Below are 112,788 nucleotides of genomic sequence, written 5' to 3'. Positions count from 1 at the left end.
CGGCACGGTGAAGTCCGCGGTGGCCATCGGAGCACTCCTCGCGGAAGGAATCGGGGACACCATCCGCGTCGGCCTGGCCGCATCCCCCGTCGACGAAGTCAAGGTCGCCATCACCATCCTGGAAGCCCTCGGCCTCCGGGAGCTGCCCGTGAGGCGCGGCGCACCGCAGGAGAACCGATGAAAGGCTGTGACGCATTGTCCTCGCGGCAACGTGTTTCCTGGACCCAGCGGCACCGGCTGGGCCAAATCCGCGCTGAGTTGGACGCCGGCGTCCACCGCCCCCACCATCCCTCCGTCACCCTCCGGATACGTGGTGCGCTGCGGGTCGGTGAGCTGGAGAGGGCATGGATCCGCCTTCAGGAACGCCATCCGGTCCTACGATGCGGCTTCGACCTGACCGACTTCACCTGGCGGCTCGACTCACCGGCTCCGACGGCCGGCATCATCCTGGCGGAGTCGCCGCCGGATGAGACGCCAGGCAGCGTGGCGGGCCGCGTGGAGCAACTGGTCGATGCCCCTTTCGACTTCGTGGACGGCCCCCTGGCGCGCCTCATCGTGCTGCGACGCCCGGAAGAAATCCTGTTCGCCCTGGTCCTCGACCACTTGGTGGCGGACTTCTGGTCACTCGACCTCCTGATGAGCGACCTCACGACCCTCTACGCGGACGAGTTGGGCCTGGCAACGGAGCCATTGCCCCCGGTCGCCCTCCCCTACCCCCAGCAGGTGCAGCAGCAGAACGCCTACCTGGACTCACCGGCCGGCCTGCGGGCACTGGACACCCTGTCCGCGAGCCTCAAGGCGGTCGGCCCGGTGCCCGAGACCCGGTTCGAGGGCTTCTCGGGTGAGCTCCACGCCGGCTACGACCGCACCGGTCTCGTGCGGGCGGTCTTCGGCCCCGGCCTGACGAGCGACGTCTTCTCCTGCGCCCGCAGCTTCCGCACGACGCCATGGACACTCATCCACGCGGCCGTCCACCGCGCGCTGTACGCCCTGAGCGATCAGCCGTCCATCGGTACGACGCTGATGACGGCCAACCGGGAGTCGACGGCCGTCCATCAGACCGTGGGGTTCCTCGCGAGCAAGGTCGTCGTCGCGACACGACGCGACGACGGAGCCGGCACCACCGAGTTCCTGCGCGGCTTCCAACGCGCGATGATGAACGCCCTCGACTTCACGGCGATACCGTGGCCGAGGCTCATCGCGCACATGGAGCCGTCGGCCCTCGGCTGCCACGCCAAGGTCCCCTACATCTCGTTCAACCCCCAGAACTCCACCATGCGGCGATGGCTCGGAGGGTGGCGGTTCGCAGGCTGCGAAACGGCACCCCTGGACCTCGCGGGCAGCACACCTGATGCGGCCGTCGTCATCTCCCTCACCGAAGTGGAGGGGGACATCGAGGTGTCGATGTACCACAGAACGGACTGGTATCCGGCAGAGGCCGTGGAGAAGCTCTGGAAGGCCACCGAGCAGGTCCTGCGCGACTGGGTCCGGGAAGCCGGCATCGGCGACGAGGCTCCGTGAAACTCATCCCCGCGCTGCCCCGACTGGAGGGTCCAGCGCGACCGTTGTTCGTGGGGACCTTCACCTACGCCCTCGGCCGGGGCATGTACAGCACCGGCAGCATCGTCTTCTTCACCCTGTCGTTCGGGCTGTCCGTGCAACAGATCGCGTTCGCCCTGTCGGCGGCCGGCATCGCGGCGTTCTGCGCGGCGATGCCGGCCGGGTACCTGGCGGACCGCTGGGGACCCCGGCCCATGACCATCGCAGTGACCATCGTCCAGGCATTGCTGCTCGTCCCGATGCTGCTCTCCGGCTCCTACCTCGTCCTGCTGCCGTTGGTGATCGTCCTCGGCGCCGCCGACCGGGTCAACTCCATCGCGCGACGCACCCTGGTCTCCCACGTGATGGGTGAGGCGACGCGGGTGCGTACCCAGGCGTACCTGCGCAGCGTGGCCAACACGGGCATGTCCATCGGCGCCCTCGCCGTGGCGCCCCTGCTCGCCATGGGCACCCGATCGGCCTTCCTGTTCCTCGTGGTCGTCACCATCGGGTGCTACCTGGTGGTCGCCGTCACGACGCTGCGGCTGCCCACGGCGTCGAAACTCACCACACCCCCGACCGGCACCGACACCTCTGACCCTCAGCCCCGGGAACGCCACCCGAGGCCGGCACGGCGGCGTCTCGCGGCGTTCACCTCCCTCGGTCTGCTGAACGGGCTGTTCGCCCTGCACATCAGCATCCTCGAGGTGGGTCTGCCCCTGTGGATCACGAAGCACACCGACGCCCCCGCATGGACGGTCGCCGCCCTCGCCTTCGTGAACACCGTCCTCGCGATCCTCCTCCAGGTGCTGGCCAGCCGCGGCTCCGCGAGCGTGCGCGGCGCCGCCAGGGCACTCGCCGTTTCCGCCCTCTTCACTGCTCTGGCCTGCGTCCTTTTCGCCACGACCGCGAAGGGCACCGGAACACTCCTGATCGGCACGCTCTTCCTGGCCACCGTGGTGCTGACGGTCGGTGAGCTGCTCCAGTCAGCCGGCGAATGGGGACTGTCATTCGGGCTGGCGCCCGCGAACGCCCAAGGCAGGTACATCGGTGCCTTCACCGTCGGGACGACCGTCCAGGACATCGTCGGCCCGGCGCTCGTGGGGGGCGTGGCCATTGCCCACGCCCCGGCCGGCTGGGTCGTCCTCGCCGCGGTGTTCATCGTCGGCGCGGTGCTGGTCGTACCGATGACGCGCTGGGTGGACGGTCTGCACGGTGACGCGGACGGTGACGGTGATGTGGACGGTGACGGAAACCGGTCCGAGCGCGAGAACCACATCCCTTCGGCCTCAGCCACGAACGCCAGGAGTTGATCATGCAGACAGCCCGCTCGACGCTGCACCAGCGCTTCGACGACGTGGTGCGGCGCTTCCCCGACGCGACAGCCCTCGTGGACGACGACGGGCCGATGTCCTACGCCGAGCTACGGGCGGCCGGCCACGAGCTGGCCCGCGTGCTCGGATCGTTGTGCACGGACGGGGACCGGTTGATCGCCGCCCGTCTCGGCCGCACCAGGTCGGCTCCTGTCGGCTTTCTCGGAATCCTGGCCGCCGGCCGTGGCTACGTGCCCGTCGATCCCGCCTATCCGCAGGCCCGCAAGGACCTCCTGCTCGATGACAGCGGAGCCCGGCTCATCGTCACCGACGGCGCACTGGAGTCCGACGAGACACGGCTTTGCGAGGTGGCCGGACTCACCGTCGCCGCCCGTGACGTTCGTCGGATCCGCTCTCGTGGTGACGTCCCCGCCCGGACCGCCTACGTCATCTACACCTCCGGCTCCACGGGTGCCCCCAAGGGGTGCGTCGTCGGTCATGACCAGGTCCTCGCGCTCTTGGACGCCTGTGCGCAGGTATTCGACTTCCGCCCGGACGACGTCTGGACCGTGTCCCACTCGTTCAGCTTCGACTTCAGCATCTGGGAGCTGTGGGGTGCCCTGCTCAACGGCAGCACCGCCGTGCTCGTCCCCACGGACGTGGCCCGTGATCCCGACGCCCTCGCACGTCTGCTGGCCGCGCGGCGGATCACCGTGCTGAGCCAGACTCCTTCCATGTTCGGCTTCCTGGTGGGGATGCTGGGCCGGCACGGACGTTCCCTGCCCCACCTCCGCTACGCCGTCCTCGGCGGCGAGGCCGTCAGCCTCCAGGACGCCCTCACGTGGCTCGGGGAGGAGATGGCCCCGAACGCGAGACTCGTCAACATGTACGGGATCACGGAGACCACGGTGCACGTCACCTATGCGGAGCTCGACGTCGATGCCTGCCGCGCGGCTGACGCCGACCGCACGCCCATAGGACGGCCCCTACCGCATCTGAGCGTCTCCCTGCGGGACTCGGCGGCCAACCCCGTGGCCGACGGAACACCAGGAGAGATCTGGGTATCGGGGAGCGGTGTCGCCTCCGGATACCTCGGGCTGCCCGAGCTCACCGGGGAGCGGTTCGTAGTGGACTCCTCCGGGGGCGGGCCACGGCGCTACTACCGCAGCGGTGACTGGGCGGTCCGCCAGGCCGACGGTACCCTCTCCTACATCGGCCGGACGGACGGCCAGGTCAAGCTGCGGGGCCATCGCATCGAACTCGGTGAGGTGGAGGCCGCGGTCGCCTCCCTGGACGGTGTCCGCGGCGCCGCCTGCGCCTTGCAGACCAATCGGACGGGGCAGCGCATCCTGGTGGCGTACCTCGTCGAAGAACCGGGGGCCGGCCTGAACCCCCGCTGGATCCGCACATGCCTGGGCGACCGCCTTCCCGCCCACATGCGCCCCCATCAGTTGAAACGGGTGAAGGGCCTTCCGATCACCGTCAACGGAAAGCTCGATCGGGCAGCCCTGCCCACGCTTGCGGTGCTGGACTGGGCCGCCCCGACCGAGGGGCATGCATGAGCGCGCCCCGCCGCCTCGTCGTCGTCTACGACCGGGGAGCGGCCAACGTCAGCGAAATCGCGAGGTCACTCACCAAGGTCGCGCCTCTCGTCTTCGTGACCAAGCAGGGTTCGGACCATGCCGAACCCCTGCTCCCGCTGCTCCGGGACATGGGCGACGTCGTCACCTTCCGGAACACACCCGATGAGGTGGTCGGCCGGCTCCGGGCCGTCGACCCCGGCGGCATCACCACGTTCAGCGAGGCCATGCTGGCGGACACGGCCGAGATCGCGGCGCAGCTCGGTCTTCCCCACCACAGCCGCGAAACCGCGCGGCTCCTCACGGACAAGTTCCTCCAGCGGAAACGGCTGAACGAGACCGGCACCGGCAGCGTCGCCGGGCGGCTGCTGACCCGGCCGGAGGAATGGCCGGAGGTCCTCCGGCACGTGGACCTTCCGGTGATCGTCAAGCCCGTGCACGGAGAAGGCAGCCGCAACACGCACCGGGTCGACGACGCCACGGAAGGACTCCGGCTCGTGACCCGCCTCCTGGGCACCGAGCCCGCCCTCGCCGTGGAGCAGTTCCTCGAAGGGCGTCCGTGCCATCCCTACGGCGACTACGTGTCCGTGGAGAGCGTCGTCTGCCGGGGAGTGGTCTCGCACCTGGCGGTCACCGGCAAGTTCCCGCTCATCCATCCGTTCAGGGAGACCGGCCAGTTCTGGCCGGCTCCCCTGCCGGAGGACGAGCAACAGGACCTGCGGGACCTTGCCGGAGCGGCCGTCCGGTCCCTGGGCATCACCACCGGCATCACCCACACCGAGATCAAGCTCACCGGTTCCGGGCCGCGGGTGATCGAAGTGAACGGGCGGCTGGGTGGCAACATCAACGAGCTGTCCCTCCGCGCGGCGGGCCTCGACCTGGTCGAGGTGGCCGGCCGCGTGGCACTCGGCGAGGTCGTGGAACCGGCCCCGGTGACACACGACCGGGTCGTCTTCCAGTACTCGAATCCCGCACCGCCCTACCCCTGCCGGCTCACGTCCGTCGCCGGACAACGGCAGCTGCGCGGCACAGCGGGGATCACCGGCTACCGCGCCTGGACCCGCCCGGGCGCATCCATCGACGCAGGCGTGGGCACCCACGACCTGGACCTGGTCCTGGGAGAGGCCCAGGAGCACACCGGGGTGTTCGAAGTCCTCGGCGAAGCCCTGCGCCACCTCACGTTCACCTTCGCGTCCGCCGCGTCGGAAGCCCCGGTCGAGATCAGCGCCCGGGACCTCCCGGCCATCGGCGGCCCGCCGACAGGACCGGCCGCCGACCCGGTCGCTAGCGCTTGCGCGGGGACGGGGTGTTCAGGAGGAGGGCTTCGGACACCAGGCGGGCGCCCCGGGACAGCCGGGACAGCTGCTCCAGTTCGATCGCGTACATCCTGATCGTGTTCTCGATGACCGCCTCGGCCACGCCCATCGTGGGCAGGTCGGCCCGGCTGGTGTGCAGGGCCACGCGCACCGCGCGCATCTCGTGCTGGAGCTGGAGCTGTACGTGGCGGGCGAGGAGGGCGTGGTGACGGGTCAGGGTCAGGTAGCCGCCGTAGCGGGCCGGGAGGAGGTCGCGCAGCCATCGGGTGGCCGTGCGTTCCCAGTCGTGCGTGCCGGGGCTCTTGACCTGCAGGGGCCAGTCCGGGCTGCGCGTGAGGGTGGCCGTCTGGGACATTCTCGTCACTTCCGAGTGGTGTCGAACTCTGATCGAGACAGTGCTGGGGCGGCCTCGGCCCAGGGGTTGACCGAGGCCGCCGGGGCGCCCTGCGGGATCCGAAAGCCTGACTCGACACCCGGTCGCGCCGTGAGGAGGAGCGGCGTGCTGGGTGTCCGGTTCGAGGGAGACGTGGGGACGTCCCCCTTGGCATCTGATGGATCCGGAGCGCCGCCGTCAGTAAACATATATACCGTCGAGTAAGCAAGAGTATGAAAAATTTCATGCACCTGCGGGCTCTGAATATTTCCGGTCCGTTCACGGTACGCGCGGTGCGGGAACGGGCCCGGAGACGAAGCCCTAGAGGAAGAATCCGTGCTGGTCGGCGACCTGCTCGTACTGTTCCAGCCGGGCCTGGGTCCGTTCGGGATCCGCGTCGGCCATCGCCTGGAGCAGGGCCGCCGACAGCATGCCGGGGGCCGCGTACGAGTCGAAGACCAGCCGCGAGCCCGTACCGGCCGTCAGCGCCACTTCCGCCTCGTCGACCAGGGGCCCCAGGGTCGGGTCGGTGATCAGGACCACGCGCAGCCCGGTGCTGCGGGCCGCCCGCAGGGCCGCGAGGGTCTCGTTGGCGTGCCGCGGCATGGCGAAGGCCAGCACCCAGGTCCCGCCCGCCGCCCGGGACTGCAGGAGGGCGTCGTACGCGACGCTGCCGCCCCGGGTGACCAGGCGGACGTCGGGGTGGATGCGGCGGGCCGCGTAGGCGAAGTACTCCGCGAGGGAGACCGAGATCCGCAGGCCCAGCACGGTCAGCGGGACGGAGCGGGCCAGCTCGCGGCCGATGTCGAGGACCTGGTTGGTGTCGGCGAGCAGCCGGCGCACGTTCTCCAGGTTCTCGATCTCGGCGTCCACGGCGGCCTGGAGCTCGTTCTGGCGGATCTGTTCCCGGCTGTCCGGGGTCCCGGCGACGGCGCTCAGCGCGATCGGCTGGAGGACGTCGCGCAGGGCCGGGTACCCGCTGAACCCGAGGGAGGCGGCGAAGCGGGTCACGGAGGGCTGGCTCACACCGACCCGCTCGGCGAGCTCGGTGATCGACAGGAACGCCGCCTCGGTGAGGTGGTCGATCAGGTACTGGGCGATCCGGCGCTGCCCCGGGGACAGCCGGTGGCCGTCGAAGAGCGCGAGGAGGCGGTCGGCCGGCGGCCTGACCTGCTCCGGCGCCCGTCCGCCCGGCGTGATCGCAGCCGCCTGGGCGCGTGCCTGCTGCCCCGATGACACCGGCGGGCCTCCTTCTCACGTCACTCGTGTTCCAACATAGCCCACGCTCCGTGTCCGGTGATCAACTCCCTGGTCGGACGACCGCCGCGCCCGCAGGCGCGGCGGCCCCCGCTCAGGCGGCGGGCCGGGTGCCCCCGGGGCGGCCCGAGCCACGGGTGAGGGAGTACCCGAAGACTCCCGCGAGGGCCGCGAGCACGCCTCCGGCGGCCGTCCAGATCCAGCGGTCGGACCACCAGCCGCCGGACCAGCCGTCCTCGGGCGCGCGCGCCGCCCGCTGCTCCTCCGACGCGGCGGCGATGCCCGGTACGAGCGGCTCGGACAGCGCCGCGTCGACGGCCACGGCCCCGCCCACGTCCTTGACGTCGGCCTCCACCTGCGCCCGGACCGGCAGGCCCAGGTCCTCCTCGGGCAGTCCGACGACCGTCAGGCGTACGTAGTAGCTGCCGGGCAGGGGATCGTTGGCCCAGGGCTCGGCGCCGGAGCGGACCGTGCGCAAGGTGCACGAGAGCTCCGCGGTCGCGGCCTCCTTGGCCGCCGCCCTGGTCTGGGTCCCGTAGGTGCAGGCCTGGCGGCGGCGCAGTCCGTCGTACACGTCCAGCCGCCAGGTGGCCGTGCCGTGCCGCAGCGCCGGCTCGGGCAGGGTCACCGACGCCCGTACGGTGACCCGTTGGCCCGCGTCGGCCGGGAGCACCCAGTACAGGTAGTCGCCCGTGGAGGCGGCGGCCGTGGCGCGCTGGCCGGGGCGGAAGGGGGTCGCGGTGCGGAAGCCGGTGCCGGCCTCGGTCGGGCCGGCGCCGTCCCCGCCCGCGCTCGGGGTGGGGGTCGGGGCTGCGGTGGCCGGGGCCGCGGTGGCGGCCAGGGCGAGTCCGGTGAGCAGGGCGGCGGTCAGTGTGCGTACGGTACGCATCAGTTGGTCCTCCAGACGGAGATGCGCCAGCGCGAGATCCAGCCCCAGACCAGGCCGGCCACGAGGCCGGTCAGCGCGAGCACGGCCAGCAGCCACCAGCCGCGTCCGAGGCCGAAGGCGGCCACGTCGGATGCCTCGTCGGGACCGTCGACCACGTCGATGGTCAGCTCCACGGGCATGCCCGGGGCGGTCTTGACGGCGGGGCCGGCGGAGAAGGAGTTGCTGACCTGGAGGCAGACGGTCTCGGGGGCTTCGGCGGCGTCCCCGTCGGCGTCGTCCAGGGGGGCCTTGGGGTAGCGCAGGCCGGTGGAGACGGCGTCGGTGCGGCCGTCGCCGGACTCCGAGCCCCGGACGATCTCCCGCCCGTGGACGGTCGTCGCGCGCAGCAGGATCCCGTAGTCGCGGTTGACGGCGCGGTCGGCGGAGATGCTGACGGAGGCACGCAGTTCCTGCCCGGGGCGGACGTCGACCCGGTACCAGCGGTGCTCGCCGAAGGTCTCCCGGTCGGCGTACAGGCCGGCCCCGAGCTTCGGGGCGTTCTCGCACTGCCGGGCGCCCTCGGTGGCCACCGGGGTGACGACGGGGTCGGCGGCCCGGTCGACGAGTTGCCTGACCCTGCCGGAGAGTTCGGCGGTGTGCTGCACCGAGGTGTAGGTGCCGCCGGTGGCCTCCGCGATGCAGGTCAGCTGGGCGCGGGTCTTGGCGTCCGGCACGAGTCCGAGGGTGTCGATGACGAGGTGGATGCCCTTCGCGCCGATCTCGCGGGCCACTTCGCAGGGGTCGAGCGGCGCGCAGGTGTCCTCGCCGTCGGTGATGAGGACGATCCGGCGGGTGGCGTCGCCGCCCTCCAGGTCCTGCGCCGCGCCGAGGAGGGCGGGGCCGATGGGGGTCCAGCCGGTGGGGGCGAGGGTGGCGACGGCCGTCTTGGCCTCGGTGCGGTTCAGCGGGCCGACGGGGTACAGCTGCGCGGTGTCCTTGCAGCCGAGCGCCTTGTCCTCGCCCGCGTACCCGGCGCCCAGGGTCCTTATCCCGAGCCGGACGTCCTCGGGCACCGCGTCCAGGACCTCGTTGAAGGCCTGTTTGGCGGCGGCCATGCGGGACTGTCCGTCGATGTCGTTCGCCCGCATCGAACCGCTGACGTCGAGGACGAGTTCGACCTTGGGCGGTTCCTTCTTCGGTCCGTCGGCAGCGGCCGCGGCGGCCGGGAACAGCCCCGCGGTGAGGGCGACGAGCAGGCCGCAGGCCCCGGCCGCCAGCCGTTTTGTTGTGATCATCGCCGGATCGTATTGAGGAACCGGCACCAATCCAAAACGGTGCGCGGCGGCCGGTGTTCACCCGCGGCGGCCCGGCGGGGCGGGGCGCGCGGCGCCGGCCGCTCCCCCGGGCGGGGGTGGCCGGTCCGCGGCGGTCAGGCCCGCAGCCCCTGCGGGAGGCGGCCGGTGTGGACCACGCCGAGGTGCTGGGTGGCCCGGGTGAGGGCGACGTACAGGTCGCTCGGCTGGAAGTCGGCGGGTTCGGCCACGATCACGGTGTCGAACTCCAGCCCCTTGGCCTGGCGCGGGTCCAGCAGGACCACCGGCCGGGTCAGGTCCGGCTCCTCCCCCGCCCGTACGCCGGGCAGGGCCGCGGCCAGTTCGGGGTGCAGCGGGCGCGGCGCGATCACCGCGAGCCGTCCTTCGGCGGGGGTGGCCTCGCGGACCGCTCCGGCGACGCCGGCGGCGAGGTCGTCCGCCGCCCGCACCCGGGGCGGCACGCCGGTGGAGCGCACCGAGCGCGGCGGCTCGAAGCCGGGCCGGTGGGCGCGGAGCACGGCGGCGGCCACCTCCATGATCTCGGCGGGCGTACGGTAGTTGACCCCGAGGCGTACGCGCTCCCAGCGGGAGCCCACGTACGGTTCGAGGATCTGCCGCCAGGAGCCGCAGCCCGCTTCGTCGCCGGTCTGGGCCGGGTCGCCGACGAGCGTCATGGACCGGGTGGGGCAGCGGCGCATGAGCAGGCGCCACGCCATCTCGGACAGTTCCTGCGCCTCGTCGACGATGACGTGCCCGAAGGCCCAGGTCCGGTCGGCGGCGGCCCGCTCGGCGGCGGTGCGGTGGTCCGCCTCTTCCTGACGCTCCGCCATGCGCTGGGCGTCGATGATGTCGTGGGCGGCGAGGTACTCGTTCTCGGCGTCCTCGAACTCGTAGGAGTCCGAGCCCTGGGAGAGGTCGAGGACCCCCTGGGCGTAGGCGACGCGCTCCAGCCGGTCGCGTTCCTCGGCGGCCCGCCGGGCGGTGTCGTCGAAGCCGAGGAGTTCGGCGGCCTCGTCGAGGAGCGGGACGTCGGCGGGGGTCCAGTCGCCGCCGGTGCGCCGGATCAGGTCGGCGTCCCGGGCCTGGAGGTGGGTGGGGTCGGCGAGGAACTCGGTGATCAGCCGGCCGGGGGTGAGCGGGGGCCAGAGGGTGTCGATGGCCGCGTGCACCTCGGCGCTGGTGGCGATCTCCTTGCCGAGCTGCGCGACGTCGTCCGGGCCGAGGAGGTTGGGGCCGCCGTAGGGGTCGGCGCCGAGCCGGTCGGCGAGCTGCGCGGTGAGGGCGTCGATGACGGCGAACGCGAAGTAGGGGCGTGCCGGGTTGTGGGGCAGGCCGGTGGCACGGGCCCGGTCACGGGCCGCGTGGGCCATGGTGCGGTCGAGCAGGAGGGTGCCGTAGTCGTCGTGGTCGATCTCCAGCGCGGGTTCGGGGACGACGGCGCTGTCCTCGCCGCTGCCCGCGGGGATGCCCTCGGGCAGGGTCTGGCGGTCCGCGACGACGCGGGCGAGGACCTCGGCCATGGCCGCGCGGCCCTTCACCTCGGCGGCGCCGGGGCGTTCGGTTCCGGTCGCGTGGACGCCGGGGAACAGGTCGCCGGGGGAGGCGAGGAGGACGCCGGTCTCGCCGAGGGAGGGCAGCACCTCCCCGATGTAGCCGAGGAAGGCGGGGTTCGGGCCGACGATGAGCACGCCGCGCCGGGCGAGGAGTTCCCGGTGCGCGTAGAGGAGGTAGGCGGCGCGGTGCAGGGCCACGGCCGTCTTGCCGGTGCCCGGACCGCCCTCCACGACCAGGACCCCCTGGTGCGGTGAGCGGATGACGCGGTCCTGCTCGGCCTGGATGGTCCGCACGATGTCGTGCATGCGGCCGGTCCGGGCGGCGTCGAGGGCCGCGAGGAGGACGGCGTCCGCGTCGGCCCCCTCGTAGCCGGTGCGCTCGGTGTCGGTGAGGTCGAGGATCTCGTCGTGCAGGGCGGTGACCGTGCGGTCCCGGGTGGTGATGTGCCGGCGGCGGCGCAGCCCCATGGGGACGTGCCCGGTCGCCAGGTAGAACGGGCGTGCCCTTTCGGCCCGCCAGTCGAGTACGAGGGGGGTGCGTTCGGCGTCGTCCTGCCTGATGCCGATGCGGCCGATGTGGTGGTCGCGGCCGTCGGTGAACTCCAGGCGGCCGAAACAAAGACCGTGCTCGGCCGAGTTCAGGGCGGAAAGCAGCCCGGATTGTTCGGCGACGAGGACATCGCGTTCCAGGCGCGCCTGATATCCGCTGCCGCCTGCCTTCAGGGCGGCCCGAACAGCACGTTCGGCCTGGTCCCGCATGTCTTCGAGGCGCGCGTACAGCCGGGTGATGAATTGCTGCTCGTTTTCACGTTCCGTGTTTGACAATTCCGCTCCCGACGCGATACGATGCCTCTACAACACTTCTTCACGCCCTCTTTCGAGGATGACGTGAAACATCGAATATACTCAGGCACACACCCCGGACGTCAATTCGTCCGGGGATATATTTTTGCGCCATGCTGCCGCCCGGTGGCGCGCGGGCCCGCAGTAGTCTTGCGGGATGACGACGCACAAGACCGTCGATGTGAACGTTGACGCGATGATCGAGGACCTCAGGACACTCGTCGAAACCGAGTCCCCCTCGCGCGACCACGACGCGCTGGCCGCATCGGCCAAAGCGGTCGCCGCCCTCCTCGACGAGCGTCTCGGCGGGCACGCCGTCCTCGTCGAGAGCGAAGCCGGACCCCACGTCCACTGGTCCGGCGGCGGTACCCCCCGCGTGCTGATCCTCGGTCACCACGACACGGTGTTCCCGCTCGGCACCCTCGAACGGCGCCCCTTCACCGTCGCCGACGGGCACGTCACCGGCCCCGGCGTGTTCGACATGCTGGGCGGACTCGTCCAGGCCGTGCACGGACTCGCGACGCTCGACGACCTCTCGGGCGTCGAGGTCCTCGTGACCGCCGACGAGGAGGTCGGCTCCCACTCCTCGCGCGCCCTCATCGAAGAACGGGCCCTGGCCTGCGGCGCCGTGCTCGTCTTCGAGGGCGCCGCCGACGGCGGCGGCCTCAAGACCGGCCGCAAGGGATGCGGCACCTTCCAGGTCTCCATCGCCGGCCGCGCCTCGCACGCCGGGCTCGAACCCGCCGCCGGGATCAACGCCCTCGTCGAAGCGGCCCACCAGGTACTGGAGATCGCGGCGCTCGGCCGGCCCGCGATCGGCACGACGGTGACCCCGACCGTCGCCGCCGCCGGAACCCTGGACAACGTCGTACCCGCCGAGGCGACCGTCGTCGTCGACGTCCGGGTGGAGTCCGCCGACGAGAAGGAACGGATCGAAGCCGCCTTCGCGGCCCTGACCCCGCACCTCGACGGGGCGCGGATCACCGTCCAGGGCGGCGTCGGACGGCCCCCCATGCCCGAGTCGGCCTCGGCCGAACTCTTCGCGGTGGCGCGGCGGCTGCTCCCCGGCATCGAGGGCAGGGCCGTCGGCGGCGGGAGCGACGGCAACTTCACGGCCGCACTCGGAGTACCCACCCTCGACGGCCTCGGAGCGGTCGGCGGCGGAGCCCACGCCGACCACGAGTACCTGGTCATCGCCTCCATGGCCGAACGGGCCCACCTCGTCGCCGGCCTGGTGAACGCGATCCGCGACGCGCGGAAGTGACGGGGACGTCCGGGGGCCCGAAGACCGCAGATACGTCCCTTCTCCCGTGGAGCCGCCCATGACCGTCCGCCGCGTCGTACCCAACGTCCGTTCGGAAGCCGTGCCGGAGAGCCGGGAGTTCTACGGCCTGCTGGGCTTCGAGGAGGTCATGAACCTCGGATGGATCATGACGCTGGCGTCCCCCTCCAACCCGTCGGCGCAGATCAGCCTGATGGCCGAGGAGGACAGGACCGCGCCCGTCACGCCCGACATGAGCGTCGAGGTGGACGACGTGGACGCGGCCTACGCCGCCCTGCGCGACAGCGGGGCGGAGATCGTCCACCCCCTTCAGGACGAGGAGTGGGGAGTGCGCCGGTTCTTCGTGCGCGACCCCAACGGCCGCGTGGTCAACGTCCTGGGCCACCGCTGACCGCAGCCCCGCCCCACCCCCGCCCCAGCCGGACGGGCGCACCGTCCGGCGGGGCCGGTCCGGTCCGGTCGGGAAGCGACCTCGCGTCACATGCGGCGGTTCGTCCCGTTTCTCCTAGCATGGGCGTCCCGTCCCGGCAGTCGCACCGAGGAGAGGCATGTCCCGAGCACACCGGTCCGCCGCCCAGTCCGCAGGCGTGTTCCTCTCGGCGCTGGCGGTCGCGGCCACGCTCGCCGTCCCGGCCTCGGCGGCCCCCGGCGGGCACCGGCTGCCGCCGGCCCACGACCACCCGCACGACCACGGTCACCCCCTCGGAGCGGCGGCGGCCCGCGCCGCCGAGCCCGCCGCCGACGAGGTCGCCCTGCTCGGCGAGGAGCACGCCCGCGCGCACGCCGGGCGGCGCGCGGCCGTCCGGGGCGCCGTGGAGTACCCGCAGACGACCCGCACCGCGAGCCTGGAGTCGCTGCGGGCCTCGCAACAGCGGGTCAACGCCTCCTTCACCGCCGCGGAGTCGGGCCGGTTCACGGAGTTCTTCCCCTCCCCCGACTTCGGCGTCCACCTCGCCCAGCTGCCGACCGGCAAGGTGCTGCTCTTCTCCTTCGAACGCGTCGAGACCGACCCCACCAAGGAGACGGGCCCCACTGACCGCATCGGCCCCACCAACGCCGGCCGCGCCTTCCTGTGGGACCCGGCCCGCGGGACGGGCGCCCGCGCCTTCAAGGAGGTCCGGCCCCCGACCGTCCTGATGCCCGACGGCACGCACGCGCCGCGCCCCGCGCCGTTCTTCTGCGCCGGGCACGCCTTCCTCCCCAACGGCATGCTGGCCGTGTTCGGCGGCAACACCGGCGGCAAGGGCGGCAGCGGCGCGAAGCTGTCCTTCGTCTTCGACCCGTGGACGGAGACCTGGTTCCGCAACCGCGACATGGCAGTCGGCCGCTGGTACCCGTCGGTGGTCACGGGCGCGGACGGGCGCCAGATCATCATGTCGGGCCAGTCCGAGCGCGGTACGGGCACCCCGACGCCCGTGGTGGAACGCTTCCCGGCGAAGCGCCTGCCCGTGCCCTGGCGTCCGTACGACATCCCGCTCGACGTCGCCGCCGAGCGGTTCGGGGCGGACGCGCCCTTCAGGAACGACTATCCGCACCTGTTCTCGCTGCGGGACGGCCTGATCTACGGCCTGGGCCGGGACGCCGACCAGCAGTGGCTGTTCGACCCCGTCAAGGAGACCCGCACCGACCTGCCGCGGCGCCCGGCGGACTTCCGCGGCTACGGTTCCGCCGTACCCCTCCCCGCCGGGTTCCGCGGTCCGGACTCCGTGCTCGTCCTCGGCGGCGATCCGCACGACCCGAACACCTACCGGCTGGCGGGAGGGCGGTGGACCACGGAGCGACCGCGGGCCTTCGGCCGGACCCAGGACGACACGCTGATCCTCCCGGACGCCACCCTGCTCACCGTCAACGGCGCCCTGAGCACGCGGGACTACGGCAACGGCCCCTTCAACCCGAAGGCCGACCTCAAGTACCGGCAGACCGAACTGCGCGACGCGCGCGGGCACTGGCGGCTCGGGCCGGCCCAGCGCCTGCCCCGCGGCTACCACTCCAACGCCCTGGTCATGCCCGACGGCCGGGTCACGGTCACCGGCGACGAGCTCCAGCAGATCGCGAACGACCCCGACGTCCGGGACGCGATGGACGGCAGCGTCGAACTCTACGAACCCGCCTACCTGCACCGGGGTCCGAGGCCCTCGCTCGACCGCGTCCCCGGGCGCGAGCTGGCCCACGACAGCGCCTTCGAGGTCCGCAGCACGAGCGCCGCCTCGGTCAGGCGGGCGGTGCTGCTGGCCCCGACGACGGTGACGCACGCTGTGAACACCAGCCAGCGCCACCTGGAGCTGCGCGTCACCGGGGTGCGGGGCGACACGATCGGGCTGCGGACCCCGCCGTCCGCGGCGGACGCGCCGCCCGGTTACTACATGCTGTTCCTGCTGGACGCGCGGGGCGTTCCCAGCACCGCCAAGTGGGTGAAACTCGGCGTGCGCTGAACCCGCCCGCCGTCACCCCTCCGGCCGCCGCCCGCCGGGTCCCCCGCGTCCCGGGCGCGTCGCACGGATGGGTGTGGACGGAGCTCCCCGGCACGACAGGCCGCCGGGGGGCTCGTAGCGTCGTGAGCGTCAGGGTCCCAGCGGCCCCGGCAAGGTGAACTCTCCTGCTGAGAGGCCGTGTCGATGCGAAACGACGCCCCCATAGCCAGCCTGCTCCGGGTCCACCGAGGCACCGCCGAACCCGAGGAACTGGCCGCGATCGCCGTCGTGGTCGCCTGCCTCGCGGGGCGGGCCGCCGCACTGGCCACCCGCCCCGCGCAGGACCGGCACCGCCGCCCGCGCCCGCGGCCGGTGGGCCACGGATGCTGGGCGGGGTGCTGGGCCTGCCGCTGACCCGTCCTGCCGCTCGGGAACGACCGGTCGGGAACGGCCGGTCAGGAACGCGCGAGCAGGAGTGACATCGCCTCCAGCAGCGCCGCCCGCGGATCCGCCGCGGCGCCCTCCGCACGCCAGGCCACGAACCCGTCCGGACGGACGAGCACCGCGCCGTCGGCCGGCAGCTCGTGCAGGGCGGCCCAGTCGGCGTCGGGCGCCTGGACCAGGTCGGCGTCGGGCGCCGAACCGATCGTGTAGGCGTCCAGGCGCGCCGACAGCTGCCGCGCCACCTCGTCCGCCGCGGCCCGCCAGGGCGTGCCCGGGGCGCTGAGCAGCACGAACGAGGTCTCGTACAGGTCGAGCGTGGAGATCCGCTCCCCCGCCCGGGTCAGCCACATGTGCGGTGCGCGGGTGCCGACGTCGCCGGCGAGGCGCATCTTCTCGGGGATGATCGGCCGGGTGGTGTCGCCGCCGATGACCGCGCCCTCGGGGTAGGCGTAGCCCATGGCGGTGGTCAGCACGCCGCTGCCGGGGCCGCCGCCCATGGTGGGGGGCGGTACGTAACCGGGGTGGCTGTGCTCGGCGGAACGGGCGGAGGCGCGTTCGCTGGTGGCCTTCGCCACCGGCAGCCGCTCGGCCTCGTACGTGTCGAGGAGGCCGGGGCCGGCGGAGCCGTTCAGGACCGCCGCGACCTTCCAGGCGAGGTTGTGCGCGTCCTGGATGCCCGTGTTGGAGCCGAACGCACCCGTCGGGGACATCTCGTGCGCCGCGTCGCCGACCACGAAGACGCGGCCGACGCGGTACTGCTCGGCGACCCGTTCGGCGGCGTGCCAGGGGGCCTTGCCGCCGATCTCGACGTCCAGGTCGGGCACCCCGATGGCCTCGCGGATCTGCGCCACGCAGCGCTCCTCCGTGAAGTCCTCCAGGGTTTCGCCGGTCTCCGGGTGCCAGGGGGCGTGGAAGACCCACTCGGTCTCGTTGTCCACCGGCAGCAGGGCGCCGTCCGCGCCGGGGCGCATCAGGTAGCAGACGATGAACCGCAGGTCACCGAGGGCCTCGGCGAGGTTCTGGGAGCGGAAGACGATGCTGACGTTGTGGAACAGCTCGCCGTTGCCGGTCTGGCGGATGCCGAGCGCCTCCCGGACGGGGCTGCGCGGGCCGTCGGCGGCGATCAGGTAGTCGGCGCGGACGGTGAGGTGCTCACCGGTCTCGCGGTTCTTCACCAGGGCGGTCACTCCCGTGGCGTCCTGGTCGAAGCTCATCAGTTCGGTGGAGAAGCGCACGTCGGCGCCCTGGGCGCGGCTCTGGGCGGCGAGGACCGGCTCGATGTTGTTCTGGCTGCACAGGCACCAGCCGGTGGGGCTGAAGCGGGCGAGCGCCCCGGAGGGGTCGACCGCCTTGATCAGCCACTTGTGCTCGCCGCCGATCAGCGCGTGGGTCTGCAGGATTCCCTGGTTGGCCTCCAGCGCGGAGGCCTCCTTGCGGATGGCGGGCTCGGCGCCCGCCGTCCGGAACAGTTCCATCGTCCGTGCGTTGATTCCTCGTCCGCGAGGGTGGACGGAGGTACCGGAATGCTTCTCGACCAGCAGGTGCCTGATGCCGTGACGGCTCAGGAACAGCGAGGTGGACAGGCCCACGAGGGAGCCGCCCACGACGAGGACCGGTACGCGAACATCGGCATGCTCTTCCATCAGCTGCGGGCTCCTGTTTCGTGTGGGGGGCAGTGGTCGCCTTATGCCCCCGATGAGCCTCGATGCCCTGGTGATTCGCCTCTTGTCACCCGCTTGATCCGGAGATGTAGCGATCCGTACCCGGCCGGATGACGATGAGCGACAGCGGCGGACCCTCGGCCCCGCCGTCCCCGATCGCACGGGCTCCGGCCCCGCGGCCCCGGGCCATGGCAGCCGAAGACGCATGTGAGCGCGTTAGCGCCGGACTCCATGCCCTCACGAAGGAGTGAGCAGATGACAACCACCCTGTCCGAACGGGTGTCGCAGTCGGCCTTCGACGGCTCCATGCTCCGGGTCGTCCTCCTGATGGACCTGCACGAGGGGGTCCAGCAGCAGTTCTTCGACGCCTACGAGCAGCTGCGGCACGACATCGCCTCGGTGCCCGGCCACCTCGGCGACCAGCTGTGCCAGTCCTTCGAGAACCCCTCGCAGTGGCTGATCACCAGCGAGTGGGAGAGCGCCCCGCAGTACCTCGCCTGGGTGAACAGCGAGGAGCACGCCGAGCAGGTCCGCCCGCTGGGTGCCTGTGCCCGGTCCATGCGCCCGCTGAAGTTCACCGTCCTGCGCGAGACGGGCAGGCGCTACGAGGCCCCCTCCGGGGCGGTCGCGGCCCGCCTCCAGGGCGCCCCCCGGCTGGGTGCGGGCATCGTGCGCCACGCCCTGACCTTCACGGTCAAGCCCGGCAGCGAGGAGAAGGTCGCGGAGATCCTGTCCTCGTACGCCTCGCCGGCCGCCCGCGTCGACGACCACACCCGGCTGTGCCGGACGTCCCTGTACATGCACGGCAACCGGGTGGTCCGGGCGGTGGAGGTCCAGGGCGACCTGATGTCGGCGCTGCGGCACGTGTCGGAGCAGCCCGAGGTGCGGGCCGTGGAGCAGGCCATCAATCCTTATCTGGAGCAGGACCGGGACCTGGGCGACGCCGAGTCGGCCCGGCTGTTCTTCATGAAGGCGGCCCTGCCGGCCGTCCACCACGTGGCGGCGCCCGGCCGGGAGCCGGAGCAGCTGCGCCGGCACGCGCTGTTCTACCCGGCCAAGCCCGGTTGCGGACCGCTGGTGGCCCGCTTCCTGGCCCGGCAGGACGAGGCCGCGGCGCAGCGGCCCACCAGTCCGGTGGTGAGCAGCACCGTCTTCCAGCGCGACGACATCGTGGTCCGGCTCCTCGACGTCACCGGCCCGTCGGACGGCGCGTTCGCCGCCGGGTTCGGCATCGAGGGCCCGCGCAAGGCGGCGGTACTGCGCCGGCTGCTGGCCGGGGAGCCCACGGCGGCCCCGGACGGCGCACCCCACCCCATGGACCTGATCACCGACCGTCGGGCTCCGGCGCAGTCCTGATCCGGACGGCCGCGGCGCCCCGCCGGCGCGGCCCGAGCAGCACCCCACCACCACCGGCAGCCCCACGTCCAGGCTCCGCATCCGCCAGGAGGAAGTCAGTCATGACCCAACATCACCCGCGCATCGTGGATCTCAGCGAGACGCAGCCCAACACCCGGCGCGGAGGTGACCTGCGCGCCGTCCTCACGCCGACCTCGGTGGGCTCGACCAGCGGTTTCATGGGGCTGGCCGTCATGGCTCCCGGGGAGTCGATCGCCGAGCACTACCACCCGTACTCCGAGGAGTTCGTGTACGTGGTGAGCGGCACCCTGGAGGTCGACCTCGACGGGGAAGCCCACCCGCTGCGCACCGACCAGGGGCTGCTCGTCCCGCTGAACATGCGCCACCGCTTCCGCAACGTCGGCTCCACCGAGGCCCGGATGGTCTTCCACCTCGGCCCGCTCGCGCCGCGCCCGGAGCTCGGGCACGTCGACACCGAGGAGGCTCCGAACCCGGAGGCCTCCGGGTGGGCGGAGCGCCCGCCCGAGCGTACGGGTGTGGTCTCTTGACCCGCCGGCGGGTGGCCGTCACCGGGGTCGGTGTCGTCGCGCCCGGCGGGATCGGCGCCGCCGCGTTCTGGGACCTGCTGTCCAACGGCCGGACGGCGACGCGGGGCATCACCCTCTTCGACCCGGCCGGGTTCCGCTCCCGGATAGCCGCCGAGGTCGACTTCGAGCCGACCGCACACGGCCTGGGCCCCGATGACGCGGCCCGGGCGGACCGGTACATCCAGTTCGCGCTGGTCGCCGCCCGCGAGGCGGTGGCCGACGCGGGGCTGGAACTCGACGGCGACACGGCGTGGCGCACCGGGGTGTCCCTGGGCACGGCCGTGGGCGGGACCACCCGTCTGGAGCACGACTACGTCGCCGTCAGCCAGCAGGGCGACTGGTGGGACGTGGACCACCGCCTGGCCTCCCCCTTCCTGCACCGCGCGTTCACGCCCGCCACGCTCGCTTCGGCGGTGGCGGAGCAGACCGGGGCGCGCGGGCCGGTGCAGACCGTCTCCACGGGCTGCACGTCCGGGCTCGACGCCGTCGGGTACGCCGTGCACGCGATACAGGAGGGCCGGATGGACGTGTGCATCGCCGGTGCCTCCGACTCGCCCGTCTCCCCGATCACCGTGGCCTGCTTCGACGCCATCAAGGCGACCTCGGCGAACAACGACGACCCGGCGCACGCGTCACGTCCGTTCGACGCGGACCGGGACGGTTTCGTCCTCGGCGAGGGCGGGGCGGTCCTGGTGCTGGAGGACCTGGAGCACGCCCGGGCCCGCGGCGCGACCGTCTACTGCGAGATCGGCGGCTACGCCACCTTCGGCAACGCCCACCACATGACGGGACTGACCGCCGAGGGTCTGGAGATGGCCCGGGCGATCCAGACGGCCCTGGCCCAGGCCCAGGTCGACGCCGGTTCGATCGACTACGTCAACGCGCACGGCTCCGGCACCAAGCAGAACGACCGCCACGAGACGGCGGCCGTCAAGCGGGTGCTGGGCGATCACGCGTACAAGACGCCGATGAGCTCCATCAAGTCCATGGTGGGGCACTCCCTCGGCGCGATCGGGGCGATCGAGCTCGCGGCCTGCGTCCTGGCCATGACGCATCACGTGGTGCCGCCGACGGCGAACTACGAGACCCCGGATCCGGAATGCGATCTGGACTACGTGCCGCGCACGGCCCGCGGCCACACCCTGCGCAACGTGCTGTCGGTCGGCAGCGGATTCGGCGGCTTCCAGTCCGCCGTGGTCCTGACCCAGCCCAAGGAGGTACGCGCGTGAAGAGCCGTACTGCCGGAAAGTCGGTGGTCGTCACGGGCATCGGGGTCGTCGCGCCCAACGGGATCGGCGCCGATGCCTTCTGGAAGGCGACCCAGTCGGGCCAGAGCGTCCTCGACCGGGTCACGCGGGAGGGGTGCGAGCACCTGCCGCTGCGGGTCGCGGGCGAGGTGCGGGGCTTCGAGCCCGGCGCCCTGGTCGAGGACCGCTTCCTGGTGCAGACCGACCGTTTCAGTCACTACGCCCTGGCCGCGGCCGACCTCGCCCTGGAGCACGCCCGGCTGGGCCGGGCGGACTACGAGGACGACCCGTACGCGGTGGGCGTGGTCACCGCCGCGGGTTCGGGCGGCGGCGAGTTCGGGCAGCGCGAGCTGCAGCGGCTGTGGGGGCAGGGCCCCCGCTACGTCGGCCCGTACCAGTCGATCGCCTGGTTCTACGCGGCCAGCACCGGCCAGGTCTCCATCCGGCGCGGGTTCAAGGGCCCGTGCGGGGTCGTCGCCTCCGACGAGGCGGGCGGGCTCGACGCCTTCGCGCACGCCGCCCGGCAGATCCGCCAGGGCAGCCGGGCGATGCTCGTCGGAGCCACGGAGGCGCCGCTCGCCCCGTACTCGGTGGTGTGCCAGCTCGGGTACCCGGGCCTCAGCACCCGGGAGGAACCGGAGCGTGCCTACCGGCCCTTCACCGCGAAGGCGTGCGGGTTCGCCCCGGCCGAGGGCGGCGCGATGTTCGTGGTCGAGGAGGCCGCCGCGGCCGCGGCCAGGGGCGCGCCGGTGCGGGCCGTACTGGCCGGCCACGCCGCCACCTTCACCGGGCCGGGGCGCTGGGAGGAGTCGGCGCAGGGGCTCGCCCACGCGATCCGCGGCGCGCTCGCGGAGGCCGGCTGCGCACCGGAGGAGGTGGACGTGGTCTTCGCCGATGCCCTCGGGACGCCGGAGGCGGACGCCGCCGAGGTCCGGGCGATCCACGACGCGCTCGGCGGGCACGGGGCCAAGGTGGCCGTGACCGCCCCCAAGACCGGTACCGGACGGGCGTACTGCGCGGCCGGCACCCTCGACGTCGCCTCGGCCGTCCTGGCCCTGGAGCACGGCGTCGTACCCCCCACGCCGAACGTCTTCGACGTCTGCCACGACCTCGATCTCGTCACCGGCAGCGCCCGGGTCGTGCCCGTACGGACCGCGCTCGTACTGAGCCGGGGCCTGATGGGCTCGAACGCGGCACTCGTCCTCCGCACAGGGCCCGAATCGCCCGCGTAGGGATCGGGACCCGTTCGTCAGGGCCGCGGCCTCATCGGCGCGGCTCTCCGGAAGCAGGAAAGAGAGAAGGCACCCATGTCCGACCGACTGACCATGGAAGAGCTCGCGGCCCTGATGAAGACCGCGGGCATCACCGTCGACCCCTCCGAGATGGCGAACCGTCCGGAGTCGAAGTTCGACGAGTACGGACTCGACTCGCTGGGCCTGCTCGGCATCGTCGGCGAGCTCGAGAACCGGCGCGGACGGGCCCTGCCCACCGACGCCGACCGCTGCAAGAGCCCCCACGAGTTCCTCGACCTCGTGAACAACAGCCTGATGACCGGAGCCTGACATGCCTGGACACACCGACAACGAGATCACCGTCAACGCGCCCGTCGACGTCGTGTGGGACGTCACGAACGACCTGCCGAACTGGCCGGAGCTGTTCAGCGAGTACGCGACGATCGAGATCCTCGAGCAGAAGGGGAACACCACGCGCTTCCGTCTCGCCATGCACCCGGACGAGAACGGCGTGGTGTGGAGCTGGGTCTCCGAGCGGACGGTGGACCGCAAGGGCCTCACGGTGAAGGCCCGGCGCGTGGAGACGGGCCCGTTCGCCCACATGGACATCCACTGGGAGTACGGCGAGGTGCCCGGCGGCACCCGCATGCGCTGGGTCCAGGACTTCGCGATGAAGCCGGACGCCCCGATCGACGACGAGGGCATGACGCGGCGCATCAACCACAACTCCCGGATCCAGATGGAACTCATCCGGGACAAGATCGAGCAGAGTCAGCGCCGGGTCCGCACCCCCGTCGCCGACCGGCGCTGAGGCACCGGCCGCACCCACCGAGACGAAAGGCAGCCCTCCCGATGCACCAAGCCCTCATCGTGGCCCGCATGCAGCCCGGTTCGGCGTCCGACATCGCCGATCTGTTCGCCGCCTCGGACGCGGGCGAGCTCCCCCACCTGGTGGGGGTCAGCCGCCGCAGCCTGTTCCAGTTCGGGGACGTGTACCTGCACCTGATCGAGTCGGAGAAGGACCCCGGCCCGGCCATCGCGCAGGTCACCGGGCACCCGGAGTTCCGCGACCTCAGCGACCGGCTCTCGGCGTTCATCAGCCCGCACGACCCGCAGACCTGGCGGGGTCCGAAGGACGCGATGGCGCACCGGTTCTACCGCTGGGAGCGGGACTCCGGAAGGTAGTCCGTACGGGTGCCCTTGCCGCCGCCGGAACGACCGGGCGGCCTGGGCACCCAGGGCCGTGGTTCACCGCTCGTGACGGGAGAGATTCGGCAGGTAGTTTTTGAATGAATACCTGACTGAATTGCCGTCAACAAGGTTCCACCTCATATCTCGATTCGATAACGACATCACCGAAAAGGCCTGGACCATTACCGCGCGACGCGCGTAACTCCCTTTGTTTTATTGAGCTTTGACAGTTCATCAGATTCATCCACAAGGTAACGGATAGATTTCTCGGATCCGTCTCCCGTTTGTCCGAATTCTTCTCGGCGTCCTTCTGGCAAGCTTCCGCGCACCCACCCCCCTCACATCGATTTGAGGTGCGCATGACAGCCAGACGCGCGGGCGGCCGACGCCGCAGACCCCGCGAGGACGGGCGCCGACCCCGCCGGCTCATACTCGTCACCGCCGCCGTGGCCGCGGCGGCGGTGATGGCGGGAGGCCTCGCCTACTCCGGGTTCGGCGACCAGGCCGAAGCGGTCCCGCCCGCCGTGGCCGCCGGACCCGGCGCCGGCTCCCCCGAGCCGGCCTCCGCACCCGCCAGGGACGCGGAACCGGCGCCCCTCGCGGCCAAGCCCGCGAACGAGGGCGCACGCGGAATGGTCTACGACGGCCTGGAGGCCGCGCCCAAGGAAGACCACTGCGCCGGTGTCTACCGCACGGACGCCGGCCACTGCACGCACGGCCCCGACGCGCCTCCCGGCGGCGTCGACATCAAGAAGGACGTCCAGCCCGCGGTACGGGCGAAGGCCCCGGCCGCCGACCCCGCCGCCCCGGCCACGGGCGACCCGGCCGCCACGGAAGGCGGCGGGCGTCCTCAGGACGCGCCCGCCGCCGCCGACGCCGGCAGCGCCAAGGCCGCGGCCGCCGCGGCGCCCGCACCGCCCGCCTCCGGAAGCCAGGCGGTCGCCGCCGGCCCGGCGGGACAGACCGTCCAGTGCGACGGCGACGGCAGCACCGGCAACCGCGTCCAGGTCGTGTACGTGCACGCCCCGGGCAAGGACCGCTACGCCGAGTACCTCGCCTCGTTCCGCAAGTGGGCCGCCGACGCCGACGTCATCTACTCGGCGAGCGCCAAGGAGACGGGCGGTGTCCGTCACATCCGCTACGTGACGGCCGCCGACTGCACCCCCTCGGTGCTCAGCATCGAACTGCCGCAGTCCGCGCTCGCGGAGTTCAGCGCGACAAACAAGGCGCTCGCCGCCAAGGGACTGGACCGCCGCGACCGCAAGTACATGATCTTCGCGGACGCGCAGGTCTACTGCGGCATCGGCACCTTCAACGGCGACGAGCGCCCGGGCCAGAACAACCTGAGCAACTTCGGCCCCTCCTACGGGCGCACCGACTCCGGCTGCTGGGGCGGCCACACCGCCGCCCACGAACTGGGCCACAACCTGGGCGCGGTCAACAACAGCGCCCCGAACACCAGCCGCGGCGCGCACTGCACGGACGAGTGGGACGTCATGTGCTACTCGGACACCCCGTACTACCCGAAGATGCGCAACGTCTGCACCAACCAGGCGGCGGAGAACATCCTGGACTGCAACCACGACGACTACTTCCACACCAGTCCCAAGGCGGGCAGCTACCTCGCCACCCACTGGAACATCGCCGACAACCAGTTCCTGATGCGCTCCGGCGGCGGCACGGACCCGGGTCCGAACCCGACACCGACGCCGACCGGCAAGCCCACCCCCACGCAGAAGCCGTCGCCGACGCCGACCAAGCAGCCGACGGGCGGCCCGGCCGTGACCGCCGGCCAGGTCCAGGCGGACTCGGTGGTGCTGAGCTGGCCGAAGACCGAGGGCGCCGTCTGGTACCAGGTCCTGCTGAACGGAAAGCACCTGACCTGGGTGCAGTCCACGTCCCTGCGCGTCTACAACCTCCAGCCGGGTACCGCGTACACGGCCGCCGTGTCGGTGCGTGACGGCTCCGGCCGCGACAGCGGCGCGGGCAAGGCCGCCTCGTTCCGTACAGCGGACAAGGGCGGCGGCGCCACCACCCCGGGCACCCGCTACGTGCTCGGCAACGGCAGCACCGGCATGGCCGCCGAGCTGTGGGGCGGCCGCACCGCCGACGGCACGGTCCTCGTAGCCGGGCGCACCAACGGGTACGCGCAGCAGCAGTGGTTCTTCGACGACGCCGGTGACGGACTGGTCCGCATCCGGTCCGCGGTCTCCGGCAAGTGCCTCCAGCCGGGCGGCGCCCCGGCGGCGGGCATGTGGGTCGCGCAGCAGCCCTGCGGGAACTCCGGCGCCCAGCGCTGGAAGGTCTCCACCCGCGACGGCACGGTGACCGTCGCCGACCCGAGCGGCGGCTTCGCGCTCGCCGTGAGCGACCGGCCCTACTACGGGAACTGGCTGCTCGAACTGCAGCGCGCGGACGGCCGTCCGGCGCAGGTCTGGACGGCCCGCAAGGCCGGCTGACCACCCCCAGAACCGGCGGGCGGCCGTACTCCCCTGCGGCCGCCCGCCGCTCCCCCGTTCCTCCCGTTCTCCTCCCCCACGCTCCTCCGCTTCCCCCACCTCCCCCATCGCCCCCCACGCTCCCCTCCCGCTCTCCCTCATCACCTGGAGCACCGTGCCGATGCGCCTGCGTCCCCTCGCTTCCCCGACCCTGGCCGGACTCGGCCTCACCCTGCTGTGCCTGGTCCAGGGGGTCGTCCTGGCCGGACCCGTACACGCCCACGGAGACACCCTGAAGGTGGTGGTCACCGGTCAGCGCGACGGTCACGTCACCGCCGACGTCACGTGGGAGAACGACGGGGACCCGGTGGACGAGCAAGTCGCCGCCACCGTGAACGCGGTCAGCGCCGACGGCAGCCGGACCGAGGGCCCCTGGCGACTGGTCCGCGACACCGGCGCGAAGGCCGGCTGGACGACGGCCGAGGTGCTCCCGCCCGGCACCTGGACGGTGAGCGTCGACGCGGGCTTCCCCGGACTGGGACACGGCCAGCGGGAGATCGGCGTGCCGGTGGTGGACCCGGCCCCCTCCACCGCACCGTCCACCGCGCCGTCCACCGCCCCCTCCGCCCCGGCGCCGGCGCCCGCGTCCGCGCGGTCCGCTTCGCCCGAGGCCGCGCCGTCCCCGCGGCCGTCCGCGCCCTCCCCGTCCGCGGCAGGGCCCACCGGCTCCACCGACAACACCGGCTGGTGGACCACCGCGGGAGTCGTGGGCATCGCCCTGGCCGGCGCCGCGGCCGGCGTGTTCCTGCGCCGCAGGCGCCTGTCGCGCCGCTGACGGAGTGTCTGCGACGCCGCCGCCCGCGGGCCTTGCATGGTGGTCCCGGCGGCGGCCGCCGGCCCGGCGGCGCCCCGACGGCACACGACGGAACACGGCTGGGGACGGCACATGAAGGCAACGGACGTACTCGCGGACGGCTTCGGGCGCATCCACGAGGTGGTGCACGAGGTGGTCGACGGGCTGTCCCCGGAGGAACTGAACGCCCGGCTCGACCCGGAGGCGAACTCGATCGCCTGGCTCGTCTGGCACCTGACCCGGGTCCAGGACGACCACCTGGCCGACGCCGCGGACACCGGGCAGCTGTGGCGCTCCGACGGCTGGGCCGACCGGTTCGCGCTCGGCCTCCCCGCCGACGCGACCGGCTACGGCCAGACCGCACGCCAGGTCGCGTCGGTGCGCGTCGACTCCGGCGACCTCCTGCTGGGCTACTTCGACGCCGTCCACGAACGGACCCTGCGTTTCGTCCACGGCCTCGCCGCGGCCGACCTGGACCGCGTGGTCGACGAGCGCTGGGACCCCCCGGTCACCCTGGCGGTCCGCCTGGTCAGCGTCCTGTCCGACGACCTCCAGCACGCGGGCCAGGCCGCCTACATCAGGGGCGCCCTCGAACGCCGCTGATCGCGAGCGGTCTGGGCCCGGTGTCCGGGTCAACGCGGTCGCGCCCGGCCGATCGACACCCCCTGGCACGACGGGGGACGTCCTCACCGTCGACGGCGGACGCCACGTCGTCTGAACGGCGCGCCGGTCAGGGCCCGGAGGCCCGCCGCCCGGGTCCCGTCACGTCGTGCCGTTCAGGAAGCGGAGCACCGCGAGGACCCGGCGGTGCGCTTCCGCGGCCGGGGGGAGGTCGAGCTTGGCGAAGATGTTGTTGATGTGTTTGGCCACCGCGCTCTCGCTGACGAAGAGTCCGGCCGCGATCGCCGCGTTGGAGCGGCCCTCCGCCATCAGGGCGAGGACCTCCCGCTCGCGCGGGGTCAGCCGCTCCAGCGGGTCCGGCCCGCCGCGGCGCAGCAGGAGCTGTGCGACGACCTGCGGGTCGAGTGCGGTCCCGCCGGCCGCGACGCGGCGCAGGGCGTCCACGAACTCCTCCACGTCGGCGACGCGTTGCTTGAGGAGGTAGCCGATGCCCGCACTGGACGGGGCCGCGAGGAGGTCGGCGGCGTAGCGTTCCTCCACGTACTGCGAGAGCAGCAGGACGGCCGTGCCGGGGCTCTCGGCGCGGATCGCCAGGGCGGCGCGGACGCCCTCGTCGGTGAAGGCGGGCGGCATCCGGACGTCGATCAGCGCGAGGTCGGGCCGGTGTTCCCCGACGGCGGCGAGCAGCCCTTCGGCGTCGCCGGTCTCGGCGGCCACCTCGAACCCGGCCATTTCGAGGACCCGGACGAGTCCTACGCGCAGCAGGACGGAGTCCTCGGCGATCACAGCCCGCACGGCAGCTCCACGGTGATGACGGTCGGGCCCCCGAGGGGGCTGTTGATCAACAGTGTTCCGTCGACCGACCCTACGCGTTTGCGCAGGCCCACCAGACCAGTGCCGCCGGCCGGGTCCGCGCCGCCCGCCCCGTCGTCGGTGACGACCACCCGCAGCAGGTCGCCCCGCCGGCCCGGGACGCGGGCGACACGGACGGAACAGCGGTCGGCGCGGGCGTGCTTGGCGACGTTGGCGAGCGCCTCGGAGACGACGAAGTAGGCGACGGCCTCGACGGTGGGGTCCGGCCGCCGGGCCAGTTCCACCGACAGTTCGACGGGGAGCGGGGCGCGGGCGGCGATGCCGGAGAGCGCGGCGTCCAGTCCCCGGTCCTCCAGGACGGCCGGGTGCAGGCCCCGTACCAGGTCGCCCAGTTCTTCGATGGCTTCCTTCGCCTCGCGGTGGGCCTCGTCGATGACGGCCTTCGCCTGGGGTGGCAGGTCGTGGAGGGTGGCCCGGGCGATGCCGAGGTTCATGGCGAGGGAGACCAGCCGCTGCTGGGCGCCGTCGTGCAGGTCCCGTTCGATGCGGCGGCGTTCGATGTCGGCCGCGTCGAGCACTCCGGCCCGGCTTTCGGCGAGGTCCTCCACGCGGCGTTCCAGTTCGCGCGCCCGGTTGGGGCCGAGGAGGGCGAGCGCCGCGGCGGCGTCCAGGCGGGTGGTGAGCGCGGCCGCCCACGGCGTGGCGAGCAGGGTCAGCAGGCCCGCGGCGGTGATCAGGTCGTAGCGCGCCGAGGTGTCGGGGCCGGTGATCACCCCGCCGGCGGGGAGCATCCACTCCCAGGCGTAGATGGTGACGGCGGCGGCGCCGGCGGCCCAGGCCACTACGATCAGCGCGCCCGCGAGCGCGGCGAACGGGCTGACCAGCAGGTGGTAGCCGTACTGGCGCCAGGTCGCCTCGGAGCGCAGCCTTTCGCGCAGTCCGCGGACGGAGTTCCAGGGGTGGTGTCGCACGACGGGCGGTACGTCCAGGCCGAGCATGGTCCGCAGCCGGCTGCGCTGAAGGAACGTCAGCAGCGGGCGGAAGGCGAGGACGACGAGCAGGGGGAGCGGGGTGCGGGCCGGGGTCGCGGTCAGCACCACGAGTCCGAGGACGACGGGCAGGGCGGGCGGGATCGCCGCCACGGAGAAGGCGGTGTTGTGCCGGGCCCACACCGACCAGGGGGTGTGCGCGGCGATCCAGGTGTACGTACGCCTCAACGCGCCGCTGTATGCCATGACTCGTACGGTAATCGGACGTGCGGGGGGCCCTTCCACCACCCTGGTACCCAGCCCGGGGTGTACCTGGCACCACCCCCGGTTCGGGCCGTGGAGCCAGTGATCTCGCCGGGGTGCGCGACGAGAGTGGTGGTGTGCCCGGGGGACGGTCCGCCGGGCAGGAAGGAGACCTCCCGCCATGACCCTCGTCGCCCCGCGGTTCCCGGCCCCTCGGTTCCCGCTCCTGCGGAACCGAGCCCAGCGGGGCGGGTCCCGCCCCCGCGCCGGCCGTCGCGGTACGCGTCTGTCCACGGTGCTCACCGGGGCGGGGCTGGCGCTGCTGCCGTGGATGGTGGTGCTGGCCCGGACCGTGCCGCAGTCGGCGCAGGTGTCGAACTGGTCGGCCGCGTGGATCGGCCTCGACGCGATGCTGGCCGCAGGGCTGACGGGAACGGGGTTCCTGCTGCGCAAGGGGGATTCCCGGGTGTCGCCGGTGGCGGCGGCGACGGCCGCTCTGCTGGTGATGGACGCCTGGTTCGACGTGACGACCTCGGCCGGTACGAGCGGCCAGGGCCCGGCGCTGATGCTCGCGGCCGCGGCGGAGCTGCCGCTGGCGGCGGTCTGCGCGGCGGTGGCCGTACGGCGTACCGCCTGACGAGCGGGGACGGGCGGGGCAGACGGACACACCGTCAACTACGGCCCGTGCGTGGCCCTTTCCGTAGCTGACCTATCATCTGTTCGATTCTCGCGAGCCCCTGCCCGGGCCGGGGTCCGGGAAGTGATCCACGATGAGAGGGCAACGAGCACTTGCGTTTCACGGGCAAGCACCGCATAGCCATGGTCGCCGCCGCAGCGGCGGCGGCGGTCTTCGGGAGCCTCCAGCTCCCTTCCACCGCCTTCGGCACCGAGGACACCGCACCCCCGACGGAGGCGTCGGTCCCGCTGGAGCCCTCGGAGGCTCCCGAATCCCACGCGGAGGACTCCGCCGCGTACACCGACGACGGCACGGCCTTCCGGGGCGGCGTCCTGTCCCTCGGCGTTCCGGGGGCGAAGCCCGCGGCGCGCACGGCTGCGGCCGCCGCGCCCGCACCGCCCGCACCGCCCCAGGGCGAGGGGTGGAAGCTGAGCGGCGCCACGAAGTGGCTGACGACCGGCTACACGGTCAAGTTCTACGACCAGAAGTCCGCGGACTGGCTGGCTCCGTACGTACGGGCCTCCGCCGCGGACCTCCAGCGCATCACGAACCTGCCGGTGACCGTCGACACGAAGCCCGTCGGCTGGGACTACGTCAGGCCCCGGGGCGAGGTCGTCGTCGGCGTCCTGCCCCGCCCGTGCGTACCGCCGGCGGACGGCGGCACCATGGGCAACACCGGCTGGAAGGTCGTGCGGGACGGCTCGGGGACCGCGAACCTCAGCTGCGGTTTCACCAGCACCTCGCTGCCCGAGACCGTCACCAGCGGGCACGCGTACATCGACAGTAGCTTCTTCACCGCGGCCGGCAAGCCCACCGCCGCCATGGGCGAAACGTACATGCGCAACCACGTGAGTCACGAGCTCGGGCACACCCTGGGCCTGACGCACGCCAACCGCAGCCTGAACAAGAGCGATTGCGTGAAGGGCACCGACTCCGGCCAGTTCCCGGTCATGTGCTCACCGGCGTACGCGTACCAGGACAAGCGCGCGGGCACCTACGTCCAGCAGTTCGACCTACAGGGTCTGCGCCGCCTCGCGTCCGGCGCCGGAGCCGTGCTGTCCCCGCAGGGCAGGGTGTCTGGGCTCGGCGCCAAGTGCCTCGACGTCAAGGGCGGGAAGGCGGCCAACGGCACGCAGATCCAGCTCTACACCTGCAACGGCTCGGCCGCGCAGTCGTGGATCCTGGGCAAGGACGGTACGTTCCGCGCGTTCGGCAAGTGCCTGGACAACGCGCGCAACGCGAACACGAACGGCAACAAGATCAGCCTGCACGACTGCAACGGCTCGGCGGCGCAGCGCTGGTCCGTCAACGCGAAGGGGCAGATCGTGCACGTGGCGTCGGGCAAGGTCCTCGACGTGACGGGTGGCGCGACCGCCAACGGGACCGTGGTCCAGCTCTACACGGCGAACACGAACAAGCGCCAGGTCTGGACCGCCCCGAAGTAGCGCCCGGAGCGACCCCGCCCCCCGCGCGCCCCTCCTGAGGGGCGCGCGGGGGGCGGGGCAGGAGCCCGGGTGACTACTCGATGACGAGCTCGACGGGGATGTTGCCCCGGGTGGCCTTGGAGTAGGGGCAGACCTCGTGCGCCTGCTTGACCAGCAGGGTGCCGGTCTCGCCGGCCAGGGACTCGGGGAGCTCGATGCGCAGGGTGACGGCCAGCGCGAAGCCGCTGTCGTCCTGGCCGATGGAGGTTTCCGCCGTGACGGACACGTCGCTGGTGTCGACCTTCGCCTGGCGGCCGACCAGGCCGAGGGCGCTGGCGAAGCAGGCGGCGTAACCGGCGGCGAAGAGCTGCTCGGGGTTGGTGCCCTGGCCGTTGCCGCCGAGCGCCGGGGGCATGGCGAGCGCGAGGTCGATCTGGCCGTCGGAGCTGACGGCGCGGCCCTCGCGGCCGTTGGCGGTGGCGACGGCGGTGTACAGCGCGTTCATCGGAGGTCCTTTCACAGGGGGTGGGGCCGGCGGCCGACCCATGTCCATAACCATGGCACACAATTAAATTGTGCACAACTCAATGGCTCGCAAGGAGCCTCCGGTACACTGGACCCCATGACCGAGCAGCCCGCCGACACCCTCCGCGACCAGGACTTCCTCCGCCTGGACGGGCAGATCTGCTTCGCGCTCAACGCCGCCAGCCGCGCCTTCGGCGGCCTCTACCGGGTCGTCCTGAAGGATCTGGGCCTGACCTACCCCCAGTACCTGGTGATGCTGGTGCTCTGGGAGCACGGCACGATGCCGGTCAAGCAGCTCGGACAGCACCTGCGCCTCGACTCGGGCACCCTCTCGCCCCTGCTCAAGCGGCTGGAGGCGGCCGGCCTGATCCGGCGCGAGCGCAGCGTCGAGGACGAGCGGTCCGTGCACGCGGTACTCACGGAGGAGGGCGCCGCGCTGCGGGAACGGGCCGTGGAGGTGCCGCGCCGGATCGCCGCGGCCACGGGCTTCGACCTGGCCGAGATCCGCGACCTCCAGACGCGCCTGGGCCGCCTGACGGCCGCGCTCGACGCCGCCGCACCCCAGGACTGAGCCCCAGGGACACCGCCAGGGGACGCAGGGCCCCGGTACGGGACGTCCGGGACCCGTGGGGCCGATCCCTCAGACGCCGGAGTCGCGCTCCATCGTGGGGCGCAGGCGCTCCAGCAGGGCGTACAGCGTCGCGCTCTCCGCCTCGTCCAGCGCGTCGAGGGCGCCGTGCGTGGCCTGCATCTCCTCGCGCACCCGCCGGATGACGTCCCGGCCGGCGTCGGTCGCGATGACGTTCTTCACGCGCCGGTCCGCCGGGGAGGGCTCGCGCCGCACCAGGTCGCGCGCCTCCAGCCGGTCGACGATGCCGGTGACGTTCGAGGCGTCGCACACCAGCAGCGCGGCGAGCCCGCGCATGGGTACCGGGCCCTCCAGCTGGGCCAGGACCCTGGCCTGCGTGGACGTGAGCCCGTAGCGCGCGGCCGCGGCCGCGAAGTCCCGCCACTGGGCGGTGCCGATGGCGGCGAGCAGCTCCAGCAGCTGGAGCTTGGTGGGCTGGGTCGGGGCGGTGGCGCTCATGCCTCCGGAGGGTACCCAGGATGCTTGACATTATCAATTGTTTACTTGACCTCCTCAACTATCTGCGCCTACCTTCGACGAAGTACTTGATGACATCAAACATCTCCGTCCTGAAGCACTGAAGCGCCGAAGAAGGTCCTCCCCCTCATGAGCTCCGCCGCATCCGCCCCCGCCGAAGCGAGGAACAGGAACGAGACGGTCATCGTCTTCGCCCTGAGCCTGGCCGCCATGGTCGTGTCGATGATGCAGACCCTGCCCGTTCCGATCCTGGGCCTGATCCGCAACGACCTCGGCACCTCGACCGCCAACGTCAGCTGGGTGACCACCGCCACCCTGCTCTCCGCCGCCGTCTTCACCCCGCTGCTCGGCCGCTTCGGCGACCAGCACGGCAAGAAGCCCACCCTGGTGGCCGTCCTCGGTGTCATGGTCGCGGGATCCGTCGTGGCCGCCCTGGCGACCTCGCTGCCGCTCCTGATCCTGGGCCGCGTCCTCCAGGGCGCCGCGACGGCGATCTTCCCGCTGGCCCTGTCGGTGCTCCGGGAGGAGGTCCGGCCGCAGAAGCTGCCCGGCGCCATGGCCCTGGTCAGCGGCACGCTCGCGTTCGGCTCCGGTCTGGCGCTCGTCGCCACCGGCCTGCTCACCTCGGGCGCCGACGCCGACTACCGCAACGCCTTCTGGATGGCGACCGGCTTCGCGACGCTCGCCCTGCTCGCCGTCGTCTTCCTCGTCCCCGCCACCCGCCACAAGACGGGCGGCCGCACCGACTTCCTCGGCGCGCTGACCCTGGGTCTCGCCCTGCTGCTGCTCCTGCTGCCCATCTCGCAGGGCCACGAGTGGGGCTGGTCCTCCGGCCGCACCCTGGGCAGCTTCGCCGGCGCCGCAGTGATGACGGCCGTCTGGGTGCTGACCGAGCTCAAGGTGCGCGAGCCCCTCGTGGACATGCGGATGTTCGTGCACCGTCCGGTGCTCATGGCCAACCTGGCCGGTGTCCTCGTCGGCTTCGGGATGTTCGCGAACTTCCTGGGCGTCTCCTACCTCGTCCAGATGCCGAAGGCGCTCACCGGGTACGGCTTCGACGCCTCGATCCTGCGCGCCTCGGTCCAGTTCCTGCTGCCCGGAGCCATCGTGTCGCTGCTGGCCTCCCCCATCGGCGGCCAGCTGGTGCGCCACCGCGGGCCGCGCGTCGCGCTCGGCCTGGCCGCCGCCCTCGGCGCGGCCGGCTTCGGCTGGCTCGCCCTGGACCACGGCCACACCGTGTCGGTGATCGGTGCCGGTCTCGTCGTCGGCGCGGCCGTCAGCTTCGGCTACGCGGCCATGCCCGCCGTGATCATGGCGAGCGTTCCGCACCACCAGAGCGGCATCGCCAACGGCATCAACTCCATCTCCCGCTCCACCGGCAGCGCGATCGGCAGCGCCATCGTCACCACGATCCTCGCCTCGAAGACGATCGAGCACCTCCCGGCGGGCGTCCCCGCCCTGCCGGCCGAATCCGGGTTCACCCTCACCTTCGGCATCGGGGCCGTCGCGTTCGCGCTGGTCGCCCTCATCAGCTGGCTCGGCCTGCGCGGCGGGCACGGCCCGCGCGTCAGCGCCGCCTCCGCCGGCGCCCCGGCCGCCGCACCCGTCAAGACGGTCCAGCCGGCCGAGACCGTCTGAGCCCCGCCCCCGCGCACAACGCCCTACGACGCCGCCCCCGGTCACCCGACCGGGGGCGGCGTCGTGTGCGTACGGGGCCGTGAACCCGCCCCGTCCGGTCCGGGCAAGTGCCCGCGCGACCCTCCACGTTGTCCGCGGGCCACCCGCGGCCGCCCGCCCCGACCCGAAGCACGGCGCTGTCAGTGGGGCTCGCTAGTCTCCCCGCATACCGCAGCTCAGAGGCGTTGGCGCCGTCATGAGGGCTGCGCGAAAACGGATTCGGACAGGCGGAGGGGCACGTTCTGATGGCTTGGCTGGCAGTGGACGAGGGCTACGAGGTCGCCCTCGTGGAAGGGCGGGTCACCGCGCGGCGGCCCGCGGGGCGGCAGTTGAAGGCGCTCCCCAAGGCGCTGCGCGACCACCCCGAGGTGGACCGGCTGCGCCGGCTCGCCGAGTGGCTCGACCGGCACGAGGCGGCCTGCGCCGCCCAGGTGGACGCGTGGATGGTGTCCTCGCTCCCCGTGCCGACCGCGCTCCTGGCCCGGGTGTGGCCCGACGCGGCCTGGCAGGCGGCGCTGCGCGACCTGGCGATCGTCGGGGACGACCCGGACGAGGTCGGCTTCCTGCGCGACGCGACCGCCGCGGGCGAGCTGAAGGTGGTCAACCTCGACGGGGAGACCGTACGCCTGTCGCCGCGGACGGTGACCCTGCCGCACCCGGTGCTGCTGCCCGACCTGGACGACGTACGGGACTTCGCGGCCGAGCTGGGCATCACGCAGAAGGTCGAGCAGATCCACCGCGCGACCTGGGCCAAGCCCGCCTCGGTCACCGCGACGGCGACCGAGGTACGGGACTACGCGGGCGGGGTGTTCCCGTCGCGGTTCAGCCTCGCCGCCCGGGCCACCGCGCTGGGCTACCGCGTCACCGGCGGCTACTCCACCTGCAAGGTCCGCGACACGGGCCGCGCCGTGGAGGCGGCCGTGTGGATCGGAGAACCGTACTGGGACAGCGAGTCGGCCACCGGCGCACTGAACTGGCACGACGGGGAGGGCCGGTCGGTACGGCTCGAAGAGGTCGGACCGGTGGCCTGGTCCGAGGGCATGAGGATGGCCGCGGCGCTCTACGCCGGGCGCAAGATCGAAGAGGGCGGGGACGCGTGAACACCACCACCATCAACGGCACCGGCACCGCCGAGCTGCTCCAGGCGGGCGCCGTACTTCCCGCCGACGCGACGGGCGCGGGCCCCTCCGCCGTGCCGCTGACCGCGCGGACGTACCGTCACCCGGCACTCGGTGACGAGCGCGTCGTCGTCCGGCTCGCCGCGGCCGAACTGGGAGCCGCCGAGGACCTGGCCGCCGGGTTCCTGGGGCTCGTACCCGAGGCCGGCGAACCGCCCGTCGTCGGTCTGGGCCGACGCCAGGCACTCGGGTTCCCCGAGTGGGTCCTCGTGCACCACCCCGAGGACGGGCACCACGCGCTGGCCGTCGTCCCCGAACTGGACCGGCTGGCGCGGCAGGCGAAGTCCAAGCCCAAGGCCGCCCTCGACGCCTGCCACGAGCTGGCCGGCCGGCTCGCCGCGGCCGTCCCGCACTTCCTGCCCGTCTTCTACGAGCAGGCCGCCCGGACCTTCCTCGCCGTCGAGAACACCACCTACGCGGCTCAGCTGTTCGGCAAGGCCCGCACCAGCGAGGCCCAGTTCGGACTGTCCGTCGACGAGGACCGCCTGGACGCCGTCTTCCTCGAGTTCGCCCTGGCCGGAGCCCTCCCCGTGAAGGTGCTCACCTCCTACGGCAAGGAACTGGCGCTGCGGGTCACCCCCGCCGAGGCCTTCGAGCGCTTCCGGCGGCTGTGCGTGCGCCGCACCGCGGGCGGCCTCCCGCCGTCGGCCCAGGCCTCCGTCGAGCTGCGGCGGCTCGCCCGCGCGGCCGGGCTGAAGGGCGGTGAGCCCGAGCAGGAGTACCTGGCGGAGCTGCTGCCGCTGCCCGCCACCCTGCGCGCCGCGACCGGCTGGTGGAAGTCCCACCGCGCCTCCCTGGTCGCGCTGGCCCAGCGCGTGCCGTCCGTACGGGGCACCCTGCTGGGACTGGCGCCGACCGGCGGCGGCGACGCCGGTGAACTGGCCACGCTGTGGCTGGAGGTGCTGGAGGAGTCGGGCGCCACCGCCGGACTCGCCGACGACTCCTTGCCCGCCGCGGAACGCTGCGCCGACGGCGCCGCCGGCTGGCTGGAGCGCTTCCACACCGCCCGGTACAGCGGCTGGGGCACCCCGCCCGCCCTGCCGCCGCTGCTGACCCTCGTGGCCCGCTGCGCCGACCGGCTGCGCGCCGAACTCGACTCCCCCGAACGGGAGGAGGGCCTGCGGATCGACCTCCAGGACGTGGACCTCCTCGACCTGCTGCTCTCCCTGGACGTACCCGTCGCCGTCTCCGCCGACGACTCCGGCTCCGGCGGCCACGCCCGCCTCGGCCTGGAGCAGTGGGCCCTCACGCCCGAACGCAGGGACCTGCGGGCCCTGTGCGCCGACCAACGGCTGCGCCCGGCCTTCTTCCGCACCCTCGACGGCTTCAACGGCCACCACATGTCGAGCCGCCGGTCGGCCGTCGCACTGCTCGCGCGGACCGAGGGCAGCGCCCCCCTGGTCGCCGAGTGGGTCCGCGGCGTCGCCGCCGCGTCCACGGCCACGGGGCTGCCCCACCTGCCCGCGGCGATCCAGCGCCTGACCTGGCTGCCCGCCGAGGCGCTCACCCTGGCCCCGGAGGAAGTGGCCCGCGCGGCCGCCACCGACCTGGGGGAGATCCTGGCCCGCACCCTGCGCGGCGGCCTCTTCGAAGAACTCGGCTGGCCCTCCTGGGAGGAGGCCGTCACCGCGCTCACGCCCGGCAACGACCGCCACCGGCTCACCGTCATGGACGCCTGGCCGTACCTCATCGTGGCCAACTCCGCCCAGGTCAGGGTCATCGACGCCGAGTCGACCGTGCTGACGCACGATCTGCGGCTGCCCTCCGGGAACCACCACAGCACCGGCTTCCACTACGTCGACGGCGACCTGCTGGTCTTCTGGGCCACCTACAACGGTCCCGTCCAGGGCTACTGGCTCAGCGCCCCGGGCGACGTGCTCACCCTGGACTCCCCCGCCACCTACTGGAGCCCCCGCACCGACAACGTCACGCTGCAACTGCCGGGCGGCGGCCGCGCCACCGGCGGAGACGTCCTGCACCCCGGGGACACCCGGCTGCCCACCGAGCGGGCGGTCATCTCGGACGGCACCTCGTACTGGGTCTGGGAGCACGGCCAGCAGCCCGCCGAGCCGGGCTGGGCCGAGTACGACCCCGCCACCGGCCTCACCGGCCGGCGTTCCGCACCCGGCTTCCTCGCCGACGCCCTGCACGGGCACCCCACCGGCAGCACCCTGCCCGACAACATCGGCCAGAACTGGCTGCGGCCGGCTCCCACCGTCGAGCACTCCGTCCTGGGCACGCCCGTGGACGGACTGCTCGGCTGGCGCGCCGTACGCGTCCCCGGCCAGGGCTGGCACGGCTCCGACAACGGCGGACGCTCCGTCGTCGTGCCCGAGGGCCAGTACGCCCCGCGGCACGCGCTCGGCTTCCCCGGAGACGAGCGGCCGCGCGCCCTGACCGCCGACTGGCGGACGCTGTCCCTCGTCGACCCCGAGGGCGTCGTCACCGCCGAGGCCGGCGGCGACCGCCACAACGGGACCTACTCCACCCGCCGCGTGAACCTTCCTCCGCTCCCTTACTGGAACTCCCTGCGCGCCCGGGACCCCGAGGGCTCGGCCGCGCTGCGCGCGACCGACCGGGAGACCGCGGCCGGTCTGCTGAAGGCCGCCGCCGAGGCCGCGAAGAACGACGACGCGGCCGCGCTCGTCACCGCCGCCCTGCCGCAGATCACCGACCCCGCACTGATCGGCGGCGTCGTCGACCAGGTGCGCGCCGCGCTGAACCAGCGCCGGGCCCTGGACCGGGTGGCGGCCGCACTGAAGCCGGCGGACCCCCGGCAGACCCGGCCCCAGGAGGAGCGCGGTCCCGTCGACAACCTCCTCGACGCCGGCCTGGACGGACTCGTCGGCGCGGGGCACTACCGCTACGGCGGGGACTCCGACACCGCCTACCGGTTCCTGCGGAAGCTCGCCGCGGCCGCCGCCGACACCGGGGCGCAGACCGTCCCCGGGCGGCTGCATGTCGACGTGCCCGGGGTCGCCTACTGCGCGTTCCCGTGGATCGGCCCGTTCCTGGAGCAGCCCGCCGCGGCCGCCTACCGGGCGGTCGTCACCGGCAGCACCGACGAGCACCGGGCGGCGCTGTGCGCGCTGCTGGCCGAGGTCGACGCCCTCGGCCTGGGCTCGGCGCGGCAGGCCGGAGCCCGGTGGCGCCGGATCCACGTCCGGATCGAGGAGGGCCACCTCCTCGGACAGGACGGCCGCGAGCGCGGCCGGGGCGGACGGCACCGCAGCGTCCTGCCGCTCGGCGGCGGTGGCGCGCTCGGCATGGCCGAGTCGATCGACGGCCGGCCCGGCGGGCGCGAGTTCTCCGCGCTGCTGCACGACCCGAGCGGCGCGTTCACCCTGCCCGCGCCGTACACCGGCATCGGGAACGCCACGGTCCCCGGCGACCCCGCCCGGGAAGGCGGCTGGCTGGCCGCGTTCCTGCGGGAGGCCGCCGCCCGGGGCGCGGCCCCCTGGTTCCCCGGGGCCGCCGAGGAGTTCTCCCGGCTGACCGGTGTCTCCTCCACGATGGCCGCCCTGGTGCTCGCCGGCCTGCCGCACCTCGACACGTGGGAGCGCGGTTTCCTCCCGGCCGAGCTGCGCACCGCCCTCGGGGTGAAGGCCACCGCCGCCGCGCACGCCCGCGACGACCTCAAGGAACTCGCCTTCGACGTGCGGCGGGAGCTGGTCGCGGCGCTGCTGCCGGCCGACCCGGCCCTGCTGTGGACCGAGGGGCCGGACGCGGTGGCCGCCGCGCAGGTGTGGAACCGGCGCGTCGGCCGTCGCACGCCGGTACCGGACTGGCTGCTCACCGAGGCGGGCAAGGACGTCCGCAGCGCCTGGGCCCCGCACCGCGCGCTGCCCGCGCTGCTCGACCCGGCCTCCGCTCCGGTGCTGTCGACCGACGTGCCCTGGACCGTCCGGCAGGACCACGTGACGCCGGCCGTGCCGACGGCCGCCCCGTTCGACACGGCCGTCCTTTCGGGGTCGGTGGCGCTGACGGCGTGGCTGGCGCACCGGCTGCCCGCGGGCGATCCCCTGCGGGCCTGCCTGCCGCCCGCACTCACCGCCGTACGGCAGCGGCTCGCCGCACCCGAACTGCTGCTGAGCATCGGCCACTACATCCGGCTGGCCGACTTCCGCAAGGCGGCGGGTACGCCGACGGAGACCGCAGAGGGGTACGAACGGTACGGCGCGGTGGTCCTGCCCACCGCCGACGACACGCCCCGGCCCGGGCTGCGCCCGGCGCTGCTGGACTCGACCGGGTCCGACCCGTACCTGCCGCTGCTGCGCGGCCCCGAGCAGCAGCCGTCCGGCGCGGAAACGGCACTGCGCCTGGCCCACGACCCGCGCTTCGCCGCGCTGCTGGCCGACCCGGGGGCGCCGGCGGCCGGGGCCCCCGACAAGGACGGCACCTGGTGGCCGCAGGACCCGAGCCGGTCGGTGCCCGAGCTGGTGGCGGAAGTGGAAGAGGCGTACGGGCTGGGCGCCGACGCCGCCGCCCTCTACCTGGCGCTGCTGGCGATGCCCGACCCGACGGACCGCAACACGGCCCGCTGGACGGGCTGGAAGCCGGTCCGGCTGAAGGCGGCCCGCGCCGAACTGGCCGCCACCGACCTGGTCGTGTCGGCCGGCCGCAGCCGGGCGGGACGCTCCCTGTTCCTGCCCGGCGGCTGGTCCGACATGAACTCCCCGGCCCTGCCGGTGGAGACCTGGAAGCTGCCGATGTACACGGCCGCGCCGAACGGCGTCGCGGTGCTGGGTCTGCTGGTGCCGGCCGAACCGGCCGCCGACCTGTACCGGCGGGCCTGGGCGCGGATCCGCGGGGGCGACGTCCCGCGCTTCGAGGAACTGAAGGTCAAGCGCACGGCCGCCCGCCGCCGCTGACCCCGACGCCCCGCCCGCACGGGGCTCCGGCCGGGGCGCGTCCCCGGCCGGAGCCCCCGGCACCTCCTCCTTCGTACGACTCCCGCACCACAGCGAACACAGAGAACACAGAGAACGCAGAGGACCTGATGACCGTCACCGATCAGCCCGCTCCCTCCCGGCAGGTCATGCCCGCCGAGGAGCGGTATGCCGCCGAACTCGCCTTCCTCGCCGCGCAGGACACCGGGCCCCGGCCGCCGGGCTGGGCCTTGACCCCGCGCGCCGTCGTGACGTTCGTGTGCGGCAGCGAGGGCGCCGAGCTGGCCCTGCCGAAGCGGCGGGCCGGGCTGCCGTCGAAGCTGGTGATCGCTCCGAAGTTCGTCGGCGAACGCGCCCTGGTGGAGCGGTGCGTGGTCACCCTGGCCGGTGAGCGGGGGCTGCTGCTCACCGGTGAGCCGGGCACCGCCAAGTCGATGCTGTCCGAGCTGCTGGCCGCCGCGGTGTGCGGCACGAGCGCGCTGACCGTGCAGGGCACGGCGGGCACCACCGAGGACGCCTTCCGGTACGGCTGGAACTACGCCCTGCTCCTCGCGCAGGGACCCACCGCCCAGGCCCTGGTGGACTCCCCGGTGCTCGCGGCGATGCGCACCGGCCGGGTGGTCCGGGTCGAGGAGATCACCCGGTGCCTGCCCGAGGTGCAGGACGCCCTGGTGTCGATCCTGTCCGACCGGCGGGTCACCGTACCCGAACTGACCGCCACCGAGGACGCGCTGGTCTCGGCGGCTCCCGGTTTCACGGTCATCGCGACCGCCAACCTGCGGGACCGGGGCGTGTCGGAGATGTCGGCCGCGCTCAAGCGCCGCTTCAACTTCGAGACGGTCGCTCCGATCGCGGACGCCGACGCGGAGGCCACGCTGATCCGGCGCCAGGCGGTCGCCGCCGTCCAGCGCGCCGGGGCGGCCTTCGGGGTGGACGACTCCGTGCTCGACGCGCTCGTCACCGTGTTCCGGGACCTGCGTTCCGGCCGCTCGGCCGAGGGCTGGGACGTGGAGCGGCCCGGCACGGTCATGTCCACCGCCGAGGCGGTGCAGGTGGCGGCCTCGCTGGGGGTGGCCGCCGCGTACCTGCCGGGCGGGGACGCGCTGGACCTGCTGCCGGGCCACCTGCTGGGCGTCGTGCGCAAGGACGACCCCGCCGACCACGGGCGGCTGCTGGGGTACTGGGACGGCCCCGTCCGGCGCCGCGCCGAAGACGGCTCGGCGATGTGGCGCCGCCTCTGGGACCTGCGCGGGAGCCTGCGTTGACGGTCACCGACCCGACGGCCGGCCCGGCGGCCGACCCGCGGACCGCGGTGGAGGCGCTCGCCTCCTCGCGCGAGCCGTACCTGCTGGGCGTACGCCACCACAGTCCCGCCCTGGCGGCGGTGGTTCCGGCGCTGCTGGAGGCCGCCGGGACGCAGGTGCTGTGCGTGGAGCTCCCGGCCGACTTCCAGCCCTGGCTGGAGCACCTGGCGGATCCGGAGACCGAGGCACCGGTCGCCCTGGCGGGCCTGGGACGGGAGGGCCGGCTGGCCTTCTACCCCTTCGCGGACTTCTCCCCCGAACTGGCGGCGATCCGCTGGGCCCGGGGCCGGGGCGTGGAGGTCGTCTGCTGCGACCTCCCGCTGTCCGACGCGGGCTGGTCGGGGGCGGGTGCCGGGGCCGACGAGGAGCGGGCGGGGGCGGGGCAGGCCGGTCCGGGGCGGCCCGGGCCGGAGTCGGAACCCGCTCCGGCACCCGCTTCGGCACCCGCTCCGGGGCCGGTCACCGGCCGCGTTTTCGCGGACGCCCTCGTGGCGGCGGGCACCGGGCGGGAGGGCGAGGACCTCTGGGACCGGGCGGTGGAGGTACTGGCCCCCGGCTGCTCCCCCGAAGCCGTGCGCCGGGCCGCGCTCGGCGTCGGCTGGGCGCTGCGCGCCGACGCGGGGACGGTACCGCCGACGGACCTGGCCCGCGAGGCCCACATGCGGCGGGTGATCGCCGCCGCGGGTTCCGGCGGCCGGCGCGTGGCCGCCCTGATCGGCGCGTTCCACGCCCCCGCCCTGCTCCCGACCGGACCGGGCGCGGCACTTCCCGCACCCCGGACGGGCTCGGACGCGACGGGTGCGACCGGTGTCCCGCCGGTGTCCGCCCCCGGGACCGCGACGGCCGCGGCCGGGGCGGTCGGGGCCGGGGAGGGTGGCGCGGCGGGGGTGGTGACCTCCTTCGTGGCGTACTCCTTCGACCTGCTCGACGCCCGTTCCGGGTACCCGGCCGGAATCCGGGATCCGCTGTGGCAGCAGGCCGTCCTCGAAGCGGGCGGTGACCCCGTACGGGTCCGGGAGGCGGCCTCGGTCGCCGTCACCGGCGTGTGCCGGGAGCTGCGCCGGGCCGGCCACACCGCCGGCACCGGCGAGGCGTCCGAGACCCTGCGGCTCGCCTGCGACCTGGCGGTGCTGCGCGGGCTGCCCGCGCCCGGCCGGGGCGAACTCCTGGAGGCCGTGTCCACGGTGCTCGGGCAGGGCGAACCCCTGGGCCGGGGACGGGCGCTGGCCCGCGCCCTGGAGGCGGTGCTGGTCGGTGCGGGCCGCGGTCGCACCACCCCGCACGCCCCCCGCTCGGGACTCGGCCCGTCCGTGGAGGCGGAGCTGGCCGAACTGCGGCTCCCGTCGCCCGAGGACCCCGCGTCCCGCGAGGTGCGCCTCGACCCGTTGCGCTCCGCGCTCGACGGCCGCCGGGAGGTCCTGCTCCAGCGCCTGCTGGTGTGCGGCGCCTCCTACGGCGAGCCCGTCACCGTCGCCGCGACCGGGGACGGCACCGCCCTCGGGAGCAAGTGGCGGCTGGCCTGGACTCCTTCCGTCCCGGCCCGCCTCGACCTGGCGGGGGTCCGCGGCGTGAGCGCCGCCCAGGCGGCCGCCGGGACGCTGCGTGACGTCGCACGCCGCGAGGCGGCCGCGGGCGGCCCGACGGCGGCGCAGGTCCTGACCGGGCTGGCCGCGGCCGCGCGCTGCGACCTGCCCGAACTGGTCGACGTACGACTGGAGGAGGCCGCGGCGGTCCTGCCGGACACCGCCGGGCTGCCGGAGCTCCTGGAGGCCGTCGACCTGCTGGAGGCCCTGCGCCGCGGTCACCTGCCCGGCACCTCCGCCGGGGCCCGCGACACCGCGGGCGCCCTCGTCGCCGACCTGCTGGAGACCGCCGTACGTTCCCTGCCGGGGCTCGCCGGCAGCGACGACCCCGCCGACGCCGGAGCCCTGGTGGCCCTCGCCGACCGGGCCTCGGCCCGGCAGCTGGGCCTGCGCCTGGACGCCGCTCTGGCCGAACTGGCCTCCACCGCATCCCCGTTGATGCGGGGTGCGGCACTGGCCGTCCGCGTCCTGCTGGACCTCGATCCGGCGGCGGAGCTCGGCGAACGCACCGCCGCGTGGGTGGACGGCGCGACCACCCCCGACGGGCGGCGCGCGCTGGCCCGCCGGCTCGCCGGTCTGCTCAGCGCCGCCGGTCCGCTGCTGGACGCCTCCCCCGCCGCGCTGTCCCCGCTCCTGGAGCGGGTGGACGGGCTCGGCGACGGGGCGTTCCTGGAACGGCTGCCCGCGCTGCGCGGTGGTTTCGACGCGCTGGCCCCGGCCGCGCGCGAGCGGCTGCTGGAGACGGTGACCGAGCGGCTGGGAGAGCGCGTCGACCTGTCGCTCGAAGCGCCGCCCGCCCTGCTCGCCCTCTGGGCCGCGGCCGACGCCGCCGGGCTCGCCGCGCTCAAGGAGCTCCCGTTCCCCGCCCCTTCGGGCCAGGTCCCGCAGGGTACGGGGGCGCCGTACTCCCCGCGTGCCGCGCCGCCCGCGGACCGGCGCCTGGCCCCGGCCGACCGGTGGCGGCTGCTGCTCGGCCGCCAGCGCGACCGGCTCCCGGCCGGTGCGCACCGCTACGCCCGCGCCCTCGACGAGCTGTACGGCGCGGGGCAGGGCGAGGGCTCGTCCGACCTCGACCGGGGCGGTCGGGGCGGCGGCGACGGCGCCTCCTTCCCCACCGCCCGCGAGTGGTCGCAGGAGCTGGAGTCCCTGTTCGGCGCGGACGTGCGGGAGGAGGTGCTGGCGGACGCGGCCGGTGCGGGGCGCACCGACGTACTGGCCCAGCTGGACCCGGCGTCCGTACGTCCCTCCGTGGAGCTGCTGACGTCGGTGCTGTCGCTGGCGGGCGGCATGCCCGAGCAGCAACTGGCCCGGCTGCGGCCGCTGGTGCGGCGGCTGGTCGACGAGCTGGCGAAGGAGCTGGCGACCCGGCTGCGGCCGACGCTCTCCGGGCTGTCGACGCCCCGGCCGACGCGCCGGCCGGGCGGGGCGCTCGACCTGGCCCGCACCCTGCGCGCGAACCTCGCCCACACCCGCCGGCTCGACGACGGCCGGGTGGTGGTGGTTCCGGAGCGTCCGGTGTTCAGCACCCGGGCGTCCCGCGAGTCGGACTGGCGGCTGATCCTGGTCGTCGACGTGTCCGGCTCGATGGAGGCATCCGTCATCTGGTCGGCGCTGACCGCCGCGGTCCTGGGCGGGGTGCCGACCCTCTCGACGCACTTCCTGGCCTTCTCCACGCAGGTGGTGGACCTCACCGACCGCGTCGAGGATCCGCTGTCGCTGCTGCTGGAGGTCCGGGTCGGCGGTGGGACGCACATCGCGGCGGGCCTCGCGCACGCCCGTTCGCTGATCACGGTGCCGAGCCGCACGCTGGTCGTCGTGGTCAGCGACTTCGAGGAGGGCGCCCCGGTCGGCGGCCTGCTCGCCGAGGTACGTGCCCTGGCCGCCTCGGGCGCCCAGCTGCTGGGCTGCGCCGCGCTCGACGACGCGGGCACGCCCCGGTACTCGGTTCCGGTCGCCCGGCAGCTCGTCGCGGCCGGGATGCCGGTGGCCGCGCTCAGCCCCCTCGCCCTCGCCCGCTGGGTGGGCGACCGACTCCGTGGAGAGCCCCGTTGACCAGCACCACCAGTACCACCAGCACCGCCGGGCCGGACGGCGCGGGGACGGATCCGGCGCCCGGCGGGGGGACGTTGCCGCCCGTCGCCCCCGAGGTCCTCGCGGAGGCCGTGGAGAGTCTGAGCGCCCGGCTGCGCAAGAAGCTCGACGCGGCCGTGGAGGGCTGCGCCGCCGCGGCCGTGGCCGGGGCCGACGGGAGCGTCACCGTACGGTTCGGCGAGGACGCGGTGGTGACGCTGCGTCCGGGGCCCTCGGGAGTGGTCGCCGAGGCGGGGCAGGCCGTCTGCGGCTGCCTGCTGGCGCCGCGCTGCCTGCACCGGGCCGCCGTCCTGGGCGCTGCCCCGCTGGCGGACCCGGCGGAGCTGCCGGACACCTGCGCGGCGGATCCCGGGCCGGGGCTCGCGGAGGCGGAGGCCGGGACCGCGCCGGCCGACGGAGGCGGGGCCGGTGCGGGGGTGCCCGTCGGGGGCGGGGCCGGTGCCGCGGCCGACGCCCGGTCAGGTGCGGAATCCCGCGCCGGGGACGGGGCCGCGGCCGGGGCTCACGAAGACGGCGGAGGGGCGGGGGCCGGGTCCGTGGCGCCGGGCGGCGCGGCGGCCGTACCGGCCGACGGGGCCGAGCCGCTCACGCGCGCCCAGCTGGCGGCGGGTGCGGCCCTGTGGACGGCCGCCGCCGAGGCCCTCGCCGCCGGGGTCACGGCCGGGGGCGCGGTGGTGCAGGCCGAGCTGCTGCGGGCCGCCCACTCGGCCCGCCTGGCCGGGCTGCCGCACGCCGAGGCCGCCGCGCTGCGCGTGGTGCGCGGTCTGCGCGGGGCCCGGGAGCGCCGTGCCGGGCAGCGGCTCACCGACCTCGCGGCGGCCTTCGCCGAACTGCTCCGCGTCGCCGCGCTGCTGGCCGCCGGTACCGGCGGCCCCGGTGTGACCGGCGGCGGCCGCCGGGCCTACGCGGCCGGGGGAAGCCTGCGCGTGCAGGGCCTGTGCCGGGAGCCCGTGCTCAGCGCGACCGGCTACGGCGGCGTGGTGACCCACCTGCTGGGCGAGGACGGCGCCCGCTACTCGGTGTCGGACGTCCGACCCGGCGGGCTCGCCCGCGCGCGGGGCGCGGGGGCCGCGTCCGTCGCCCTGGGCGGTGCCGTCCTCGACCACGCCGGGCTCGCCCGGGGCGGCCTGCGCGTCGTCGGCGCGACCGTGTCCGCCGACGGGCGGCTCGGCGCGGGGCGCGGGGTCCGGGCGACGCCGGTACCGGGTCTGTCCTGGGCGGCGGAGCCCCTCGCGGCGCTCTTCGCCCGCCCGGCGGCGCAGGCGCTGGCCGCGCAGCAGGCGGACGGGGCACCGGACTCCGAAGCGGCCCTGCTGGGCTGCGACGTGCAGGTGGCCGGCGCGGCGGGAGATCACCTGCTGGTCCGGGAACTGTCGCCGGACGGCACGGTACGCGCGGACGCGCCCCTGCTCCGGCTGTGCCCGGCCCATCCGCATCCAGAGCTGGCGCACACCGCGAACCTGCGCCGCCTCGCCGGGTATCCGGGCCTGGCGGTCCGGGTCCTGGGCCGCCCGGACCTGGACCGGGCGGCGACGCTGCGCCCGCTGGCCGTGGGTCCGGTTCCGGGGGCGGAGTACACGCTGCGGCTGCCGGCCGAGTGGCTGGACCGGGCCGACCTCGGCTACGACCGGCTCCAGGGCAGCCACTTCCCCGACGGCGCGACCCCCGGAACGGCGGCCGGCTCCTGCGCACCGGGCACGGATCCGCTGGCCGACTCGCCCCTGTGGCGGGTGCGCCGGCTCCTGGAGGCGGGTGTCGCGGGCGGGCGTCGCGCGGTCGCCGAGTCGGCCCGCGGCCCGGAGCCGCTGTCCGCGTACGGGCCGCTGCGCCGGGCCGGCTTCGGCGCGGCGGCGGACCTGGCCGGGGCCCTGGTCCTGGAGGCGGACCGGCGGCCCCGGAACTCCTTCGGCCGCCTCACCGAGGCCTCGGCCGACGCCTACGCCCGGGCCTGGCTGGCGGCATCCACCCACCTGTCCGCCGCCCACCGCTCCCTGGTGGCCGCCTCCTGGACCTGACCGGATGGCCGGCCGCCTGTCAGTGGCGTCGTGCATGATCGGCGCGTCGGTTGCCGAAGACGAGGGGGAAGCATCGTGGCGATCACGAACCAGCAGGTGGCGGGGCACGCGTTCCTGAAGCAGTTGTTCGCGGACGACTACTACCCCGACCACGTGGTCGGCATGGGGCGGGCGGTCCTGCTGCGGCTGTGCGAGCGGATCGAGGCCGAGCGGCCGTCGGACCTGCCGGCCCTGTACGCCCTCACCCGGGCCGCCACGGAGGAGTTCAACCTGCTGGAGGCGGAGTTCGAGGCGGCCGGGAGCGACATCGAGACGGTCGCGCGGGAGGAGATCGCCGAGGACTTCTGGTTCGTCGCCTCGTCCTACGGGTTCCCGGACGCGGACGTGGAGGAGCTCATCGCCACCCGGGAGTGGTGAACGCCGGCCCGGAAGGTGGGCTCACGCCCCGCCCGGGTGTGTCGCCCTGCGAGTCGCGCGGACCGGCGGCTCCGGCGCGCGGTGGGAGCGACGCGCGCCGGGGATTCCGGCCGACTCCGAGGGGCGGTCCGGGCGGCGGCCGGAGCCGTTTCCTTCGGTACCGGCCCAGGTGGGGAGGGGGTCGGGTGGGCCGGAGCGCGGGGGCCGGGGGTGGCCGGTTCGCACCCGGTGCGCTGCCGCCTCTGTGGCGATTCCTCACTTTCCGCCGGGTGCGCCGCCCACACTCGTGCGCGGAGGGACCCGATCGGGGTGACGGTCCCCGGGGGCAGGAGGATGCGATGACGCGGAACGGCCGGGACAGCGGTGCGGTGGCGGGGGTGGGGGCGTCGTCCGCCGGCCCGGTGGGGCTCGCCGAGTCCGCGGGGCGGGGCGGGTGCGGTCCGCCGCCCCGCGGGGCCCGGCCGCTGGCGGTGGTGCTCTGCGCGGCCGCGTCGGCGGTCCTGGTACCGGCCGTCTGGGACGCGGTGGGGCGTGACGGGCCGGCGGCCCTGGCGGTGGTCCTGGTGGCCGGGGCATGGACCGGCCGGCGAGCCCTGCACGCGGCGGCGCGGACGGCGGCCCGGCGGGCGGCGGTTCCCGGGCCGGCCGAACAGGTCGGTCCGTCCGGCGACTTGCGGCACGGCGTGGGGACCGGCCACGACTCCCCCGCCCCGCTGCGGGGTTGGATGTCCGGTTATGGGTAGTCTTCAGCGGACGGTGTGCGGAGTCCTACCGGGGCGGGGTTTCATGGTTCGTCAGACAGGCGTGCGCGGTGCGGCGGTGGCGGCGGTACTGCTGCTCGGTATCACCGGATGCGGCAAGCAGGATCCCGGGGACGCGAAGGGCGGCGACCGGCCGGCCGCGACGGCGACCCCGGGCGCGAGTACCGGCCCGAGTACGTCACCCGCCCCTTCGCCTTCGGGCGAAGACGCCAAACCGGCCGCCGGGGACGTACTGCCCGGCATGGTCAGCGCGGCCGTGGCCCGGACGCAGCTGGCCGCGCTGACGGTCGCCAAACCCGGCACGATGGCCGGGTACAGCCGCGACAGGTTCACCCACTGGGCCGAGCAGGGCAACAAGTGCGACACCCGCGAAACCGTACTGAAGCGGGACGGAGCGGACGTCACGCAGGACTCCGAGTGCCGGGCCGTGTCCGGCAGCTGGAAGAGCCTGTACGACGGGGCGGCCATCACCGAGGCCGCGAAGCTGGACATCGACCACATGGTGCCGCTGGCCGAGGGCTGGCGTTCGGGCGCGTCCGGCTGGGACGCGGCGAAGCGCAAGGCCTTCGCGAACGACCTGACCCGTCCGCAGCTGCTGGCCGTCTCGGCGTCGTCCAACCGTTCCAAGGGCGACCAGAGCCCCGATCTGTGGCAGCCGACGGACCGGTCGAGCTGGTGCCAGTACGGGCGGGCCTGGACCACCGTCAAGTCCCACTACGGGCTGACGGTCACCGAGGCCGAGAGGACCACCCTCACCACCATGATCGACACCTGCGCGTCGTGACGGCCGAGCGGAGCTGGCAGGACCAGGTCCTCGCCGGACCGGGCGGTGCGATGACCGACGAGGTCGGCGTGATCACCGGTCCGCTCACCCTGCGCACCACGGGCGGGGCGGACGGCGAGGTCCGGTTCGCGATCCAGTACACGGACGCGGACGAGTGGTACACGCTGACCGGGAGCCCGGTCGTCGCCGACGCAGATCCGTACGCGCTGCACACCGCGGCGCTGGCCGCCGTACGGGCCGGCCACGGGGCCGGGGCTCCGCACCCGGGGGCCTGACCGGAGGAGGCCCGGGACGGGACCGGCGGCCTGATCAGCGGGTACGGCGGACCGCCCGGCCGGGCGCCGGGGCGGGCCGCGGGGCAACGCGATGGCCTGCGGGCGGCCCGGCTGACAGACTGGGGCGACTTGATCACCCCAGGAGGCAGCCATGTCAGACGAGAACGCCACCCCGCAGGCCGACGCGGCACAGAACGACGCACCGCAGGCCGACGCACCGCAGGACGAGACCCCGGCGGAGGAGGCCAAGCGCAAGTTCCGCGAGGCCCTGGCGCGCAACGCCTCCAACGCCCAGTCCCAGCAGTCCCATCAGAGCCGGGCGAAGGTGCAGGGTTCCAGCAGCGGGGCGGGCGGAAAGAACAAGAAGGTCCGCCGCAAGACGGGCTGACCCGAGCGAATCGTTGGGCCGCATGGGTGATGGGCGATAACCACCGGCGCCGGACGCAGTTGATCAGGACGTCCCGCCGGGGACAGCTCATGCGACAGAAGGATCTTCACGATGCTCAAGAAGTTCATGACCAGCGCCGCGGTCACCGCCTCCGTCATCGGCACGGGTGCCGTCATGGCCTCCCCGGCGATGGCGATCGGCAACGACAACGGCGTGAACACCGTCAACGGCAACAGCGCTTCGCAGATCTACGGCAACCAGTCGACCCACGGTGCGCAGAGCCCGCAGCTCAGCGCGATCCAGGGTTCGCTGAACAAGCTCTGCGTCGGCCTGCCGGCGAAGGTCAACGCCCAGTCGCTGGTCGCGATCCTCGCCAACGTCGGCGTCCAGGACGTCAACGTCCTGTCCAACCCGCAGAACCAGCAGTGCGCCGAGAACTCCACCCAGGCCAAGGGTGACGAGCCGCTGTCGCACATCCTCAGCAACATCCCGGTCCTCTCGGGCAACCTCTCGGCCGGCAGCTGATCCGGTCGGCATCCGAACCGGCGTGACGACCCAGGTCGTCACGCCGGTTCGGCGTTTGCGGGCACGGCCCGCGCCGGGCCCGGTGCCGCCCCCCGGACCCGCGACCCCTCTTTGGCACCCACGGACAATATTTGGTCTAGACCTTGACAGGTCCAGACCACTTCGGTTCAGTGGCGGTAGTTGTCGTTCCCCACACCCCTCGCGACAATTCCCCCCACCCCAGGAGCAGTTACGTGATACGTGCCGTCCGCCGCCGCGCCCTCTCCCTCGCCGCGGCCGCCGCCGTGACCCTCGGCCTCGCCGTCGCCCTGCCCGCCTCCTCCGCTTCGGCGGCCCCCGCCTGCGCCACCGCCTGGGCCTCCTCGGCCGTCTACACCGGCGGCGGTACCGCCTCGTACAACGGCCACAACTGGCAGGCGAAGTGGTGGACCCAGGGCGAGACGCCCGGCACCACCGGCCAGTGGGGCGTCTGGTCCGACCAGGGCGCCTGCGGCGGCGGGGGCGGCCAGGACCCCGATCCGGGCACCGGCAACCCGTCCGGCTTCGTCGTCAGCGAGGCCCAGTTCAACCAGATGTTCCCGAACCGGAACCCCTTCTACACGTACAACGGCCTGGTCGCGGCGCTGTCCGCCTACCCCGGCTTCGCGAACACCGGCGACGACACCGTCAAGCGGCGCGAGGCCGCCGCCTTCCTCGCGAACGTCTCGCACGAGACGGGCGGGCTGGTGCACATCGTCGAGCAGAACACGGCCAACTACCCCCACTACTGCGACGCCACCCAGCCGTACGGCTGTCCCGCCGGGCAGGCCGCGTACTACGGGCGCGGGCCCATCCAGCTGAGCTGGAACTTCAACTACAAGGCTGCGGGCGACGCCCTCGGGATCAACCTCCTCGCCAACCCGTACCTCGTCGAGCAGGACCCGGCCGTCGCCATGAAGACGGCGCTCTGGTACTGGAACACCCAGAACGGCCCCGGCACGATGACCGCCCACGCGGCCATCGTCAACGGCGCCGGCTTCGGCGAGACCATCCGTTCCATCAACGGGGCGCTGGAGTGCAACGGCGGCAACCCCGCCCAGGTGCAGAGCCGGGTGAACAAGTACCAGAGCTTCACCCAGCTGCTCGGCGTCACCCCGGGCGGCAACCTCACCTGCTGACGCGCACCGGCCGCCGTGCCACCGCGCCGCCCGGGCTCAGTGCCCGCGCAGCGCGGTGGCCAGCTGCGCGCGGGAGCGCACGTCCAGCTTCTGGTAGATCCGGGTGAGCCGGGACTCCACCGTCTTCACGCTCAGGAACAGCTTCGCCGCCGCTTCTTGGTTGCTGGCCCCCGCACCGACCAGCAGGGCCAGCCGGGTCTCCGCCTCGGTCAGGGCCGCCACCCCGGGGTGCGGGGCGGCGGCCTCCGGCGTGGTCTCCCGCGCCAGGCCGAGCCAGGGCTTCGCCCCGGCCCGCTCGAACACCTCGGCCGCCGCCAGCAGGGCGGACCGGGCGGGTGCCCGGCGGCGGCGCCTGCGCTCGACCCGGGCCAGGGCCAGCAGGGTCCGGCCTTGTTCCAGCGGCAGCCCGAGGGCGTCGAAGCGGCGCGCCGTCTCCTCCAGCAGGGCCACGGCCGGTCCGGCCTCCCCGCGCGCGGACAGGCACAGCCCCCGGGCCCGGTCCAGGGCCGCGAGCACGCTCGTGCGCTCCAGGGACCGGGCGACCGGGGTGACCCCGTCCAGCAGTTCCGCGGCCCGGTCGGGGGCGTCGGCCGCCACCAGGGCCTCGGCGAGCTCCCCGTGCCAGCGCAGGACCGACGGGTCCACCACCTGCTGGGCCCCTTCCAGCTCGGCGACCCGGCACAGGGTGGCCGCCGCCTTGGCCGCGTCGCCGGTGGCGAGTTCGACGGTGCCGAGCGCGTACAGGCCCCGGGACAGGAAGACCTGGTCCTGTTCCTCCTCGGAGGCCCGGATGCCCCGGCGGGCATAGCCGGCGGCCCGGGCGAAACTGCCGCCGGCGGCCTCGGCGGTCGCGGCGACGTACCAGGCGGGGCCGGGTGACAGGCCCGCCTCGATGGTCAGCTCGACGGCCCGGCGGGCGTGCGCGGCCGCGGCGGCGCAGCGGCCGCGCCGCAGTTCGACCTCGGTGAGGCTGCGCAGCACCTCGAAGACGTCCTCGGCGGATCCGGTGCGCTGGACGGCGGGCAGCAGGGCGAGGAGCTGGGAGTGCGCGTCGCCGAGCCGGTCGTCGAAGAGGGCGTGCCGGACGGCGAGGTACTGGGGCGCGTTGCGCATGCCGAGGGGGACTTCGGGCGCGGGCAGGGCCAGGGCCTCGGCGAGGATGTCCTCGGCGTCGTGGTCGCCGAGGATGCGGCCCATCCGGGCCCGTACGGTCAGGGCCATGGCCTCGGCGACCTGGTCTCCGCCGGCCTTGGCGAGGGCTCCGGCCTCGGCGGCGGCGTCGCGGGAACGGACCGGGTCCCCGTCGCTGAGGTTGTGCTTCCAGGCGATGCGCAGCTGGACGGCGGCCCGCAGCGAGGGGTCCCCGGCGGCGTCGGCCACGGCGAAGGCGAAGGTTTCGTCGAGGTCGGCCAGCGCCTGTCCGGCGGCGTCGATCACGGCGAGCCGTGCCCGTACCCGCTGGGCGGGCGAGGCGTCGCGGGCGAGTACGGCGCGCGTGGCCCGGCGGGCGAGGTCGGCGCGGCCCGCCCAGCCGGCGTCCTCGGCGGCGCCGACGAGGCGGGCCAGCTCCTCCCGAGGCAGGGCGGCGGGGGTGCGTTCGGCGGCGAGCAGCCCGAGTTCCGCGGCGAGTGCGCGCTGGCCGCGGCGGCGGCAGTCGTCGGCGGCGGCGGTGATCTCGGCGGCGAGCCGGGCGTCGGGGGCGTCCACGGCGAGGGCCCGGTGGCGTACGGCCTGCACGGGGTCGTCGACGGCGTCGGCGAGCGCGGCGTGTCCGGCGGAGCGTTCGGGCCAGCCGGCGTCGGCGGCGAGGGCCGTCGCGACGGCGCCCGCGGTGAAGGCGACGGCCCCGTCCTCGCCCACGGTGACCAGTCCGGCGCGTTCGGCCTCGGCGAGTTCCGCTTCGGCGTCGGGGCGGCCGGCGCGGCGCAGCAGGGCGGTGGTGGGGCGGGCGGTGAGGGCGGCGAGGAGCAGGGTGCGGCGGGCCCGGAAGGGGGCTTCGGCGAGGAGGCGGCGGGCGACGTCGCGGGCCTGGCCGGAGACGGGCAGGGTGTCGGCGTGGTGGGCGCCGCCGTCGCGGGTCCCGGCGGCTTCGGCGAGGGAGTGCCCGAGGGCGAGGGCGAGCCGCGGGTTGCCGCCGCTGGCCTGGTGGATGCGGCCGGCGAGGCGGGCCGGGAGGCCGTGGCGCAGCAGGAGTTCGGCGACCTCGTCGGCGCCGAGCGGGGGGATCCGGACGGCCGGGGTGCCGGGGCCGCAGAGGCGTTCGGCGACGGGTGTTCCGCCGTGGACGCACTCGGCGGCGAGGACCCGTACGCGCGGTGGGGTGAGGCGCAGGGCGAAACGGAGCAGATCGGTGGTTTCCGCGTCGAGCCATTGGGCGTTGTCGAGGACGAGGAGGACGGGTCCGGAGGCGGCCAGGGTGCGCAGCACTTCGACGAGGGCGAGGCGCAGGGCGACGTGGTCGCGGCCCGCTCCGGGTGCGTCGGTCTCGCGGCGGAGCAGGGCGATGGCGGTGCGCTGGGGGCCGGCGAGGCGGTCCAGGGCGGCGCGGGGCACGGTGGCGAGGAGGGCGGCGGCGGAGGCTTCGGGTATCCACCGGTCCGCGGCTTCGGGGGCGAGCCGGAGCACGGTTTCGCGCCGGCTTTCGGCGGCGGCCGCGACGGCGCGCGCGACCTCGGTCTTTCCCGCTCCGGCCGGTCCGGTGAGGACGGCGCGGCCGTGCGTGGTCAGCGCGCGGTCGACCGCCTCGATCAGTTCACTGTGTCCGACGTTCGCGTCAGCGTGCCCCGTCGCCGCCACGCACAGCCACCAGCCTTTCGCTCCCCAGTTCTGTGCCTTTCCTGTGAGACGCGACAATACGAGGTCAGCCGCCGGACGGACCCGGATTGTGACGCAGAATTCAGTCAGCCGGCAGGAAAGCACGGCGGACCTGCCGGTACGGGAGGTACCGGCAGGTCCGCGCGCTGGGATGGTCCGTACCTTCGGCCCGTCAGTGCGGAGTTGGGGGGCTCCGCCGGGGCCGGGGGGACCGGGGTGCGGGGCGGGTCAGAAGCCGAGGCTCCAGGAGTCGATCTTGCCGGTGTCGCCGCCGGCGTTGTCGTTGACGCGCAGCTTCCAGGTGCCGTTCGCGGCCTCGGAGGAGGCGTTGACGGTGTAGGTCTGGTTGATGTTGTCGGTGCTGCCGCCGGCGCGGTTGTGGACCGTGTAGACGGAGCCGTCGGGGGCGACCAGGTCGACCTTCAGGTCACCGATGTAGGTGTGGGCGATGTTCACGCCGACCTTCAGGGCGGCCGGGGCGTTGCCCGTGACGCCGCTGACGGTGATCGGGCTCTCGACCGTGGCGTTGTCGCCGATGGCGAAGTCCGCGGTGTTCTCGAAGGACGGGGTGGTGGGCGTGGAGGTCACCGCGTTCACCGTCGCCGTGGCGTCCGCGAGACCGGCGCCGCAGCCGCCGGTGCAGGTGCCGGCCAGCGGGCGGGCGTTGGCCTTGATCGCGGCCTCGATCTGGGCCGGGGTCAGGGAGGCCTTCGCCGACTTCATGAGGGCGGCGAGGCCCGCGATGTGCGGGGCGGCCATGCTGGTGCCCTGGTAGGGCTTGTAGGACTCGGCGCCGGGGGTGGTGGTGCCGGCGTTCAGGGTGGAGAGGATCGCGTTCTCGGGGGTGGTGACGGTGCCGGGCGTGTCGGTGGCGCGGCGGGTCTCACCGCCCGGGGCGGCGATGTCGATGATCGTGCCGAAGTTGGAGTAGTACGAGCGGTCGCCGGCCCGGTTGGTCGACGCCACGTTGATGACGTTGTTGCAGCTGGCCGGCGAGAAGCCGGAAGCGTTGGCGTTGCTGTTGCCGGCGGCGACGACGACGGTCGTGCCGCGGGCGACGGCGGCGTTGATCGCGTTCTGGTAGCTGGTGCCGCAGGTGCCCGAGCCGCCGAGGCTCATGTTGATGACCTTGGCCGGGGTGGCGTTGGCCGGGACGCCCGAGACGGTGCCGCCGGAGGCCCAGGTGATGGCGTCGACGATGTCCGAGGTGGCACCGCCGCACTTGCCGAGCACGCGGACGGGCTGGATCTTCGCACCGTAGGCGATGCCGGCGACGCCCTTGGAGTTGTTGGTGGCGGCGGCGATGGTGCCCGCGACGTGCGTGCCGTGCCAGGACGAGGTGCTGGCCTTGGAGCCGACACCGCACTCGCCGTCGGTGGCGTTCCAGTCGCCCTCGTCGGCCGGGTTGGCGTCACGGCCGTTGCCGTCGCGGGCCTCGGAGGAGGTGGAGATGAAGTCGTAGCCGGCGACGACGTTCGGCGCGACGTCCGAGTGGGCGACGTAGCCGGTGTCGATCACGGCGACGGTGACGCCGGAGCCGGTGGTCTTGTCCCAGGCGGCGGGGACGTTCATGCCGGCGGTGGGCTCGAACAGGTCCCACTGCTTGGCGTACTCGGTGTCGTTCGGGGTGACGGCCATCGCGTAGGCGCGGGTGTCCGGCTCGACGTACGCGACGTCCGGGTCGGCGCGGAACTGGTCCATCACGCCGGCGGCGTCGGCGGGGGCGACCGATCCGCCCAGGTTGACGAGGGCGGCACCGGTGCCGAGGCGGCGGTCGAACTTCGCCTTCTTGCCGGCCTTCTTGCCCTTGGCGGCGGCGTCGTCGGCGGCCGCGGAGTTGGAACTGGCCTCGGAGGCCGAGGACTTGTATCCGACGATGAGGTTCTCGACCGGCGCCCCGGCGGGCGCGGCGGGAGCCGCGGCGGCCGGGAGGGAGGTGGCCGGGTCGTTCTCGGCGGTCACGGCCACGGAGGCGGTCGCGGAGCCGGCGAGGAGGGTGACGGACATGGCCACCACGGATATGAGCCTGCTGCGTCTGGATGCGTGCACGGTGTTCCCTTTCGAGGGCCGTTTCCGGGCAGGCCGGAGCGGCCGGTCGGTGCAGTGTGGGAGGTGAACCGGCGGCCACGGGGCCCGGGGCGGACTGGTCAGTCCCCGCCCCGGCCACCGCCGCGCGCCGCGTTGCCCGGCCGCGACGGCGGGGCAGGGCAACGGCGGTCCCGGCGGTCCGCGCCCGTCCGTACCGCTTCACACCATGTGGGGTTGGCGCGGGGGCGGTTCGGGGGCGGTGGATCGCCGGTGGGCAGACAGTAGGCAACGCGGAGGTGAACCCGATACGGGGAAAACCCTTGTCCGGACCCCTGCGGGCCCGCCCCCGCCCCCGGGGCGGACGGGGGCGGGGGCGGGCCGGGAGGGGCGGGCGCGGGGGTTACCGCGGGTTGAGCCGGCGGAAGTAGGTCCAGCTGGACTCGTTCGGCTCGGTCCACTTCTCCGGGGCGCGGGCGAACTCCGGGTGGCGGGCGGCGATGTACGCGCGGGTGCGTTCGGGGACCTCGTCGTAGGATCCCAGCTTCGTGCCGCGGCAGTGGAAGGCGAGGCCCCCGGGGCGCTGGGCCTGCTCCATCCAGGGCAGCCAGGGGGACATCCGCATCCAGGACATGGTGGCGGGGACGCTCGGCGCGTCCCCGGCGAGGGCCTCGGCGGGGGTGAAGAACTGGAAGAGTTCCAGGGCCTTGTAGGTGTCCGAGGCGGAGTTCAGCGGGTAGTCGGCGACGGGCAGCGGGGAGGGGTAGGCGAGGGGGATCTCCATGCTGAAGCAGACCTGGGCGCCAAGTTCGGTGCGGGGGACGGGGAAGGGCCGCAGCCGGAGGTTGGCCGGGTCGTTCCAGACGTGGACCACGGGCTTTTCCTGCCAGGTCTCCAGGATCTCTCGAGTGGTGGGGTCCAGGTAGAAGGCGGCTTCGCGGGAGAGCATCCGGTAGCCGCCGGTCTCCTCGTCGGCCTCGAGGCGGGCCACGTTGAGGCCTTCGAAGCCGAAGACCCTCTGGTAGGGCTCGTCGGGGGACCAGGAGTGGACGTCGCCGGTCCACCAGTAGGTGACCTCGGCGCCGTCGAGGGAGGCGCGGGTGCGGGCGAAGTCGTGGAGGAGTTCAGCCGGTGTCATACGGAGAACTCTGCTCGGCGGCCGGTCGGCCCGGCAAGCCGCCTTCCGGCCTGGCGGCGGCCCGCGCGGTTCCGCGTGCGCGGGGGCGGGGAGGTACGGGCGGGCGCCCGGGGGTCGTGCGCCGGGGGCGCCTGCGCCGGGACGGCACGCTCCGGGCGCCGGCGCCCGGCGGACCCCTTCTCCGCCTGCCGGCGCACTCGGCCCGTGCTCCGAGGAGCCGTGCTCCGGGGGGTGGTGCACCGGGGGCTCACGCTCCGGGGGGTAGTGCTCCGCCTGCCGGCGCACTCGCGGCCCGCGTTCCGACGAGCCGTGCTCCGACGGGCCGTGCACCGACGGCTCTTGCACCGGGGGGGTCCTGTTGCGGGCGGGTGTCGCCGTGGGGTTCTCGGGGGGTCGGGACGTGCTCCGGACGGCGGGGGCGGGGGCCGGGGGTGCCGGGCGGCGGGCTCGCCGGGCGGGCGGGGTCGCCGGTGGTGGGGGCGGCGTGCCCCGTGCCGATGCCGGCGGGGTCCGCGGGGCGGCCCAGGTGGCGGGAGAGGAGTTCACGGAGCGGGCCGGGGACGGGGTCCCGGGGCACGCTGCCGCGCAGCCAGGGGGCGACCGGGGTGCGGTCGTAGGAGGTGCTGAGGGCGGCCGCCCGCGCGGTGGCGTTGAGCCGCTGGGTCAGAGCCTCGTAGGTCCAGGCCGTTTCCCTGATCACGCGGTGCAGGAGGGGGTTGGCGGCGGGCACGGGGGGACTCCTTCCTCGTGCCACGGGCACGTGCGCGGAGGTCGTTCCCGCGGTGTGCACCGGCGGGCGGCGGGAAAGGTTGCTGCGCCTTCGGGAGCGCGCCGGACGACACCTACAATCGCCCCGGGCTCCCGTCGTGCGGATGCCCCGTTGACGACCGTACGGAGCACCGGCAACCGTGACCGCCATGGGGAAAGAACACCGACTGCTGGCGCTGCTGGTGTGCCTGGTGCTGGGTACCGGGCTGACGGCCGCCGTGCTGGGCGCCTCACGGGCCGCCGGGCCGCACCACGGCTCCGTCGCGGGGGCGTACGTGGACATACGCGAGGTGCCGCGCGATGCCGCTCCCCCGCCCGCCGCGGGGCCGGAGGGCTCGTCCGGCACCGTGACGGTCGACTGCGGCCGCAACGCGGAGGGCCACTACAACGAGGACAACCTGGTGGTCTCGCCCGGTCTGCGGGCCGGTGCCCACCACACGCACGCGTACGTCGGGAACCTGTCCACGAACGCCCTGTCCGACGACGCCTCCCTGGACGCGGCCGCCACGAGCTGCGTCGGCGGCGACCGCTCCACCTACTACTGGCCCGTGCTGCGCCGCCTCGACCGGCCGGGCAGCCGCCCCCACGAGAGCTCGGCCGGGCACGGCAACACGGGCGAGATCCTGCCCGAGGCGGCCGTGTCCGTGGAGTTCCGCGGGAGTCCGGTGAGCAAGGTGGTGCCGATGCCGCGGTTCCTGCGGGCGATGACCGGTGACGCCGTCGCGCACACGGCGGCCTCGGACGCCGACGTACGGGCGCGCTGGGGCTGCTCCGGCTTCCCCGACCGGTGGACGACCGACTATCCGCGCTGCCCGGCCGGCGACCGCCTCACCCGCAGCCTGGTCTTCCCGAGCTGCTGGAACGGCCTGGACACCTCCGTGCCCGGGCACCGCTCGCACCTGCGGTTCCCCGCCCCGAACGGCGTGTGCCCGCAGGGCACCTTCCCGGTACCGGAGCTGCGCGTCTCCCTCTCCTACGCGGTGCCCCAGGGGGCGCCGGTCGCGCTCGACTCCTTCCCCGAGCAGCGGCACAGCCCGAAGACGGACCACGCCATGTTCGTCAACGTGATGACGGACGCGCGGATGCGCGAGGTCGTGGGCTGCCTCAACGAGGGCCGCAGCTGCCGGACCTGACCCCCGGCCGCCCCCGAGTGACGTACGTCACGTGAACCGCCCGTGTGCCCGGGGCGTGTTCCGACCGCACCACGTAACACGAGGAGGACGGAGAGGGTGAGATGGCCGGACCACTGTGGCCCCGCACTCGGCGGGGCTCGACCGACGAAGCACTGATCAGGTCGGTCTACGAGGAGCACGGCCACGCCCTGCTCGCGTACGCGACGCGGCTGACCGGGGACCGGGCCGCCGCCGAGGACGTCGTCCAGGAGACGCTCATCCGGGCGTGGCGGCACTCCGAGGTCCTGGTCAACGGAAAGGGCTCGGTGCGCGGCTGGCTGCTCACGGTGGCCCGCAACATCATCACCGACCGGTACCGGGCCAAGGCCGCGCGGCCGGCGGAGGTGTCGGGTTCAGCGGCGGCTCCCCCGGTGGAGGGCGATCACGCGGACTCGGTGGTGGACTCCATGGCCGTGCTCGGCGCACTCGACCGGCTCACGCCGGAACACCGGGACGTGCTGACGGAGTTGTACTACCGCCAGCGCAGCGTCGCGGAGGCGGCCGACCGCCTCGGGATCCCGGCGGGCACGGTGAAGTCGCGCGCGCACTACGCCCTCAAGGCGCTGCGCGAGGTGTTCACGGACAGCGGCAGGGACGACAGCAAGGACAGACGATCAGCCCGGCCGCCCCAGCAGCCCGGCGGACTGCGGGAGGTGGTGGCATGAACCGGCAGCGGCACGAGGAGGAACTGCTCGGACCGTACGTGCTCGGCGTCCTGGACGAGGAGGACGTGCGGCGGGTCGAGGAACACCTCACCGAATGCGTGGGGTGCCGCGAGGAGGTGGCCGCGTTGCGCGAGATGGAGAGGGTGCTGGGCGAGGTGCCCGAGGAGGCCTTCCTCGACGGCGCCCCGCAGGGCGGCGACCTGCTGCTCCAGCGGACGCTGCGGCAGGTCCGCGGTGAGCGGGCGGCGGCGTCGCGGCGCCGGATGGCCTTCGTCGGAGTGGCCGCGGCCGCCTCGATGGCGGCCGTGTTCTGGGCCGGTACCCGGCTCGGCGACGACGGGCGCGACAGCGCCCTGGTCCCGCTGCCGTCTCCGACGGTGTCGGCGGCGCCCTCGCCCCCGGTGGCGGGCACCCGGGTCGCCTCGGCGACGGACCGGAGCAGCGGCGCGCGGATGACCGTACAGGTGACGCCCGCCCCGAAGTGGGTGCGCGTGCACGCGGCGGTGACCGGGGTTCCGCCGGGCGAGCGCTGCCGGCTGGTGGTGGTCGCGAAGGACGGTACGCGGAGCACCGCGGGCGGCTGGGTCGTGGGCACGGCCGAGCACGGCGAGGGCAAGGGCGCCTCGCTGGACGGCACGGCGGCGGTGGATCCCTCGCAGGTCAAGGAGATCCGCGTCGAGAACGAGGCGGGGCGGACCTTCGTGTCCGTGCCCGTGTAGCGGAAGGGGCGCGCCCCGGCCCGCGGGCCGGGGACGTGACGGAGCCCGGGAGCATGTCCAGCTCCCGGGCTCCTGTTTGCCACCCAATTGCGCACACCGGCTGCGTTTAAGAGCCAGGGATCATGTTGAGGCCGACGTGTTCTGCCTTTGAACTACCGCGCCACGGAAGAGGCGCAGGAGGGACTTGAACCCCCATCCGTCGGTGATCGTCCCGGCCCGGTCGATCCGGTGTTCGGCGGCGAATACTGAGACTGGAGCGATAACTTGAGGTTCAAGGGGCCGCCTCTGCCGACTGGGCCACCCCGGCACGTGGTACCGGGGGAGGGATTCGAACCCCCGACTGACACCCCTGATTCAGCTTCAACATCAGTTTCAGCTTGCGCTCTCGCGCACCCCCTGCGACACAGGGGGCGTTCTCGGGGCTACCTGAACAGGTAGCCGAACACCGCGTCCCCGACCCGCTGGTCGGTGACCTCGGCGCTGTTGGCCTCCTCGCGGGCGAACTTGACGGCCTGCTGGAGCCGCTCCACCCGGTCGAGGAGCTCGTTGACCCGGCGGGCCGGCAGGGCACCGGAGAACTTCACGGTGGTCCAGTAGCCGACGGCGACGTCCTCGTAGTAGACCTCGACCTGCGCCGGGTGCTTCTCGGTGGCCTCGGCCTTGACGTGGTTGCGCGGGACCTTCTTGGTGCGGATCGTGCGGACGGCCTCCGTCTTCCAGGAGTCCGTGGAGGGGTCCAGGTTCCAGGATTCCGAGGCGTCGAGGACCGGCAGCTTCCGTACGAAGGTGTGCAGGTCGGTCAGCTGCTTCTCCAGGAAGAGCAGGTAGGGGACCGGCACCTGGGGCAGCAGCACGTTGCCGTCGACCACGATGTCGGCGGACGCGGAGCGGTTCGCCCAGTCCTTGGTGGCCGTGACGTCGAAGAGCCGCGTCAGGGTGGCCGCCGTCGACCGGAGCACGTCCTCCGCCTTGACCTGCACCCGGGTGGATTCGGGCGGCAGCTGCTCGCCCTCCTCGTCCTTGGGCTGGTACGTACGCGAGATGCCGGCCAGCAGGGCGGGCTTCTGCACGTCGTGGTGAGCCTGGGTGAGCTCTTGGAGGGACTTGGACTTGACGCCCTTTTCGACTGCGATGATCTGATTCAGCTTCGGCACGCCGTCAACCTAACAAGTCCGTCCGCGGGAAGACCATCCGATATTTTCCGCGGGCACCCCGGCCCGCCGGGTCCGGTGCCGGTCCGGCGGGCCGGGGTGCCGGTACGTCAGAGCCCCCGCGCGGGCGCGGTCAGGTGGACCGGGAGGTCGAAGAGGTCGTTCTGCGTCAGGATCGGCTTATTGCGCAGCTCGTCGCGGGCCACGGCGAGGCTCAGGTCCGGGAAGCGGGCGTAGAGCGCCGGGAGGGCCACCAGGGCCTCCAGCCGGGACAGGGCCGCGCCGGGGCAGACGTGCGGGCCGTGGCCGAAGGAGATGTGCCGGTTGGGGGTGCGGGTGACGTCGAACTCCCCCGCCGACTCGCCGTACTGCTCCTCGTCGCGGCCGATGGCGCCGAAGGAGACGATCAGCCCCTCGCCGCGCGGCAGGATCCGGTCGCCGACCTCGATGTCCTCGGCGGCGAAGCGGATCAGGACGTGCGAGGTGGGGGTGGACCAGCGCAGGGTCTCCTCGATGACGTCCTCCCACGGGACCTCGCCCTTGAGAACGAGGGCGCGCTGCTCGGGGTGGGTCTCCAGGGCGACGACGGCGTTGACGATCAGGCTGATCGTGGTCTCGTGTCCGGCGGCGACCATCAGCTGGAGGGTGTTGGTGATCTCCTCGGTGCTGAGGTGGTCGCCGTCCTCGGAGGCCGCGATGAGGGCGCTGGTGAGGTCGTCGCCCGGGTTCTCCCGCTTGGACTCCACGATCCGCGAGAACAGCGCGCCGAGGTCCGCCATCATCTGCGGAACCTCCTCGGGCAGGGTCTGGGTGGAGAAGAACTTCTCGAAGAGGGCCTTCAGCCGCGGGTGTTCGGTGGCGTCCACGCCCATGAGCTCGCTGATGACGTTCATCGGCAGCGGGTACGCGAAGCCGGCCTTCAGGTCGACGCGTTCGCCGGCCGGGAGCGCGGCCAGCGCGTCGAGCATCCGCGTGGTCAGCTCCTCGATGCCGGCGCGCAGCTTCTCCACCCGGCGCACGGTCAGGGCCTGGGCGACGAGCGTGCGCAGGCGGCGGTGTTCGTCGCCGTCGACGGTGAGCATGGAGCGGCCGGGGTTGGCGAGGCCGATCAGCGGCCAGTCGGCGGGTATTTCGCCGCGCTGCCAGGCTCCCCAGACGTTGATGTCCTTGACCACTCTGGAGTCGGTGAGGAGTCTTCTCGCCTCGGCGTGGCGGGTGACGGCGTACACGCCGACACCGCCGGGCAGGACGACGCGGACCAGCGGGCCGGCGGCGCGCAGCGCGGCGCTCTCGGCGTCGAGGTCGGTGACGAAGGGGTCCAGGACGAGGGGGGCGGGGCCGGCGTGGTCGATCGGGCACGTCATCGGGTGGCTCCAAGGGCGGGGGTCGGGGTGAAGGTCACGGGGAGTTCGGTGAGGCCGCGCAGCCAGGGCGAGGGCCGCCGGGTGAGTGCGGCGGCGGGTCCGGCGAGGTCGACGTCGGGGAGCCGGTCGAGGAGGACCTCGATGCCGGTCCGTGCGATGACCTCGGCGACCTCCTGCGCCGGGAAGGGGCAGCGGTGTTCACCGTGACCGAAGGAGAAGAAGGCGTTGTTCCCGCCGGTGAGGGCGCCCGCGTCGGTGCGTACGTGCGGGTCCCCGTTGGCGGCGGCCAGGCCCAGGAGGACCAGGTCGCCGCGGCCGATGCGCTGTCCGCCGAGCTTGGTGTCGCGGGTGGTCCAGCGTCCGGCGACGTTCTGGGTGGGGGTGTCCTCCCAGAGGACTTCGTTCATGGCCTCGCCGACGCTGTGCCGGCCGCCCGCGAGGGAGGCCGCGAACCGGTCGTCGGTGAGCATCAGGCGCAGGGTGTTGCCGATCCAGTCGGCGGTGGGCTGGTGGCCCGCGGCCATCATCACCATCAGGTCCTGGGCGACCTCGTCGAGGGTGAAGCCGGCCGTGTTGGAGAGCATGCGGGAGGCGACGTCGGGGCCCGGCGCGGCCTGCTTGGCGGTGAGCAGCGCGTACATGGACTCGCCGAGGTGGCGCTGGCCGTCCAGGGCGCCCTCGCGGCCGTTGATCATGTCGTTCATGGCGGTGACGAGGCCGGGGCCCTGGTCGTCGGAGAAGCCGTAGAGGCGGGCGAGGACGCGCAGCGGGAGGAGCATGGCGTACTCGCCGACGATGTCGCAGGCGCCCTTGCCGCACAGCCGGTCGATGAGTTCGTCGGCGAAGCGTTCGGCGTGGCCCTTGAGTTCGAAGGGGTCGACGGCTTCCAGGGCGTCGGAGATGACGGCGGCGCGTTCGCGGTGGCGTTCGCCGACGGTGTAGAGGATGGACGGCTGCTTGCGGCCGATCATCGGGAGGAGCGGCCAGTCCGCGGGGATGCGGTCCCACTGGTTCCACAGGTCGGAGTCGCGGGAGAACAGCTGCGGGTCGCTGGTGACCTGGTGCAGTTCGCGGTAGCCGAGGACCAGCCAGGCCGGTACGTCGCCGTCGAGGACGACCGGGGCGACGGCGCCGTGGTCGCGCCGCATCTCCCGGTACAGCTCGACGGGGTCGGTCTGGAAGCGGGGGCCGCCGAGGTAGACGGGCTGGGGCTCGGGGGTGGTCACGGGGTGGGCTCCGGGATCGTGTTCAGGACTGCCGTCTGGTGGTGCAGGAGGTGCTGGAGGTGCTGGACGAGGGAGATGAGCACCTGCTTGCTGGAGGCGCGCGAGCGGGCGTCGCAGAACAGCAGCGGCACCTCGGGGGGCAGGTCGAGCGCCTCGCGGATCTGCTCGGGCGTGTGGGCCGGTCCGCCGAAGTCGTTGCAGGCGACGACGAAGGGGGTGCCGTGGTGTTCGAGGCGGTCGATGGCGTACCAGGAGTCCGCGAGCCGGCGGGTGTCGACGAGGACGACGGCGCCGAGGGTGCCGGAGAACAGCCGGTCCCAGAGGAACCAGAACCGTTCCTGGCCGGGGGCGCCGAACAGGTAGAGCACGTTGTGGGCGTCGAGGGTGATGCGGCCGAAGTCGAAGGCCACGGTGGTGGCGGTCTTCGTACCGATGCCGGCGGTGTCGTCGACTGCCTCGCCGGCCTTGGTCATCGTCTCCTCGGTGTTCAGCGGGCGGATCTCGCTGACCGAGCGGACCATGGTGGTCTTGCCGACCCCGAAACCGCCCACGATGACGATCTTCAGGCCGTTGTCGGCGGTGCTGCTGAGGGCCTGCCGGGTCGTGCCCCGGTCAGAGGTTGCGGAGTCCAACGAGCACCTGCTCCAGGATGTCGGGGTCGGGAAGGAGGTACGTCGAACGCGGGTGCCGGGCGCTGATGCGCCCGGTCCCGAGGAGGTCGGCGAGGAGGATCCGGACGATGGACACGGGCAGGCCGAGCTCGGCGGCGATCTCCACGACGGCCGTCGGGTACCGGCACATCCGCAGGATCGCCGCGTGCTCGGACTGCATGCCCGGTACGGGATCGCATTCCGTGACGATCAGGGTCACGAGGTCGAAGGCGTCCGAGCCGGAACGGCTGCGGCCGCCGGTGAGGGTGTAGAGCCGGTCCGGGGAGTCGTCCCGGCCCGGCCTGCCGCGGCTCAACCCCGGGGCCTGGCGATCAGATGCTCGCTCAGCTGCTCGACCAGTTCGGACATGTTGTGGCCGACGAAGCCGGCATCGGCTTCCTCGTCGGCGACCAGCGCGAGGTGCGCGCCCTCGCCGGCCTCGACGATGAAGAGGATGCCGCCGTAGAACTCGGCCATCGCGGAGCGGACTCCGCCGGTGCCGTCGCCGAACTCGATGGACGCGCCGTGGGACAGGCTCTGGATGCCGGCGGCGATGGCGGCGAGCTGGTCGGCCTGGTCGACGGAGAGCTCGGGGGTGCGGCACAGCTTGAGGCCGTCGCGGGACAGCACGAGGGCGTGCCGGGCGCCGGGGGTGCGCTCCAGGAGTCCTTCCAGGAGCCAGCTGAGCGTCTCGTCGGTGGTGGTGCCGGTCATCGCGTGTTGCCTTCCGGGTGCGGGGGGTTCGAGGGCTGCTGCGCCGAAGTGCCGCGCACGGCCTGGCGGAAGCTGCCGAAGCGGGCTGCGGACTGGGAGGCGCCGCCGGGGGCAGCCGGGGTGCGGGCCGTCGCTCCCGCGGCGTCGGGTCCCTCGGGGTGGGCGGCGGCCAGGGTCTTGCCGCGCCTCCGCTGGGGCAGTCCGCTCTCGCCGATCACCGGGTTCCGGCCGGTGGATTCGGAATCCTCTGTGCCGGCGCCGGGAGCGGAGCCGTCGGCGGCCTCGGGCCGGGGGCCGCGCTCGCGCACGGGCGCGGGGCCCGCGGGCTCGGCGGGGCCGTGGGCGGGCTCGGTCTCCGGGGCGGCGGGCGCGGGAGCGGCCACGGGCTCGGGAGCGGCCACGAGCGCCGGGGCGGGCACGGCTTCGGCGGCGGTGCGGCTGATCAGGTCCTGCGGCAGCATCATCAGGGCGCCGGTGCCGCCGCGCGCGGAGGGGCGGAAGGAGACCGTCAGGCCGTGCTTGCGCGCGAGGCGGCCGACGACGGCGAGGCCGAGCCGGGTGCCGGAGAGCCCGGCGAGGTCCAGCGACTCGGCGCTCACGGCCTGCTCGGCGCGGCGCAGCTGGACCTCGCTCATGACGAGTCCGCTGTCCTCGACGGTGATGATGATCCCGGCGGGCACCTCTTCCACGTAGACGTGGACCTCGGCGTTCGGCGGGGAGAAGTTCGCGGCGTTGTCGAGGAGTTCGGCGAGGGCGTGCATGACGCCCTCGGCGGCGTGCCCGGCGACGGCGGCCTCGCTGGTGGAGTGCAGTCGCACCCGCTGGTAGCCGCCGATGCGGCCCATGGCTCCGCGCAGGATCGACTCCATGACGATCGGCCTCGCCCAGCGGCGGCCCGAGCGGGCTCCGGTGAGGACGGCGATGGAGTCGGCGAGCCGGCCCGCCTGGGCCGTGCGGTGGTCGAGGTGGAGCAGGTCGCCGAGGACGTCCTCGTCGGCGTGCCGGTGCTCCATGTCCCGCAGGTCGGCGAGCATGCCGGTGGCGAGCGCCTGCATGCGGCCGGCGGCGTTGGCCGCGGCGGCCATGGCGGCGGCGCGGCCGGACTCGGCGCGGCGCAGTTCCTCGCCGAGGCGTTCGCGGGAGGCCAGCTGGGCGGCGGTCATCCGGTCGAGCTCGGCGGCGTGGGAGGCCGTCAGGTGCTCGCGTTCCGCGGTCCGTTCCGAGGTCAGCCGCTCCAGTTCGGCGGCGTGTTCGGCCACCAGGCGGCCGCGCTCGGCGGTGCGGGCGGCCGTCTCGCGGGTCGCCTCGGCGGTGAGCCGGGCGAGGTGCGCGTCGCGGTCGGCGAGTTCACGGGTGAGGAGGGAGAGCCGGACGCGCAGCAGGCGGGCGCTGCGCGCCGTCCAGGTGAGGGCGCAGGCGGCGGCCGCGAGCACCAGGGAGCCGGACGCGGAGAACCAGGCGAGGGGTTCGCGGACGGACGACGGGGCCGCGGCCACCGCCGCCATGGAGAGCGCGCCGGTGGCCACCGCTGTGATCAGCAGGGCGAGCGCGGAAGGGCGAAGGGGGGAAGGCGACGCCGTCATCAATCAAAGCCTCAAACCGGGCGTAAATGGAAGAGAGGGTTCCTGTGGCAACGAGGCACAACTATAAGAGGATTGCTGATCGTTTAGGAAAGGTCTTGGCCAATGTCACGTTGAGTAACGCCCACTAAGGACAGGTCTGGAGCGGTTTCGGGGCTATGGCATGGCATCCTGTGACGTCACAACTCGCCGGACGGGATCGGCGGCGGACGTCCGGGGATATGGGGAAGGTCCATGAGGCTCTGCTTCCTGGTGGAGGAGCACTACCGCCACGACGGCATGCCGAACGAGGTGATCCGGCAACTGACCGCCTGGGGGCACCAGGTCGACGTCGTACGGCCGGGCGGCTCGCTGCTGCGCATGGCCGAGGTCGTACGGTCCGGCGCCCACGACGCGTGGGTCCTCAAGACCGTGTCCGGAGGCCCGGGTCTCACCCTCCTGGAGGCCGCGGCGGCCACCGGCGCGACCACGGTCAACGACGCCCGGTCGATCCGCGGCGTACGGGACAAGGCCCTCGCCGCCGCCGTCGGCAGCGCCCACGGCCTGCCGATGCCGGCGACCTACGCGGTCGCCCGGCCCGAACTGCTGGCGCAGATACCGGAGGCGGAGTACCCCCTCGTCGTCAAGCCCGCCGACGGCAGCTCCGGCCGTGCCGTGCACCTGGTGCCCTCCCCGGACCGGCTCGCCGGGCTGCTCCCCGGACTCGCGGGCGAGGGCATGCTGATCGCCCAGCCGTACGTGCCCAATCCCGGCACCGACATCAAGGTGTACTGCGTCGACGGGGAGCTGTTCGCCACCGAGCGCTGCTCGCCCCTGCACCCCGACCCCGCCGTGCGCGAGCGCCGGGTGCCGCTGCCCGCCGAGGTGGCGGAGATCGCCGCCAGGGTGGGGGCCGTGTACGGGCTGGACCTCTACGGGGTGGACGTGCTGCTGGGTCCCGACGGGCCGGTGGTGGTCGACGTGAACGACTTCCCGAGCTTCCGTCAGGTCCCCGACGCCGCGGCCCGGGTGGCGCGGGCCGTTCTCGGCCTGGCCCGCACCGGCGGCACGCGGCAGTCGGTGCCCCGCCTGCCCGTGACGGCGTACTCCACCCTGCCGGTGACGATCCCCGCCCAGGTGGCGGCCCGGGCGGGTGACGGCGCGTGAGGATCGGCCTGATCACCCCGGATCCGGGGCATCCGCTGCTCGCGGCCACCGCCGCACTGCTCTCCGCCGAGCACACGGTGGAGGTACTGGACCCCGCCGCGGGAGCCACGGGGGCCCCGGGCGCGCGGCCCGACGTCTGCCTGCTGAAGGCGCGGACGCCGGCGGCGCTGGAGCTGGCGCGGGCCCTGGAGGAGCGGGGGACGGTGGTGCTGAACTCCGCCGCGGCCACCGAGCGGTGCCAGGACCGGATCACCATGGCGGAGCTGGCCCTCGGGGCGGGACTCCCCTTCGCCGGCACCCGCGCCCACGCCACGCTCCGCGAACTGGCGGCCGCGGCGCAGCGGCGGCCGGAGGGGCCCCTGGTGGTCAAGAGCCGGCACAGCCGCAAGGACGACCTGGTCGCCCGGGTCGACGGCGCTCAGGACCTGCGGGAGCTGACGGCCGTGTGGGGCCGGGAACCGGTCGTGGTCCAGGACTTCGCCCCCAACTCCGGCTGGGACCACAAACTGTGGGTCGTCGGGGGCCGGGTCTTCGCGGGCCTGCGGCGTTCGGAGCTGGCCACCGCGGCGGGCGAACCGACCACGGCGGTGCGACGGCTCCCCGCCGGGTGGGAGGAGTCGGCGCTGCGGGTCGGCGAGGTCTTCGGGCTGGAGGTCTACGGCGTGGACGTCATCGACACCGGTGGCGGCGCACCCCTGATCGTGGACGTCAACGCCTTCCCCGGCATCCGGGGCCAGGCGGGCGCGCCGCGCGCCCTCGCGGACCTCGTGCTGCGCGCCGCGCCGCCTGCTTGACGGCCTCGGCCCCCTGCACGGCCTCGGCCCACTGGATGACCTCGGCCTACTTGATGACTTCGACCTTCTTGTCCCCGGCTGCGGCGACGGCCTGCGAGCCGAAGCCCAGTACGGCGCACACGGCGAAGAGGACGACGGCGACGGTGGCCTTGCGCTTGCGGTTCACGGTTCCCCCCGGGTGATCACGGATTCCGCGGCCGACGGCGGGCCGCGGTCCTCGAAGCCTCTCACCGGGCCCCGGCCGCGGCAAGGCCGGCAGCGTGCCCGGCAGTCGACCGGAGGACGGTGCCGAGTGCGCGGTGGCGTCCGAACGGTACGGGGACTGGGTACGGGAGGTGCCCGATCCGGTCCCGGCCACGGGCGGGGTCGTGGTGCGCGTCGAGGCGACCGGGCTGTGCCGCAGCGACTGGCGCGGCGGCCGGGGGCCGGGGCGTCGGTAAGCCTGCCGCAGTGCTCCCGGCGGTCCGCCGCCGGCACCGGCCGGTATCGGCCCCCTTGCCGCCGGGGCCCGCTCGGGCCCCGGCGGCAAGGGTTACCCTGCTGCCCGGCGAGGCGAGCGCCCCCGCAGAGGCAGGAGGACCATCCGTGCCCGATCAGCTTTCCGCGGCCCCCCGGCCGGCCACGGCCCCCGGCGGCCGCCCCACCCTGGAAGCCGTCGCCGCGCACGCCGGCGTCTCCCGGGCCACCGCGTCCCGCGTCGTCAACGGGGGCGAAGGGGTTCGTCCGCACCTGGTGGAGAAGGTCGAGGAGGCCGTCCGCGAACTGGGCTACGTACCCAATCCGGCCGCCCGCACCCTGGTCACGCGGCGCACCGGAGCCATCGCGGTGATCATCGCGGAGCCGGAGATCCGGATCTTCTCCGATCCGTTCTTCTCCCGCCAGGTCCGCGGCATCAGCAGGGAACTCACCGCGCACGACGCCCAGTTGGTACTCCTGCTGGTGGAGGACCAGCGGGACTACGAGCGGATCGAACGCTACCTGGCCGGCGGGCACGTCGACGGCGCCCTGGCCTTCTCCCTGCACACCGACGACTCCCTGCCCTCGATCACCCGGCGCATCGGCCTGCCGACCGTCTACGGCGGCCGGCCGGGCTGGACCGACGGCCCGGACGCCACAGGCGCCCACGGCGGCGTCGCGTACGTGGACGCGGACAACCGCGGGGGCGCGCGCGAGGCCGTACGGCACCTGCTGGACCTGGGCCGGCGGCGGATCGCGCACATCGCCGGGCCGCGCGACCAGACCTCGGCGACCGACCGGCTGGACGGGTACCTGGACGTGCTGCCCGGGGCGGATCCCGGGCTGCTGGCCGACGGGGACTTCACCGCCGCGGGCGGGGCCCGGGCGATGGCCGGACTCCTGGACCGCAGGCCCGGCCTGGACGCCGTGTTCGCCGCGAACGACCTCATGGCGACGGGCGCGCTGGAGGTGCTGCGCGCCCGGGGCCGCCGGGTCCCCGAGGACGTGGCACTGGTCGGCTTCGACGACGCCGAGTCGGTGGCGGAGACCACCGATCCGCCCCTGACGACGGTGCGTCAGGACATCGAGGGCATGGGCCGCCTGATGGCCCGGCTGCTGCTGCGGTCGCTGGAGGACCGGCGGGCCGCCGGCCCGGTCCCCCGCTCGGTGATCACGCCGACGACGCTGGTGCGGCGCGCCTCGGCCTGAACCCGGCTGCGGCCCTTCACAGGGGCCGGACCATGCAGACGCGCGGCCAGCGGTCCAGGCCGTGGGCGGCCTCCTGGCGCCGGATCTCCACCAGGCCCGGGGTGAGTTCGTCCTCGGCCAGGATCCGGAAGCCGCAGCGGAGGTAGTAGGGGGCGTTCCAGGGCACGGCCTCGAAGGTGGTCAGGGTGAGCGCGCGGTCCCCGCGGGCGGCCGCCCGCAGTCCGGCGTGCTCCAGCAGGGCCCGGCCCACGCCCCGGCGGGAGCTGCCGGGGTGCACCGACACCTGCTCGACGTGGAGGGCGCCGTCGACCGGTTCGGCGAGGAGGTAGGCCACCGGACGGCCGTCCGGGCCGGTGGCCACCCAGGCCAGTCCGGCGTCGCCGTAGCGGGCGAGCTCTTCCAGGGGGAGCGGTTCGTCGTCGGCGACGGCGGCCATTCCGATGTCCCGGAAGCACGCCCCGGCGGCCCGTTCGATGTCCTGGCAGACCGGTAGGTCCGCGAGGACCGCTGCTCGTATGCGCATCGGACCAGTGTCCCCGGGGGCGGGCCCCTCGTGCCAGGGCATTATCCCTGCGGAACCGCCGTCCCCGCGCGGGTGCGGCGCCGGCGGAGGAGGGCCGCGGTGGCGGCGACGGCCGCGGTCAGGGCGCCGGCGACGGTGAGCAGCCAGACGGGGACGCCGCCCGCGGTGAGGAGCTCGTCGTGGTGGACGATCCTCCGGTAGGGGGTGTCCTCGGCGGTGGCGCGCAGTTCGTGGTCCCCGTCGATGCGTTCGGGCCGCGGGAACCGCTGCTCGATCGCGGTGAGGAAGAGGGGCGCGGTCCCGGCGAGTTCGGCCAGCGGCCCCTCCGGGGTGACGGTTCCGGCGAAGGTCACCTCGGGTGTCGCGCCGCCGATCGGGGAGCGCGGTTCCATGCGGTGGGCGGCGAGGACGTACAGGCCGAGCGACTGGGGGGTGCGGGCCATCCGGGAGAGCCGCATCGGGTACACGAGCCGGTCGCTGTCGAAGCTGATCCGCAGCGGGTCGAGGTCGCCGCGCAGGGTGCGGCCCGGCTCCTTCGGGGCGAGGCGGACGGCGACGTACTCCCAGCGCTGGTCGACGTACGGCTTGACCTCGGTGGCGAGCCGGTCGGGCAGTTCGAAGCCGTTGGACTCCAGCCAGGAGCGCAGGGCGTCGGGGTCGGTGGCGGTGAGCCGGGCCACGTCGAAGTCGCCGAGCCGTTCCCGGCCGACGACGCCGACCGAGGGGTTTCCGGCGCCGGGGGCGGCGCCGCCGACGGTGTCACGGCCGCCGGAGGAGAAGGGCCAGTCCTTGTCGCGCGGCCAGAAGTAGCCGCGGGTCCGGTGCTCCGGGCGGGTCAGGTCGGCCAGTTCGGGGAAGAGGCCGGCGTCCCCGAGCCGTACGGTCGCCCGTCCGGGAACGGGCATGATCCAGGCCGCCTCGCGGGCGTCGCCGCCGACGGTGAACCGCATGACGATCTCTTCGGTACGGCCGTCCCAGCGCACGACGGAGGCCTCGCGGTCGACCCCGATCCGGGCCGCGTCGCCGGGCACCATCGCCCCGCAGCCGCAGGCGTAGGCGGGGCTGATCAGGGCGCCCGCCTGGGTCAGGAACAGGGCGAACAGCAGGGCCGGGATCCTTCGTTTGGTCCACACGGGTGAGGGGACGACACCGCGCGCCGCCCGGTTCCCGCCGCCCGGCACCCCGCCGTGAGCCCGCCATCAGGGGCGTCGTCATCAAACTGCGGCCGATCCGTGCCCGTGGAGTGGCCGCGGCCGGACCGCCCGGGCCCCGGCTGATCCCATACTTAGGGCTCATGAGAGGGAAGGACAAGCCGCGCAGCAGCCCCCTGGTCCCCGACGCCGTGAGCGCCGAGATCGACCGGCACGACTGGGGTTCCATCGAGTGCGGCTGCGGCCGCCCGGCGGGGCATCTGGAGGACATGCTGTGGGATGCCGCCGAAGGGCATCCGGCGGCCTTCCACGCCCTGCAGGGCCACGTGTTCTCCGGGCCGAAGCTGTGGCCGCCGGCCCCCGCCGCGTGCGGGGTGCTGATGGCCGTGTGGGCGGCCGGGCCGCCCCGGCTGGCGACCCGCGAGGCGCTGCTGTGGACGCTGCTGTCGTTCCTGAACACCGAGGACGACGGCTCCTCGCACGAGGCGGGGCTGTACGGACAGTGCGCCGCCTTCGTCCGTACGGGCCTGCCGGGGCTGCGCCGCGAACGGGCGGCGGCCCCGGGTTCGGTGGCCGCCGCCTACGCCGACGGGATCCTGGCGCTGCTCGACCTGTGCGCCTGATCCCCGGGGGCGGGTCGCAGGCAGGCGTGCAGCAGGTCCGGGGTGACGTCCTCCAGGGAGTCGGCGAAGGTCCGGGCCGGCGAGTGCGGTACGTCGAGCAGAGAGGGCACCACCAGGACCGCGCAGCCGGCCGCTTCCGCGGAGGCCGCGCCGTCCGGGGAGTCCTCCACGGCGACGCACTCGCCGGGGGTCAGGCCGAGCCGTGCGGCGGCCTCCCGGTACGGGTCGGGGTGCGGTTTGGTCCGTTCGGTGTCGTCGGCGGAGAGGGTGAAGGCGAAGGGGACGTGGGCCAGCGCGCCCCCGACCACCTCGTCGACCACCACCCGCGGTGAGGCGCTGACCAGGGCGAAGGGCACGGCCCGGGCGGCGAGTTCGGCGAGCAGCCGGCGGGCGCCGGGGCGCAGCGGGGCGCCGGCCGCGACCCGGCGGAAGAAGCCGTCGGTGAGGGAAGCGGCGACCGCGCCCGGGTCCGCCGCGCCGCCGGTGAGCCGTACGAGGTGTCCTGCCGTGTCCTGGACGGCCCGGCCGACGACCTCGGGGGCGTCCGCGGGACCGAGCCGGTGGCCGAGCTGGCCGGCGACCTCCTCGGTCGTCCGCCACCACAGCACTTCGGTGTCGACGAGGGTGCCGTCCATGTCGAAGAGCACGGCGGCGGGCGCGCTCACGCGGTCCTCGCCACGACGAGGACGGGCCGCTCGGTCAGGCCGACGGTGGCCCGGGCTCCGGGTACGAGCGCCCCGGCGTCCCTGGAGGGCAGGTCGGCCTTGACGCGGCTGCCGCCGGGCAGGTCGAGGTGGAGCCGGGTGACGGAGCCGAAGAAGGAGGCCGACACCACGGCGGCGGTGCCGTCGGCGTCGGCGGCCACGGTGACGTTCTCGGGGCGGACGAGGACCTCGACGTCCGGGGTGGCGGGTACGGGGCCGTCGACCGGCAGCCGGGTGCCGGCGACTTCGACGAGGCCGCCGTCGCCGAGGCGGCCCGGGAGCCGGTTCATGGTGCCGACGAACTCGGCGACGAACGGCGTCGCGGGCCGGTCGTACAGCTCGGCGGGGGCGGCGCACTGCTCCAGCCTTCCGGCGTTCAGCACGGCGACCCGGTCGGCCATGGAGAGGGCCTCCTCCTGGTCGTGGGTGACGAACACGGTGGTGATGCCGAGGGAGAGCTGGAGGCGGCGGATCTCGTCGCGCAGATTGGCCCGGACCTTGGCGTCCAGGGCGGACAGCGGTTCGTCGAGGAGCAGGACGCGGGGGCGCAGGGCGAGGGCGCGGGCGAGGGCGACGCGCTGTTGCTGGCCGCCGGACATCTGGTGGGGGTAGCGGTCGCCGTGGTCGGGGAGGCCGACCAGGTCGAGGAGTTCGGCCGCGCGCTCGCGGCGCCGGACGGCGGGGACCTTGCGCACCCGCAGGCCGAAGGCGACGTTCTCGCGGGCGGTGAGGTTCGGGAAGAGGCTGTACGACTGGAAGACCATGCCGGCGTCGCGGCGGTTGGCCGGGACCCGGGTGATGTCCTCCCCGTCGACGAGGACCTCGCCGGAGTCGGGCTGCTCGAAGCCCGCGAGGACGCGCAGCGCGGTGGTCTTGCCGCAGCCGGAGGGGCCGAGGAGGGCGAGGAGTTCGCCGGGGCGGGCGGTCAGGTCGAGGCCGTCGAGGGCGACGGTGGAGCCGAACGCCCGGCGCAGGTTGCGGAATTCGACGAGGGCGCCCGCGGGGGCGCCGCGGTCCGCCGGCGTCCCGGCCTCGGCAGGGGTGGTGGACATGGGGGGTCAGGACTCCTTGCGGGAGGGGGCGGGGGCGGGGGACGCGCTGGGGGCGTTCGTTCCGGCCCGCGAGAGGAGGAGCAGCAGCAGCCAGGTGATGAGGAGGCTGAGGACGGAGACGGCCACCGACATCCGGGCCTGGGCTCCGGAGATCGTCACGATCCACACGGCGAAGGGCCGGAAGCCGAGGAGCGAGGCGATGGTGAACTCGCCGAGGACGAGTGCCAGGGTGAGGAAGGCCGCTCCGGCGAGGGAGGCCCGCAGGTTGGGCAGCAGGACGCGCACGACGACGTACGGCCAGCTCGCGCCGCAGCTGCGGGCGGCCTCGGTCAGGGTCGGGACGTCGACGGCGCGCAGGCCCGCGTCGAGGGAGCGGTAGACGAAGGGCAGCGCCAGCACCGTGTAGGCGAGGACCAGGACGAAGGGGAACTTCTCGTTCTGGACGGCGATGAAGGTCTGGTACAGCGGGGTCCGCGAGAGGTGCTCGGGCCCCCAGCGCAGCACGGTGGTGATCCCGGTGACCAGGGCGATGGGCGGCACGACGAGGGGCAGCATGCACATCACCTCGACGACCGGGCGCAGCCGGGGCGAGCCGATGCGCACGGCGACCAGCGCGGGCACCGCCAGCAGCAGGGACAGGGCGATGGTGGCGGCCGCCAGGCCGAGGGAGAGCAGCAGGCTCTCGGTGAACCCCTCGGCGGCGAGCAGTTCGGTGTAGGCCTCGAAGGTGACGCCCTGGCCGGGGACGTGCACGGTGAAGACGAAGGAGGCGACGAGCGGGAGCAGGAAGTAGGCGGCGGCGAGGCCGAGTACGGCTCCGCGCCAGACCCGTGGCCGGGGGCGGCGCGCCTTCGCGCGGGGCTCGGGGGCGGTCACGGCGCCTTCGTCCGTCCGGGGCACGGTCGGGGTCATCGCAGCCATCGGGCGCTCCGTCGCTGGAGGGGCAGGTAGACCGCCATGACCAGGCCGGCGATCAGGATCATGTCGAGGCCGAGCGCGAGCGCCACGTTCTCCTGTCCGGTGAGGACGTTGCCGGAGAGCGCGTCCGCGATCTTCAGGGTGACCAGCGGGACCGAGCCGCCGACGAGCGCCGCGGCCGTGGCGTGGGCGGCGAAGGCGGTGCCGAAGAGGAGGACGAACCCGCCGAGCAGGGAGGGCGCCAGCACCGGGAGGCCCACGTGGCGCCAGAACTGGCCGGCGGTGGCCCCGCTGTTCTGGGCGGCCTCGCGCCACTGGGGGCGCAGTCCGTCCAGCGCGGGGACGGTCACGAGGACCATCAGCGGGGTCAGGAAGTACAGGTAGACCACGGTGAGACCGGTGAAGGAGTACAGGTTCCAGCCGAGGCCGGTGAGGTCGGCGAGCTGGGTGACGACTCCGGAGATGCCGGCGGTGGCGATGAACGCGAAGGCGAGCGGTACGCCGCCGAAGTTGGCGAGGACTCCCGAGGCCGTCAGGGCGGCGGAGCGCAGGGCGCTGGAGCGCGAGGTGACCACGGCCTGGGCGATGAGCACGCCGAGCACGGCGCCGAGGAGTGCGGTCAGGGCGGAGAGCTGGACGCTGCCGACGAGCGAGCCGAGGTAGGGGCCCTGGAGGGAACGCGCGAGGTGCTCTCCGGTGGCCCGGGTGGCGCCGGTGGCCGGGTCGGTGCTGGTGACCGCGCCGAAGGCGATGGCGCCGAGCGGGATGCCGAAGCAGAGCCCGGTGAAGGCGAGGAGGGGGAGGACGGCGAGCCAGGTGCGCGGGCCGCGCCGCCGGCGGCGGGGGGTGGTGCCGCCGGCGGTCCCCGTCGGGAGGGGGGAGGTGGTGGGGGCGGACATCAGCTGAGGGCCTTGTCCCACTTCTCGGCGAGGGTGGCCTTGGCCTGGTCGAGCTCGGCCGAGGCGGGGAAGGACGGGGTGCCCTGGACCTGCGGGAGCGCGGCGACGGCGGCCTTGTCGGCGGTGCCGTCCTGGGTCATGCCGGGGAGCAGGACGGGGCGGGCGTGGCCCTTGAGCCAGATGTTCTGGCCCTCGGTGCCGTACAGGAACTCCATCCACAGGCGGGAGGCCGCCGGGTGGGGGGCGTCCTTGTTGATGGCCTGGGAGTAGTACTGGGCGAAGACGCCGTCGGCGGGGACGGCGACCTTCCAGTCGACGCCCTTGCCCTTGAACTGCTCGGCGTAGCCGGCGTTGAGGTAGTCCCAGTCGATGGAGATGGGCGTCTCGCCCTTCTCGACGGTGGCCGGGGTGGACTCGACGGGGATGAAGTTGCCGCTCTTGCGCAGCTGCCCGAAGAAGTCGATGCCGGGCTGGATGTCCGCGAAGGAGCCCTTGTTGGCCAGCGCGGCCGCGTACACGCCGCCGAAGGCGGAGCCCGACTTGGTGGGGTTGCCGTTGAGGGCGACCTTGCCCTTGTACTCGGGCTTGAGGAGGTCCGCGAAGGTCTGCGGGCAGGTGGGGACGCGGGCGGCGTCGCAGCCGATGGAGACGTAGCCGCCGTAGTCGTTGTACCAGCGGCCGTCCGCGTCCTTCTGGGAGGCGGGGATCTTGTCCCAGGCGGCGACCTTGTACGGGGCGAAGAGGTTCTCGGCGGCTCCGCTGCGGGCGAAGGCGATGCCCAGGTCGAGGACGTCGGGGGCGCGGTCCTGGCCCTTGCGGGACTTCACGGCCGCGATCTCGTCGGCGCTGGATGCGTCGGGGCTCTCGCTGTTGATCTTGATCTTAGGGTACTTGGCCTGGAAGGCCTTGATCATCTCGCCGTAGTTCGCCCAGTCCGGCGGCAGCGCGATGACGTTCAGCTGCCCTTCCTTCTCGGCGGCCGCGACGAGGGCCTCCAGGCCGCCCAGATCGGCGAGCGAGGTCGCGGTGCCCGGCCGGGCGCTGCCCTTGGCGTCGCCGGCGGCACCGGCGGGCTGCTGCGGATCGGGCGCTGCGCCGCACGCGCTGAGCGTGGTGAGCACGGCGGCACTGAGCAGTACGGCCGCGCCGCGACGGGCGGAGGAACTGAGCACGGTCTCTCCCGGAGACGAAGGGGGTTTCACTTGCCAGGCATCACTTGTCTGAACAAGTTGGCTCCAGTTCGCCCGGGCGCGCTGTACGGACGGTGAACGGCGGCGGTCCGTCGGAGCACGCTTCGACGAAGACAAGAGAATGACCGAAAGGGGTCGTGACAGACCGGGCCCGGATGATCATCGATGATGATCGCGGCCCAGGGGGCCGGACGCGTCGGCGGCAGGGGAACGGCATGGGGAACAGCACGACGGGAAGCGGTACGGGGCCCGGATCCGGGACCGGTCCGGCGACGGCCCGCTACCTGGAGATCGCGGAGGCGCTGCGGCGCCAGATCCTCTCCGGCGCCTACCCGGTCGGCGCCCGGCTGCCGTCGGAGAGTGACCTGGCCGCACACTGGTCCGCCTCGCGGGGCACGGTCCGCCAGGCCGTCGCCACGCTCGCCGCCGACGGGCTCGTCGGCTCCAGCCAGGGCGCCCGCAGGATCGTCCTGCGCCAGGAACGGCGGCACAGCTTCGGCGAGCTGACCAGCTTCGCGCAGTGGGCCGAGGGGATCGGCCAGGAGGTCCGCAGCCGGTTCCTGTCCCGGACCCGCCGGGCCGCCACCGCCGAGGAGGCGGACCGCCTCGCCCTCGCACCGGGTACGGAGGTCCTGGCCGTGCTGCGGCTGCGCCTGCTCGACGGCGAGCCCACGATGGTCGAGCGGACCGCGTACGCCGACTGGGTCGCGGCGGCCGTGGAGGCCCTGCCGGAGGACTGCCGTTCGGTGATGGACAGTCTGACGGCGGACGCCGGGGTCGAGGCCCACTACGGGGAGCACCTCATCGACGCCCTCCCGGCGGGCAGCGAGGACGCCCGGCTGCTCGCGATCCGGCGGGGCAGCCCGCTGCTGCGCCAGCGGCACGTGTCGGCCACCCGCACCGGACGCCCGATCGAGTGGTCCGACGACCGCTACCGGGCCGGGAGCGTCACCTTCAGTGTGAGCAACTCGGCAGTAGCAACCCCACTGGAGCGGCACCCCGGCGCACACCCCGGCACCGAACGCTGAGCGAGGGACGCCGAGCCGTGGCCGTGGCCGGGGCCGGACCGGACCGGCCTGGCCCGGTCTGGTCCGGCCTGGCGCGCCGTCAGGGGGCGGGCGCGGCCGGGTCCGTGGCCGCCGCGGCTTCGTCGATCGCCTCCGGCAGCCAGTCCTCGGTGCGGGTGAAGGGGAAGCCGAGCCGCACGGCGCGACCGTTGTCCAGGGCGTACGGCCGGTCGAAGGAGAACGGGGACGCCTGCTGCCCCTGCGGCACGGTGCGGTAGCGCGGCGTACGCCCGGCCCGGACGGCGACCAGCTCGCAGAGCCGGGTGACGGTCAGCGCCCCGTGGGAACTCGCGTTGACCGGACCGGTGAAGGTCCCGGCCGCGGCCCAGGCCAGGAACTCCGCGATCTCCCGGTGGTGGACGAAGGAGGTCGGGTACGGCCGCTCGTGCACGTCGACCGGCAGCCCGGCCCCGATCCGCTCGACGTAGTGCGCGAGCCGCCCGGTGAACTCCGCCCGGCCGCCGCCCAGGACGTGCGCGGAGCGGACGCTGACGTACGGGAAGGCCGGATCGCGCAGGAACACGGCCTCCGCCCGCCGCTTGCCCTCGGCGTAGGCGGCCGCGGGACCGGAGGGCAGGCCCGCGCCGGCCCCCGCCGCGAGGCGCGTCAGGTCGAGGGCGTCCTCCGCGACCGGGGCCCGGGGCGGCCGCGGCCGGACGGCGCCTTCGCCGCCGGGCGCCGCGGGGAGGGGGGCGGGGCCGGCCGGGACCGCCGGGAAGGTGGCGGGGTCGTACACCTCCATCGTCGAGGTCATCACGTAGCGGCCGGTACGGCCCCCGGCGAAGACGCGGCGGGCGACGGCGGCCTGCTGCGGGGTGTAGCAAACCTGGTCGACGACGGCGTCGAAGGTACGGGGACCGAGCGCCTCCCGGAGCTGCCGCTCGTCGTCGCGGTCGGCCACGAGGCGGCCGACCCCCGCGGGCGGGAGGGCGGTGGAGCCCCGGTTGAGGACCGTGACCTCTTTCCCGGCGTCGCGCAGGAGCGTGACCAGGTGCTTGCCGAAGTAGCGGCTTCCGCCGACGACCAAAATGCGTTCCATGCCGTCGACCCTGCCGGGATATCGTCCGCAGCGGAACGGACCGGTCGCTGAACACGTCGTTAGGAAAACTGTTGATCGATGTGCACCGGCTGCGCGTACTGCGGGCCGTCGCCGAGCACGGCAGCTTCAACCGGGCCGCCTCCGCTCTGGGTCTGACGCCCTCGGCCGTCTCCCAGCACATCGCCTCCCTGGAACGCGGGCTGGGCCGGCCGGTCGCGGTGCGCAGTACGCGCGGGGTCACGCTCACCGCCGCGGGAGCGCTGCTCACCGAGACGGCCCGGACGATCGAGGCCGAACTCGACCAGGTGCGCCACCGCATCGACCGCCTCGCCGCCCGGCGGCCGAAGCTGACGGTGGCCACCTTCACCAGCGGGGGCCGCCACCTGCTGCCGAAGGCGCTCACCGCGTTCGTGTCCGCGCACCCCGAAGTGGAGCTGACCGTCCTGGAGGCCGAACCGGAAGACGCACTGCCGATGGTGCGCGGCGGTGCGGCGGACCTCGCGCTGACCTACCGCTTCGACGGACCGCTGCCCTCCGGCCCGGCCGGCACGTCCGGCACGTCGGGCGCGGCAGGGGTGAACTGGCTCCCGCTGACGGAGGATCCGCTGTACGCAGTCCTGCCGCCCGGCCACCGGTCCGCCGGCCGGGAGGCGCTGGAGCCGGCCGAACTCGCCGCCGACCGCTGGGTGCTCGGCTGCCTCAAGACGGAGGCCTACCTGCGCCGGTACGCCGAACAGGCCGGGTTCGAGCCGCGGATCGCCGCCTCCACCACCGACTACTTCTTCGCCCAGACGCTGGTCGGGGCAGGTGTCGGCGTCGCCCTGATCCCGCACATCGCCCTGGCCCCGGCCGGGGGGACGACGGCCGTCCCCCTCGCACCCCCGCGCCCCGCCCGGCTCATCGGCGTGGTCACCCCGCGCCGCCCCGACCCCGAGCCGTACGCGGCCGCCCTGGCCGGGGCCCTGGCCGGGGCGGCGGGCGCGGGGAGCACCGCGGGCGCGGGAGGCACCGCCGGCGGGGCGGGCGCGGCCGACCGGGCGGGCGCGGGCGGTCCGGCGGTGGTCCGGTGAGGGACCTGCTGCCCGGCCTGGCCACCAATCCAGCCCTGCCTCCGGAGCTCGTGGACCGCCTGATCGCCCACGCCCTCGGGTCCGCACCCACCGCGGCCGAAGGCACCGCGCACGACGTCGCCCCCGGTGCGGGCGGCCCCGACGGGACGGGGCCCGCCGGGAGCGACGTACCTGACCGGGACGATCGAGAAGACCCGGAGGACCGGGAGTGGCTCGCGTCGCGACTGGCCGGCCGTGAGGGTCTCCGCCGCGACCAGGCGCTGCTCCTGGCCGCGCACGACGAGTCCCTCGGCGTGCATCTGGCCTACGGCGGCAACCTGGACGCCGCCGATGTCGATCCCGCCGTCTGGCCGGCTGCCGCCCTCGCCCTGCTCGACGAGGGCGCGGGCGCGCCGTGGTGGGCGGCCCTGCTCGCCGCGCACCCGAACCCCGGGCGCCGGGTGAAACTGGCCGGCTGCCCCGGCCTGCCGGCCGGCGTGGGCGCGACGCTGGCCGCCGACCCCGAGCTGGACGTGGCCGTCGAACTGGCCGCATGGGGAACCCCGGACGCGGAGGCCGCGGCGCTGCTCGTCGCCCACCCGCACGCCGAGGTCCGGCGCGCGGTGGCCGCCAACGAGGCCGTGCCGCCCGCCCTGCTGGCCGTCCTGCTCACCGGAGAGGGGTTGCGCCCGGCCTCCTCCTGCCTGGTCTGTGACGACGAGGCGACGCCCTTCACGCACGACCCGGAATGTCCCCGGCCCGACTGTCTGCTGCGGGCGGGCGCCGCCTGCGACGGCTCCCACCAGTCGACCGTCCACGAGACGTGGCAGGCGGCCCTGACCAACCCGGCCACCCCCACCGACGCCGTCCTCCGCTTCGCCGGTCATCCCTCGGCGCTGCTGCGGCTGGCCGTCGCCGGGCGCGCCGGGCTGCCGCCCGAGGTGTACGCGCGGCTCGCTCGGGACCCGGTGCCCGGGGTGCGCTGGGACGTGGCCGGGAACCCGGATGCCGGCGAGGCCCTGATCCGGGAGCTGGCCGCCGGCCCGGACCCCGACACCAGGCAGGCCCTGCTGCGGAATCCGCGCGTACCGCTCGACGTACTGGCCCGCCTGGCCCGCGGAACGGGCTTCGGCCGGGAACCGCTGCCGCGGATCGCCGCCGCCTCCCCCGCCGAGGTCCGGGAACTCGCCGCCTCGGCCGATGCGGGCCTGCGGGTCCTCGTGGCGCTGCGGCGCGACCTGCCGCCGGACGTGCGCGACGCCCTGGCAGCCGATCCCGACGCGAAGGTGGTCAAGGCCGTGGCCGCCCACCCGGGCCTGGGCGAGGACCGGCTGCGCGCCGCGGTCGCGCGGTTCGGCGTACAGGTCCTCGCGCAGGTCGCGGCCAACCCGGACGCCTCGGGCGCCCTGTTGGAGGACATCGCACGCCACGACCCGCCCGTGCGCAGGGCGTTGCGGACGGTCGCGGAGCATCCCCACGCGACGGGCCCGGCGCTGCTGACGTGTCTGGCCCACGAGAAGGCCCGGCGCTACGCGGCGGCCCACCCCGCCCTGCCGACGGCCGCACTGCTCGCGCTGCTCGACGGCCCCGACCGGTACGTGGCGGAGGTGGCCGCCGCCAACCCGGCGCTGCCGGCGGCCGCGATGCGGAAGCTGATGCCCTGACCGGCGACCGGCCGGGGCGGCGGGGTGGGGCGGTGCGTCAGGGCCGGTGCCGCCGCGTCCCGGATCCGCGCGGCGCACACCTTCGAGCCCGCCGACGGTCCCGTCACCCCAGGGCGTCCGGAGGAGTTCCTCCTTCCCCCGGAGCCGAGCGTGACGGCGGGATGACGGCGCCGGGGGTGACCAGCCCGGTCTCGTAGGCCAGGACCACCGCCTGCGCCCGGTCCCGCAGGGCCAGCTTGGCGAAGATCCGCGCCACGTGGGTCTTCACGGTGGCTTCGCTGAGCGTCAGTTCCCGGGCCAGTTCGGCGTTGGACAGACCGTGGCCCATGAGCGTCAGCACCTCGCGCTCGCGCGGGGTCAGCGCGGCGAGGTCCCGGTGCGGGGCCGCGTCCGCCCGTGGTGCGGCGGCCGGGGCGCACCTCTCCACCAGGCGGCGGGTGATCGACGGCGAGAGCAGCGCGTCGCCCGTGCCCACCAGCCGTACGGCGGCCGCCAGGTGTGCGGGCGTGACGTCCTTGAGCAGGAACCCGCTGGCGCCGGCGGCGAGGGCGGCGTACACGTACTGGTCGAGGTCGAAGGTGGTCAGCATGATCACCCGGCAGGCGGGGAGCTCCGCGAGGATCCGCCGGGCGGCTTCGAGACCGTCCATGTTCGGCATGCGGATGTCGAGCAGCACGACGTCGGGCCGCAGCCGGCGGGCCGTGGCCACCGCTTCGGCCCCGTCGGCCGCGACGCCCACCACGTCGATGCCCCGGGCCGTCAGGATCATCCGGAAGCCCGTGCGCACGAGTTCCTGGTCGTCGGCGATCACCACCCGGGGTGCGGGAGCCGCCTCCCCGGTACCCGGCCGGGTCTCCGCAGGGGACTCCGCACGGGGCTCCGCTCCCGGAGCCGTTCCGAACGCCGGCTCGGGCGCCGGCTCGGGCGCCGTCATGGCCGGTCCAGGGGCAGGCGGGCGCGGACCCGGTAACCGCCGCCGAGGCGGCGGCGGGCGTCGAGGTCGCCTCCGTAGACGGCCACCCGCTCGCGCAGGCCGATCAGGCCGCGGCCCGTGCCGTCGCCCTTCGGGGTTCCGGCCGGTGCCGGGGGCCGCTCCGCCCAGTCTCGGACGCCGTCAGGCCCGCCGTCGCGGTCCGACAGCACGCTCGGGCCGGAGTTGAGCACCTCGACCCGCAGCGCGTGGTCGGCGTACCGCACCGTCACCTCGGCCTTCTCGGCGTTCCCGTGTTTGAGCGCATTGGTGAGGGCCTCCTGGATGATGCGGTAGGCGGTCACGTCGATCCCGGCCGGCAGCGGGCGCGGTTGGCCGGATATCCGCACCTCCACCGGGAGACCGGCGAAGGCGATCTTGTCGATGAGCGGGCCCAGCCGGCTCAGGCTGGGCTGCGGGGTCAGTTCCGCGGCGACCGCGTACGGTTCGTCCCGGCCGTCCTGGGCGGGGGCCAGCAGACCGAGCAGGGTGCGCAGTTCGGTCATCGTGGTCCGTCCGGCGCTCTCGACGGCGCTCATCGCGTCCGCCGCGTCCTGCGGCAGGGCCGTCAGCACCTCGCGGGCGGCCCCGGCCTGCACGATCATCAGGCTCACGTTGTGGCTGACGATGTCGTGCAGTTCGGCCGCGATCCTCGCCCGTTCCGCGTCGACCGCGCTGCGGGCCGCGCTCTCCCGCTCGCGCTCCAGGAACCAGCCGCGCTCACCGAGGGCCGCCCGGTGCGCGCGCCGCTCCCGCGCCAGCGCGATCCCCAGACCCAACGCCGTCGCCAGCGCCAGGCACGCGGCGCCCAGCGCGCCGCCCGTCTGCCACCCCACCCCGTCCACCCCGTCCGCCCGCCCGCTCCCCGCGAGCCCGTCCCCCCGGCCCCGCGCTGAAGATCGTTACGCTCTCCATCGTCGCAGTCCGGGCCGTAGTCCGCATCCCTCCGGCGGGCCCACCTCCGTACATCCCCGGTATGACCTGCCCGTCCTTCTGCATCCGGGGGGTGACGCCCGCGCCACGGTCCCCCTTCTAAGTTCGGGGCATGACAACTGATCACGACAGTGCGCGGCCGGTGGTCGTCCGGCTGGACGGCGTGCACAAGGAGTACGGCGACGCGAAGGCCCTGGACGGCCTCTCTCTGGAGATCCGGCGGGGCGACGCGGTCGCCGTGATGGGCCCGTCGGGCTGCGGCAAGTCCACGCTCCTGAACATGGTGGCCGGCCTGGACCGGCCGACCGCCGGCACGGTCCAGGTGCACGGCCAGGACCTGGGGAGCCTGACGGAGACGGGCCTGGCCCTGTTCCGCCGCCGCCACGTCGGGATGATCTTCCAGTTCTTCAACCTGATCGACGACCTGCCGGCCCTCGACAACGTCGCCCTGGCCGCCCAGCTGACCGGCGTGTCCGCCCGTCAGGCCCGTCGGCGGGCCCTGGAGCTCCTCGACGAGCTGGGCATCGCCGGTCGCCGCGACCACTACCCGACGACCCTCAGCGGCGGCGAGCGCCAACGGGTCGCCGTGGCACGGGCCTTGATGAACCGTCCGGCCCTGCTGCTGGCGGACGAGCCGACGGGCGCCCTCGACAGCCGCTCGGGCGAGCAGGTGATGGACCTGCTGATCGACCTCAACCAGATCGGCCAGACCCTCCTCATCGTCACGCACGACCCGCACCTGGCGACCCGCTGCGCCGGCCGCCTGGTCGAGGTCGCCGACGGCCGGGTGGCCCGCGAGAGCGCCGTGGACCCGGGCACCCCGGACCCGAGCGGCCCGGACCCGAGCGCCACGGCCGCGGGCGCCCCGGTCGCGGGCGCGGCGGAGGCGGGCGCGTGAGCGCCGTGTGGAGGGCCGCGCGCGCCGCCGTCCGGCGACGCAGGGTGCAGACGGTCGTGATCGGCCTCGTCGTGTTGTGCTCGACCACGACGGTGCTGCTCGCCCTGGCCCTGCTCGCGGCCGCCTCGGCCCCCTTCGACAAGGCCTACGCCGCCCAGCGCGGCGCGCACGCGACGGCGACGTACGAGCTGGCCCGGGTGTCCGACGCACAACTGGCGCAGACCGCCCGGCGGCCCGGGGTGGAGGCCGCCGCGGGACCGTTCCGCCAGGCCGTCGTCGAGGTGCCCGGGGACTGGCTCTGGATGCCGCGCGGCCCGCTCACCGTGGTCGGCCGGGCCGATCCGGACGGACCGGTGGACCGGATCGACCTGCTGAGCGGCCGTTGGCCCGCCGCGCCCGGGGAGATCGTCGTCAACTGGGACATCGGCGGCTCGCCCTACGACGACCTCCTCGGCTCGAAGCTGGAGTCCCCGGGGGTGCCGACGCTCACCGTGGTGGGCTTCGCGACCAGCATGAGCCAGTCCGCCGGAGCGTGGGTCACCCCGGAACAGGTGGCGGAACTGCGCCCCGCCTCGGCCCAGATGCTCTACCGGTTCGCCGACGCCTCCTCCCCCGCGGCCGTCCGCGACGGGCTGGCCGGGGCCACCGCCGGCCTGCCGGAGGAGTCCCTGACCGCCTCCCAGTCCTACCTCACCCTCAAGAAGGCCTTCTCCTCCCGGGCCGGCGCCTACCTGCCGTTCATGGGGCTCTTCGGCGTGCTCGGCCTGCTCGTCTCCGCCCTGATCGTCGGGAACGTGGTGAGCGGAGCCGTTGTCTCCGGCTACCGGCACATCGGCGTGCTGAAGGCGATGGGCTTCACCCCCCGCCAGGTGGTGGCCGTCTACCTCGCCATGACCGGTGTGCCCGCGGCCGCCGGGTGCCTGATCGGCACCCTGGCCGGCGGCGCGCTCGCCGGACCCATCCTGAAGGTCGCCTTCTCCGGTACCGAGACCGGCAACGCCGTCGTGACCACCGTCGACCCCTGGGTCTTCGTGGTCTGCCTGCTGGGCGTTCCCGCCCTGGTCCTGCTCACCGCGCTGGTTCCCGCGCTCCGGGCGCACCGGCTGCCGGCGGCGCGGGCCATCAGCGCGGGGGGCTCCTCGCGCACCGGGCGCGGGCTGCGCGTCCAGCGCCTGCTGGGCGCCACCGCGCTGCCGCGCTCCGTCAGCCTGGGTCTCGGCCAGCCGTTCGCCCGCCCGGCCCGGACCCTGCTGACGATGGCCGCCATCGTCCTCGGCGTCACCACGGTCACGCTGTCCACGGGCCTGACCTCGACGATGCTCGCGTACGCGAAGACCGGCCGGGGCGACGTCCCCGCCGTCACCGTCATGACGGGCGCCCCGCTCAACGGGATCCCGCCCCTGCGGCTGGGCGACGCGGAGACCGAGGAGCGGCTCCGCTCCCTGCCGGGTGCCCGCGGGGTACGGGCCCGGGCCCTGTCCCAGGTGAGCCTGGTCGGGTACGCGCAGCCCGCGTTCGCGGACTTCTACCGGGGCGACCTCACCTCGTACGCCGCGACGCTCGCGGACGGCCGCGTCCCCCGGGCGGCCGGGGAGGTCGTCGCCGGGCCCGCGTTCCTGACCGAGCGGGGGCTCGCGGTCGGCGACGAGGTCACCCTGGAACTGAACGGCGGGCGGGTGCCCGGAAGGGTCGTCGGCGAGCTCGTCGACGGTGACGCGCAGGCGTTCGCCACCTCGTGGGAGACGCTGGAAGCGCTCGCGCCGGAGCTCCGGGCCAGGCAGTACCGGGTGGAGCTCGCGCCCGGTTCGGACGCCGGCGCGTACGCCGACGCCGTCAACGCGCTCGATCCCGGCCTGCGCGCCGAGGTCGCGGGGACGGGCAGCGCCGCGACCACCACCGTCGTCGGCTTCTCCTCGGTGTTCACCGTGCTGCTGTCGGTCGTGACGGCCCTCGGCGTCTTCAACACGGTGCTGCTGAACACCAGGGAGCGCCGCCGCGACCTCGGGATGCTGAAGTCGATCGGCATGACCCCCCGTCAGGTGGTGGTGATGACCGTGACCTCGGTGACGGGTGTGGGGGCGGTCGGGGGCCTGCTGGGGATCCCGCTGGGGGTGGCGGCGCACCGGCTGGTCGTCGACAACGTGGGGATCGTGTCGTTCACCGGGCCGATGAAGGACGTCTGGCACGCGCCGCAGCTGGCGGGGCTGCTGCTGGCGGGGGTCGCCATCGCCGTCCTCGGCGCCCTGGTACCGGCCCGGGCGGCCGCGCGGACCACGATCGCCTCCGCGCTGCACACCGAGTAAGCCGTCGGCCGGGACCCGGCCGCCTCCGTGCCCTCAGGGCGCCCCGAGGGCACGGAGGTGCTCCCGCGCGGCGGTGACGGCGTCGCGGGCCTCCCGGGCGGCGCGGCCGGCCTCGCGGTGGAGGGCCTCGGCTTCGGTGACCGCCGCGTAGGCCCGGTCCCGTTCGTCCCGCGCGTGCCCGGCCTCCCGTTCCAGCCGGGCCGCCACGGCGTCGGCTTCCGCCGCCGAGGCCACCGCGTGCCGACGGGCCGCGTCGGCCTCCCGCTCCTCCTCCTCTCGGACGGAGACGGCCCGTTCGGCGTCGTCGACGGCGGCCCGCGCGGCCTCCAGCCGGCCGCCGTCCCCGTCGGTGCCGCCCCCGTCGGTGCCGCGCGTGCCGGTGCCGACGTCACCGTCCGGGCCGTCCCCGGCGGGCCCGGATCCGTGCGCCCGCCCCGGCCCGGCCCGTACGGCGTCCGGATCGACGGCGGGGAAGTCCAGCTCCGGCTCGGGGGTCCGTACGAGCCTGCCCGAGGCCCACCGCTCGGCCGCCTCCGGTCCGGCGAGGACGGCGTACAGGATCCGCTCCACCTCGCGCACCACCGCCTCCGACACCGGCGACCCCGCCTCCACGGCCAGCCGCCCGGCCTCGCGGGCGAGCGCCCCGATCACCACGTGCTGCTGGTGGGACAGGGCCCGCAGCCGCTCGCCGTCCAGCGCGTGGTGTGCCGACCGCAGGGCCTGCCCGAGCTGGAGGAACTGCTCGGCCTCCTCCGGCTGGGTCCGTACGAGCAGGTTCGACGTCCAGGCGGCCAGCGTGGGCCGCCGCAGGGCGGCGATCCGGCGCGCCGCCTCCGCATCCCCGGCCGTCTTCGCCCGGGCGGCGGCCGCGGCCCGCGCCGCCGTGAAGCCCGATGGGTGCGCCGCGTACAGCGCGTCGATGACCTCGTCCACGTCCACGCGCTCCACTGTCGGCCATCAGCGGCCACCCGCGGCGGACCGCGTCCGTACCGCGCCGCCCGGGCGGACGTACGGGTGCCCCGGGTGGGTGAGGAAGATCGCCGGAACGGGTCAGCGGGCGGCCCCGCGCGGGTGAAGTGAGCGCCCCGGCCGCTTCCCCGCCCGGGGCGGGGCCCGTTGGAGGGGGTATGAACGCTCCCATAAACGCCCCGATACTGCCCGCGGCCCGCGCTCTGACCGCTCCGACCGCCCCGACCGCTCCGGCGCCACCGCCCGGTCCGCCCGCCCCTCAGGATCCGCCCGGCCCGGCCCGGGCCGCCGGCACGGGACCGGACGCCGGCCCGGACCCGCTCCCCCGCATACGGTCCACGCTCCACGACGGGGTCCTCGCCGTCAGCCTGGCCGGCGAGTTCGACCACTTCACCTGCGCCCCCTTGCGCGGGCTCCTCGACGAAGGAGCCGCCCGCGGCGCACGCCGCCTCGTCCTCGACGCGGCCCTGGTCTCCTTCTGCGACTCGGCCCTGCTGAACGCGCTGGACCGGTGGGTCCTCGGCGGCCGCTCCTGGGAAGTGGCCGCGGCCTCCCGCTCCGTCCGGCTCCTGCTGTCCCTGGAGTCCCGGATCCGGCCGCCGCTCGCCCTCCGCAAGCCGGTGGGCCCGTGACCTTCACCGCGCTCACCCTGATCCCGCTGCTCCTGGCCCTCGTACTGGCCCGGCACCTGCCGCCGCCCCCGGGAGGCCGGCGGCCGCCCCTCAGTCCGTCTCCGGCGTCCGCGCCTCCACGATCCGCCCGTCGCTCAACTCCAGCACCCGGTCGGCGAGTTCGATCATCGTCGGATCGTGGGTGGCGACCAGTGCGGTGACCCCCTCGCTGCGCACCACGGCGCGCAGCAGCCGCATGATGGAGCGGCCGGTCTCGGAGTCCAGCTGGCCGGTGGGCTCGTCCGCGATGATCAGGGCGGGCTCGTTGGCCAGCGCACGGGCCACGGCGACGCGCTGCTGCTGACCGCCCGAGAGTTCACCCGGGCGCTGCTCCGCGTGGTCGGCGAGGCCGACGAGCGCGAGCAGCGTGCGGACCCGTTCCTCGCGCTGCTTCGCCGGTACCTTGCGCATCCGCATCGGCACGCCGACGTTCTCGGCGGCGGTCAGTACGGGGATCAGCCCGAAGGACTGGAAGACGAAGCCGATCCGGTCGCGGCGCAGGGCGAGGAGCCCGTTCTCGTCCAGTGCGGCCAGGTCGGTGCCGTCCAGTTCGATGGTTCCGCCCGTCGGGGCGTCGAGTCCTCCGACCAGGTTCAGCAGCGTGGTCTTGCCGGAGCCGGACCGCCCCTTGAGCGCGGTGAGCTCACCGCGCCGGGCCTCGAACGTGACGCCGCGCAGGGCGTGTACGGCCCGGTCTCCCGTACCGAAGCTCTTGCGGAGGTCGCGCACGACCATCATCGACGTGGCGGCGGCCGCGTCTTCGGCGGTGCTGTCCTGTTGCTGCGTCATGGTGGGCTCCCCCTCGGACCGGCGCTCTTCCGTCCTTCGGTTCCGAATATGTTCATCTGTCACATCAAACGCGCAAGTCCCTTCCGCCGCTGGACCGGATCTGACAGCATCGTCCGCTATCCGGTGCCCATGGTCCGGATCGGGGGGAAGGAAAGGCACATGGTCGGCTTTGTCGTGCGCCGGATGCGCGGGCGGCTGCCGCTCGCCGCCGCCGCACTGCTCACCGCGCTCATCACCACGACCGCGCTGACGGCGCTGCTCGCCTTCACCCGGAACGTGGGCGACGCGGCGATGCGGCAGGCACTGACCGGACCGGGACGCGCGCACACCTCCGTCCTCCTCTCCGCCGAACACGGCGCCGGCACCCGCGCCGCCGACGACGAGAGCGCCCGCCGCTTCGGCGCCGGACTGTTGGGCCCCCTGCCCTTCGGCGTCGAGAGCGTGGCCCGCAGCCGCTCGTACGGGCTGCCCGGCGCCGGCACCACCGCGGGCAAGGACGCCGACCTGACGGTGCTCGCCACCCTCGACCAGAACCGCGTACGGCTCCTCGCCGGCCGCTGGCCCGAGGCGGTGGCGCCGGGCCCGGCCCGCGTACCGGTGGCCGTGCCGCAGGCCGCGCTGACCCGGCTCGGGCTGGACGCGGCGGCCCTGCCCGCCGAGGTGCGCCTCGACGACCGGTACGGCGGCCCGCAGCTGAGCGTGCTCGTCACCGGGGTCTACCGGGCCGCCGACCGGGACGCCCCGTACTGGCGGCTCGACCCGGTCGGCGGGCGGGAACTCCAGGTCGGCAGCTTCGCCACCTACGGCCCGATGCTCGTCCACGACTCCGTCTTCACCGTCGGCGGCCTGGTGCAGAACAGCCGTGCCACGCTGCTGACCCCCGACTTCTCGAACGCGACGGCCGCGCAGGTCGAGGGGGTCCGCGATCGTGCCCCGGACCCCGGCGCGAAGCCGTCCGGGCTGACGCTCGCCACCGAACTCCCGGACTACCTGCGGGGCCTCGACACCGCACAGCGCGTCGCCCGCTCCACCCTGGCCGTCGGGGCCCTCCAGCTGGCCGTACTGGCCGCGGCCACCCTGCTCCTCGTCGCCCGGCTGCTGACGGAACGCCAGGAGCCGGAGCGGGTCCTGCTCACCGCGCGCGGCGCCTCCCGCCGCCGCCTCGGACTGCTCACGGCCACCGAGTCGCTGGTGCTCGCCCTGCCCGCCGCCGTCCTCGCCCCGCTGCTCACCCCGCTCCTGCTGCGCGTCGCGGCCGGTCACGGCCCGCTGTCCCGGATCCCCCTGGACACGACGGGCACCTGGGTGCTGTGGCCCGTCGCGGCCTGCTGTGCGCTGCTGTGCGTCCTGTTGGCCGTGCTGCCGTCCGTCCTGCGAGGGGCGGCGGCCGGGGTCCTGGCCCGCGCCGGTCGGCGCGGCGCCCGCGTGTCGGCCGCCGCCCGGTCCGGACTCGACCTGGCGGTGGCCGCGTTCGCCTACCTCGCCCACCGGCAGCTCGACCGCTACAGCGGCGCCGAGCCGGCCGCGTCGGACGGGAACACCGGGGGGCTCGGCGTGGACCCGGTCCTGGTCGCCGCCCCCACCCTCGCCCTGTGCGCGGGCACCCTCCTGGTCCTGCGGGTGCTGCCGTTCGCGGCCCGGCTGGGCGGGTGGCTCGCCGCCCGGGGCCGGGGCCTGGGACAGGCGCTCGTGGGCTGGCAGCTCGCGCGGCGTCCCGCGGCGGCCACCGGGCCCGTCCTGCTGCTGGTCCTCGCGGTGTCCAGCGGCGTACTGGCGCTCGGCCAGCACTCCGCCTGGTCCGACTCGCAGCGCGACCAGGCCTCCTTCACCACAGCCGGCGGGCTGCGGATCACCGGCAGCGACCTGGCGCCCCTGGGCCAGGGCGGCCGGTACGCGGCCCTGCCCGGCGGCGACCGGGCCACCCCGGTGCTCCGCGTGCGGCACGCGCTGCCGGACACCAGCACCGGCGAACTGCTCGCGCTGGACTCCGCCGCCGTCGCCCGGTCGGTGCCGCTGCGGGCCGACCTGCGCGACGGACGGCCCATGAACGCCCTGTTCGGCCCCCTCTCCGTGAAACCCCCGGGCGGCACCGGGATCGAACTGCCCGGCACGCCCCAGCGGATCGACGTCGACGTGACACTGCGGGCGGAGCGGGCGAGCGGCGGCCCCCGGCTGGCCGTACTGCTGCGCGACCGGTTCGGCCTGACCTACCGGACGCCGGTGTCGGCGCTGCCGGAGGGCGGTGACGGCACCGTCTCCGTGGACGTCGCGGCCCTGGCCGGCGCCCCGCTCGGAGCCGCCGCCCCGCCCCTGACCCTCACCGGGTTCGCGCTGGCCTACGGCGCCGAGCCCGGCTTCTTCGCTCCCCCGGACGCGCTCGAACCGGTCACCGGGGAACTGACGGTGCGCCGGGTCTCGGTCGCCGGCGCGCCCGGCGGCCCGGCGGTACCCGTCCGGGTGCCCGCGCCCGCCTGGGACCTGACCACGCCCGCACTGGGCGAAGGCATGCCCGCGGGCCGGCTGCTGCCCCTCGACGGCGGCGCCCCGGACCTGCTGCGGCTGCGCTACCAGGGCGGCGCGACCGGCAGCCTGGTGCTCACCGCGACCCCGGCGGGCAGCGCTCCCCCGGAGCTGCCCGGCCTCGCCACCCGCGCCTACCTCGACGCGGTGGGGGCCCAGGTGGGCGACGTGATCCGGGTCTGGCTGGGCATGGACGTCGTCCCGGTCCGGATCACGAGCGCCGTGGACTCCCTGCCCGTGGCCGGAGCCCGCGCCGTGGCCGTCGACCTCGGCGCCGCCGGCCGGCTGCTCGGCGCCGCCGACGGGCACGCCCTGCCCGCACCCGACGAGTGGTGGCTGCCCGCCGCCTCCGGCGACGACTCCGCGCCGGGCCGGGCCGCCGCCGAACTGCGGGCGGCCACGGGGTCGCAGCAGGTGCTGCTGCGCGAGGACGTGGCCGCCGAACTCCTCGACGACCCGCTCAGCGCCGGCCCGCAGACCGCGCTCGCCGCCCTGGCCGTGGCCTGTGCGGTACTGGCGGCCATCGGATTCGCCGCCTCGGCGGCCGCAGCGCGCCGCAGGGCCCGGGAGTCCGCGATCCTGCTGGCCCTCGGCGCACCCCGGCGGGGCCTGGCCCGGGCCGCCGCCGCCGAGGGCTGCGTCCTGGTCGGGCTCGGTACGGCCGTGGGCCTGGGCCTGGGCGCGCTCATCGTGCACACCACGGTGCCGCTGATGATCCTGACCACCGGGGCGCGCCGGCCCGTCCCGGAGGTCCTGGTGGACCTGCCGGGGCTTCAGATGCTGCTGCTGGCCGCCGTCATCGCGGCCGTGCCGCTGCTGTCGGCCGTGCTCGGCGGCCGCCGCGACCGAGGAGTGGCCGCCCGGCTGCGCCACGTGGAGGAGATGTGACCAGCCCGTTCCCCGGCCGCCGGGACGTACCGCCCGCCCCCGAGCCGGCCGCCGCCGAGGGGCGCGGGACCGCCGGGCGGCAGACGCCGTGGGTGTGGATCCGGCTGCGGGCCACCCCGTCCGCCACGCTGCTGGCGGCGGTACTCGCGTTCGTCGCCGTGCTGCTGGCCACCGCCCTGCCGCGCGCCCTCGACCGGGGCGCCGACCAGGCGCTGCGCGACTCCCTGCAGGCCGGTGGCCCGGCCCGGACCAGCCTGTACGCGAGCGCGAAGTCCCTGCCGGGCGCCCCGTCCCCGAAGGACCTGGACGAACAGCTGGCCACTCTGGTCGCCCGTACCGGCCCCTCCTTCCGGCTGGCCGCCTCCGGGCCGGTGCACGGGGCGAGCGGCGACAAGCCCCGCACGCTGGCCAACCCCGAACTCGCGGTCCTCGACGAGCAGCCGCCCCAGGCCAACCTGCTGTTCCTGCCCCGGGCCGGCGAGCACGCGCGGCTCGTGGAGGGCCGCTGGCCCGGGGGCGGCGCCCCCGGCGGTCCGGTTCCCGTCGCCCTGTCCAAGAGCGCGGCCGACACCCTGAAGGCCAAGGTCGGCACCGTGCTGAAGCCCCTCGACGGGGTCTCCGTGCCGGTCACCGCCGAGGTCGTCGGCCTCTACGCCGTGGAGGACCCCGCCGACGCCTACTGGACCGACCTGGCCTGCGCCACCCAGGCCTGCATGCCGGCGAAGGCCTGCTCCACCAAGCCCTGCGTGCCCCCGAGCGGCGGCTGGCTCGTCTCCGCCCTGGTCGGTCCCGAGGCCCTGGACAAGCTCGCCCCGTGGGGGCACGGCTCCAGGGACTTCTGGCGGCTGCCCGTGGACACGGACCGGCTGCGCGCCGACACGCTGCCCCGGGTGACGGACGAGATCTCCGCGCTCGTCTCCGGGCCCACCGCCTCGGGGCTGGCGCACGAGACGGGCCGGCCCGATCTGCGGATCGGCTCCGAACTCCTGCGCCTGTTCGGAGAGGTACGGGTCCAGCAGCAGGCCGCCGGTCCGCTCGCGGCGATCGGACCGGCCGGGCTGGGCGGGGTGGCCCTGGTGGTGTTCTGCCTGGCGGCCGGGCTCACCGGTGACCGGCGTCGGGGCGAACTGCTCCTGCTGCGGGCCCGGGGCGGATCGCGCGCCGGGATCCTGCGCCGGCTCCTCGCCGAGGGCGCCGTGACCGTCCTGCCGGCCGCCGTCCTCGCGGCCGCCCTGGCACTGGTGCTGTTGCCGACCCCGCGCCTGGCACCCGCCCTGCTGGCCGCGGGGGCCGTCACGCTCGTGGCCCTGCTTGCCTTCCCCGTACGGGCCTTCGTGCTGCTGTCGGCCCCGCGCGGGCCCGCGCCCCGGCGCCGGCTGGTGGCCGAGCTCCTCGTCGTGGCCGCGACCGCGGCCGCCGTGGCGGAGGTCCGGCGGCGCGGGGTCGCCCCGGCCGGAGCCGGGCTCGACCCGCTCCTGGTGGCCGCGCCGCTGCTCATCGCACTGTCCGGGGGGCTCGTGCTGGCCCGGGTCCAGCCCCTGGCCGTACGGGCGCTGGCATGGGCCGGGGCGCGGCGGGCCGGGGTGGTCGGCTTCCTCGGACTGGCCCGGGCCGCCCGCGGCTCCGGAGGCCGGACGGCGCGTCCTTCCGTACTGCCGCTGATCGCCCTGCTGCTGGCCGTCACCACGGGCGGCTTCGGGGCCGCCGTACTGACTTCCGTGGACGGGTCCCGCCTCCAGGTGGCGCGGTCCGAGGCCGGCGGCGACGTCCAGGTGGTGGCGCCTCCCGGGGAGACGGTGCCGAGGGAGTTCGCCCGGGCCGCCGGCGCGCTGCCCGGCGTACGGACCTCCCTGGGCGTCTGGGTGGACACCGAGGCGTACGTGTTCGACACCGACCGGGGCTCCGTCGCGGCCACGGTGGTCGTCGCCGAGCCCGCGGCCTACGCCGAACTGGCCCGGACGGCGGGCCGCGGCGGGTTCGACCCCGCGGTCCTGGGCGGCACGGAGGCCGGTGCGCCGGTCCCGGCGTTGTTCAGCAAGGACCTGTCCGGGCGCGCTCCCGACCGCGCGTACCGGGTGCGGCTGAGGAACGGCACGGAGCTCCAGGTGAGGCAGGCGGCCGTGGTCGACGGCACCCCCGCCCGGCCGGGCTCGGCGGCGGCCACCATCGTGCTGCCCGCCGGTCCGGTGACCGCCCGGGCACCGCAGGCGGCCGATCCCACCCACTGGTTCGCCGTGGGGCGGGCCGACCCGGGCCGGGTGCGCGAGCTGATCCGGGAGAGCGCCCCCGCCTCGGCCGACAGGTTCCTCGTCCACACGAGTACGGAGGTCGCCGCCCGTCTCGACGCCGGCCCCCTCCAGCACGCCGCGGGACGCCTGTTCCGGGCCTCCCTCGCCGGCGCCGCGGGGTTCGCGCTGCTGGCGGTCCTGCTCGGGCTGGTCCGGGCCGCCCCCGAACGGGGAGCGCTGCTGGCCCGGCTGCGCACGATGGGCCTGCGGCCCCGGCAGGGCATCGCCCTGGTCCTGACGGAATCGCTGCCGCAGGTGCTGGCGGCGGCGCTCGGCGGGTTCCTGACCGCGGCGGCCGCCGTCGCCGTGCTCGGCGCCTCCGTGGACCTGTCGGCGCTGGTGGGCGCGGACGTGCCGGCCGGTCTGCGGCTGACCGCCCCGCCGGTACTGGTCCCGGCCCTGGGCATGGCCGCCCTGGCGGCGCTGGCCGTGCTCGCCGAGGCCGCGGTGTCCGGCCGACGACAGATCACCACCGAGTTGAGAGCGGGAGACCAACGTTGAACAGCGAAGCGCCCACCTACGAGGAGCTGCGCCGGCAGGCGCTGGCCGCCGCGGAACCGCGCTCCCGTGACGCCGGTACCGCCATCGTCTGCGACCGTCTCGTCCGCATCTTCACCACGGACGGGGTGGAGGTGCAGGCGCTGCAGGGGCTGGAGCTGACGGTGGCCCGGGGTGACCTGGTGGCCCTCGTCGGCGCCTCCGGCAGCGGCAAGTCGACACTGCTGAACATCCTGGCGGGCCTGGACGTCCCGACGGCGGGCAAGGCGGCCGTCGGCGGCTACGACCTCCTGGAGATGTCCGCCCGCGACCGGCTGCGCTACCGCCGCGAGGCGGTGGGCTTCGTGTGGCAGCAGACGTCCCGCAACCTCCTGCCGTTTCTGACGGCCACTCAGAACATAGCCCTGCCGATGCAGTTGAAGGGCGGCGGCCGGAAAGCCGGCGCCGCGCGGGCGCGCCGGGTCGCCACGCTGCTGGAGGCCCTGGAGATCGGCGGTCTCGGGGACCGCCGCCCGGCCGAGCTCTCCGGCGGGCAGCAGCAGCGCGTCGCGATCGCCGTGGCCATGGCCAACGACCCGGCGGTGCTCCTCGCCGACGAGCCGACCGGTGAGCTGGACTCCGAGACGGCCGCCACCGTCTTCGAGGCGTTCCGCTCGGTGAACCGGGACCTGGGCGCGACGGTGGTGATCGTGACGCACGACCCGATGGTGGCGGGCGAGGTCCGCCGTACGGTGGCCATCCGCGACGGCCGCACCAGCAGCGAGGTCCTGCGCCGCACGGTCACCGACGAGCACGGCGCGGAATCGGTCAGCGAGCGCGAGTACGTGATGCTGGACCGCAGCGGCCGGGTGCAGCTTCCGCCCAAGTTCCTGGAGGCGCTGGGCATGGAGGACCGGGTGGCGGTGGACCTGGCGCCCGACCGGATCGAGGTCCGGCGCGACGACGCGGAGGACCCGGAGGAAACCGGCCGCGCATGAGCCCCGCCCGCCCCCGCCCGCCCCCGCCGACGGGGCGTGCGTCACTTCCGCGGCCCGGGTGTCGTTAGGCGCACGGGGTTGACTCGGGGGCGAAGGGATGACGGAATGCGGCAGTTTCCTCTGGAGATGCACCACGTGGCGCCGGGGCGAGTGGTCGAGTGGCGGTTGCGGTCCACGGCGGAGCGGGACGGTGACCGGGGCGACGCGGCGGGCAGGAGGGCCTCCTTCAACCAGGACAAGCACTTCACCGTCGCCGAGGAGAGCCGCGCGGCCGACGACCCGGTCGCGTCGTGGCTCGCCGTGACCTTCGAGGTCGACGGCGTCCTCGACGAACCGGCCCTCACCCGGGCCCTGCTGGGCTTCGTCCAGCGGCACGAGGTGCTGCGGTGCGAGTTCCGGCGGCTGGCCGGCGAGCTGGCGTGCGAGCCCATCGCGCCCGGCGAACTCGCCCTGGAGCCGGTGGGCGTCGCCTCCTTCGACGACGCCGCCCTGGTGCGCGACTTCCTCGTCGAGCGGTTCAAGCGGAGCATCGACACCCTGTCGTGGCCGCTGTTCACGATGGGCGCCGTGGTGCGCCCGGACTCCGCGACGGTCTACCTCGCCTTCGACCACATCGTGTGCGACGGCATGTCGATGCCGATCGTCGTCAACGAGGTGCTGACCACGTACGAGGCCCTGCGCGGCGGCGAGGAGGCCGTCCTCCCGCCCGCGCCCAGCTACCTCGACTTCGCCGAGGAGCAGCGCCGCCACTACCTGTCCATCGACGCGGACGACGAGCGGCTCGGCTACTGGAAGTCCTTCATCGGACGCAACGGGGAGTTCTTCCCCCGGTTCCCCCTGGACCTGGGCGTGGAGCCCGGCCTGATGTACCCGATCGTCAACGAGGCCTCCTCGCTGCTGGACGCGGGCGAGGCCGAGGTCTTCGAGAAGGCCTGTCTGGAGGCCGGCGCGAAGCCGTTCATGGGTGTGCTCGGCTCCGTCGGGGTGTGTCTGCGCGAGGCGGGCGGTCCGGGCGTGTACCGGGGGTTCATGCCCGTCAGCGAGCGCGGGCGCGGGGCGTGGAACGATTCGGTGGGCTGGTTCGTGAACACGATGCCGATCGAGTTCGACGCCTCGCCCGGCCAGGACTTCGCGCAGGTCATGAAGTCGGTGCGGGCCGGGTTCGGCGAGATGATCGGCCACATCGACGTGCCGTTCGTCAGGGCCTGGGAGCTGCTGGCTCCGGAGGAGTTCGCCGCCCGCTCCTGGCCGTACCCGGTGAACTTCTTCTCGTACATCGACATGCGCAAGTGCCGCGGGGCCGAACGCCACCACGAGTGGCGGCCCGCCACGCACGTCTGGTCGGCGCAGGCCAACGGCGCCTGCTCGTGGTTCCAGCGTGACGCGGACGGGCTGCACATGAACTCCCTGTACGTGGACACCCCGGCCGCCCGCGGCACGATGGGGAACTTCCAGGAGGCGCTGCGCCGGACGGTGCAGTCGGTCGCACGCTCCGGCGGGTTCGGCCGTCCGGTGGCGCTCACGGCGCCCCGGCGCGGGGAGCCGGGCCGGGTCGGGGTCTGACGCCGTTCCTCAGAGGGCGGCGGCGCGGCGCAGCAGCAGGTCGCGTTCGCGTGCGTTGCGGGTGAGGGAGGCCGCCCTCTCGAACTCGGCGCGGGCCTCCCGCCCGCGCCCGAGCCGCTCCAGCAGGTCGCCCCGTACGCTCGGCAGCAGGTGGTAGGCGCGCAGCGCGGGTTCCCCGGCGAGGGCGTCGACGAGGGGCAGGGCGGCCCCGGGGCCTTCGGCCATGGAGACGGCGACCGCCCGGTTCAGCTCGATCACCGGGGACGGGACCAGTACGACGAGGCGTCCGTAGAGGGCGGCGATGGCCGTCCAGTCGGTGTCCTCGTAGGTGAGGGCCGCCGCGTGGCAGCCGGCGATGGCGGCCTGGAGGGAGTACGGGCCGCTGCCGGCGCGGTGGAGGGCCTCGACGCCGCGCCGGATGAGGAGCCGGTTCCAGCGGGACCGGTTCTGGTCGGCGAGGAGGACCGGTTCCCCGTCGGGGCCGGTCCGGGCGGCCGTGCGGGAGGCCTGGAACTCCAGGAGGGCGCAGAGGCCGTGCACTTCGGGTTCCCGCGGCATCAGGGCGGCGAGCACCCGGGCGAGGCGCAGGGCGTCCTCGCACAGGGCCGGGCGGACGAGGTCGTCCCCGGCCGTGGCCGAGTAGCCCTCGTTGAAGACCAGGTAGATGACCTCCAGGACGTCGGCGAGGCGCTGTTCCCGGTCGGCGCCGTAGGGGACTTCGAAGGGCACGGCGGCCTTGGCGAGGGTCCGCTTGGCCCGGACGATGCGCTGGGCGACGGCGGGTTCGTTGGAGAGGTAGGCGCGGGCGATCTCCTGGGTGGTCAGTCCGCCCACGAGGCGCAGGGTGAGGGCGATGCGGGCGTCGGTGGCCAGGACCGGATGGCAGGCGGTGAAGACCAGCCTGAGCAGGTCGTCGTCGATGTCGTCCGGGTCGGCGGGCTCGTCCGGGGGCGGTACGTCCTCCAGGGTGCGGCCGACCTCGGCGAGCTTGCGCGCGTAGGTCTCCTTGCGGCGGACCAGGTCGATCGCGCGGTGTTTCGCGGTGGCCGTGAGCCACGCCCCGGGCCGGTCGGGGATGCCGCTGACCGGCCACTGTTCGAGCGCGGCGACGAGGGCGTCCTGGGCCAGTTCCTCGGCGATGCCGACGTCCCGCACGATGCGGGTGACACCGGCGATGATCCGCGCGGATTCGATCCTGAACACCGCTTCGACCGCCTGGGCCGTACTCACTGCCGTCACGGCCACCCATCAGAGCAGCCGTGACGCGGCAGGGCAAACGCGGCGCGGGAAGCGCCCGGGATCACCTCTCGTCGATCTGGCGGACCTCGGCGCTCACCTCCCAGTGGGCGGGGTGGATCTCCAGGAAGCGCTTGGTCCACTCGATCGCCTCGGCCTTGTCCTTGCACTGGGACAGGGAGTAGCCGCCGACGACCTCCTTGGTCTCGGTGAAGGGGCCGTCGGTGTAGCTGATCTTCCCGCCGGACCAGCTGAGGCGGGTGCCCTCGGAGGTGGGGAGGAGGCCTGCGGTGTCGAGCATGACGCCGGCCTTGGTGATCTCCTCCAGCAGGGCGCCCATCCGCTCCTCGAAGTCGGCGGGGAACTCCTCGGGCGGCAGGTTCTGCTCGTTGATGCGGATCATCGTCAGGAAGCGCGGCATGGTGACTCCTCGGTCGGGAGGGCGGGGGCTTTCCCCGCCTCTCACCTGTGCGTCGAACGGGCGGGGCCCGGATCGACAGCTCCGGGAAAATTCTTCGGAGAAAAATCCCGGGCGGCCACCCGACGCGCTGCGGCCCGTCCCCCGGACCCCGCCCCCCGCTTCTACTGGCGAGTACGATCGCGGCCCCAGGTCACTCCGAGAGGACTCCCGATGCCCCGCACCCCCTCTTCCCCGCTGCTCCTCGCAGGCCTCCTGGCCGGGGCCGCGGTGGCGCACGCGGTCGCGCCTAAGCAGTTCGATGCGACGGTCCCCGCCTCGCTGCCGGGCACCCCGCGCGGGTGGACGTACGCGAGCGGCGCGGCGGAGCTGGCGCTCGCCGTGGGCGTCGCCCATCCGCGCAGCCGCCGGATGGCGGCGCTGGCCGCGGCCGCGTTCTTCGTGGGCGTCTTCCCCGCGAACGTGAAGATGGCCGCCGACGCGCGCCGCCGCTCCCCCGCCTACCGGGCCGCGGCCTTCGCGCGGCTGCCGCTCCAGGTCCCGCTGGTGCTGTGGGCCCGCAGCGTGAGCCGCTCGGCGGCGTCCGGATGAATCCGGTTCCGCCGCATCCGTTTCCGCGGGCGCGGCGGAAGGAACGCACGGAGCCCCCGGTCGCACGTCGGCGGACCGGGGGCTCCGCCGCGCCCGGCGAGGGGCGCGCGGGGGCGACGTACCGTCAGGAGCACCAGAAGAACAGGGTGTCGTCGGTGCGCGCGCCCTCCGGGGCCGCCTCCCACTCCTCGGCCTCGAAGCGCATGGCCTTGACGAAGTACTCGGCCGTCTCCCGGACCTCCGGGTCCACCAGGTGGAGGACGGCCTCGTGGGCGGCGACGAACTCGGCGGCCCGCTCGGTCGGGAAGGTGCCCATCCAGGGGGTGGTGTCACCGGCGTACGGCAGCCGCACGGGCGGGCCCGACGCGACGATGTCGAAGATGCCGAGGCCGGCCGGTACGCCGGCCCGCGACAATTCCTCGTCGACCGTCGAGAACCACGACTGGCGGGCCCAGTCCCCGAGGTCGTGGGTGTCGGAGAAGTAGGAGCAGATCAGCGCGTTCAGGGCGTAGTGGTACTGGGGGCCCTGCTGCGCGCTGATGTCGCCTTCGAGCAGTTCCTCCAGCGCCCGGCCCACCGGCACGTCGAGTTCGATCCCCTGGTCGAGCAGCCGTGCGTCCTGCGCCGCGCACCGCTCCCGGATGAGGCCCAGCCTGCGCTCCTGGTCCGGGGTCCGCTCGACGGCGGTGAGGAGCCTCATCGCGTCGCGCATGCTGCCGGTGCTCATTACGAGGTGACCCACTGCCACTCCTTCTCCAGACGGTCCTTCATGATCCACGAGCCCCGGCCGTCCCCGCGCGCCGGGGTGGCGGCCCGGCGCCCCCTGGGGAGCGCCGTCACGGTCCTACGGGCTGTCGCCGGTCCAGTCCCAGCGGGACGGATCGTCCGGGCGACGGCGGTAGTGGGCGCGGCCGCCCGCTCCGTAGCGCCCTATCTCGGTCGGCAGCCGGGCCTCCTCGGCGAGCTGGGGCGCGCTCCAGCCAGTGACGTCGAGGAGGAGGCCGTCGAGGGGGCCGCCCACGAGTTCGCCGTAGGCGTGACCGGGGCGGGGGCCCGGATCGGGGTCGTCGTGGTCGGCGCCGTAGACCCGGCGCCGCAGCATCCTGTCGTCCATGGGCCCAGCTTCACAGGCACCACTGACAACGGTGCCGGGGCCCGTGCGGACGCGTGGCGGGCGGAGCGCCTACGCTGTCCGCCTACGCTGTCGGCCTCGGCAGACGCGAACTGAGGAGCACCACCCATGGCCCGTCGGGTACACCGGCCGCTGGAGGACCAGGAATTCGACTTCATCGTCGGCATGACGCAGGGCCCGGTCCTCGCCTACTTCACCGGCACCTGGCCCAAGGCCGTCGAGGCCTGCCGGACGATGGACGTCCTCGTCGCCGAGCTGGCCGAGGAGTACGGGACCCGGCTGACCGCCGTGCGGACCGACATCACCCGCTGCCCCGGGCCGACGCGCCGCTTCGGCGTGACCGGCGCCCCGACGGTCGTCCTCGTCGAGGCGGGCGAGGCGGTGGCCTCGCAGGCCGGGCCGCTGACCCGCGAGGAGTTCCGCGCGTTCCTGGACGCCCACCTGTAAGCCCCTCCCCCCTCCCCCCAGGGGCACGCACGGGCCCCTGGGGACTCCCCACGGGTGAACCCGGGCAGTGTGGCCGAAAGTGGCATAGGTGGGATAGGTGCCTCAGGCATGTAATGGAGTCCGGCGCGACGGAACCATCGCTTGCGAGGTGTTGTACCCATGTCCGAAGCCGTTTCCGAAGCCGTTTCCGAAGCCATCGCCTTCCCCCAGGACCGGACCTGCCCCTACCACCCGCCGACCGCCTACGAGCCCTTGCGCGAGGCGCGGCCGCTGTCCCGGGTGACCCTCTTCGACGGACGCTCCGTATGGGTCGTCACCGGCCACACCGAGGCCCGCACACTGCTCTCCGACGGCAGGCTGTCCACCGACCGCACCAACGCCGCCTTCCCCGCCCCCACCGCCCGTTTCAAGGGGCTGCAGAACCGCCGTACGGCCCTCCTCGGGGTGGACGACCCCGTGCACAACGCGCAGCGCCGGATGCTGATCCCCAGTTTCAGCGTGAAGCGGACCGCCGCACTGCGCCCGCGGATCCGGGAGACCGTGGACCGGCTGATCGACGAGATGGTGGCCCGGGGCCCGGGAGCCGAACTGGTCGGCGCGTTCGCGCTGCCGGTCCCGTCCATGGTGATCTGCACCCTGCTGGGCGTGCCGTACGAGGACCACGAGTTCTTCGAGGGCCAGTCGCGGCGGCTCCTGCGCGGCCCCGCCCCGGCCGACGTCGAGGAGGCCCGCCGGCAGCTGGACTCCTACCTGGAGGCCCTGATCCGGCGCAAGCGCGCCGATCCGGGCGACGGCCTGCTGGACGAACTGATCGCCACCCGGCTGGAGACCGGTGAGACCGACGTCGAGGAACTCGTCGCCCTGGCGGTGATCCTGCTGGTCGCGGGGCACGAGACGACCGCGAACATGATCTCCCTCGGCACGTTCACGCTGCTGCGGCACCCGGAGCAGCTGGCCGAGCTGCGCGCCGATCCGTCCCTGATGTCGGAGGCGGTCGAGGAACTGATGCGGTTCCTGTCGATCGCCGACGGCATGCTGCGGGTCGCGACCGCGGAGATCGAGGTGGGCGGCGTCACCATCCTCCCCGACGAGGGGGTGGTCTTCGCCACCTCCGTCATCAACCGGGACGGGGCGGTCTTCGAGGAACCCGACACCCTGGACTGGCACCGGCCGCCCCGGCACCACCTGGCCTTCGGCTTCGGCATCCACCAGTGCCTCGGCCAGAACCTGGCCCGCGCCGAGATGGAGATCGCCCTCGGCAGGCTGTTCGAACGGCTGCCCGGGCTACGGCTGGCGGCCGATCCGGAGCGGATCCCCTTCAAGCCCGGAGACACCATCCAGGGCATGCTCGAACTCCCCGTGGCCTGGTGAGGGGCATGCGGATCTCCGTCGATCACGACGTCTGCGTCGGCGCGGGGCAGTGCGCGCTGACGGCACCCGAGGTCTTCACCCAGGACGACGACGGCTTCGGCGAGGTACGGGCCGGGCGCGAGCACGGCCACGGCAGCCCGCTCGTACGGGAGGCCGCGCGGGCCTGTCCGGTCGCGGCGGTCTCCGTCGAGGAGGGGTAGGCCCTCCGGCCGCACGCGCTCCGATCGGTGCGCGACGGGGGCGGGATGCGCGACGGTCGGCGGCTGACCCCCTCGGGTGCGGGCCGTGAGGATGGCCGTCATGGATCCCGAACTCGAAGCGTTCATCCCGTTCCTCCCGCACATCGATCTGAACGACCCGGTCGCCGCCCGCGCGGACTTCGCCGCACGGGCCGGCGCGGCGCCGGCCCCGGACACCTCGGCCATGGAGGTCGAGGACCGTACGGTGCCCGCCGATCCGGACGTCCCGGTCCGGATCTACCGCCCGCTGGGGGCCCGAGGCGCCGTCGTCTGGCTGCACGGCGGCGGCGGTGTCTTCGGCGACCTGGACACCGAGCACCCGTGGGCCGCCCGGATCGCGGACCTCTCCGGGGCGGTGGTGGTCTCGGTGGGCTACCGCCTCGCACCCGAGCACCCGTTCCCGGCCGCCCTGGACGACGCCCGCGCCGTACTGGCCTGGACGGCCGCGCACGCGGACGGACTCGACATCGACCCGGCGCGGATCGCGGTCGGCGGGCACAGCGCCGGCGCCGGGATCGCGGCCGCGCTCGCACTGAGCGCCCGGGACGAGCGGGGACCGGCCATCCGCTTCCAGCTGCTCAACCAGCCGGGCCTGGACGACCGGCAGGAGACCTGGTCGGCACGCAACTTCACCGACACGCCCTGGTTCGACCGCGCCAGGATCACCACGGCGTGGCGGCACTGCCTGGGCTCCCGGCCCGCCACCGCGTACACCGCCCCCGCGCGGGCGACCGACCTGACCGGCCTGCCACCGGCCCACATCGCCACGGCCGAGTTCTGCCCCAACCGCGACGAGGGCATCGAGTACGCGCTGCGCCTGATGCGGTCCGGTGTGCCGGTCGAACTCCACCAGTGGCCCGGCACCTTCCACGGATCGCAGGCGATCCTCTCCGCCGACGTCTCGCAGCGGCAGATCGCCGAACTCGGCGGCGCCCTGCGCCGCGCCCTCGCCGGATGAGCCGCCGGTCCCCTGCCGCGGGGGCGCGGGAAGAGCCCCCGCGGCCCCCATCGAGCTCACCGACCTCAGCAACCTCAGCAACCTCATCGATCGTGAAGGGACGGACGTCTTGAAGATCCGACTGGTGGTGTGCGCGAGCGTGGCCGCGCTGAGCCTGGGCGCGGGCACGGTGGCGGCGGCTCCCCCGGCCGACGGGAGGGGGCACCCGCCGGCGGGCAGCGCGAGCTCCGCGTCCCCCTTCGATCCCGCGGAGCTGGAGTCCGCCCTCGGCGGGGTCCACCGTGCGGGAATGCCGGGGGTGTTCGCCGAGGTCCGCGACCGCGGCCGGACGTGGCGCGGCGCCTCCGGGACCGCCGACGTGACGACCGGGCGCCCCGTCACCCCCGGCCTGCGGCACCGCGTCGGCAGCGTCACGAAGACCTTCACCGCCGCCGCGGTCATGCAGCAGGTCGAGCGGGGCCGGATCCGGCTCGACGCTCCGATCGGCGGCTACCTGCCGGGGCTGGTGCCGGGTGAACGCGGCCAGAAGATCACGGTCCGGATGCTGCTCAACCACACCAGCGGCATCCCCGACTACCTGCCCCGGGCGTTCCCGTCCCTGGCGGGCTTCCCGTCAGGGCCGGACGTGTCGGCCCGGAGCATCGACGACAACCGGTTCCGGCAGTTCCGTCCGGACGAGCTGATCCGGATGGGGCTCGACGCGCCTCCCGCCGGCGAGCCCGGCGGCCCGGCCGGGGTGTACTCCAACACCAACTACCTGCTCCTCGGCCGCCTCCTGGAGCAGGTCACCGGCAGCACGGCCGAGGAGTACATCACCCGGAACGTGATCGAGCGGGCCGGTCTGCGGCACACCGGCTTCCCGGCCGGGCCGCGCATCGAGGGTCCGCACTCGCGCATGTACGAGGCCTTCTACGGGCTGATCGATCCGCCGCGTGACTACAGCGTCTACGACATGTCCTGGGTGGGGCCCGCGGCCGCCCTGGTGTCGACGATGGAGGACCTCAACCTCTTCTACGCCGGGCTGCTCGACGGCAGGATCGTCAGCCGGTCGTCGCTGGCCCAGATGCAGCGCACGCTCCCGGTCCGCGCCCTGGACGGGACGACGAGCCACTACGGCCTCGGTCTGCACGAGGTCACCGTCCCCGGCTGCGGCACCTTCTGGGGCCACGACGGATCCGCCTGGGGAGCCGGGACGATCTCCCTCACCAGGGCCGACGGCAAGCGCCAGATGTCCGTCGCGGTCAACCTCCAGCGGTGGAACCGGCCGGACTCCTCGGGGCGGCCGCAGCCCCACCCCATCGACGGCGCGCTCGCGGCGCTGTACGGGCAGGCGCTGTGCGGGGACGGGAACGCCCGGCCCACCACCGGCTGACGAGCCGTCGGAGCGGACCACGATTTCCTGTACAGTTGTCCAGGAAATCGAGCCCGCCGGGGACACCGGCGGGCCGTCCGGGACGAAGGGGGGTGGCCGTGCACACGGTCGCTCAGGTTCTCGTCGGCGTCGTCGCCGCACTGCACGCGTACTTCCTGGTCCTGGAGATGTTCCTGTGGCAGCGGCCGCCCGGCCGGGCGCTGTCCGGGTTCGACGCGGAGACCGCCCGCCTGACCGCCCCGCTCGCCGCCAACCAGGGCCTGTACAACGGCTTCCTCGCGGCGGGGCTGGTCTGGGGCCTGGTCACCGGCTCCCTCGCCACGCAGGTCTTCTTCCTGGTCTGCGTGATCGTCGCCGGACTGTACGGGGCGGCCACCGCCAACCGCCGGATCCTCCTCGCCCAGGCCCTGCCCGGCGCGCTCGCCCTGGGCGCGGCGCTGCTCGCCGCATGACTCCGCCGGACCCGCGGGCGGACGGGGCCAGGGCCGAGGATCCCCGGACCGCCCGGACCAAGGCGCGGCTGCGCGAGAGCCTGCTCGCCGAGTGCGGATCGGGCCGGGAGCTGGCCGAGGTGAGCGTCTCGGCGGTGGTGCGCCGGGCCGGCGTCGGCCGCGCCACCTTCTACCTGCACTACGAGGACCTCCCCGCGCTCGCCGTGGACGCCTGCGCGGAGGTGGTGCACGCGGCGGTCGACGCCCTGCACGCCTGGCAGACCGGTCCGGGCTCGCTCCCCCCGGTCCGCCCGCCCGCCGCCCTGGCCGGGTACCTCTCCGACGCCGCCCGCCACACGGCCCTCTACCGCACCCTGCTCCTCCCGGGCGGCGGCGGGCCGCTCGGCGAACGCCTCCACCGGGAGCTGCGGGCCCGGGCCCGGGCGGAGCGGGCGGCCGTCGGCGCCCCGCACCCGGACCTCGTCGCCTCGGCGGTGGCGGCCGCCTTCACCGGTGTCCTCGCGGACTGGATGCACGGTCTGGTCCCGGCCTCCGGTCCGGCCGAGCTCGCCGACCGGCTCTGGGCTCTGCTGCTGGCCCTGCACCGGGCCCTGCCCCCTGCCGGGTGACCTGCGAGGACCCCGCCGGAGCGCCCGGGAAAGGGAGGTGCGGGGCGAGGGCGGGTCTGCCAGGCTGACGGGTCCGCCAGGCCGGCGGGCCGTCCCCTCACCCGGGGCCGCGCGCCTCACCGATACCCCACGCCTACCCCTACCGCACGACCGAGGAGCATCCCGTGACCGCACCCAGGCTGGCCCCGCTGCTGGATCAGTTCGACTTCGCGTGCGAGCGCCTGACCGGCCGCCTGACGGGGCCCCTGATGGACAGCGGCGACGGGTCGGACACCCCGGTCGCGCCCATGACGGACGAGGAGTACTTCTGGGAGCCGGTGCCCGACTGCTGGTCGGTGCGCCGGCGTACGGACGGGCCGGGGCCGCGCGCGACGCTGCTGGCCGGCGCCGGCGACTGGGGCCGCGACGCGGCCGCGTACCCGCACCCGTGGCCGCCGCCCTTCACGACCATCGCCTGGCGCCTGAGCCATCTCGGCGAGATGCTCGCGCTCCGCGCCGAGCACACGGCCGGCGGACACGTCCTGACCCGGGCGGACCATCCGGTCAGCGGGAGCGCCGCGGAGGCGGTCGCGGCCTTCGGGGCGGGGGCTGCGGCCTGGCGCGAGGCCCTGCTCGGCGCCGACGAGGCCGCGCTGGACACCGTCGGCTACTCCACCTACCCGCACGGCAGCGACTCCGAGGAGCCGTTCGTCGACATCGTGTGGTGGGTCAACCAGGAGGTGCTGCACCACGGGGCGGAGATCGCGCTGCTGCGGGACCTGTACCGCTCCCGGCGCGGTTGAGCCGCAGCGGCGCCGACGCTCCCGCGGCTCCGGGCCCGCGACGCGCGGGAGCCCCCGCCGGACGACCGGCGGGGGCTCCTCGTCACGGGCTGGACTCGCGAAGCGGCGCTAGATCGGCACCACTTGCTCGGCCTGGGGTCCCTTGGGGCCCTGCGTGACGTCGTACTCGACCTTCGCGCCCTCGGCCAGCTCCTTGAAGCCGGTCGTCTGGATCGCGGAGAAGTGCACGAACACGTCAGGGCCGCCGTCGTCCTGCTGGATGAAACCGAACCCCTTCTCCGAGTTGAACCACTTCACGGTGCCAGTTGCCATCAGTACTGATCCTTCTCAACGTTCCACGCGGGCCGCACGTGCAGCCGTCTCGATAGTGCCCACCCACCACTCGCACCACACTTCGGACGCGGCCAACCGTGGCGTTTCGAACGGATGGCCGCATCGCGGTTCAGGCCGCGCCCTCGCCGACGGGCAGCGGTGCGGCGGACCTGGGGCCGCGGGCGGCGGCGGCCCGCCGGGGGCCGCCGGCCCGGCAGCCGAGGCAGTGGGCGTGCCCGGCGCGGGCCGCGGTGTCCCGGACGCGCCAGTCCCGTTCGGCGGGCGGCCGGGGACCGCTCGGCTTGCCCCACCCGGCCAGGTGGAGGAGCCAGGTGACGACCCCCGCCGCAGCGACCAGGCCGAGGCCCAGCCAGATGCCCGGCGTCCAGGCCGCGCAGAGGGCGGCGCCCGCTCCGGTGCAGCCCAGCAGGGCCAGGGTGGTTCCGGTCCATCCGGCCACGGTGTGGCCGAGGTCGACATCGCCGTGCGCGCTCATGATTCTCCCTGTGAGGACGGGCGCCAGTACGCTCGGAGCAGGATCTTTTATCTCACGAGCTAAGTAACTTAGATACTAAGGAGTGTGTGGGTGCACGGCAAGTCCCGCCCCCCGGCCACGGCCGGGGAGGCCATCGCGCGCATGGACCACTACGTGGCCCTGGGCCTCATCGGCCAGCAGGAGGTGGCGCAGCTGCTCGGGCTGAACGTCACGGACCTCACCTGCCTCGGTCACGTCCTGGGCGCCGGGGACACCCCCCTCTCCGCCGGTGACCTCGCCGGGCTCACCCACCTCACGACCGGGGCCGTCACCGGGGTCCTCAACCGGCTGGAGCGCGCCGGGTACGCGCACCGCCGCCCGGACCCCGCCGACCGGCGCCGGGTACGGGTGGTGGCCGACCCGGCCGCCGCCGCACGGGTCGTCGCGGTGTACGAGCCGTTCTACGCCCGGCTCGGGGCGCTGTTCGCCGAGTACTCGCCGGAGGAGGTCGCCGTCATCGCCGACTGGTTCGGGCGGGCCGCGGTCGAGATGCGGGCCCACCTGGCCCAGGTGCGGTCCGGGGAGATCGGTCCCGCGGCGCCGTAGTGGCCGACTGGTAAAATGGCCGGGAAACTTGAGGCGCGGGGTGCTTCCACCCGACGCGGACGCGTACGACGAGCCGGGGCCCGTACCGAGGGGTACGGGCCCCGGCTCGTCGCCGTTCCCGTCCCGGCCGCCCTCCGCGCTCGCTCTCCTCACGGAAGGTTCTGCATGAAGAACCCGTCAGCTCATGGGCGTTTCGGCATCAAGGCCGGAGCGAAGGCAGGCTCCCGGCCCGGAGCCAAGGGCGGCGGCAAGACCCCCCGCACCCTCGGCCCCCAGGGCGAGTTCGCCATGCCCCGGACCGGCACCCCGGCACTGCCCCCGGTGACCTCGTTCGAGGAGCTCGGCCTGCCCCCTGAGCTGGTGAAGACCCTGGCCGACCAGCAGGTGCGGGAGCCGTTCCCCATCCAGGCCGCGACCCTGCCGAACTCCCTCGCGGGCCGTGACATCCTCGGCCGCGGCCGCACCGGCTCGGGCAAGACCCTCGCGTTCGGCCTGTCCCTGCTGGCCCGCACGGCCGGGCAGCAGGCCGACCCCAAGCGGCCGCTGGCCCTGGTCCTCGTACCGACGCGCGAACTCGCTCAGCAGGTCACCGAGGCGCTCGCGCCGTACGCGCAGGCCCTGAAACTGCGGATGGCCACCGTCGTCGGCGGGCTGTCGATCGGCCGCCAGTCGGGCGCGCTGCGCACCGGTGCGGAGATCGTCGTGGCCACGCCCGGGCGCCTCAGCGACCTGGTGGGGCGGCGGGACGTGCACCTGGAACGCGTGAAGATCACGGTGCTGGACGAGGCCGACCAGATGTGCGACCTGGGGTTCATGCCGCAGGTCACCGAGATCCTGGACCAGGTCCACCACGCCGGTCAGCGGATGCTGTTCTCGGCCACCCTCGACCGCAACGTCGACCAGTTGGTCCGCCGGTACCTGAAGGACCCGGTCTCGCACTCCGTGGACCCGCAGTCGGCGTCGGTCGGCACGATGGACCACCACGTGCTGCACATCCACGCCGCCGACAAGATCTCGGCGGCCACCGAGATCGCGGCCCGCGAGGGCCGGGTGCTGATGTTCCTCGACACCAAGCACGGCGTCGACCAGTTCGTGAAGCACCTGCGGGCCATGGGCGTCCGGGCCGAGGGCCTGCACAGCGGCAAGTCCCAGCCGCAGCGCACCCGGACCCTCGGGCAGTTCAAGGACAGCATGATCACCGTCCTGGTCGCGACGAACGTCGCCGCCCGGGGCATCCACATCGACGACCTCGACCTCGTGGTCAACGTGGACCCGCCGGCCGACAGCAAGGACTACCTGCACCGGGGCGGCCGGACCGCCCGCGCGGGCGAGTCCGGCAAGGTCGTCACCCTGGTCACTCCCAACCAGCGGCGGGACATCGTCCGCCTGATGGCCGACGCCAAGATCCGGCCGACGATCACCCAGGTGCGCTCCGGCGAGGCGGCGCTGAGCCGGATCACCGGCGCGAAGGCGCCGTCGGGCGTCCCGCTCGCCGGTGCCGCGCCGACCGACGCGAAGGGCCGGCCGAGCGGCTCCGACCTGGGCTTCCGCGGGATCGGCACCCGCCCCGGCCGCCCGGGCAAGGGCAAGGAGTCCCGTAGGACCATCGAGGCGCGGCAGGCCGCGGAGGCCCGCCGCGCCGCCCGGGTCCGCAAGGGCCTCTGAGGCGCGGGCGCCGGGCTCCGCGGGGCGGGGACCGGCGCCGTACGCGGTCAGGCGCGGCGGCGCCGCTTCCGGGCCACGATCGCGCGGGTCACGAGCGGCGGGAGCAGGTCCTTGGCCAGCCGGCGCCAGCGGGCCCCCGGCCGGGGTGCGGGCGGCACGACGACCGGGGCGGGGACGACGGGTTCGACGTACTCCTTCAGCGGCTTCGGCCCGGGCGGCGCCGTCACCCCCTCGTCGCCGATGCGCACCAGCGGCTTGCCGTCGACGATGTCCACGCCGTGCCACAGGTC

The 112,788-nt window shown here is 74.3% G+C and carries 102 protein-coding genes and 2 pseudogenes (2 of these 104 running past the window's edge); 64 read left to right on the top strand and 40 right to left on the bottom strand.

Going from position 1 to position 112,788, the window contains the following annotated elements:
• The 5 genes and pseudogenes from ispG to AC07B0_RS06865 all read left to right on the top strand — a co-directional run.
• Window positions 1–142 (top strand): annotated as a pseudogene (gene ispG, locus AC07B0_RS06885) (flavodoxin-dependent (E)-4-hydroxy-3-methylbut-2-enyl-diphosphate synthase) (its annotated part extends 632 nt beyond the left edge of the window); the annotation flags it as partial.
• Between the two features lie 116 nt (window positions 143–258).
• Window positions 259–1,521 (top strand): condensation domain-containing protein, encoded by a 1,263-nt coding sequence (locus AC07B0_RS06880; RefSeq protein ID WP_478897080.1) that lies wholly within the window; start codon window positions 259–261, stop codon window positions 1,519–1,521.
• A 50-nt stretch (window positions 1,522–1,571) separates the two neighbouring features.
• A complete protein-coding gene (locus tag AC07B0_RS06875; RefSeq protein WP_478897079.1) occupies window positions 1,572–2,852 on the top strand; it encodes an MFS transporter in 1,281 nt (426 codons plus the stop codon).
• A 2-nt stretch (window positions 2,853–2,854) separates the two neighbouring features.
• Complete coding sequence (locus tag AC07B0_RS06870) at window positions 2,855–4,414, top strand: amino acid adenylation domain-containing protein (RefSeq protein WP_478897077.1); 1,560 nt, start codon at window positions 2,855–2,857, stop codon at window positions 4,412–4,414.
• The gene (locus AC07B0_RS06865) at window positions 4,411–5,823 is read left to right on the top strand and encodes an ATP-grasp domain-containing protein (RefSeq protein WP_478897075.1); all 1,413 of its coding nucleotides are present in this window, start codon (window positions 4,411–4,413) and stop codon (window positions 5,821–5,823) included. The genes AC07B0_RS06870 and AC07B0_RS06865 overlap by 4 nt, the downstream gene beginning before the upstream one ends.
• Here AC07B0_RS06865 and AC07B0_RS06860 read toward each other — a convergent pair.
• The 5 genes from AC07B0_RS06860 to AC07B0_RS06840 all read right to left on the bottom strand — a co-directional run bounded on the left by AC07B0_RS06860 (window position 5,717) and on the right by AC07B0_RS06840 (window position 11,871).
• Window positions 5,717–6,103 (bottom strand): hypothetical protein, encoded by a 387-nt coding sequence (locus AC07B0_RS06860; RefSeq protein WP_478897073.1) that lies wholly within the window; start codon window positions 6,101–6,103, stop codon window positions 5,717–5,719. The two genes, AC07B0_RS06865 and AC07B0_RS06860, sit on opposite strands and share 107 nt — an antisense overlap.
• A gap of 339 nt (window positions 6,104–6,442) precedes the next feature.
• The gene (locus tag AC07B0_RS06855) at window positions 6,443–7,360 is read right to left on the bottom strand and encodes a MurR/RpiR family transcriptional regulator (protein ID WP_389701978.1); all 918 of its coding nucleotides are present in this window, start codon (window positions 7,358–7,360) and stop codon (window positions 6,443–6,445) included.
• Window positions 7,361–7,472: 112 nt separating this feature from the next.
• On the bottom strand, window positions 7,473–8,267 hold the full coding sequence (locus AC07B0_RS06850; RefSeq protein WP_478897071.1) for a hypothetical protein: 795 nt from the start codon (window positions 8,265–8,267) through the stop codon (window positions 7,473–7,475).
• Complete coding sequence (locus AC07B0_RS06845) at window positions 8,267–9,541, bottom strand: VWA domain-containing protein (protein WP_356882496.1); 1,275 nt, start codon at window positions 9,539–9,541, stop codon at window positions 8,267–8,269. Before AC07B0_RS06845 ends, AC07B0_RS06850 begins: the two co-directional genes overlap by 1 nt.
• Before the next feature lie 134 nt (window positions 9,542–9,675).
• A complete protein-coding gene (locus AC07B0_RS06840; RefSeq protein WP_469378090.1) occupies window positions 9,676–11,871 on the bottom strand; it encodes a HelD family protein in 2,196 nt (731 codons plus the stop codon).
• A 241-nt stretch (window positions 11,872–12,112) separates the two neighbouring features.
• Here AC07B0_RS06840 and AC07B0_RS06835 point away from each other — a divergent pair, with 241 nt between their 5' ends.
• The 4 genes from AC07B0_RS06835 to AC07B0_RS06820 all read left to right on the top strand — a co-directional run bounded on the left by AC07B0_RS06835 (window position 12,113) and on the right by AC07B0_RS06820 (window position 16,062).
• On the top strand, window positions 12,113–13,219 hold the full coding sequence (locus tag AC07B0_RS06835; RefSeq protein WP_469377905.1) for a M20 family metallopeptidase: 1,107 nt from the start codon (window positions 12,113–12,115) through the stop codon (window positions 13,217–13,219).
• A 58-nt stretch (window positions 13,220–13,277) separates the two neighbouring features.
• Window positions 13,278–13,628 (top strand): VOC family protein, encoded by a 351-nt coding sequence (locus AC07B0_RS06830; protein ID WP_356882500.1) that lies wholly within the window; start codon window positions 13,278–13,280, stop codon window positions 13,626–13,628.
• Between the two features lie 157 nt (window positions 13,629–13,785).
• A complete protein-coding gene (locus tag AC07B0_RS06825; RefSeq protein WP_478897069.1) occupies window positions 13,786–15,669 on the top strand; it encodes a galactose oxidase-like domain-containing protein in 1,884 nt (627 codons plus the stop codon).
• A gap of 183 nt (window positions 15,670–15,852) precedes the next feature.
• A complete protein-coding gene (locus AC07B0_RS06820; RefSeq protein ID WP_356882537.1) occupies window positions 15,853–16,062 on the top strand; it encodes an acyl-CoA carboxylase subunit epsilon in 210 nt (69 codons plus the stop codon).
• A 41-nt stretch (window positions 16,063–16,103) separates the two neighbouring features.
• On the opposite strand, the gene AC07B0_RS06815 is transcribed toward AC07B0_RS06820, so the two are convergent.
• Window positions 16,104–17,735, bottom strand: coding sequence for an FAD-dependent oxidoreductase (locus AC07B0_RS06815; RefSeq protein ID WP_356882504.1), 1,632 nt, complete (start codon window positions 17,733–17,735; stop codon window positions 16,104–16,106).
• Window positions 17,736–18,008: 273 nt separating this feature from the next.
• Between AC07B0_RS06815 and AC07B0_RS06810 the strand changes: the two genes are divergently transcribed.
• The 10 genes from AC07B0_RS06810 (at window position 18,009) to AC07B0_RS06765 (ending at window position 27,260) form a co-directional block, all read left to right on the top strand.
• Complete coding sequence (locus AC07B0_RS06810; protein WP_356882506.1) at window positions 18,009–19,109, top strand: SchA/CurD-like domain-containing protein; 1,101 nt, start codon at window positions 18,009–18,011, stop codon at window positions 19,107–19,109.
• Window positions 19,110–19,210: 101 nt separating this feature from the next.
• Entirely contained in the window at window positions 19,211–19,657 is a 447-nt protein-coding gene (locus tag AC07B0_RS06805; protein WP_356882508.1) for a cupin domain-containing protein, read from the top strand.
• Window positions 19,654–20,925: a beta-ketoacyl-[acyl-carrier-protein] synthase family protein gene (locus AC07B0_RS06800; RefSeq protein ID WP_356882510.1), complete on the top strand. Its 1,272-nt coding sequence runs from the start codon at window positions 19,654–19,656 to the stop codon at window positions 20,923–20,925. Before AC07B0_RS06805 ends, AC07B0_RS06800 begins: the two co-directional genes overlap by 4 nt.
• Complete coding sequence (locus AC07B0_RS06795; RefSeq protein WP_467292674.1) at window positions 20,922–22,175, top strand: beta-ketoacyl synthase N-terminal-like domain-containing protein; 1,254 nt, start codon at window positions 20,922–20,924, stop codon at window positions 22,173–22,175. Before AC07B0_RS06800 ends, AC07B0_RS06795 begins: the two co-directional genes overlap by 4 nt.
• A 75-nt stretch (window positions 22,176–22,250) precedes the next feature.
• Window positions 22,251–22,505, top strand: a complete 255-nt coding sequence (locus AC07B0_RS06790; RefSeq protein ID WP_356882514.1) for an acyl carrier protein — start codon at window positions 22,251–22,253, stop codon at window positions 22,503–22,505.
• A 1-nt stretch (window position 22,506) separates the two neighbouring features.
• The gene (locus AC07B0_RS06785) at window positions 22,507–22,986 is read left to right on the top strand and encodes an SRPBCC family protein (RefSeq protein ID WP_356882516.1); all 480 of its coding nucleotides are present in this window, start codon (window positions 22,507–22,509) and stop codon (window positions 22,984–22,986) included.
• Window positions 22,987–23,027: 41 nt separating this feature from the next.
• Window positions 23,028–23,360 (top strand): TcmI family type II polyketide cyclase, encoded by a 333-nt coding sequence (locus AC07B0_RS06780; RefSeq protein WP_478897067.1) that lies wholly within the window; start codon window positions 23,028–23,030, stop codon window positions 23,358–23,360.
• Between the two features lie 365 nt (window positions 23,361–23,725).
• Entirely contained in the window at window positions 23,726–25,825 is a 2,100-nt protein-coding gene (locus AC07B0_RS06775) for an RICIN domain-containing protein (protein WP_478865644.1), read from the top strand.
• Between the two features lie 160 nt (window positions 25,826–25,985).
• Window positions 25,986–26,639, top strand: a complete 654-nt coding sequence (locus AC07B0_RS06770) for an LPXTG cell wall anchor domain-containing protein (RefSeq protein ID WP_478897065.1) — start codon at window positions 25,986–25,988, stop codon at window positions 26,637–26,639.
• Window positions 26,640–26,750: 111 nt separating this feature from the next.
• Window positions 26,751–27,260, top strand: coding sequence for a mycothiol transferase (locus tag AC07B0_RS06765; protein WP_478865642.1), 510 nt, complete (start codon window positions 26,751–26,753; stop codon window positions 27,258–27,260).
• Between the two features lie 159 nt (window positions 27,261–27,419).
• Here AC07B0_RS06765 and AC07B0_RS06760 read toward each other — a convergent pair whose 3' ends face one another.
• Together AC07B0_RS06760 and AC07B0_RS06755 are read right to left on the bottom strand one after the other, a co-directional pair.
• Window positions 27,420–28,073, bottom strand: a complete 654-nt coding sequence (locus AC07B0_RS06760; protein ID WP_467292667.1) for a LuxR C-terminal-related transcriptional regulator — start codon at window positions 28,071–28,073, stop codon at window positions 27,420–27,422.
• Entirely contained in the window at window positions 28,061–29,326 is a 1,266-nt protein-coding gene (locus AC07B0_RS06755; protein WP_478897063.1) for a sensor histidine kinase, read from the bottom strand. Before AC07B0_RS06755 ends, AC07B0_RS06760 begins: the two co-directional genes overlap by 13 nt.
• 178 nt (window positions 29,327–29,504) lie before the next feature.
• Between AC07B0_RS06755 and AC07B0_RS06750 the strand changes: the two genes are divergently transcribed.
• Window positions 29,505–29,960, top strand: a complete 456-nt coding sequence (locus AC07B0_RS06750; RefSeq protein ID WP_478897061.1) for a hypothetical protein — start codon at window positions 29,505–29,507, stop codon at window positions 29,958–29,960.
• Between the two features lie 152 nt (window positions 29,961–30,112).
• Window positions 30,113–31,444 (top strand): ricin-type beta-trefoil lectin domain protein, encoded by a 1,332-nt coding sequence (locus AC07B0_RS06745; RefSeq protein WP_478897059.1) that lies wholly within the window; start codon window positions 30,113–30,115, stop codon window positions 31,442–31,444.
• Between the two features lie 73 nt (window positions 31,445–31,517).
• Here the strand turns inward: AC07B0_RS06745 and AC07B0_RS06740 are convergent, their stop codons facing one another.
• Entirely contained in the window at window positions 31,518–31,928 is a 411-nt protein-coding gene (locus AC07B0_RS06740) for an organic hydroperoxide resistance protein (protein ID WP_356878554.1), read from the bottom strand.
• 117 nt (window positions 31,929–32,045) lie between these two features.
• Here AC07B0_RS06740 and AC07B0_RS06735 point away from each other — a divergent pair, with 117 nt between their 5' ends.
• On the top strand, window positions 32,046–32,519 hold the full coding sequence (locus AC07B0_RS06735; RefSeq protein ID WP_356878552.1) for a MarR family winged helix-turn-helix transcriptional regulator: 474 nt from the start codon (window positions 32,046–32,048) through the stop codon (window positions 32,517–32,519).
• A 69-nt stretch (window positions 32,520–32,588) separates the two neighbouring features.
• Here the strand turns inward: AC07B0_RS06735 and AC07B0_RS06730 are convergent, their stop codons facing one another.
• Window positions 32,589–33,035, bottom strand: coding sequence for a MarR family winged helix-turn-helix transcriptional regulator (locus AC07B0_RS06730; protein WP_478897057.1), 447 nt, complete (start codon window positions 33,033–33,035; stop codon window positions 32,589–32,591).
• Between the two features lie 147 nt (window positions 33,036–33,182).
• Between AC07B0_RS06730 and AC07B0_RS06725 the strand changes: the two genes are divergently transcribed.
• The 13 genes from AC07B0_RS06725 (at window position 33,183) to AC07B0_RS06665 (ending at window position 52,097) form a co-directional block, all read left to right on the top strand.
• Window positions 33,183–34,691, top strand: coding sequence for an MFS transporter (locus tag AC07B0_RS06725; protein ID WP_469377886.1), 1,509 nt, complete (start codon window positions 33,183–33,185; stop codon window positions 34,689–34,691).
• Between the two features lie 284 nt (window positions 34,692–34,975).
• Window positions 34,976–35,830: a DUF4132 domain-containing protein gene (locus tag AC07B0_RS06720; protein WP_478897055.1), complete on the top strand. Its 855-nt coding sequence runs from the start codon at window positions 34,976–34,978 to the stop codon at window positions 35,828–35,830.
• Window positions 35,827–40,779, top strand: coding sequence for a DNA-binding protein (locus AC07B0_RS06715; protein ID WP_478897054.1), 4,953 nt, complete (start codon window positions 35,827–35,829; stop codon window positions 40,777–40,779). The genes AC07B0_RS06720 and AC07B0_RS06715 overlap by 4 nt, the downstream gene beginning before the upstream one ends.
• A gap of 128 nt (window positions 40,780–40,907) precedes the next feature.
• Window positions 40,908–42,062, top strand: a complete 1,155-nt coding sequence (locus AC07B0_RS06710) for an ATP-binding protein (RefSeq protein WP_356878542.1) — start codon at window positions 40,908–40,910, stop codon at window positions 42,060–42,062.
• Window positions 42,059–45,736, top strand: coding sequence for a DUF5682 family protein (locus AC07B0_RS06705; RefSeq protein ID WP_478897052.1), 3,678 nt, complete (start codon window positions 42,059–42,061; stop codon window positions 45,734–45,736). The genes AC07B0_RS06710 and AC07B0_RS06705 overlap by 4 nt, the downstream gene beginning before the upstream one ends.
• 74 nt (window positions 45,737–45,810) lie before the next feature.
• Window positions 45,811–47,790: a hypothetical protein gene (locus tag AC07B0_RS06700; protein WP_478897249.1), complete on the top strand. Its 1,980-nt coding sequence runs from the start codon at window positions 45,811–45,813 to the stop codon at window positions 47,788–47,790.
• 75 nt (window positions 47,791–47,865) lie between these two features.
• Entirely contained in the window at window positions 47,866–48,207 is a 342-nt protein-coding gene (locus AC07B0_RS06695; RefSeq protein ID WP_356878536.1) for a DUF5713 family protein, read from the top strand.
• Between the two features lie 338 nt (window positions 48,208–48,545).
• Entirely contained in the window at window positions 48,546–48,950 is a 405-nt protein-coding gene (locus AC07B0_RS06690) for a hypothetical protein (RefSeq protein ID WP_356878534.1), read from the top strand.
• Between the two features lie 43 nt (window positions 48,951–48,993).
• Window positions 48,994–49,752 (top strand): GmrSD restriction endonuclease domain-containing protein, encoded by a 759-nt coding sequence (locus AC07B0_RS06685; RefSeq protein ID WP_467292637.1) that lies wholly within the window; start codon window positions 48,994–48,996, stop codon window positions 49,750–49,752.
• Window positions 49,749–50,027 (top strand): hypothetical protein, encoded by a 279-nt coding sequence (locus AC07B0_RS06680; protein ID WP_469377874.1) that lies wholly within the window; start codon window positions 49,749–49,751, stop codon window positions 50,025–50,027. Before AC07B0_RS06685 ends, AC07B0_RS06680 begins: the two co-directional genes overlap by 4 nt.
• A gap of 151 nt (window positions 50,028–50,178) precedes the next feature.
• Window positions 50,179–50,415: a DUF5302 domain-containing protein gene (locus AC07B0_RS06675; protein ID WP_356878530.1), complete on the top strand. Its 237-nt coding sequence runs from the start codon at window positions 50,179–50,181 to the stop codon at window positions 50,413–50,415.
• Between the two features lie 111 nt (window positions 50,416–50,526).
• Window positions 50,527–50,940 (top strand): rodlin, encoded by a 414-nt coding sequence (locus AC07B0_RS06670; RefSeq protein WP_356878528.1) that lies wholly within the window; start codon window positions 50,527–50,529, stop codon window positions 50,938–50,940.
• A gap of 233 nt (window positions 50,941–51,173) precedes the next feature.
• Window positions 51,174–52,097, top strand: a complete 924-nt coding sequence (locus AC07B0_RS06665) for a glycoside hydrolase family 19 protein (protein ID WP_467292633.1) — start codon at window positions 51,174–51,176, stop codon at window positions 52,095–52,097.
• Window positions 52,098–52,133: 36 nt separating this feature from the next.
• Here AC07B0_RS06665 and AC07B0_RS06660 read toward each other — a convergent pair whose 3' ends face one another.
• From AC07B0_RS06660 to AC07B0_RS06645, 4 genes are all read right to left on the bottom strand, one after another.
• Complete coding sequence (locus tag AC07B0_RS06660; RefSeq protein ID WP_478865634.1) at window positions 52,134–54,893, bottom strand: helix-turn-helix transcriptional regulator; 2,760 nt, start codon at window positions 54,891–54,893, stop codon at window positions 52,134–52,136.
• A gap of 246 nt (window positions 54,894–55,139) precedes the next feature.
• On the bottom strand, window positions 55,140–56,918 hold the full coding sequence (locus AC07B0_RS06655; protein ID WP_356878566.1) for a S8 family serine peptidase: 1,779 nt from the start codon (window positions 56,916–56,918) through the stop codon (window positions 55,140–55,142).
• 421 nt (window positions 56,919–57,339) lie between these two features.
• Window positions 57,340–58,074, bottom strand: coding sequence for a DUF1838 family protein (locus tag AC07B0_RS06650; RefSeq protein WP_469377868.1), 735 nt, complete (start codon window positions 58,072–58,074; stop codon window positions 57,340–57,342).
• Between the two features lie 247 nt (window positions 58,075–58,321).
• Window positions 58,322–58,804 (bottom strand): hypothetical protein, encoded by a 483-nt coding sequence (locus AC07B0_RS06645; protein WP_478897050.1) that lies wholly within the window; start codon window positions 58,802–58,804, stop codon window positions 58,322–58,324.
• Between the two features lie 187 nt (window positions 58,805–58,991).
• Here AC07B0_RS06645 and AC07B0_RS06640 point away from each other — a divergent pair, with 187 nt between their 5' ends.
• The 3 genes from AC07B0_RS06640 (at window position 58,992) to AC07B0_RS06630 (ending at window position 61,398) form a co-directional block, all read left to right on the top strand.
• Window positions 58,992–59,975, top strand: a complete 984-nt coding sequence (locus AC07B0_RS06640; protein ID WP_478897048.1) for a DUF1996 domain-containing protein — start codon at window positions 58,992–58,994, stop codon at window positions 59,973–59,975.
• Window positions 59,976–60,076: 101 nt separating this feature from the next.
• Complete coding sequence (locus AC07B0_RS06635) at window positions 60,077–60,679, top strand: sigma-70 family RNA polymerase sigma factor (protein ID WP_356878518.1); 603 nt, start codon at window positions 60,077–60,079, stop codon at window positions 60,677–60,679.
• Complete coding sequence (locus AC07B0_RS06630) at window positions 60,676–61,398, top strand: anti-sigma factor family protein (RefSeq protein WP_469377864.1); 723 nt, start codon at window positions 60,676–60,678, stop codon at window positions 61,396–61,398. The genes AC07B0_RS06635 and AC07B0_RS06630 overlap by 4 nt, the downstream gene beginning before the upstream one ends.
• A gap of 422 nt (window positions 61,399–61,820) precedes the next feature.
• On the opposite strand, the gene AC07B0_RS06625 is transcribed toward AC07B0_RS06630, so the two are convergent.
• The 7 genes from AC07B0_RS06625 to AC07B0_RS06595 all read right to left on the bottom strand — a co-directional run bounded on the left by AC07B0_RS06625 (window position 61,821) and on the right by AC07B0_RS06595 (window position 68,086).
• Window positions 61,821–62,552 (bottom strand): DUF7873 family protein, encoded by a 732-nt coding sequence (locus AC07B0_RS06625; protein WP_356878514.1) that lies wholly within the window; start codon window positions 62,550–62,552, stop codon window positions 61,821–61,823.
• 107 nt (window positions 62,553–62,659) lie between these two features.
• Window positions 62,660–63,913 (bottom strand): cytochrome P450 family protein, encoded by a 1,254-nt coding sequence (locus tag AC07B0_RS06620; protein ID WP_356878512.1) that lies wholly within the window; start codon window positions 63,911–63,913, stop codon window positions 62,660–62,662.
• Complete coding sequence (locus AC07B0_RS06615) at window positions 63,910–65,139, bottom strand: cytochrome P450 (protein WP_356878510.1); 1,230 nt, start codon at window positions 65,137–65,139, stop codon at window positions 63,910–63,912. The genes AC07B0_RS06620 and AC07B0_RS06615 overlap by 4 nt, the downstream gene beginning before the upstream one ends.
• Window positions 65,136–65,771, bottom strand: a complete 636-nt coding sequence (locus tag AC07B0_RS06610; protein WP_356878508.1) for a GTP-binding protein — start codon at window positions 65,769–65,771, stop codon at window positions 65,136–65,138. The genes AC07B0_RS06615 and AC07B0_RS06610 overlap by 4 nt, the downstream gene beginning before the upstream one ends.
• Entirely contained in the window at window positions 65,752–66,105 is a 354-nt protein-coding gene (locus tag AC07B0_RS06605) for a DUF742 domain-containing protein (RefSeq protein ID WP_356878506.1), read from the bottom strand. The genes AC07B0_RS06610 and AC07B0_RS06605 overlap by 20 nt, the downstream gene beginning before the upstream one ends.
• Window positions 66,102–66,503, bottom strand: coding sequence for a roadblock/LC7 domain-containing protein (locus tag AC07B0_RS06600; RefSeq protein ID WP_281210250.1), 402 nt, complete (start codon window positions 66,501–66,503; stop codon window positions 66,102–66,104). Before AC07B0_RS06600 ends, AC07B0_RS06605 begins: the two co-directional genes overlap by 4 nt.
• Complete coding sequence (locus tag AC07B0_RS06595; RefSeq protein WP_478897046.1) at window positions 66,500–68,086, bottom strand: sensor histidine kinase; 1,587 nt, start codon at window positions 68,084–68,086, stop codon at window positions 66,500–66,502. The genes AC07B0_RS06600 and AC07B0_RS06595 overlap by 4 nt, the downstream gene beginning before the upstream one ends.
• Window positions 68,087–68,317: 231 nt before the next feature.
• On the opposite strand from AC07B0_RS06595, the gene AC07B0_RS06590 reads away from it, so the two are divergent.
• The 4 genes and pseudogenes from AC07B0_RS06590 (at window position 68,318) to AC07B0_RS06575 (ending at window position 71,688) form a co-directional block, all read left to right on the top strand.
• Complete coding sequence (locus tag AC07B0_RS06590) at window positions 68,318–69,229, top strand: ATP-grasp domain-containing protein (protein WP_356878502.1); 912 nt, start codon at window positions 68,318–68,320, stop codon at window positions 69,227–69,229.
• Complete coding sequence (locus AC07B0_RS06585; protein WP_478897044.1) at window positions 69,226–70,023, top strand: ATP-grasp domain-containing protein; 798 nt, start codon at window positions 69,226–69,228, stop codon at window positions 70,021–70,023. The genes AC07B0_RS06590 and AC07B0_RS06585 overlap by 4 nt, the downstream gene beginning before the upstream one ends.
• 299 nt (window positions 70,024–70,322) lie before the next feature.
• Window positions 70,323–70,448, top strand: a pseudogene (locus tag AC07B0_RS06580) (alcohol dehydrogenase catalytic domain-containing protein); the annotation flags it as partial.
• A gap of 160 nt (window positions 70,449–70,608) precedes the next feature.
• Window positions 70,609–71,688, top strand: a complete 1,080-nt coding sequence (locus AC07B0_RS06575; RefSeq protein WP_478897042.1) for a LacI family DNA-binding transcriptional regulator — start codon at window positions 70,609–70,611, stop codon at window positions 71,686–71,688.
• Between the two features lie 16 nt (window positions 71,689–71,704).
• Here the strand turns inward: AC07B0_RS06575 and AC07B0_RS06570 are convergent, their stop codons facing one another.
• Together AC07B0_RS06570 and AC07B0_RS06565 are read right to left on the bottom strand one after the other, a co-directional pair.
• Window positions 71,705–72,211: a GNAT family N-acetyltransferase gene (locus AC07B0_RS06570; RefSeq protein ID WP_356878496.1), complete on the bottom strand. Its 507-nt coding sequence runs from the start codon at window positions 72,209–72,211 to the stop codon at window positions 71,705–71,707.
• 41 nt (window positions 72,212–72,252) lie between these two features.
• Window positions 72,253–73,344, bottom strand: a complete 1,092-nt coding sequence (locus AC07B0_RS06565) for a DUF2330 domain-containing protein (RefSeq protein WP_356878494.1) — start codon at window positions 73,342–73,344, stop codon at window positions 72,253–72,255.
• Between the two features lie 161 nt (window positions 73,345–73,505).
• On the opposite strand from AC07B0_RS06565, the gene AC07B0_RS06560 reads away from it, so the two are divergent.
• On the top strand, window positions 73,506–73,985 hold the full coding sequence (locus tag AC07B0_RS06560; RefSeq protein WP_356878492.1) for a hypothetical protein: 480 nt from the start codon (window positions 73,506–73,508) through the stop codon (window positions 73,983–73,985).
• On the opposite strand, the gene AC07B0_RS06555 is transcribed toward AC07B0_RS06560, so the two are convergent.
• Genes AC07B0_RS06555 through AC07B0_RS06535 form a run of 5 tightly spaced genes read right to left on the bottom strand, consistent with a single transcriptional unit; the run spans window position 73,943 to window position 78,730 of the window.
• Window positions 73,943–74,650, bottom strand: a complete 708-nt coding sequence (locus tag AC07B0_RS06555; RefSeq protein WP_478897040.1) for an HAD family hydrolase — start codon at window positions 74,648–74,650, stop codon at window positions 73,943–73,945. The genes AC07B0_RS06560 and AC07B0_RS06555 overlap by 43 nt on opposite strands.
• The gene (locus AC07B0_RS06550) at window positions 74,647–75,741 is read right to left on the bottom strand and encodes an ABC transporter ATP-binding protein (RefSeq protein WP_469377848.1); all 1,095 of its coding nucleotides are present in this window, start codon (window positions 75,739–75,741) and stop codon (window positions 74,647–74,649) included. Before AC07B0_RS06550 ends, AC07B0_RS06555 begins: the two co-directional genes overlap by 4 nt.
• 6 nt (window positions 75,742–75,747) lie before the next feature.
• On the bottom strand, window positions 75,748–76,662 hold the full coding sequence (locus tag AC07B0_RS06545; RefSeq protein WP_356878486.1) for an ABC transporter permease: 915 nt from the start codon (window positions 76,660–76,662) through the stop codon (window positions 75,748–75,750).
• Window positions 76,650–77,558: an ABC transporter permease gene (locus AC07B0_RS06540; protein WP_478897037.1), complete on the bottom strand. Its 909-nt coding sequence runs from the start codon at window positions 77,556–77,558 to the stop codon at window positions 76,650–76,652. Before AC07B0_RS06540 ends, AC07B0_RS06545 begins: the two co-directional genes overlap by 13 nt.
• Window positions 77,558–78,730, bottom strand: coding sequence for an ABC transporter substrate-binding protein (locus AC07B0_RS06535; RefSeq protein WP_478897035.1), 1,173 nt, complete (start codon window positions 78,728–78,730; stop codon window positions 77,558–77,560). The genes AC07B0_RS06540 and AC07B0_RS06535 overlap by 1 nt, the downstream gene beginning before the upstream one ends.
• Before the next feature lie 233 nt (window positions 78,731–78,963).
• On the opposite strand from AC07B0_RS06535, the gene AC07B0_RS06530 reads away from it, so the two are divergent.
• Window positions 78,964–79,776: a GntR family transcriptional regulator gene (locus AC07B0_RS06530; RefSeq protein ID WP_478897034.1), complete on the top strand. Its 813-nt coding sequence runs from the start codon at window positions 78,964–78,966 to the stop codon at window positions 79,774–79,776.
• A gap of 79 nt (window positions 79,777–79,855) precedes the next feature.
• On the opposite strand, the gene AC07B0_RS06525 is transcribed toward AC07B0_RS06530, so the two are convergent.
• Complete coding sequence (locus AC07B0_RS06525) at window positions 79,856–80,854, bottom strand: NAD-dependent epimerase/dehydratase family protein (RefSeq protein WP_478897032.1); 999 nt, start codon at window positions 80,852–80,854, stop codon at window positions 79,856–79,858.
• A gap of 71 nt (window positions 80,855–80,925) precedes the next feature.
• On the opposite strand from AC07B0_RS06525, the gene AC07B0_RS06520 reads away from it, so the two are divergent.
• Complete coding sequence (locus AC07B0_RS06520) at window positions 80,926–81,924, top strand: LysR family transcriptional regulator (protein ID WP_478897031.1); 999 nt, start codon at window positions 80,926–80,928, stop codon at window positions 81,922–81,924.
• Window positions 81,921–83,567: a hypothetical protein gene (locus tag AC07B0_RS06515; protein ID WP_478897029.1), complete on the top strand. Its 1,647-nt coding sequence runs from the start codon at window positions 81,921–81,923 to the stop codon at window positions 83,565–83,567. The genes AC07B0_RS06520 and AC07B0_RS06515 overlap by 4 nt, the downstream gene beginning before the upstream one ends.
• A 103-nt stretch (window positions 83,568–83,670) precedes the next feature.
• Here AC07B0_RS06515 and AC07B0_RS06510 read toward each other — a convergent pair whose 3' ends face one another.
• Entirely contained in the window at window positions 83,671–84,501 is an 831-nt protein-coding gene (locus AC07B0_RS06510; RefSeq protein WP_478897027.1) for a response regulator, read from the bottom strand.
• Window positions 84,498–85,373 carry a sensor histidine kinase gene (locus tag AC07B0_RS06505; RefSeq protein ID WP_478897026.1) on the bottom strand — a complete coding sequence of 292 codons (876 nt, stop codon included), beginning with the start codon at window positions 85,371–85,373 and terminating at the stop codon, window positions 84,498–84,500. Before AC07B0_RS06505 ends, AC07B0_RS06510 begins: the two co-directional genes overlap by 4 nt.
• A 209-nt stretch (window positions 85,374–85,582) precedes the next feature.
• On the opposite strand from AC07B0_RS06505, the gene AC07B0_RS06500 reads away from it, so the two are divergent.
• Window positions 85,583–86,368, top strand: a complete 786-nt coding sequence (locus AC07B0_RS06500) for an ABC transporter ATP-binding protein (protein WP_478897024.1) — start codon at window positions 85,583–85,585, stop codon at window positions 86,366–86,368.
• Entirely contained in the window at window positions 86,365–88,671 is a 2,307-nt protein-coding gene (locus AC07B0_RS06495) for an FtsX-like permease family protein (RefSeq protein WP_478897023.1), read from the top strand. The genes AC07B0_RS06500 and AC07B0_RS06495 overlap by 4 nt, the downstream gene beginning before the upstream one ends.
• 33 nt (window positions 88,672–88,704) lie before the next feature.
• Here the strand turns inward: AC07B0_RS06495 and AC07B0_RS06490 are convergent, their stop codons facing one another.
• The gene (locus AC07B0_RS06490; RefSeq protein ID WP_478897021.1) at window positions 88,705–89,610 is read right to left on the bottom strand and encodes a hypothetical protein; all 906 of its coding nucleotides are present in this window, start codon (window positions 89,608–89,610) and stop codon (window positions 88,705–88,707) included.
• A gap of 188 nt (window positions 89,611–89,798) precedes the next feature.
• Here AC07B0_RS06490 and AC07B0_RS06485 point away from each other — a divergent pair, with 188 nt between their 5' ends.
• Entirely contained in the window at window positions 89,799–90,272 is a 474-nt protein-coding gene (locus AC07B0_RS06485; RefSeq protein WP_356878466.1) for an STAS domain-containing protein, read from the top strand.
• A 90-nt stretch (window positions 90,273–90,362) separates the two neighbouring features.
• On the opposite strand, the gene AC07B0_RS06480 is transcribed toward AC07B0_RS06485, so the two are convergent.
• Window positions 90,363–91,100 carry an ABC transporter ATP-binding protein gene (locus AC07B0_RS06480; protein WP_478897020.1) on the bottom strand — a complete coding sequence of 246 codons (738 nt, stop codon included), beginning with the start codon at window positions 91,098–91,100 and terminating at the stop codon, window positions 90,363–90,365.
• Between the two features lie 159 nt (window positions 91,101–91,259).
• On the opposite strand from AC07B0_RS06480, the gene AC07B0_RS06475 reads away from it, so the two are divergent.
• From AC07B0_RS06475 to AC07B0_RS06460, 4 genes are all read left to right on the top strand, one after another.
• Entirely contained in the window at window positions 91,260–94,508 is a 3,249-nt protein-coding gene (locus AC07B0_RS06475; RefSeq protein ID WP_478897019.1) for an FtsX-like permease family protein, read from the top strand.
• On the top strand, window positions 94,505–97,297 hold the full coding sequence (locus AC07B0_RS06470) for a hypothetical protein (RefSeq protein WP_478897017.1): 2,793 nt from the start codon (window positions 94,505–94,507) through the stop codon (window positions 97,295–97,297). The genes AC07B0_RS06475 and AC07B0_RS06470 overlap by 4 nt, the downstream gene beginning before the upstream one ends.
• A complete protein-coding gene (locus AC07B0_RS06465) occupies window positions 97,294–98,271 on the top strand; it encodes an ABC transporter ATP-binding protein (protein WP_478897015.1) in 978 nt (325 codons plus the stop codon). The genes AC07B0_RS06470 and AC07B0_RS06465 overlap by 4 nt, the downstream gene beginning before the upstream one ends.
• Window positions 98,272–98,376: 105 nt before the next feature.
• On the top strand, window positions 98,377–99,834 hold the full coding sequence (locus AC07B0_RS06460) for a condensation domain-containing protein (RefSeq protein WP_478897013.1): 1,458 nt from the start codon (window positions 98,377–98,379) through the stop codon (window positions 99,832–99,834).
• 9 nt (window positions 99,835–99,843) lie between these two features.
• On the opposite strand, the gene AC07B0_RS06455 is transcribed toward AC07B0_RS06460, so the two are convergent.
• Together AC07B0_RS06455 and AC07B0_RS06450 are read right to left on the bottom strand one after the other, a co-directional pair.
• On the bottom strand, window positions 99,844–101,064 hold the full coding sequence (locus AC07B0_RS06455; RefSeq protein WP_469378083.1) for an RNA polymerase sigma factor: 1,221 nt from the start codon (window positions 101,062–101,064) through the stop codon (window positions 99,844–99,846).
• 70 nt (window positions 101,065–101,134) lie between these two features.
• Window positions 101,135–101,491 carry a YciI family protein gene (locus AC07B0_RS06450; RefSeq protein ID WP_356878456.1) on the bottom strand — a complete coding sequence of 119 codons (357 nt, stop codon included), beginning with the start codon at window positions 101,489–101,491 and terminating at the stop codon, window positions 101,135–101,137.
• A gap of 210 nt (window positions 101,492–101,701) precedes the next feature.
• Here AC07B0_RS06450 and AC07B0_RS06445 point away from each other — a divergent pair, with 210 nt between their 5' ends.
• Window positions 101,702–102,079 carry a DoxX family protein gene (locus AC07B0_RS06445; RefSeq protein ID WP_356878454.1) on the top strand — a complete coding sequence of 126 codons (378 nt, stop codon included), beginning with the start codon at window positions 101,702–101,704 and terminating at the stop codon, window positions 102,077–102,079.
• 124 nt (window positions 102,080–102,203) lie between these two features.
• Here AC07B0_RS06445 and AC07B0_RS06440 read toward each other — a convergent pair whose 3' ends face one another.
• A complete protein-coding gene (locus AC07B0_RS06440; protein ID WP_478897012.1) occupies window positions 102,204–102,821 on the bottom strand; it encodes a DUF7691 family protein in 618 nt (205 codons plus the stop codon).
• A gap of 102 nt (window positions 102,822–102,923) precedes the next feature.
• Window positions 102,924–103,193: a hypothetical protein gene (locus tag AC07B0_RS06435; RefSeq protein ID WP_469377807.1), complete on the bottom strand. Its 270-nt coding sequence runs from the start codon at window positions 103,191–103,193 to the stop codon at window positions 102,924–102,926.
• Between the two features lie 126 nt (window positions 103,194–103,319).
• On the opposite strand from AC07B0_RS06435, the gene AC07B0_RS06430 reads away from it, so the two are divergent.
• From AC07B0_RS06430 to AC07B0_RS06395, 8 genes are all read left to right on the top strand, one after another.
• Window positions 103,320–103,658, top strand: a complete 339-nt coding sequence (locus tag AC07B0_RS06430) for a thioredoxin family protein (protein WP_356878448.1) — start codon at window positions 103,320–103,322, stop codon at window positions 103,656–103,658.
• A 159-nt stretch (window positions 103,659–103,817) separates the two neighbouring features.
• The gene (locus AC07B0_RS06425; RefSeq protein WP_356878446.1) at window positions 103,818–105,029 is read left to right on the top strand and encodes a cytochrome P450; all 1,212 of its coding nucleotides are present in this window, start codon (window positions 103,818–103,820) and stop codon (window positions 105,027–105,029) included.
• 5 nt (window positions 105,030–105,034) lie between these two features.
• Window positions 105,035–105,229, top strand: a complete 195-nt coding sequence (locus AC07B0_RS06420; RefSeq protein WP_469377805.1) for a ferredoxin — start codon at window positions 105,035–105,037, stop codon at window positions 105,227–105,229.
• 100 nt (window positions 105,230–105,329) lie between these two features.
• Entirely contained in the window at window positions 105,330–106,226 is an 897-nt protein-coding gene (locus AC07B0_RS06415) for an alpha/beta hydrolase (RefSeq protein ID WP_469377804.1), read from the top strand.
• Between the two features lie 289 nt (window positions 106,227–106,515).
• Window positions 106,516–107,598, top strand: a complete 1,083-nt coding sequence (locus AC07B0_RS06410; protein WP_478897247.1) for a serine hydrolase domain-containing protein — start codon at window positions 106,516–106,518, stop codon at window positions 107,596–107,598.
• A gap of 98 nt (window positions 107,599–107,696) precedes the next feature.
• The gene (locus tag AC07B0_RS06405) at window positions 107,697–108,050 is read left to right on the top strand and encodes a DUF1304 domain-containing protein (protein ID WP_469377802.1); all 354 of its coding nucleotides are present in this window, start codon (window positions 107,697–107,699) and stop codon (window positions 108,048–108,050) included.
• On the top strand, window positions 108,047–108,658 hold the full coding sequence (locus AC07B0_RS06400) for a TetR/AcrR family transcriptional regulator (RefSeq protein WP_478897009.1): 612 nt from the start codon (window positions 108,047–108,049) through the stop codon (window positions 108,656–108,658). Before AC07B0_RS06405 ends, AC07B0_RS06400 begins: the two co-directional genes overlap by 4 nt.
• A gap of 164 nt (window positions 108,659–108,822) precedes the next feature.
• Window positions 108,823–109,440, top strand: coding sequence for a DinB family protein (locus AC07B0_RS06395; protein ID WP_478897008.1), 618 nt, complete (start codon window positions 108,823–108,825; stop codon window positions 109,438–109,440).
• Between the two features lie 108 nt (window positions 109,441–109,548).
• Here the strand turns inward: AC07B0_RS06395 and AC07B0_RS06390 are convergent, their stop codons facing one another.
• Together AC07B0_RS06390 and AC07B0_RS06385 are read right to left on the bottom strand one after the other, a co-directional pair.
• Entirely contained in the window at window positions 109,549–109,752 is a 204-nt protein-coding gene (locus AC07B0_RS06390) for a cold-shock protein (protein WP_351828433.1), read from the bottom strand.
• A gap of 130 nt (window positions 109,753–109,882) precedes the next feature.
• Window positions 109,883–110,248, bottom strand: a complete 366-nt coding sequence (locus tag AC07B0_RS06385; RefSeq protein ID WP_356878434.1) for an HGxxPAAW family protein — start codon at window positions 110,246–110,248, stop codon at window positions 109,883–109,885.
• Window positions 110,249–110,338: 90 nt separating this feature from the next.
• Between AC07B0_RS06385 and AC07B0_RS06380 the strand changes: the two genes are divergently transcribed.
• Together AC07B0_RS06380 and AC07B0_RS06375 are read left to right on the top strand one after the other, a co-directional pair.
• A complete protein-coding gene (locus AC07B0_RS06380; RefSeq protein ID WP_356878432.1) occupies window positions 110,339–110,833 on the top strand; it encodes a helix-turn-helix domain-containing protein in 495 nt (164 codons plus the stop codon).
• Between the two features lie 165 nt (window positions 110,834–110,998).
• Window positions 110,999–112,498, top strand: coding sequence for a DEAD/DEAH box helicase (locus AC07B0_RS06375; protein ID WP_467292556.1), 1,500 nt, complete (start codon window positions 110,999–111,001; stop codon window positions 112,496–112,498).
• Between the two features lie 47 nt (window positions 112,499–112,545).
• On the opposite strand, the gene AC07B0_RS06370 is transcribed toward AC07B0_RS06375, so the two are convergent.
• A protein-coding gene (locus AC07B0_RS06370; RefSeq protein WP_478897006.1) for a class I SAM-dependent methyltransferase crosses the window boundary here: on the bottom strand, window positions 112,546–112,788 show its 3' portion. Its footprint extends 693 nt past the window's final position; 243 of the gene's 936 nt are visible here — the last part of the coding sequence; its start codon lies off the right edge, out of view; the stop codon is at window positions 112,546–112,548.

The sequence above is a fragment of the Streptomyces sp. NPDC044704 genome (assembly GCF_056433525.1).
This window is presented reverse-complemented; position numbering and strand designations above follow the sequence as displayed.

Bases quoted from the DNA above. Each gene is read 5' to 3' on its own strand.
- AC07B0_RS06870 (WP_478897077.1), top strand. From the start codon at position 2,855: ATGCAGACAGCCCGCTCGACGCTGCACCAGCGCTTCGACGACGTGGTG.
- AC07B0_RS06865 (WP_478897075.1), top strand. From the start codon at position 4,411: ATGAGCGCGCCCCGCCGCCTCGTCGTCGTCTACGACCGGGGAGCGGCC.
- AC07B0_RS06860 (WP_478897073.1), bottom strand. From the start codon at position 6,103: ATGTCCCAGACGGCCACCCTCACGCGCAGCCCGGACTGGCCCCTGCAG.
- AC07B0_RS06850 (WP_478897071.1), bottom strand. From the start codon at position 8,267: ATGCGTACCGTACGCACACTGACCGCCGCCCTGCTCACCGGACTCGCC.
- AC07B0_RS06845 (WP_356882496.1), bottom strand. From the start codon at position 9,541: ATGATCACAACAAAACGGCTGGCGGCCGGGGCCTGCGGCCTGCTCGTC.
- AC07B0_RS06840 (WP_469378090.1), bottom strand. From the start codon at position 11,871: ATGCGGGACCAGGCCGAACGTGCTGTTCGGGCCGCCCTGAAGGCAGGC.
- AC07B0_RS06835 (WP_469377905.1), top strand. From the start codon at position 12,113: ATGACGACGCACAAGACCGTCGATGTGAACGTTGACGCGATGATCGAG.
- AC07B0_RS06830 (WP_356882500.1), top strand. From the start codon at position 13,278: ATGACCGTCCGCCGCGTCGTACCCAACGTCCGTTCGGAAGCCGTGCCG.
- AC07B0_RS06825 (WP_478897069.1), top strand. From the start codon at position 13,786: ATGTCCCGAGCACACCGGTCCGCCGCCCAGTCCGCAGGCGTGTTCCTC.
- AC07B0_RS06820 (WP_356882537.1), top strand. From the start codon at position 15,853: ATGCGAAACGACGCCCCCATAGCCAGCCTGCTCCGGGTCCACCGAGGC.
- AC07B0_RS06815 (WP_356882504.1), bottom strand. From the start codon at position 17,735: ATGGAAGAGCATGCCGATGTTCGCGTACCGGTCCTCGTCGTGGGCGGC.
- AC07B0_RS06810 (WP_356882506.1), top strand. From the start codon at position 18,009: ATGACAACCACCCTGTCCGAACGGGTGTCGCAGTCGGCCTTCGACGGC.
- AC07B0_RS06805 (WP_356882508.1), top strand. From the start codon at position 19,211: ATGACCCAACATCACCCGCGCATCGTGGATCTCAGCGAGACGCAGCCC.
- AC07B0_RS06790 (WP_356882514.1), top strand. From the start codon at position 22,251: ATGTCCGACCGACTGACCATGGAAGAGCTCGCGGCCCTGATGAAGACC.
- AC07B0_RS06785 (WP_356882516.1), top strand. From the start codon at position 22,507: ATGCCTGGACACACCGACAACGAGATCACCGTCAACGCGCCCGTCGAC.
- AC07B0_RS06780 (WP_478897067.1), top strand. From the start codon at position 23,028: ATGCACCAAGCCCTCATCGTGGCCCGCATGCAGCCCGGTTCGGCGTCC.
- AC07B0_RS06775 (WP_478865644.1), top strand. From the start codon at position 23,726: ATGACAGCCAGACGCGCGGGCGGCCGACGCCGCAGACCCCGCGAGGAC.
- AC07B0_RS06770 (WP_478897065.1), top strand. From the start codon at position 25,986: ATGCGCCTGCGTCCCCTCGCTTCCCCGACCCTGGCCGGACTCGGCCTC.
- AC07B0_RS06765 (WP_478865642.1), top strand. From the start codon at position 26,751: ATGAAGGCAACGGACGTACTCGCGGACGGCTTCGGGCGCATCCACGAG.
- AC07B0_RS06755 (WP_478897063.1), bottom strand. From the start codon at position 29,326: ATGGCATACAGCGGCGCGTTGAGGCGTACGTACACCTGGATCGCCGCG.
- AC07B0_RS06750 (WP_478897061.1), top strand. From the start codon at position 29,505: ATGACCCTCGTCGCCCCGCGGTTCCCGGCCCCTCGGTTCCCGCTCCTG.
- AC07B0_RS06740 (WP_356878554.1), bottom strand. From the start codon at position 31,928: ATGAACGCGCTGTACACCGCCGTCGCCACCGCCAACGGCCGCGAGGGC.
- AC07B0_RS06735 (WP_356878552.1), top strand. From the start codon at position 32,046: ATGACCGAGCAGCCCGCCGACACCCTCCGCGACCAGGACTTCCTCCGC.
- AC07B0_RS06730 (WP_478897057.1), bottom strand. From the start codon at position 33,035: ATGAGCGCCACCGCCCCGACCCAGCCCACCAAGCTCCAGCTGCTGGAG.
- AC07B0_RS06725 (WP_469377886.1), top strand. From the start codon at position 33,183: ATGAGCTCCGCCGCATCCGCCCCCGCCGAAGCGAGGAACAGGAACGAG.
- AC07B0_RS06720 (WP_478897055.1), top strand. From the start codon at position 34,976: ATGGCTTGGCTGGCAGTGGACGAGGGCTACGAGGTCGCCCTCGTGGAA.
- AC07B0_RS06710 (WP_356878542.1), top strand. From the start codon at position 40,908: ATGACCGTCACCGATCAGCCCGCTCCCTCCCGGCAGGTCATGCCCGCC.
- AC07B0_RS06690 (WP_356878534.1), top strand. From the start codon at position 48,546: ATGACGCGGAACGGCCGGGACAGCGGTGCGGTGGCGGGGGTGGGGGCG.
- AC07B0_RS06685 (WP_467292637.1), top strand. From the start codon at position 48,994: ATGGTTCGTCAGACAGGCGTGCGCGGTGCGGCGGTGGCGGCGGTACTG.
- AC07B0_RS06675 (WP_356878530.1), top strand. From the start codon at position 50,179: ATGTCAGACGAGAACGCCACCCCGCAGGCCGACGCGGCACAGAACGAC.
- AC07B0_RS06670 (WP_356878528.1), top strand. From the start codon at position 50,527: ATGCTCAAGAAGTTCATGACCAGCGCCGCGGTCACCGCCTCCGTCATC.
- AC07B0_RS06655 (WP_356878566.1), bottom strand. From the start codon at position 56,918: ATGTCCGTCACCCTCCTCGCCGGCTCCGCGACCGCCTCCGTGGCCGTG.
- AC07B0_RS06650 (WP_469377868.1), bottom strand. From the start codon at position 58,074: ATGACACCGGCTGAACTCCTCCACGACTTCGCCCGCACCCGCGCCTCC.
- AC07B0_RS06640 (WP_478897048.1), top strand. From the start codon at position 58,992: ATGGGGAAAGAACACCGACTGCTGGCGCTGCTGGTGTGCCTGGTGCTG.
- AC07B0_RS06635 (WP_356878518.1), top strand. From the start codon at position 60,077: ATGGCCGGACCACTGTGGCCCCGCACTCGGCGGGGCTCGACCGACGAA.
- AC07B0_RS06630 (WP_469377864.1), top strand. From the start codon at position 60,676: ATGAACCGGCAGCGGCACGAGGAGGAACTGCTCGGACCGTACGTGCTC.
- AC07B0_RS06620 (WP_356878512.1), bottom strand. From the start codon at position 63,913: ATGACGTGCCCGATCGACCACGCCGGCCCCGCCCCCCTCGTCCTGGAC.
- AC07B0_RS06600 (WP_281210250.1), bottom strand. From the start codon at position 66,503: ATGACCGGCACCACCACCGACGAGACGCTCAGCTGGCTCCTGGAAGGA.
- AC07B0_RS06595 (WP_478897046.1), bottom strand. From the start codon at position 68,086: ATGACGGCGTCGCCTTCCCCCCTTCGCCCTTCCGCGCTCGCCCTGCTG.
- AC07B0_RS06590 (WP_356878502.1), top strand. From the start codon at position 68,318: ATGAGGCTCTGCTTCCTGGTGGAGGAGCACTACCGCCACGACGGCATG.
- AC07B0_RS06570 (WP_356878496.1), bottom strand. From the start codon at position 72,211: ATGCGCATACGAGCAGCGGTCCTCGCGGACCTACCGGTCTGCCAGGAC.
- AC07B0_RS06560 (WP_356878492.1), top strand. From the start codon at position 73,506: ATGAGAGGGAAGGACAAGCCGCGCAGCAGCCCCCTGGTCCCCGACGCC.
- AC07B0_RS06550 (WP_469377848.1), bottom strand. From the start codon at position 75,741: ATGTCCACCACCCCTGCCGAGGCCGGGACGCCGGCGGACCGCGGCGCC.
- AC07B0_RS06545 (WP_356878486.1), bottom strand. From the start codon at position 76,662: ATGGCTGCGATGACCCCGACCGTGCCCCGGACGGACGAAGGCGCCGTG.
- AC07B0_RS06540 (WP_478897037.1), bottom strand. From the start codon at position 77,558: ATGTCCGCCCCCACCACCTCCCCCCTCCCGACGGGGACCGCCGGCGGC.
- AC07B0_RS06530 (WP_478897034.1), top strand. From the start codon at position 78,964: ATGGGGAACAGCACGACGGGAAGCGGTACGGGGCCCGGATCCGGGACC.
- AC07B0_RS06525 (WP_478897032.1), bottom strand. From the start codon at position 80,854: ATGGAACGCATTTTGGTCGTCGGCGGAAGCCGCTACTTCGGCAAGCAC.
- AC07B0_RS06510 (WP_478897027.1), bottom strand. From the start codon at position 84,501: ATGACGGCGCCCGAGCCGGCGCCCGAGCCGGCGTTCGGAACGGCTCCG.
- AC07B0_RS06500 (WP_478897024.1), top strand. From the start codon at position 85,583: ATGACAACTGATCACGACAGTGCGCGGCCGGTGGTCGTCCGGCTGGAC.
- AC07B0_RS06485 (WP_356878466.1), top strand. From the start codon at position 89,799: ATGAACGCTCCCATAAACGCCCCGATACTGCCCGCGGCCCGCGCTCTG.
- AC07B0_RS06480 (WP_478897020.1), bottom strand. From the start codon at position 91,100: ATGACGCAGCAACAGGACAGCACCGCCGAAGACGCGGCCGCCGCCACG.
- AC07B0_RS06475 (WP_478897019.1), top strand. From the start codon at position 91,260: ATGGTCGGCTTTGTCGTGCGCCGGATGCGCGGGCGGCTGCCGCTCGCC.
- AC07B0_RS06460 (WP_478897013.1), top strand. From the start codon at position 98,377: ATGCGGCAGTTTCCTCTGGAGATGCACCACGTGGCGCCGGGGCGAGTG.
- AC07B0_RS06450 (WP_356878456.1), bottom strand. From the start codon at position 101,491: ATGCCGCGCTTCCTGACGATGATCCGCATCAACGAGCAGAACCTGCCG.
- AC07B0_RS06445 (WP_356878454.1), top strand. From the start codon at position 101,702: ATGCCCCGCACCCCCTCTTCCCCGCTGCTCCTCGCAGGCCTCCTGGCC.
- AC07B0_RS06435 (WP_469377807.1), bottom strand. From the start codon at position 103,193: ATGGACGACAGGATGCTGCGGCGCCGGGTCTACGGCGCCGACCACGAC.
- AC07B0_RS06430 (WP_356878448.1), top strand. From the start codon at position 103,320: ATGGCCCGTCGGGTACACCGGCCGCTGGAGGACCAGGAATTCGACTTC.
- AC07B0_RS06425 (WP_356878446.1), top strand. From the start codon at position 103,818: ATGTCCGAAGCCGTTTCCGAAGCCGTTTCCGAAGCCATCGCCTTCCCC.
- AC07B0_RS06420 (WP_469377805.1), top strand. From the start codon at position 105,035: ATGCGGATCTCCGTCGATCACGACGTCTGCGTCGGCGCGGGGCAGTGC.
- AC07B0_RS06415 (WP_469377804.1), top strand. From the start codon at position 105,330: ATGGATCCCGAACTCGAAGCGTTCATCCCGTTCCTCCCGCACATCGAT.
- AC07B0_RS06410 (WP_478897247.1), top strand. From the start codon at position 106,516: ATGCCGGGGGTGTTCGCCGAGGTCCGCGACCGCGGCCGGACGTGGCGC.
- AC07B0_RS06400 (WP_478897009.1), top strand. From the start codon at position 108,047: ATGACTCCGCCGGACCCGCGGGCGGACGGGGCCAGGGCCGAGGATCCC.
- AC07B0_RS06390 (WP_351828433.1), bottom strand. From the start codon at position 109,752: ATGGCAACTGGCACCGTGAAGTGGTTCAACTCGGAGAAGGGGTTCGGT.
- AC07B0_RS06385 (WP_356878434.1), bottom strand. From the start codon at position 110,248: ATGAGCGCGCACGGCGATGTCGACCTCGGCCACACCGTGGCCGGATGG.
- AC07B0_RS06375 (WP_467292556.1), top strand. From the start codon at position 110,999: ATGAAGAACCCGTCAGCTCATGGGCGTTTCGGCATCAAGGCCGGAGCG.